98 protein-coding genes, 5 tRNA genes and 1 pseudogene (1 of these 104 running past the window's edge) are annotated in these 115343 nt (G+C 44.4%); 50 read left to right on the forward strand and 54 right to left on the reverse strand.

What is annotated here, in order from left to right; translation table 11 throughout:
* The 5 genes and pseudogenes from BLT07_RS21655 to BLT07_RS15870 all read right to left on the reverse strand — a co-directional run.
* A pseudogene (locus tag BLT07_RS21655) lies at nt 1–1420 on the reverse strand (hypothetical protein); the annotation flags it as partial.
* Nucleotides 1421–1858: 438 nt separating this feature from the next.
* Complete coding sequence (locus tag BLT07_RS21445; protein WP_091871338.1) at nt 1859–5365, reverse strand: thrombospondin type 3 repeat-containing protein; 3507 nt, start codon at nt 5363–5365, stop codon at nt 1859–1861.
* Nucleotides 5366–5654: 289 nt separating this feature from the next.
* Nucleotides 5655–7592, reverse strand: a complete 1938-nt coding sequence (locus BLT07_RS15860; protein WP_091871343.1) for an OmpA family protein — start codon at nt 7590–7592, stop codon at nt 5655–5657.
* A gap of 36 nt (nt 7593–7628) precedes the next feature.
* Nucleotides 7629–8588 carry a PorP/SprF family type IX secretion system membrane protein gene (locus BLT07_RS15865; RefSeq protein ID WP_091871348.1) on the reverse strand — a complete coding sequence of 320 codons (960 nt, stop codon included), beginning with the start codon at nt 8586–8588 and terminating at the stop codon, nt 7629–7631.
* Nucleotides 8589–8632: 44 nt separating this feature from the next.
* A complete protein-coding gene (locus BLT07_RS15870) occupies nt 8633–12061 on the reverse strand; it encodes a T9SS type B sorting domain-containing protein (RefSeq protein ID WP_091871352.1) in 3429 nt (1142 codons plus the stop codon).
* A 399-nt stretch (nt 12062–12460) separates the two neighbouring features.
* On the opposite strand from BLT07_RS15870, the gene BLT07_RS15875 reads away from it, so the two are divergent.
* On the forward strand, nt 12461–14053 hold the full coding sequence (locus tag BLT07_RS15875; protein ID WP_091871355.1) for a peptide chain release factor 3: 1593 nt from the start codon (nt 12461–12463) through the stop codon (nt 14051–14053).
* Between the two features lie 11 nt (nt 14054–14064).
* Here BLT07_RS15875 and BLT07_RS15880 read toward each other — a convergent pair whose 3' ends face one another.
* Both BLT07_RS15880 and BLT07_RS15885 read right to left on the reverse strand, forming a co-directional pair.
* Nucleotides 14065–15051, reverse strand: a complete 987-nt coding sequence (locus tag BLT07_RS15880; protein ID WP_091871359.1) for an aldo/keto reductase — start codon at nt 15049–15051, stop codon at nt 14065–14067.
* A gap of 138 nt (nt 15052–15189) precedes the next feature.
* Nucleotides 15190–16224 carry a sugar-transfer associated ATP-grasp domain-containing protein gene (locus tag BLT07_RS15885; protein ID WP_091871364.1) on the reverse strand — a complete coding sequence of 345 codons (1035 nt, stop codon included), beginning with the start codon at nt 16222–16224 and terminating at the stop codon, nt 15190–15192.
* 191 nt (nt 16225–16415) lie between these two features.
* Here BLT07_RS15885 and BLT07_RS15890 point away from each other — a divergent pair, with 191 nt between their 5' ends.
* The gene (locus BLT07_RS15890) at nt 16416–17726 is read left to right on the forward strand and encodes a phenylacetate--CoA ligase family protein (RefSeq protein ID WP_091871368.1); all 1311 of its coding nucleotides are present in this window, start codon (nt 16416–16418) and stop codon (nt 17724–17726) included.
* 80 nt (nt 17727–17806) lie between these two features.
* Here the strand turns inward: BLT07_RS15890 and BLT07_RS15895 are convergent, their stop codons facing one another.
* The 26 genes from BLT07_RS15895 to BLT07_RS16020 form a co-directional block, all read right to left on the reverse strand.
* The gene (locus BLT07_RS15895) at nt 17807–18508 is read right to left on the reverse strand and encodes an acetyltransferase (protein WP_091871373.1); all 702 of its coding nucleotides are present in this window, start codon (nt 18506–18508) and stop codon (nt 17807–17809) included.
* Between the two features lie 330 nt (nt 18509–18838).
* Nucleotides 18839–19150, reverse strand: coding sequence for a DUF3467 domain-containing protein (locus BLT07_RS15900; protein WP_091871377.1), 312 nt, complete (start codon nt 19148–19150; stop codon nt 18839–18841).
* A gap of 113 nt (nt 19151–19263) precedes the next feature.
* Complete coding sequence (gene rpoC / locus BLT07_RS15905) at nt 19264–23562, reverse strand: DNA-directed RNA polymerase subunit beta' (RefSeq protein ID WP_091871382.1); 4299 nt, start codon at nt 23560–23562, stop codon at nt 19264–19266.
* 124 nt (nt 23563–23686) lie between these two features.
* Nucleotides 23687–27496 (reverse strand): DNA-directed RNA polymerase subunit beta, encoded by a 3810-nt coding sequence (rpoB, locus tag BLT07_RS15910; RefSeq protein WP_091871387.1) that lies wholly within the window; start codon nt 27494–27496, stop codon nt 23687–23689.
* Between the two features lie 202 nt (nt 27497–27698).
* The gene (rplL, locus tag BLT07_RS15915) at nt 27699–28079 is read right to left on the reverse strand and encodes a 50S ribosomal protein L7/L12 (RefSeq protein WP_091871391.1); all 381 of its coding nucleotides are present in this window, start codon (nt 28077–28079) and stop codon (nt 27699–27701) included.
* A 56-nt stretch (nt 28080–28135) separates the two neighbouring features.
* Nucleotides 28136–28657: a 50S ribosomal protein L10 gene (gene rplJ, locus BLT07_RS15920; protein WP_091871396.1), complete on the reverse strand. Its 522-nt coding sequence runs from the start codon at nt 28655–28657 to the stop codon at nt 28136–28138.
* A gap of 26 nt (nt 28658–28683) precedes the next feature.
* Entirely contained in the window at nt 28684–29373 is a 690-nt protein-coding gene (rplA, locus tag BLT07_RS15925; RefSeq protein ID WP_091871400.1) for a 50S ribosomal protein L1, read from the reverse strand.
* A 20-nt stretch (nt 29374–29393) separates the two neighbouring features.
* Nucleotides 29394–29831 (reverse strand): 50S ribosomal protein L11, encoded by a 438-nt coding sequence (gene rplK, locus BLT07_RS15930; RefSeq protein WP_091871404.1) that lies wholly within the window; start codon nt 29829–29831, stop codon nt 29394–29396.
* Between the two features lie 67 nt (nt 29832–29898).
* Nucleotides 29899–30450: a transcription termination/antitermination protein NusG gene (gene nusG / locus BLT07_RS15935; RefSeq protein WP_091871408.1), complete on the reverse strand. Its 552-nt coding sequence runs from the start codon at nt 30448–30450 to the stop codon at nt 29899–29901.
* A gap of 9 nt (nt 30451–30459) precedes the next feature.
* Nucleotides 30460–30648, reverse strand: coding sequence for a preprotein translocase subunit SecE (secE, locus tag BLT07_RS15940; protein ID WP_091871413.1), 189 nt, complete (start codon nt 30646–30648; stop codon nt 30460–30462).
* 25 nt (nt 30649–30673) lie between these two features.
* A tRNA-Trp gene (locus BLT07_RS15945) sits at nt 30674–30746 on the reverse strand.
* A gap of 111 nt (nt 30747–30857) precedes the next feature.
* Nucleotides 30858–32045: an elongation factor Tu gene (gene tuf / locus BLT07_RS15950; protein ID WP_091871418.1), complete on the reverse strand. Its 1188-nt coding sequence runs from the start codon at nt 32043–32045 to the stop codon at nt 30858–30860.
* Nucleotides 32046–32098: 53 nt separating this feature from the next.
* Nucleotides 32099–32170, reverse strand: a tRNA-Thr gene (locus BLT07_RS15955).
* Nucleotides 32171–32336: 166 nt separating this feature from the next.
* A tRNA-Gly gene (locus BLT07_RS15960) sits at nt 32337–32409 on the reverse strand.
* 86 nt (nt 32410–32495) lie between these two features.
* Nucleotides 32496–32577, reverse strand: a tRNA-Tyr gene (locus BLT07_RS15965).
* Between the two features lie 24 nt (nt 32578–32601).
* Nucleotides 32602–32675, reverse strand: a tRNA-Thr gene (locus BLT07_RS15970).
* 99 nt (nt 32676–32774) lie between these two features.
* Nucleotides 32775–33077: a ribosome hibernation-promoting factor, HPF/YfiA family gene (hpf, locus tag BLT07_RS15975; RefSeq protein WP_091871421.1), complete on the reverse strand. Its 303-nt coding sequence runs from the start codon at nt 33075–33077 to the stop codon at nt 32775–32777.
* Between the two features lie 25 nt (nt 33078–33102).
* The gene (locus BLT07_RS15980) at nt 33103–33993 is read right to left on the reverse strand and encodes a tyrosine-type recombinase/integrase (RefSeq protein ID WP_091871426.1); all 891 of its coding nucleotides are present in this window, start codon (nt 33991–33993) and stop codon (nt 33103–33105) included.
* Between the two features lie 129 nt (nt 33994–34122).
* On the reverse strand, nt 34123–34317 hold the full coding sequence (gene rpsU, locus BLT07_RS15985; protein ID WP_091871429.1) for a 30S ribosomal protein S21: 195 nt from the start codon (nt 34315–34317) through the stop codon (nt 34123–34125).
* A 163-nt stretch (nt 34318–34480) separates the two neighbouring features.
* The gene (locus BLT07_RS15990; protein ID WP_091871432.1) at nt 34481–35656 is read right to left on the reverse strand and encodes an acyl-CoA dehydrogenase family protein; all 1176 of its coding nucleotides are present in this window, start codon (nt 35654–35656) and stop codon (nt 34481–34483) included.
* A gap of 9 nt (nt 35657–35665) precedes the next feature.
* Complete coding sequence (locus BLT07_RS15995) at nt 35666–36589, reverse strand: ComEA family DNA-binding protein (protein WP_091871437.1); 924 nt, start codon at nt 36587–36589, stop codon at nt 35666–35668.
* Nucleotides 36590–36720: 131 nt separating this feature from the next.
* On the reverse strand, nt 36721–38796 hold the full coding sequence (locus BLT07_RS16000) for an amino acid carrier protein (RefSeq protein ID WP_091871440.1): 2076 nt from the start codon (nt 38794–38796) through the stop codon (nt 36721–36723).
* 159 nt (nt 38797–38955) lie between these two features.
* Complete coding sequence (locus BLT07_RS16005) at nt 38956–39972, reverse strand: potassium channel family protein (RefSeq protein ID WP_091871443.1); 1017 nt, start codon at nt 39970–39972, stop codon at nt 38956–38958.
* The gene (locus BLT07_RS16010; RefSeq protein ID WP_091871447.1) at nt 39969–40196 is read right to left on the reverse strand and encodes a PspC domain-containing protein; all 228 of its coding nucleotides are present in this window, start codon (nt 40194–40196) and stop codon (nt 39969–39971) included. The genes BLT07_RS16005 and BLT07_RS16010 overlap by 4 nt, the downstream gene beginning before the upstream one ends.
* A 120-nt stretch (nt 40197–40316) precedes the next feature.
* Nucleotides 40317–41600: a DUF2851 family protein gene (locus BLT07_RS16015; protein WP_091871450.1), complete on the reverse strand. Its 1284-nt coding sequence runs from the start codon at nt 41598–41600 to the stop codon at nt 40317–40319.
* A gap of 3 nt (nt 41601–41603) precedes the next feature.
* Nucleotides 41604–41915 (reverse strand): rhodanese-like domain-containing protein, encoded by a 312-nt coding sequence (locus BLT07_RS16020; RefSeq protein WP_091871454.1) that lies wholly within the window; start codon nt 41913–41915, stop codon nt 41604–41606.
* Nucleotides 41916–42060: 145 nt separating this feature from the next.
* On the opposite strand from BLT07_RS16020, the gene BLT07_RS16025 reads away from it, so the two are divergent.
* The 11 genes from BLT07_RS16025 (at nt 42061) to BLT07_RS16075 (ending at nt 51910) form a co-directional block, all read left to right on the forward strand.
* Nucleotides 42061–42507 (forward strand): MarR family winged helix-turn-helix transcriptional regulator, encoded by a 447-nt coding sequence (locus tag BLT07_RS16025; RefSeq protein ID WP_091871460.1) that lies wholly within the window; start codon nt 42061–42063, stop codon nt 42505–42507.
* A gap of 103 nt (nt 42508–42610) precedes the next feature.
* On the forward strand, nt 42611–43192 hold the full coding sequence (locus BLT07_RS16030; RefSeq protein WP_091871465.1) for a YceI family protein: 582 nt from the start codon (nt 42611–42613) through the stop codon (nt 43190–43192).
* 237 nt (nt 43193–43429) lie between these two features.
* Nucleotides 43430–44830 carry an anthranilate synthase component I family protein gene (locus BLT07_RS16035; RefSeq protein ID WP_091871468.1) on the forward strand — a complete coding sequence of 467 codons (1401 nt, stop codon included), beginning with the start codon at nt 43430–43432 and terminating at the stop codon, nt 44828–44830.
* A gap of 54 nt (nt 44831–44884) precedes the next feature.
* The gene (locus BLT07_RS16040) at nt 44885–45505 is read left to right on the forward strand and encodes an anthranilate synthase component II (protein ID WP_091871470.1); all 621 of its coding nucleotides are present in this window, start codon (nt 44885–44887) and stop codon (nt 45503–45505) included.
* A 128-nt stretch (nt 45506–45633) separates the two neighbouring features.
* Nucleotides 45634–46632: an anthranilate phosphoribosyltransferase gene (gene trpD / locus BLT07_RS16045; protein ID WP_091871473.1), complete on the forward strand. Its 999-nt coding sequence runs from the start codon at nt 45634–45636 to the stop codon at nt 46630–46632.
* A gap of 36 nt (nt 46633–46668) precedes the next feature.
* Nucleotides 46669–47451, forward strand: coding sequence for an indole-3-glycerol phosphate synthase TrpC (gene trpC, locus BLT07_RS16050; protein ID WP_091871479.1), 783 nt, complete (start codon nt 46669–46671; stop codon nt 47449–47451).
* A 155-nt stretch (nt 47452–47606) separates the two neighbouring features.
* On the forward strand, nt 47607–48719 hold the full coding sequence (locus BLT07_RS16055; RefSeq protein ID WP_091871485.1) for an acyltransferase family protein: 1113 nt from the start codon (nt 47607–47609) through the stop codon (nt 48717–48719).
* Nucleotides 48720–48960: 241 nt separating this feature from the next.
* Complete coding sequence (locus BLT07_RS16060; protein WP_091871491.1) at nt 48961–49641, forward strand: phosphoribosylanthranilate isomerase; 681 nt, start codon at nt 48961–48963, stop codon at nt 49639–49641.
* A gap of 53 nt (nt 49642–49694) precedes the next feature.
* A complete protein-coding gene (gene trpB / locus BLT07_RS16065) occupies nt 49695–50876 on the forward strand; it encodes a tryptophan synthase subunit beta (protein ID WP_091871495.1) in 1182 nt (393 codons plus the stop codon).
* Between the two features lie 36 nt (nt 50877–50912).
* The gene (gene trpA / locus BLT07_RS16070) at nt 50913–51677 is read left to right on the forward strand and encodes a tryptophan synthase subunit alpha (protein WP_091871498.1); all 765 of its coding nucleotides are present in this window, start codon (nt 50913–50915) and stop codon (nt 51675–51677) included.
* On the forward strand, nt 51677–51910 hold the full coding sequence (locus BLT07_RS16075; RefSeq protein WP_091871503.1) for a hypothetical protein: 234 nt from the start codon (nt 51677–51679) through the stop codon (nt 51908–51910). Before trpA ends, BLT07_RS16075 begins: the two co-directional genes overlap by 1 nt.
* Nucleotides 51911–52028: 118 nt before the next feature.
* Here BLT07_RS16075 and BLT07_RS16080 read toward each other — a convergent pair whose 3' ends face one another.
* The 3 genes from BLT07_RS16080 to BLT07_RS16090 form a co-directional block, all read right to left on the reverse strand.
* Nucleotides 52029–54575 carry a phosphoenolpyruvate carboxylase gene (locus BLT07_RS16080; RefSeq protein ID WP_091871509.1) on the reverse strand — a complete coding sequence of 849 codons (2547 nt, stop codon included), beginning with the start codon at nt 54573–54575 and terminating at the stop codon, nt 52029–52031.
* 264 nt (nt 54576–54839) lie between these two features.
* Nucleotides 54840–55502 carry a uracil-DNA glycosylase family protein gene (locus BLT07_RS16085; RefSeq protein WP_091871512.1) on the reverse strand — a complete coding sequence of 221 codons (663 nt, stop codon included), beginning with the start codon at nt 55500–55502 and terminating at the stop codon, nt 54840–54842.
* Between the two features lie 43 nt (nt 55503–55545).
* Nucleotides 55546–58998: a pyruvate carboxylase gene (locus tag BLT07_RS16090; RefSeq protein WP_091871516.1), complete on the reverse strand. Its 3453-nt coding sequence runs from the start codon at nt 58996–58998 to the stop codon at nt 55546–55548.
* A 131-nt stretch (nt 58999–59129) separates the two neighbouring features.
* On the opposite strand from BLT07_RS16090, the gene BLT07_RS16095 reads away from it, so the two are divergent.
* A complete protein-coding gene (locus BLT07_RS16095) occupies nt 59130–59258 on the forward strand; it encodes a 30S ribosomal protein THX (RefSeq protein ID WP_091871520.1) in 129 nt (42 codons plus the stop codon).
* A gap of 163 nt (nt 59259–59421) precedes the next feature.
* Here BLT07_RS16095 and yaaA read toward each other — a convergent pair whose 3' ends face one another.
* The 3 genes from yaaA to BLT07_RS16110 form a co-directional block, all read right to left on the reverse strand.
* On the reverse strand, nt 59422–60183 hold the full coding sequence (gene yaaA / locus BLT07_RS16100) for a peroxide stress protein YaaA (protein WP_091871524.1): 762 nt from the start codon (nt 60181–60183) through the stop codon (nt 59422–59424).
* A gap of 267 nt (nt 60184–60450) precedes the next feature.
* The gene (locus tag BLT07_RS16105; RefSeq protein WP_091871528.1) at nt 60451–61491 is read right to left on the reverse strand and encodes an RluA family pseudouridine synthase; all 1041 of its coding nucleotides are present in this window, start codon (nt 61489–61491) and stop codon (nt 60451–60453) included.
* A 3-nt stretch (nt 61492–61494) separates the two neighbouring features.
* Nucleotides 61495–62082, reverse strand: coding sequence for a PASTA domain-containing protein (locus BLT07_RS16110; protein ID WP_091871531.1), 588 nt, complete (start codon nt 62080–62082; stop codon nt 61495–61497).
* A gap of 81 nt (nt 62083–62163) precedes the next feature.
* Here BLT07_RS16110 and BLT07_RS16115 point away from each other — a divergent pair, with 81 nt between their 5' ends.
* From BLT07_RS16115 to BLT07_RS16130, 4 genes are all read left to right on the forward strand, one after another.
* Nucleotides 62164–63144 (forward strand): D-alanine--D-alanine ligase, encoded by a 981-nt coding sequence (locus BLT07_RS16115; RefSeq protein ID WP_091871536.1) that lies wholly within the window; start codon nt 62164–62166, stop codon nt 63142–63144.
* A 64-nt stretch (nt 63145–63208) separates the two neighbouring features.
* Complete coding sequence (gene coaD, locus BLT07_RS16120; RefSeq protein WP_091872286.1) at nt 63209–63664, forward strand: pantetheine-phosphate adenylyltransferase; 456 nt, start codon at nt 63209–63211, stop codon at nt 63662–63664.
* Between the two features lie 191 nt (nt 63665–63855).
* Nucleotides 63856–65709, forward strand: a complete 1854-nt coding sequence (locus BLT07_RS16125) for a PAS domain-containing sensor histidine kinase (protein ID WP_091871541.1) — start codon at nt 63856–63858, stop codon at nt 65707–65709.
* Nucleotides 65702–66097 carry a response regulator gene (locus BLT07_RS16130; RefSeq protein WP_091871545.1) on the forward strand — a complete coding sequence of 132 codons (396 nt, stop codon included), beginning with the start codon at nt 65702–65704 and terminating at the stop codon, nt 66095–66097. The genes BLT07_RS16125 and BLT07_RS16130 overlap by 8 nt, the downstream gene beginning before the upstream one ends.
* Before the next feature lie 214 nt (nt 66098–66311).
* Here the strand turns inward: BLT07_RS16130 and BLT07_RS16135 are convergent, their stop codons facing one another.
* Nucleotides 66312–66896 carry an NUDIX hydrolase gene (locus BLT07_RS16135; RefSeq protein WP_091871548.1) on the reverse strand — a complete coding sequence of 195 codons (585 nt, stop codon included), beginning with the start codon at nt 66894–66896 and terminating at the stop codon, nt 66312–66314.
* Nucleotides 66897–66903: 7 nt separating this feature from the next.
* Here BLT07_RS16135 and pyrE point away from each other — a divergent pair, with 7 nt between their 5' ends.
* Together pyrE and BLT07_RS16145 are read left to right on the forward strand one after the other, a co-directional pair.
* Nucleotides 66904–67545, forward strand: a complete 642-nt coding sequence (gene pyrE, locus BLT07_RS16140; protein WP_091871553.1) for an orotate phosphoribosyltransferase — start codon at nt 66904–66906, stop codon at nt 67543–67545.
* A gap of 12 nt (nt 67546–67557) precedes the next feature.
* Nucleotides 67558–67950 (forward strand): orotate phosphoribosyltransferase, encoded by a 393-nt coding sequence (locus tag BLT07_RS16145; RefSeq protein ID WP_091871563.1) that lies wholly within the window; start codon nt 67558–67560, stop codon nt 67948–67950.
* 17 nt (nt 67951–67967) lie between these two features.
* Here BLT07_RS16145 and BLT07_RS16150 read toward each other — a convergent pair whose 3' ends face one another.
* The gene (locus tag BLT07_RS16150) at nt 67968–68699 is read right to left on the reverse strand and encodes a biotin--[acetyl-CoA-carboxylase] ligase (RefSeq protein ID WP_091871566.1); all 732 of its coding nucleotides are present in this window, start codon (nt 68697–68699) and stop codon (nt 67968–67970) included.
* A gap of 99 nt (nt 68700–68798) precedes the next feature.
* Between BLT07_RS16150 and rsfS the strand changes: the two genes are divergently transcribed.
* The 6 genes from rsfS (at nt 68799) to BLT07_RS16180 (ending at nt 73661) form a co-directional block, all read left to right on the forward strand.
* Entirely contained in the window at nt 68799–69176 is a 378-nt protein-coding gene (rsfS, locus tag BLT07_RS16155) for a ribosome silencing factor (RefSeq protein WP_091871570.1), read from the forward strand.
* A 9-nt stretch (nt 69177–69185) separates the two neighbouring features.
* A complete protein-coding gene (gene ftsH, locus BLT07_RS16160; protein ID WP_091871574.1) occupies nt 69186–71213 on the forward strand; it encodes an ATP-dependent zinc metalloprotease FtsH in 2028 nt (675 codons plus the stop codon).
* A 103-nt stretch (nt 71214–71316) separates the two neighbouring features.
* Nucleotides 71317–71931 carry an LUD domain-containing protein gene (locus BLT07_RS16165; protein ID WP_091871579.1) on the forward strand — a complete coding sequence of 205 codons (615 nt, stop codon included), beginning with the start codon at nt 71317–71319 and terminating at the stop codon, nt 71929–71931.
* A gap of 15 nt (nt 71932–71946) precedes the next feature.
* On the forward strand, nt 71947–72750 hold the full coding sequence (locus BLT07_RS16170) for a phosphatidate cytidylyltransferase (RefSeq protein ID WP_091871582.1): 804 nt from the start codon (nt 71947–71949) through the stop codon (nt 72748–72750).
* Nucleotides 72740–73426 (forward strand): phosphatidylserine decarboxylase family protein, encoded by a 687-nt coding sequence (locus BLT07_RS16175; RefSeq protein ID WP_091871587.1) that lies wholly within the window; start codon nt 72740–72742, stop codon nt 73424–73426. The genes BLT07_RS16170 and BLT07_RS16175 overlap by 11 nt, the downstream gene beginning before the upstream one ends.
* Nucleotides 73401–73661, forward strand: coding sequence for an acyl-CoA-binding protein (locus BLT07_RS16180; protein ID WP_091871592.1), 261 nt, complete (start codon nt 73401–73403; stop codon nt 73659–73661). Before BLT07_RS16175 ends, BLT07_RS16180 begins: the two co-directional genes overlap by 26 nt.
* Here the strand turns inward: BLT07_RS16180 and BLT07_RS16185 are convergent.
* From BLT07_RS16185 to BLT07_RS16195, 3 genes are all read right to left on the reverse strand, one after another.
* Nucleotides 73652–74413, reverse strand: a complete 762-nt coding sequence (locus BLT07_RS16185; RefSeq protein ID WP_091871597.1) for a creatininase family protein — start codon at nt 74411–74413, stop codon at nt 73652–73654. The genes BLT07_RS16180 and BLT07_RS16185 overlap by 10 nt on opposite strands.
* Before the next feature lie 19 nt (nt 74414–74432).
* The gene (locus tag BLT07_RS16190) at nt 74433–75026 is read right to left on the reverse strand and encodes a hypothetical protein (RefSeq protein WP_091871602.1); all 594 of its coding nucleotides are present in this window, start codon (nt 75024–75026) and stop codon (nt 74433–74435) included.
* Between the two features lie 217 nt (nt 75027–75243).
* Complete coding sequence (locus BLT07_RS16195; RefSeq protein WP_091871606.1) at nt 75244–78018, reverse strand: valine--tRNA ligase; 2775 nt, start codon at nt 78016–78018, stop codon at nt 75244–75246.
* 197 nt (nt 78019–78215) lie between these two features.
* Between BLT07_RS16195 and BLT07_RS16200 the strand changes: the two genes are divergently transcribed.
* Nucleotides 78216–78602 carry a DUF1573 domain-containing protein gene (locus BLT07_RS16200; RefSeq protein WP_091871611.1) on the forward strand — a complete coding sequence of 129 codons (387 nt, stop codon included), beginning with the start codon at nt 78216–78218 and terminating at the stop codon, nt 78600–78602.
* Nucleotides 78603–78773: 171 nt separating this feature from the next.
* Here the strand turns inward: BLT07_RS16200 and BLT07_RS16205 are convergent, their stop codons facing one another.
* A complete protein-coding gene (locus BLT07_RS16205) occupies nt 78774–80132 on the reverse strand; it encodes a PDZ domain-containing protein (RefSeq protein WP_091872291.1) in 1359 nt (452 codons plus the stop codon).
* Nucleotides 80133–80596: 464 nt separating this feature from the next.
* On the opposite strand from BLT07_RS16205, the gene BLT07_RS16210 reads away from it, so the two are divergent.
* The 8 genes from BLT07_RS16210 to BLT07_RS16245 all read left to right on the forward strand — a co-directional run bounded on the left by BLT07_RS16210 (nt 80597) and on the right by BLT07_RS16245 (nt 88859).
* Nucleotides 80597–81799 carry a pyridoxal phosphate-dependent aminotransferase gene (locus tag BLT07_RS16210; protein WP_091871630.1) on the forward strand — a complete coding sequence of 401 codons (1203 nt, stop codon included), beginning with the start codon at nt 80597–80599 and terminating at the stop codon, nt 81797–81799.
* A gap of 84 nt (nt 81800–81883) precedes the next feature.
* Complete coding sequence (gene murB / locus BLT07_RS16215) at nt 81884–82900, forward strand: UDP-N-acetylmuramate dehydrogenase (RefSeq protein WP_091871633.1); 1017 nt, start codon at nt 81884–81886, stop codon at nt 82898–82900.
* A 241-nt stretch (nt 82901–83141) separates the two neighbouring features.
* Nucleotides 83142–83720, forward strand: a complete 579-nt coding sequence (locus BLT07_RS16220; protein ID WP_091871636.1) for an RNA polymerase sigma factor — start codon at nt 83142–83144, stop codon at nt 83718–83720.
* A 102-nt stretch (nt 83721–83822) separates the two neighbouring features.
* The gene (locus BLT07_RS16225) at nt 83823–84575 is read left to right on the forward strand and encodes an anti-sigma factor (RefSeq protein ID WP_091871642.1); all 753 of its coding nucleotides are present in this window, start codon (nt 83823–83825) and stop codon (nt 84573–84575) included.
* 84 nt (nt 84576–84659) lie between these two features.
* On the forward strand, nt 84660–84878 hold the full coding sequence (locus BLT07_RS16230; protein WP_091871646.1) for a membrane or secreted protein: 219 nt from the start codon (nt 84660–84662) through the stop codon (nt 84876–84878).
* Nucleotides 84879–84902: 24 nt separating this feature from the next.
* A complete protein-coding gene (locus BLT07_RS16235; RefSeq protein ID WP_091871647.1) occupies nt 84903–85457 on the forward strand; it encodes an RNA polymerase sigma factor in 555 nt (184 codons plus the stop codon).
* Between the two features lie 109 nt (nt 85458–85566).
* Entirely contained in the window at nt 85567–86442 is an 876-nt protein-coding gene (gene lipA, locus BLT07_RS16240) for a lipoyl synthase (RefSeq protein ID WP_091871648.1), read from the forward strand.
* A gap of 242 nt (nt 86443–86684) precedes the next feature.
* Nucleotides 86685–88859, forward strand: coding sequence for a tetratricopeptide repeat-containing hybrid sensor histidine kinase/response regulator (locus BLT07_RS16245; protein ID WP_091871653.1), 2175 nt, complete (start codon nt 86685–86687; stop codon nt 88857–88859).
* Here the strand turns inward: BLT07_RS16245 and lpxK are convergent.
* Nucleotides 88840–89847 carry a tetraacyldisaccharide 4'-kinase gene (lpxK, locus tag BLT07_RS16250; RefSeq protein WP_091871662.1) on the reverse strand — a complete coding sequence of 336 codons (1008 nt, stop codon included), beginning with the start codon at nt 89845–89847 and terminating at the stop codon, nt 88840–88842. The two genes, BLT07_RS16245 and lpxK, sit on opposite strands and share 20 nt — an antisense overlap.
* Before the next feature lie 48 nt (nt 89848–89895).
* Here lpxK and BLT07_RS16255 point away from each other — a divergent pair, with 48 nt between their 5' ends.
* The 3 genes from BLT07_RS16255 (at nt 89896) to BLT07_RS16265 (ending at nt 92311) form a co-directional block, all read left to right on the forward strand.
* Nucleotides 89896–90990, forward strand: a complete 1095-nt coding sequence (locus BLT07_RS16255; RefSeq protein WP_091871670.1) for a Nif3-like dinuclear metal center hexameric protein — start codon at nt 89896–89898, stop codon at nt 90988–90990.
* Nucleotides 90991–90998: 8 nt separating this feature from the next.
* Nucleotides 90999–91778 (forward strand): zinc ribbon domain-containing protein, encoded by a 780-nt coding sequence (locus BLT07_RS16260; RefSeq protein WP_091871674.1) that lies wholly within the window; start codon nt 90999–91001, stop codon nt 91776–91778.
* Nucleotides 91779–91873: 95 nt separating this feature from the next.
* Complete coding sequence (locus BLT07_RS16265) at nt 91874–92311, forward strand: DUF4174 domain-containing protein (RefSeq protein WP_175455356.1); 438 nt, start codon at nt 91874–91876, stop codon at nt 92309–92311.
* A 74-nt stretch (nt 92312–92385) separates the two neighbouring features.
* On the opposite strand, the gene BLT07_RS16270 is transcribed toward BLT07_RS16265, so the two are convergent.
* The gene (locus BLT07_RS16270) at nt 92386–93741 is read right to left on the reverse strand and encodes an FAD-dependent oxidoreductase (protein WP_091871679.1); all 1356 of its coding nucleotides are present in this window, start codon (nt 93739–93741) and stop codon (nt 92386–92388) included.
* Between the two features lie 167 nt (nt 93742–93908).
* Here BLT07_RS16270 and BLT07_RS16275 point away from each other — a divergent pair, with 167 nt between their 5' ends.
* The 3 genes from BLT07_RS16275 (at nt 93909) to BLT07_RS16285 (ending at nt 97166) form a co-directional block, all read left to right on the forward strand.
* Complete coding sequence (locus tag BLT07_RS16275) at nt 93909–94046, forward strand: DUF2256 domain-containing protein (RefSeq protein WP_091871681.1); 138 nt, start codon at nt 93909–93911, stop codon at nt 94044–94046.
* A gap of 102 nt (nt 94047–94148) precedes the next feature.
* A complete protein-coding gene (locus BLT07_RS16280; RefSeq protein ID WP_091871682.1) occupies nt 94149–95444 on the forward strand; it encodes a DASH family cryptochrome in 1296 nt (431 codons plus the stop codon).
* A gap of 189 nt (nt 95445–95633) precedes the next feature.
* Nucleotides 95634–97166, forward strand: a complete 1533-nt coding sequence (locus BLT07_RS16285) for a cryptochrome/photolyase family protein (protein WP_091871683.1) — start codon at nt 95634–95636, stop codon at nt 97164–97166.
* A gap of 313 nt (nt 97167–97479) precedes the next feature.
* Here BLT07_RS16285 and BLT07_RS16290 read toward each other — a convergent pair whose 3' ends face one another.
* The gene (locus tag BLT07_RS16290) at nt 97480–98028 is read right to left on the reverse strand and encodes a ClpP family protease (RefSeq protein WP_091871690.1); all 549 of its coding nucleotides are present in this window, start codon (nt 98026–98028) and stop codon (nt 97480–97482) included.
* A 138-nt stretch (nt 98029–98166) separates the two neighbouring features.
* Here BLT07_RS16290 and BLT07_RS16295 point away from each other — a divergent pair, with 138 nt between their 5' ends.
* Nucleotides 98167–98898: a hypothetical protein gene (locus tag BLT07_RS16295; RefSeq protein WP_091871692.1), complete on the forward strand. Its 732-nt coding sequence runs from the start codon at nt 98167–98169 to the stop codon at nt 98896–98898.
* A 125-nt stretch (nt 98899–99023) separates the two neighbouring features.
* Here BLT07_RS16295 and BLT07_RS16300 read toward each other — a convergent pair whose 3' ends face one another.
* Together BLT07_RS16300 and kynU are read right to left on the reverse strand one after the other, a co-directional pair.
* A complete protein-coding gene (locus BLT07_RS16300; protein WP_091871694.1) occupies nt 99024–100178 on the reverse strand; it encodes an MFS transporter in 1155 nt (384 codons plus the stop codon).
* A gap of 362 nt (nt 100179–100540) precedes the next feature.
* A complete protein-coding gene (gene kynU / locus BLT07_RS16305) occupies nt 100541–101809 on the reverse strand; it encodes a kynureninase (RefSeq protein ID WP_091871703.1) in 1269 nt (422 codons plus the stop codon).
* Nucleotides 101810–101901: 92 nt separating this feature from the next.
* Between kynU and BLT07_RS16310 the strand changes: the two genes are divergently transcribed.
* Entirely contained in the window at nt 101902–102543 is a 642-nt protein-coding gene (locus tag BLT07_RS16310; protein WP_091871706.1) for an O-methyltransferase, read from the forward strand.
* Nucleotides 102544–102646: 103 nt separating this feature from the next.
* Here the strand turns inward: BLT07_RS16310 and BLT07_RS16315 are convergent, their stop codons facing one another.
* From BLT07_RS16315 to BLT07_RS16330, 4 genes are all read right to left on the reverse strand, one after another.
* A complete protein-coding gene (locus BLT07_RS16315) occupies nt 102647–102985 on the reverse strand; it encodes a Sec-independent protein translocase subunit TatA/TatB (RefSeq protein WP_091871709.1) in 339 nt (112 codons plus the stop codon).
* 75 nt (nt 102986–103060) lie between these two features.
* On the reverse strand, nt 103061–105370 hold the full coding sequence (locus BLT07_RS16320) for a M1 family metallopeptidase (protein ID WP_091871712.1): 2310 nt from the start codon (nt 105368–105370) through the stop codon (nt 103061–103063).
* A gap of 66 nt (nt 105371–105436) precedes the next feature.
* On the reverse strand, nt 105437–105943 hold the full coding sequence (locus tag BLT07_RS16325) for a DUF6702 family protein (RefSeq protein ID WP_091871726.1): 507 nt from the start codon (nt 105941–105943) through the stop codon (nt 105437–105439).
* A 105-nt stretch (nt 105944–106048) separates the two neighbouring features.
* Nucleotides 106049–106771: a TrmH family RNA methyltransferase gene (locus BLT07_RS16330; RefSeq protein ID WP_091871729.1), complete on the reverse strand. Its 723-nt coding sequence runs from the start codon at nt 106769–106771 to the stop codon at nt 106049–106051.
* 275 nt (nt 106772–107046) lie between these two features.
* Here BLT07_RS16330 and tamL point away from each other — a divergent pair, with 275 nt between their 5' ends.
* The 7 genes from tamL to BLT07_RS16365 all read left to right on the forward strand — a co-directional run.
* Nucleotides 107047–109647: a translocation and assembly module lipoprotein TamL gene (gene tamL / locus BLT07_RS16335; protein WP_091871734.1), complete on the forward strand. Its 2601-nt coding sequence runs from the start codon at nt 107047–107049 to the stop codon at nt 109645–109647.
* Between the two features lie 63 nt (nt 109648–109710).
* The gene (fbaA, locus tag BLT07_RS16340; protein ID WP_091871735.1) at nt 109711–110778 is read left to right on the forward strand and encodes a class II fructose-bisphosphate aldolase; all 1068 of its coding nucleotides are present in this window, start codon (nt 109711–109713) and stop codon (nt 110776–110778) included.
* Nucleotides 110779–110846: 68 nt separating this feature from the next.
* Entirely contained in the window at nt 110847–111707 is an 861-nt protein-coding gene (gene accD / locus BLT07_RS16345; RefSeq protein ID WP_091872295.1) for an acetyl-CoA carboxylase, carboxyltransferase subunit beta, read from the forward strand.
* A gap of 44 nt (nt 111708–111751) precedes the next feature.
* Complete coding sequence (locus tag BLT07_RS16350) at nt 111752–112231, forward strand: hypothetical protein (RefSeq protein ID WP_091871737.1); 480 nt, start codon at nt 111752–111754, stop codon at nt 112229–112231.
* A gap of 104 nt (nt 112232–112335) precedes the next feature.
* Nucleotides 112336–112605 carry a 30S ribosomal protein S15 gene (gene rpsO, locus BLT07_RS16355; RefSeq protein ID WP_091871739.1) on the forward strand — a complete coding sequence of 90 codons (270 nt, stop codon included), beginning with the start codon at nt 112336–112338 and terminating at the stop codon, nt 112603–112605.
* Nucleotides 112606–112692: 87 nt separating this feature from the next.
* On the forward strand, nt 112693–114915 hold the full coding sequence (locus tag BLT07_RS16360; protein ID WP_091871741.1) for a polyribonucleotide nucleotidyltransferase: 2223 nt from the start codon (nt 112693–112695) through the stop codon (nt 114913–114915).
* A 227-nt stretch (nt 114916–115142) separates the two neighbouring features.
* Nucleotides 115143–115343 carry the 5' end (the start) of a sigma-70 family RNA polymerase sigma factor gene (locus tag BLT07_RS16365; RefSeq protein WP_091871742.1) on the forward strand. 663 nt of this gene lie beyond the right edge of the window, so only the first 201 of its 864 coding nucleotides appear in the window; it begins with the start codon at nt 115143–115145; its stop codon lies beyond the right edge, outside the window.

Below are 115343 nucleotides of genomic sequence, written 5' to 3' on the forward strand. Positions count from 1 at the left end.
GTGGACCTGTCGCTCCGTTAGCACCGTCCAATCCGTCAGCACCATCTGCTCCTGCCGGGCCTTGGGGACCTACGTTGCCTTGTGGACCTTGTGGACCTGTCGCTCCGTTAGCACCGTCCAATCCTGGGGGTCCTGTGGCACCGTCTATTCCGTCGGTTCCGTCCGCTCCTGCCGGACCCTGTGGACCTTGGGGACCCGTTGCTCCGTCAGCACCAGTCGCCCCGTCGGCGCCGTCTAATCCTGCGGGACCCTGGGGACCTTGGGGACCTGTTACTCCATTGGCACCGTCCGCTCCTGCCGGGCCTTGGGGACCTACGTTGCCCTGTGGACCCGTTGCTCCGTCAGCGCCGTCTAATCCTGCGGAGCCCTGTGGACCCGTTGCTCCGTCGGTTCCATCCGCTCCTGCGGGACCTTGAGGACCCTGTGGACCTGTTGCGCCATCTGCACCATCTGCTCCTGCGGGACCTGTTGCGCCGTCAATTCCATCCGATCCGTCCGCTCCCGCCGGACCCTGTGGACCTTGGGGACCTGTCGCCCCGTCAGTACCGTCTAATCCAGCGGGACCTGTGGCACCGTCCACTCCGTCAGCACCGTCTAATCCTGAGGGACCCTGTGGACCCGTTGCTCCGTCGGCACCGTCTGCTCCTGCGGGGCCTTGGGAACCTTGAGGACCCGTTGCTCCGTCAACACCATCAGCACCGTCTAATCCAGCGAGGCCCTGTGGACCTGTCGCTCCGTCGGCACCGTCAGCTCCCACCGGGCCTTGTGGGCCTGTGGCACCGTCAACACCGTCTACTCCGTCAGTTCCGTCCGCTCCTGCGGGACCTTGTGGACCGGTCGCGCCGTCCAAACCGTCAGCTCCCGCGGGTCCTGTGGCACCGTCCAATCCATCCGATCCGTCCGCTCCCGCCGGGCCTTGGGGGCCTGCGTCGCCCTGTGGACCTATTGCCCCGTCCGCGCCGTCAGCTCCCGCGGGGCCTTGTGGGCCTTGTGGACCAGTTGCTCCGTCAGTACCGTCAGCTCCCGCCGGGCCTTGTGGGCCTGTGGCACCGTCAACACCGTCAGCTCCTGCGGGGCCAATAGGTCCTGTAAAATCCGAAGTAATAAAACTGGTACTGTTTGTATAGTTTATCGTAAAAGTTCCATCGAAATTGTCAACCGTGCTCTGAACTCCTACTCCATCCGCGCCATCAGTAGATGAAGCTTCCCAAGAATCACCGTCCCAGTAAAAAATTGCCCCGGTAATGGTGTTGACATATAAATCACCAGTATCCGCCCCAGCCGGGGTGGTAGCTCCACTAGTAGTAACTGCGGTTCCGCTCAAGACCTCGCAATTACACTGATCTTCTAACGTTACCGTAGTCTGCGCCATGGCAAGTCCGGAAACCAAAAACATTAGGATTACAATTATATTCTTCATGGCCATTACTTTACTTTGTACCTTATTGGTATGTATCCTTGGTATAAGACGAATTGAAAATCCGTTTATAGCAAGTGTATTTTTCTAAATTTCTAAGCTGAATACTTTTCCGCGAGCCATGGCCTGGAAAGGCGGTTTTGGCTATGGTGAAGAGGATACGATAACATCCTAAATCTATTGGTTAAGTTACTCATGCTTTGGGTCGTGCCGAGCCGGATTGTGGGAAAACGGTTTACATACACATTATAAAATTAAGGGTACCAGGTCCACCTCAAAAATAAATGTTGTGTATCTAATAGAAAGTAGTGTAAAGAGCTAAAAAGATGAAGTCTTACTTATTTTCGTTTATCGATAAATACCCTAAAATCAACAGGTTCAAAGGATAAAGTGTACGAAAAATCGGATATTTGTAGTGGATGAACTTTGTGAAATTCAATCTCAATTCTTGTTTACCCTGTGAGTAATCCGCCGGTTGGTAATAACGGTCTTGGGCCGTACTGTGAGCAATGCGGCATCCGATGCTATAGGGGCACAGGTAGTAGTTGAATTGAATGCAAGGGCTCGGTAACTATAACCGTTCTTACTTTGCCCAACTGTCATAGCCGTAAGGGTAGCGGTTTGGGTTCCCGAATATTCCACACCATCAGTGATATTTGTAAAACTGCCTCCGCCGTCTGTGCTCACCTGCCATTGATAAGTATCCGCATTGCTTGCGCTCACAGCGAACTGGCCATCATCGTTTACAAATACCGCTAGATCGGAAGGTTGCGTGCCAATCGATACCTCCGGAATATTGGAGATCGTATGACTGCCCAAATCAACGGGACATTCATCATTGCCCCAACGCGCCCAAATATGGTAGGTACCGGCTGCAAGGTTGCTGTAGGTTGTTGAACCGCTATTGTCAGGTACGCTTGATTCGTAAGTCGATTGGTTATTGAGACTAAATTCAATTGCCGATCTACGGGGATGGTCCGGAAAATTCAAGGTGAATTCGCCATTGTCAAGTGCACATGTGGTCCCGATTATAGCGACGGTGGCCGTTGGTGCAGATTCTATCTTTATCCGTACCGTATCTGTATCTTGGCATCCATTGGCATCGGTTGTAGTAACCGTATAATCCACAGTTATGTCATCACTTGGATTACCAATGGGCGTAAAATTTATACTGGCCGAAGTTTGGCCTGTATTCCAAAGATATGTGTAACCCGCCGTTCCTCCGGAGGCAGTTGCCGTTAATGATACCGAATCTCCATCACATATGGTTTGGTCGGTACCTGCATCTGCAACCACATCGGTCACCGTTAAAACCGCAGTATTCGAGGTAACATCAGAGCAACCCGATGAAAGAATGACTCTATAGCGTTTTCCACTTTCGGCAATCGATGGTCCTGTAACCGTTAAGGTGGCAGTGGTAGTTCCTGAATATATGCCCGAATTTGTCAAATCGCTCCAAACGGAGCCATCGAACGATTGCCACTGATATGTATTGATCGCGGTCGCCGAAACGCTAAATGTAGCGTCATCGCCCAGACAGACTGTTTGATTAACGGGTTGGGAAGTAATATTGGGATTGCTCGCCATGGTAATACTGGTAACATCGGTTATGTTCAGGTTCGGATCACCTGGCATACCACCATATTCAACGACATAGCCTTGGGGTTGATAGTTTCCCGAACCTGAGCCGGTGTTCGACAAATCGTTCCAAGAGCCGTTGGGATTAACGTTCGGGTGGGTAATATGTGCATAGTCTTCATCGCCAGACTGATTGGGTTCATTAGTATTCCAGAATGCAAAATTCGGGGAACTTCCCCCTATGGCGCCGTTCCAAAAGTTAAGTCCGGCCTCGGGCCCGGTGACCCATCTCCAAACACCTTCCGTGGCGGCATCGCTACCTCCAATCCATCCCGTACCGGCCGCTTGAGATCCTGAAAAATCGGCCTCTTCCTGCGAAGTCAGCGTAGCCAAATAGCCTTGAAGGCCAAAGTAGGTGCTGGCGCTTGCGGCCGCGTTGGCATCCGTCCAAGTGATTCCCAAATCATCTACATATAAATAATAATGCCCGGTACTCGGCAGAAAATTGGCTTCTCCCACGGTGATGGAAAACTGCCTCCACCCTGTCGGTGCCGCCGAACTACTAGAATATTCTACCGCGGCAATCGCAGCTTCGAATTCGGTATAGGTTGCGGGGCCGGTGAGAACCAATCTGCCTTGTATCGCATCGAAAGCAGCAGTAATGCTCGGGTGCGATCCGGTCAACGTCAACAAGTCTTCACCTACGGCATACCCCGCTGAAATTTGAATGTAGACTGCTGTGGTGCTGGTATCGTCGCCGTCGGTGATAGCTATGGTCTCGACTATCGGTACCGAAGATCCCGGACAGTAATTTTGTGCTCCGGTAGCAGCGACGACCGGGGGCTCGTCCACATCGTCTATGGAATCCCTAAAATCAACATCCCCCGATACGGTGTTGACATCGGAATCGCTATCGGGCAAGGCAATAGATCCCCCATTTGTATTCGAAGGATTATCGATGGTTCCTCCCGGATCTGCATACCCTGTCGTGGTATCGCTGGTATTATCCAATCCATCACCATCGGCATCCAAACCTGACAAGGTGATTCCCGCTTCCGCGGTATCGTTGGCTCCTTCGTCATCACTATCGATATCTAAATAATCGGGGACAGAATCGGTATCCGTATCAATCGGGGTCAATCCGTTTGTACCATAGGCATTGTCCAAACCGTCGTTATTGGTGTCCGCGTTGGAAGGTGCGATGTATCCCAAAGTAGTCTGTGTCTCCACATTGTCGGGAATCCCATCTCCATCGCTATCAAGATCGAGATAGTCCGCAATGCCATCGGAGTCGGTATCTTTGCAACCAATACCGTAACTAGCCCCATATACCCTCGCCCCTATTTGATAGGCCTCAATCCTGATATATTCCAAGGCACTGCCGGAAACTGTAAACGTATATTTGGTTATGCTACCGCTGGGGGTTCCGTTCGCCGAGGCCAAGAATCCATTGTTACCCCCTGCCCCGCTCGATCTTTGTATTTGCATATCGGAGGTTGTCGTCGAAGGGTCCGCACCAAGAAATACGTCAATTTGCGTTCCGACCGGTACCGGAGCAGGAAATTTTAAAAGCAAAAGGGAACTACCACCGGGATAAGACATTGGGTTCCGAGCATAAGAAGTACCGGGATTTCCCTGCGCATTGGTTACATTGCTAAAATACCGGATGTTGGTGCTAATCTCTATTCCGGTTGCCGGCGTGCTGCATTCTACAATATCTAAAATACCGTCGTTATCATCATCTACATCACAAACGTCACCTACGCCATCGCCGTCAATATCGGATTGATCGGAGTTAGCCATCGTGGGACAATTATCGGAACTATCGTCAACACCGTCACCATCGGTATCGGCAATATAAGTTGCCGAAAACCGTACATTATCAATAGAAACCTCTTCAGAGCCCGTCCAATCGGAAGATCCGTTGAAAGCTAACCCACTATTGGCCGAGATATAATTGGCAGGTAAATCGATACTTACGGAGTTGGCACCTCCGGTGATGCTGCCGATAAACTGAAAAGCTCCTGAAGTATCTCTAAGCCATAGATTGAGTGCCTCGTCACCTATGCTATTAGCATTGTAGTCGAAGGTCAGGGTAACAGTGATAGCTCCGGAGAGATTGACCAGTCTATAGATGTATACGTCGTCTAAATTTCTGAAACGAAGGGCGTTCGAAACTACGCGTATCTTTCCGTTGGTGGGGTCGGTAGTCTCCCCGACTTCGGTCCAACCCGATGAAAAGTTATTCGAGCCATTGTTATTGGCGTAGGAAACGCTACTGAAATTATCCAAATACGTCTGTTGACCAAATGCAAATGAGGACAGCAGAAGAAGAAGACAAAATATTTTATTTCCTGAAAAGAATTTCATGCACCGCAGGTAATTCGATTATGCCTTACGCTTAACCAATTTTAGGATTTATCCATTCGAAAACCAGCACTCTTTTGTTAACTGTAGCTGACAAACAATATCAAATGTAAAGGCAAACAAACGGTATTCGAAATAATTGTTGTGTATGTATCCTAAAGCCAAGTGAATATGCCAAATAACGGGGTTTGCTTAATAATAGAGGAGAATAAATAGGTAGAAATCGCATCGGGCGAAACCAAAAAAACAGCCGAATGGGCTGTTTTTTAATACACTGGAGGATGCGGTTGTACTACTCTACGATAATAAACTCAGATCGACGGTTCATTTCATGTTGTGCGGACGAACATTCCACCCCGTTTACGCAGTCGTTGATGAGTTTGGTCTCCCCAAAACCTTCACTGCCCAACCGGTTTTTTGAAATGCCCCTTTCTATCATATAATCGACAGTTGCCTCGGCACGTTTTTGGGAAAGCCACAGGTTATAAGAATCTTTGCCCCTACTGTCGGTATGGGCGTTGACCTTGATTTTCAGACTGGGATATTTCTCCATGGCCGCAATGACCTTTTCGACCTCTATCTCCGAATCTTTACGGATATCGTATTTGTTATAATCAAAGTAAATTGCCCTCAATTGAAGGAGTTTGGACAAATCATCGCCGAAACCGGCCGAAACCGTATTGCGCTCCAGTAAAAAATCGATGGTCTTGGGCTCTCCTTCCGATTTTGGCAAATATTCTTCAGCGGGTATAAAGCCTTCCATCCTAGCCCGTACAAAATTCCCTTGATTACAGTCCAACGATACCAGATACTTGCCTTCGGTGTCCGTAACGACCGATGAAATCTCCTCATTGTCTTCGTCGATGACCATGACGGTGGCCCCTATCAACGGTTCTTTGGATATTTTATCCATGACCGTTCCGCTAACTGATTGCTTGCAGCCCAGCAACAAGGGTTTGGCCTCTAAAAATTCATAGATATCATCGCCGCCAAGACCCTCGGAACGGTTTGAGGCAAAATAGCCGCGTTTGGTATCTTCGTTGATTATAAAGGTAAAATCATCGAATCTACTGTTAATAGGTTCTCCTACGTTCGTTACCTCGTCATTGGAACTGCCATTTTCTAACTGAACGGCGAAAACGTCCAACCCGCCAAGCCCGGGATGACCGTCGGAAGAGAAGTATAGCACGTCACTACTACCCACAAAAGGAAAGGTTTCCCTAGCCTCTGTATTGATGCTATTGCCCAGATTTTCGGGAGTTCCAAAACTGCCGTCGTCATTAATCGAAACCTTGAAAATATCGGACTCTCCGAGTGATCCTTCCATATCGGAGACAAAATACAGGGTCTTTTCATCGGAACTCAATGCCGGATTCGCCACGGAATAGGCGTCACTATTGAAAGGGAGCTCTTCGATATTCGACCAAATTCCCTCGACCGAAGTTGACTTAAAAATCTTGAGCCGTATCACCCCGTTTTTATCTTTGTTGGATTTCCTGTCCTCTAGATTGTTTCGCGTAAAATAAAGTGTATTACCATCTTTGGTGGTAATTGAGGTGGACTCGTGCAATCTCGTGTTTACGCCGTCTCCTAGCTTTGTGACTGTCTTGGCCGAGGCGCTATCGGCGTTTATTTTATATAGATCTAAAAAGTCTTTGGAGGTCCAGGTATGTCGGTAGCGCGCAAAATTACCGGTATCGCGGTCCGAGGAGAAAATCAGTCCCTCTTTATAATAAGAAGGTGCAAATTCGGAATAGGTGGAATTGTATTCGAAAGGAGTTACGTTGAATCGCCCGGAATTTTTTTTGATTTCCTTTAGATAATCGGTATCGCTCTTGTAGGCCGATGCCCTTTCATCGTCTTTGGCAGCCTCTAGAAATCGAGCCATTACGGTCTTTGAAGTTTCATAATCTTCGAGCGTCTTTAAGGTCTGGGCATATCTAAAATAATATTCGGGAGGAGTATCGTCAGGATAGTTATCGACCAATCGCTTGTACGTATCGGCGGCTTCTTTGTAATCGGCATTAAAATAATAGGAGTTGCCCAACTTCTTCAACAAATCCGCAGAGGCATAACCCCTATCCAAAACCTTTTTATAGATATCGATAGCGGGACTGAAGGAGTAGGCTTCGTATTTCTCGTTGGCCTTGTTCAGGAGTTTTTCTTGGGCGAAACCCTTTACCCCCACTAAAAACGTTATTAATATAAGTATGTAAATCCTTTTTACCATTTGCCCCAAATTATTTTAAAAAACTATGCAAGCGCCTTAAAAGAAACGTGGCGAGACCAGTTTTTCGAAAGACCTCAACAATTCCCATCTTAGAAAAATCTCGAAGGATCCGTTGCTGAACTGTTTGGCCCCAAAATCAGTAGTCTCCTTATCATAGGCGAGACCCAACATGATTTGATCGGTAATCTGAAAACCGGCTAAGGCACTTAACGCCGCATCCCAACGATAAGCGGCCCCGAAAGAAAATCTTTCGGCAAATAGAAAGTTAGCCGAAAAATCTACCTGTAAGGGAGCGCCCCCGACCACTTTGGTCAATAACGCAGGTTTAAATTTTAAATTGTCGTTCAGATCAAGAACATACCCCGCTATCGCGTAAAAATTGACTCGGTCTTTGGCCAGAAAATCGATGGCGTTCGCATCGGAGTTCGAATTATCGAAATGCTCGGTCTCCAAAAGATTGGGCGCAGAAAGGCCAACATAAAATTTATTGGTATGATAGTAAACCCCCAAACCTACATTGGGTGAAAATCGGTTTTCAATATTATCCGCAACGACTGCCTCCTCAAAACCCTCGCGTTGGCGTAGTTGTACAAAATCGAGATTCAAGAGGTTACCGCCCAACTTTAGACCGAACGACAACTTGCCCTCTAGAGAAACGTCTACTGTGTATGAAACCAAGCCATCGATGTAGGTCTCTTGAACCGTACCGTCCCCGATTTTGTCATTGACGACCGACACCCCATAGCCCACGTTACTGTTCCTAATGGGAGAGTGTAAATTAAACGTAAAGGTCTGCGGGGCTCCTTCAAGGCCCACCCATTGCGACCTGTACAGTCCCGCGATACTCAGTTGCCCCCTAGAACCAGCATAGGCAGGGTTTACGCTCATGGTATTGAACATATACTGGGTATACTGCGCATCTTGTTGGGCATTTGCCGTTTCCCAAAAAACTACGAGAAGGAACAAGGATGCTAAAAGGCTCTTTTTAAGAATCATAAATAGCTTTATTGGTATCGTTCAAATAAGTTCTAAGTAAACGTTTACTTACTGATATAGATGTAACCGCTGTCTGTTATACTTTTTTCATCTACCGTATGGTACTCAAATATATAAAAATATACGCCCGCTGGTAAATACTCTTGAGCGTTCACTGTAGTTCTTACCTTCGACCTTCCGTCAAAGACATTGTTCTGGTTATTATAATCTTCGCCCTCATATACCGCTGTACCCCATCGGTTATATATCTTAATACTGTTATTGAGGGCCAATTCAACATTTTCGATCCATAAAAATTCATTTTTACCGTCCCCATTGGGCGTTACCATTTGCATCACTACGATAGCGTTGCTTTTCAGTTCATTGGGATCGAGATAGCTGGGAATGTCATTACCATCTGCATCGTCATCAGTGGGATCAGCGTTTTCGTTGGTGTCTTCATCGGGGGTGTCGAGGTCGTCACCATCATCATCGATATCGCGATAATTCACGTCTTCGGTGCCATCGGTATCGGGCAAGTCGTTTGCGGGGTCGTCGATTTCGTCATTGACATCAAAACCGTCATTGATATCGCTGCCTTCATAGCCATCATCCAAACCGTCTCCATCGGTATCCGTACCGGTCGGATTCTGATCGGGAATACCGTCAAAGTTAAAATCGTTGCCCTCATTGTTATCGGGCACTAGATCGTTATCGCTATCCCTATCAATATAATCAGGATTGTCGGTGCCATCGGTATTTACTGAATCTAAACCGTCGGGATAAGCGGAGTTCAGACCGTTGTTTTCTTCATAAGTTCCATCACTATCGTCGTTCGGCGTAATATATCCATCGGTAGACTGTGATTCTACGTTGTCGGGAATACCGTCATTATCGGCGTCTATATCCAAGTGATTGGGGATGCCGTCGTTATCGCTATCCAACGGATCGGTCAAGGGATTGTCGTCACCGTCAAGATTAGGGTCTTCGACCGTATCGAGAATACCATCATTATCATCATCTAGATCGGTGGAATCGGGTACCCTGTCACCATCGGTATCGACATTGGGATCCGTGTCATTATCCAGATAATCGGGCGTACCGTCACTATCGGTGTCATCGTTGGTCGGATTACCGTTTTCATCGGTATCTTCGTCAGGCGTATCGATACCATCGCCGTCGTCATCGACATCGCGATAGTTGACGTCTTCGGCACCATCGGTATCGGGCAAATCGTTTGCGGGGTCGTCTATACCGTCATTGAAGTTAAAACCATCGTCGACACTACCGTGTTCATAGCCGTCATCCAGTCCGTCAGCGTCGGTATCCGTGCCTGTAGGGGTCTGGTCGGGCACCCCGTCGAAATTAAAATCATTGCCTTCGTTGTTATCGGGCACCATATCGTTATCACTATCCAGATCGATGTAGTCGGGGGTGTCTTCCCCATCGGTATTTACGGTGGTAATACCTTCGGGATATGCGGAGTTCAGGCCATTGTTCGACACGTAAGTTGCCTCATTGTCATCGCTCGGGGCAATATATCCATCCGTAGTTTGCGCTTCTACGTTATCGGGAAGACCGTCGTTATCGGAATCCATATCCAAATGATTCGGAAAACCATCATTATCGCTATCCAACGAATCGGTCAAGGGATTGTCGTCACCATCGAGGTTCGGGTCTTCGACTATATCGAGAATGCCATCGTTGTCATCATCGAGGTCGGTGGAATCCGGTACACCATCCCCATCGGTATCGGCACCGGTACCCGTCTCATTATCCAAATAATCGGGCGTACCGTCAGTATCGGTATCGTCGTTGGTCGGGTCACCATTGGCATCGACATCTTCATCGGGCGTATCGAAACCATCGCCGTCGTCATCGATATCGCGATAGTTGACGTCTTCGGCACCATCGGTATCGGGCAAATCGTTGGCAGGATCGTCGATTTCGTCGTTTACGTCGAAACCATCGTTGATATCGCTGCCTTCGTAGCCATCGTCCAAGCCGTCACCATCGGTATCCATACCGGTCGGGGCCTGATCGGGCACTCCGTCGAAGTCGAAATCGTTGCCTTCGTTGTTGTCGGGCACCAAGTCGTTGTCGCTGTCCCCATCTAAGTAATCAGGCGTGATGTCATCATCAGTGTTAACCGGGGTAAGTCCGGCATCTCCGGCTCCTTCGTAAACATTGTCCAATCCATCGTTGTCATCGTCCGCACCTTCAGGGGCAACATACCCGTCGGTGGTCTGGGCCTCTACGTTATCGGGAATACCGTCATTGTCGGCATCGATATCGACCCTGTCGGGATAACCGTCGGCATCAGTATCGGTATCCTTGCGAAAATTTATCGTTTGCGGATTCGTGAAATTGTCGGGACACGAGAATTGAATGCCCGATTGCCTGACAATGGTGATAAAATTTTCAGAAGTTTGGGTCTGAATACCAAACCGGAAAACAAAGGTCGAAATAGAGACAAATTCCACCGCGACGTTCACTTGGGGATTGACGTTCGATATGCCATCGTATTCTTTGGTGCCACCGTGCACCAATAGGCCCCCGCCCGTATTCTCGACATCGATATCTTTTGGATCATCCAAGGTATACCTTGAGGGGGTATCAAACCTATTAAATTCCTGATACTGAGTGTTTCCATCGACATCGATAAAATTGGCGATCAGATTTTCCAAGATTACGGGATCGGTCCCGCCAGAGGCTACCAAGGAAATCTTCAGGTCGACATAGGGCTCCCTAACGACATCGGACACTGTAAACTGTATCTCGGGTTTAAAAAAGGCAGGGTCGGTGGCGTTCTGGTCGAGTACTTCGATTTTGGCGTTTACGACCTCATCGACCGTTACCAGGGCATCGAGGCCATCGGCCACATTGGCTATCCGATACACCGCGCCTTCGCTCGATGCCTCCCCTGATTCCAACACGGAACTTTCCGAAAAATTCAGGTTCGGAGCGGTCTGGCAGTCAAAATCGGTACTTGTGATGGTGGATTCATTTTGGTCTAAAATTCCATCGTTGTCGGAATCAATATCCAAATAGTCAGCTACCCCATCGGCATCGCTGTCCCTGGGGCTTAGACCTTCGCCATTTCCGGGGGCAGTTTCATAAGCGTCGTCGAGACCGTTGCCATCGGTATCTTTGGCAGAGGGCTCCCTGTAATCGGTATAGATTTGCGCCTCTAGGTTATCTAAAATGCCGTCGTTGTCGGAATCCAGGTCAAGATGGTCGGGTAGCCCGTCCTTATCGCTATCGATATCCTGGCCTTCGACCGTATCCAATATCCCATCGCCGTCATCATCGATATCCATGTCGTCCGTAACACCGTCTCCATCGGTATCTGTTAAGAAGGATGGGTCCTGTATAAAGGTAGCATCCGAAAAGGTATCGAAAGAGGTGGTCAGTACGAACAGCGAACCCATCGTTAGTAGGGCAAGACCGTAAACTACTTTTTTCTTAAAACCTATTAAAGTAAAATTTTCCATATCTGTTTAGTTAGAAATCAACTAATCACCATGGCAAGTAGGTATTTTGTAGGAGGTAAAAAATGGGGATAATCTGTAATATCCATGCAATATATATTTAAAATTCCAATCGCCGAATTGTTTTAAAAGCATAACTTATGAAAAATCCTCTAAAAACAGTTTTATTCGATAAAGCGTATGTCTTTGCCTGTTTTACAATGGATTAAATACGTTTTTAAAGGATATAAAGGATGTGGACCTTAATTTTAGAGCTGACGATTACTTTGGCAGCGTAGTATTTGAAAGCGAATAGTTTGGTGAATAATTACAATTCTTGTAAGATTATTAAGATATACATCAAGCGCTATATTACAGGATGGCAAAAGCATTATTTGCCGTATTTTTGCACAAATTTCGCCCATGAAATCATTTAACGACCAAATCAAAAAACGACGTACTTTCGGTATAATTTCACATCCCGATGCCGGAAAGACTACCTTGACGGAGAAGCTTTTGCTTTTCGGGGGCGCCATACAGGAGGCCGGCGCCGTAAAGAGCAATAAAATCAAAAAATCGGCTACTAGCGATTTTATGGAAATCGAACGCCAGCGCGGTATCTCGGTCGCTACTTCGGTCTTGGCCTTTTTATACAAGGATAAAAAAATCAATATTCTTGACACTCCCGGACACAAAGATTTTGCCGAAGATACTTTTCGTACCCTTACCGCTGTAGATAGTGTTATCGTGGTCATCGATGTAGCAAAAGGAGTCGAGGCCCAGACCGAAAAACTGGTAGAGGTCTGCCGGATGCGAAATATACCCATTATTGTATTTATCAACAAGTTAGATCGTGAAGGGAAGGACGCTTTTGACCTATTGGATGAACTGGAACAAAAATTGGGACTTTCGGTGACTCCACTAAGTTTCCCTATCGGGATGGGTTATGATTTTAAGGGCATCTATAACATCTACGAAAAGAACATCAATCTTTTTAGCGGCAATAGCAAGAAAAATATTGAGGAAACCATTGCTTTTGACGATATCAACAATCCTGAATTGGACACGATTTTGGGAAACAAGGCCGCACAAAATCTGAGAACAGATCTAGATCTCGCTATGGGGGTCTACCCCGATTTTGATAAGGAAGCGTATTTGGCCGGAAAGCAACATCCGGTATTTTTCGGTTCGGCATTGAATAATTTCGGGGTACGCGAGCTGCTGGACTGTTTTATAGAAATAGCTCCGTCGCCACGTGCCAAAAAAGCCGAGGAACGCATGGTGGAAGCCACTGAAAAGAATATGACGGGATTCGTATTTAAAATACACGCCAACATGGACCCCAAGCACCGCGACCGCTTGGCATTTGTGAAGGTGGTCTCCGGTACCTTCGAGCGGAACAAACCCTACCTGCACGTAAGGCAAGACAAAAAATTGAAGTTTTCGAGTCCGAATGCCTTTTTTGCCGAGAAAAAGGAAATTGTGGATATTTCCTATCCCGGCGATATCGTCGGGCTACATGATACGGGAAATTTTAAAATCGGCGACACGCTCACCGAAGGCGAGGAACTACACTATAAAGGAATACCCAGTTTTTCGCCTGAGCATTTTAGGTACATCAACAATGCCGACCCCATGAAGTCGAAACAGCTCTATAAAGGTATAGACCAATTGATGGACGAGGGGGTGGCGCAACTGTTCACCTTAGAAATGAACGGTAGAAAAGTAATCGGCACCGTGGGAGCACTACAGTTCGAGGTGATACAATATCGCTTGGAACATGAATACGGCGCCAAATGTACCTACGACAATTTTCCTGTCTATAAAGCGTGTTGGGTAGACCCAGAAGACCCTAAGAACGATGAATTTGCCGAATTCCAACGCATAAAACAAAAATTTCTAGCGTTAGATAAACAAGGGCAGTCGGTGTTTTTGGCCGATTCACAATTTTCTTTACAGATGACGCAACAGAAATATCCCAGTGTGAAATTACATTTTGTTTCGGAGTTTGAATAAGAGCCTGGAGACTACGAAATTTTCTTCAATTCGTCATTAATCAAATCAATATCCCCTGAATTCAATTCAATATCAGCGGCGGCGGCATTCTGAACGGACTGCTGCGAGTTTCGTGCTCCGGCCAAGGCAATCGTGATGCCCGGGCGTTCGATGGTCCATCTTAACACCAACTGTGCCAGGGTCGCATTTTTTTCTTCGGCCAAGGGTCTGATTTTTTCCAAAAACGCATTGGTCTTGGTGATGCTATCCGCTGTAAAATACGGATTGTCTGCCCTATGGTCACCTTTTTCGAATTTTTGTCCCGGTTTCATCTTTCCGGTAAGTAATCCTCTTTCCATCGGACTGTAGGCTAATATAGATTTCCCATTTTTGCGGCAGAAAGGTACTACTTCCCTCTCTATGTCGCGGTTGACCATACTAAAAGGCACTTGATTGGAAACTACGTTCACGTACTTTTCAGCCTCCTTCATCTGTTCGACCGTATAGTTGCATACACCTGCATGGCGAATTTTTCCTTCCTTGATAAGTTCCGCGACTGCTTCGAAAGTCTCTTGAATAGGTGTGGTGACGTCGGGCCAGTGAATTTGGTAAAGGTCGATATAATCGGTACCCAGCCGTTTAAGGCTGTTCTCGACTTCTTGTTTTACGCTTTCTTTGCCCGCGTATTTGTAAATGTCTACATCCTTACCGTCGTTATCCTTACTTTGAAAGTAAAATTCACCCTTTTTCAAATCCCACCGCATTCCGAATTTGGTCAATAGCTGTACTTTGTCCCTTGGGATATCTTTGATGGCTTCCCTTACGATTTCTTCGCTGGCGCCCATGCCGTAAATAGGTGCCGTATCAATGGATGTAACCCCCTTTTCATAGGCATCCTGTATGGCTTTGATGGCTTGGTTGCTATCGCTGCCACCCCACATCCACCCGCCGGCGGCCCAAGCACCGAATGTGATTGCTGAAATTTTTAAATCTGTATTACCTAGTGTTCTATATTCCATTTTTATTGGATTTTTATAAATTCATAATTTATGAAGAATTTAGGGAATTCATTCGATAGCGGACTATGTAATCGCTAAAATTTTTGACCAGTTTCAAAAATGTATAATGGTCTGTGTAACTACAATCGGATTCCGTCACTATATCCGGGCCATTAATTTTTTCATTTGCGGATTTTTCAGTAATCCACCATAGGCCACGTCGGAAGAGAAAAGGCCGGCATCTTCATTGCCTTCGATGATTGTGGGTCCCGTTGGCGTTATGGCCACGTCCCAACCGATAAAACCATTGGGTATATACTTTGTGGCCTTTTCGACCAGTGCGCAGGCTTCGTCAAAGTAGGGTATCCGAAAATTCTCAAATTTAAAACCGGTATCGGGATGTTCTGTAAGCTCTTTACCCCCGAATTTCATATCACGATAGCCTTTTTGCTTTAAAGTACCATGCTCTTGATCGATTCCCACGAAAAATCCACCTGAAGACACGTTGTCGATAAAGCTACCCCCTGCCCCCAAACGTAAATAGGATGAAATAATAACGACTTCGCCTTTATCCATAGTCGTCACTATTCTAAGCGTATTTATTGATTTTGCGTAGATATCATTGATTTGCTGATGCTGCCTTAAACCCTCGGTATGAATATAATCGCCGCTCAGCAAGTTTTCGTATTGCCTTTCCAGTTGTTGTGAAAATTTTTCACGATCCAGCTTCATGCAGCCTTGACCTTGGTTAAGTGCCAAAGGCCTGATGAAAACAGCCTCTTCGCCAGTGGAATCAAAAACTTCCGTATAAAAGTGGGTTAAATCGCTACTATCCGCAATTTCCCTGATGCTTTTGCCGAAAAAGAAACTACGTCCAAAATTGTAGGCGATAAGTTTTGGGGTCCGTATCCCGTTTCTTTCGCAAAAAAGAGAAAAATTCAATTTGTTGCGCAAAATTGAGGTAAACTCTCGTTTGTGCAGGTTTTTACTGGCATGAATCCTTGCAGCCTCCTTAGTACCCACATAATCCTTGTAATTTTTAATATCCTTTTTATAGAGATGTTTAAAATAGTACACCGGCAACTCCCTTTTAGTCATCCAAAGTATCATTACCTCTTTGACCATTTTAAAATAGCCTTTTTTATTCGGGTTTTTAAGGAAGACCTTGATTCTTCCGGGATTTTTTATCTGCATAATAGGATGGGATTAGGAATATTCTACCAGGCAATTCATACGTTAAGAATTTTTAAAAAGGTGAGCTTAAATATACGGAATCGGCCTGAATACTCGCGGAAAGACCGTTAAATCTCGGTTAATATATAGTTTCATCCCTATCAAAAATCTAAAAAGTAAGCTATCTTTGACGCGCCTCAAAATTACACTATATGCTTCGTTCGTTTCGTAATTCCTTATTTTGGATATCCGACTGGTTTCAAGGTGCCGAAATCCGTAAACATCATGATGCGGTAACAAAGATCAATGAAGATCAGGATTCCGATTTTGCTATTCAAAAAAGAAAACAATACCTGAACGACCTGCTTGCGCATTGTCGTAAAACGGTGCCTTATTACAGAAACCTTACGATCTCGGATTCCTTATTGGAGAACTACCCGGTTACCAATAAAAATTTGATCAAGATGTCTTCTGTTTCTTTCCGATCGGAGGAATACACACAAAAAAAAACCTTTAATGCCAGCACCAGCGGGTCTACAGGCACACCTTTTACCGTATTACACAATCTTGATAAAAAGAAAAGACATATTGCGGACGTACGTTTTTTTTGGGAATCTGTCGGACATGCCTATGGTACTCGATTTTTCTATCTTCGAATATGGACCGCCCAGAATAAAAAAAGTAAATTCCTTCAAAAGAAACAGAATATCGTGCCCATAGAGGTATTCAAAATGGATGATAGCGCTATTCAGGCTTTTCTTGAGGAAGTTAGGGCCACCGACTCCCCAAAGAGTATTTTAGGATATGCTTCCGCATTAGACCGTATCGTTACATACATACAACAAAACCATTCGGACATGTCACATGCAAACGTGGTATCCATTATTGCCATGTCAGAATCCCTTGATCTTCCAACCAAGAAAGTACTGGCCGCATGTTTTAATTGCCCAGTTGTATCGCGGTATGCCAATACCGAATGTGGTATGCTGGCGCAGCAGACCGCCGACTTGGAAAATGACTATTTGCTCAATTTGGCTAGTTACCATATCGAGGTCCTCGATCTGGAGAAAGATGTTCCTGCCGAGGAGGGCAAACCGGGCAGAATCGTTGTCACGGACCTTTTTAACAAGGCCATGCCAATGGTTCGCTACGATACCGGGGATGTCGGTACTATGGGGAAAATCGAAAAAAATGGACGTACCCAATATGTCTTCAAAAAAGTCGAAGGCAGAAAGATGGATGCTATTTACGATACGCAAGGTGAGCCAATATCTTCGTTTACCATTACCAATAACATGTGGAAGTATATCGAACTGACGCAGTATCAATTTATACAACTTTCAGAAACAGAATACAAGTTCAAATTGAATGCTCCAGAAAAATTTTTGAGGGAAGAAGAGCTGATGAGCGAATTCAGGTCCTATTTCGGGGAGAATGCTAAAATTACAGTGGAATACGTAGACGAAATTCCATTATTATGTTCTGGGAAACGGAAAAAGGTGCTGAACCGGAGTGCATCATAATGTACTTTATTTAGTCCATAACTTCGAAGGATTGCCGCCAATTCGTTTAATGTCAACTCAGGCTTGGCTCAACACGCTGCCTAAATAGCAAAAAGATTTTGTTCATCCGTAACATCGCCGCTCAAATAAGGGTCTCCGATGCTTCTTCTCCTCACAAAACGGGCAGGAGATCCGTAGACTACCGAATGGCTGCCCACATTCTTAACCACCAATGCACCGGCACCTATAATACTGTGCTCTCCAATAGTTATTTTTTCTATGATATTCGCGCCCAAGGAAATCGCCGAAAACCGGCCCAATTTCAAATCTCCACCAGTGCATACCCCAGATGCAATACTTGAAAAGTCATCCATTACACCATCATGGCCGAGCGATGAATTGGTATTTAGAATACAGAAAGCGCCGACGGTGGAATTAGCATTTATAATGGCACCGGGCAAAATGGCACTTCCTTTCCCAATTTTCACTCCCTTGCCCACTGTCGCGCTGGGGTGAATAGTGCTTACAAAATCAAGATTCGGTACTATAGCACTGATTTTCTTGGCCACATTCTTTCGCGTCCAATTATTACCTATGGCCAGAATAGCACCCTGAATATTGAATTTGTCTATGAGTTGAGGCATAGCCTCTTCGTTGCCTAAAATTTCGTATCCGTTCATTTTGGAACCCTTTTCCTTAAAGGAGTCGACGAAGCCCAAAACATTATAACGGCCTTCCTTCTCTATACAATCCAATAACATGCCCCCATGTCCCGAAGCCCCAATGATTACGATATTTTTCATTTACAATTTTCTATCACCCATTTTCACAAGGTATACGAATTTTCACGAGGTGTACGAAAAACAAGCTATTGATCGTCGATTTACCTAATTAAAGCTGAAAACCTACCATTGCCAAACGGCCAACGTACTCTATTTACATTGGCTTTAATACAATATACGATAAAATACAGAATTTCAGATGTCTTACCTTTCCTATGAAATAATAAAGCTTTGTTAAAAGATGTGAATATTGGTTATACGGATTTACCAAAAATTCACATTGATCACAAATCAGTTCTTTGTGTTCGGCTTGTAACCTAAAAAAAAACCTTACGAAATCGTAAGGTTTTTTTAAGCCTCTCCAGTAGGTCCGAAATTTATAGGAATCGGAGGTTGCTCATAGTCCTTTATAGTGCCGTGTGCTTTTTCAAAGCGATGTATATTATCGTTCAACGCTTTTAGAAACTTTTTGGCATGTTGCGGGGTGAGAACTATCCGGCTCTTTACCTTCGCCTTTGGCGCCCCGGGCATCATACTTATAAAATCGACCACAAACTCGGATACGGAATGGTTAATAATCGCCAGATTGGAATAGATTCCCTCTGCCGTTTTTTCATCCAGCTCGATGTTGATCTGTTTTTGCTTGTCTTCTTTTTCGGCCATACTGCTAATTAAATGAATGATTGCGAGCGAAGTGACGCCATCTGTTTCAGCTTTCTAGGATGCTGAAACAGATGGCGTCGCTGCACTTGCCTTCGGCAGGCTGCGCTCGCAATTTAGAACTTCATTGCTTCTTTGCGGGCCATGATTTCATCGTATTCCTGTTTAGAGCCTACGATAATGTTCTCATAGTCGCGCATACCGGTACCGGCGGGAATCTTGTGCCCCACGATAACGTTTTCCTTAAGCCCCTCCAAGGTATCTATCTTACCGCTTACCGCAGCTTCGTTCAACACTTTAGTGGTCTCCTGGAACGATGCCGCCGAAATAAACGATTTCGTCTGCAATGAAGCTCGGGTAATACCCTGTAATATGGGTGTCGCCGTTGCAGCGATCGCATCCTTGGCTTCCACTGCATTCTTATCGGAGCGCTTCAAAATGGAATTCTCGTCCCGAAGTTCCCTAGCCGTAATGATCTGGCCTTCTTTTAAGTTCTCCGATTCGCCTTTGTCAACGACTACTTTCTTACCGTAAATCTCATCATTTTCCATAATGAAATCATCTTTATGCACCAGCTGGTTCTCCAAGAAGATGGTATCGCCCGGATCTTGAATCCGTACTTTACGCATCATCTGACGTACCACGACCTCAAAGTGTTTATCGTTGATTTTCACACCCTGTAAGCGATATACTTCCTGTACTTCGTTCACTAGGTACTGCTGCACCGCAGAAGGACCCTTAATGGCCAAAATATCCTCAGGTGTAATAGAGCCATCCGACAAGGGCATACCCGCACGAACGTAATCGTTTTCCTGCACTAGAATTTGGTTCGATAATTTGACCAAGTATTTCTTGATCTCGCCCAATTTCGATTCGATAATAATCTCACGGTTACCCCTTTTGATTTTTCCAAAGGATACCACACCGTCGATTTCGGAAACTACAGCAGGATTCGATGGGTTCCTTGCCTCGAATAGTTCGGTGACCCTGGGTAGACCACCCGTAATATCACCGGCCTTAGCCGATTTACGAGGAATCTTGACCAAAATCTTTCCTTCTTTAATCTTATCACCGTCATCGACCATGATATGTGACCCTACGGGTAGGTTGTACGACCGCAACACTTCGTCTTTGCTATTTTTAATCAATAGCGTAGGAATGAGTTTTTTGTTCCGTGTTTCAGAAATCACTTTCTCTTGGAAACCGGTCTGTTCATCAATTTCTACCTGATACGTCACCCCTTGCTCGATATTTTCATAAGAAATGGTACCCGGGAATTCTGAAACGATGACACCGTTATAGGGATCCCATTGACAAACAATATCACCATCTTTGATTTTAGCCCCGTTTTTCACGAAGAGCTGAGAACCGTAAGGAATGTTATTAGTACTTAGGGTAATACCCGTCTTCTTATCTACAATCTTGATTTCGGAAGTTCTTGAGATAACGATTTCAGTAGCTTTTCCTTCACCATCTTCGCCATTTACCGTTCTCAAATCCTCAATTTCGGCAACACCGTCGAATTTGGCGACCAATTTATTATCCTCGGAAATGTTACCGGCGATCCCACCCACGTGAAAGGTACGCAAGGTCAACTGGGTACCAGGCTCACCAATGGATTGTGCGGCAACAACACCTACAGCTTCGCCACGCTGAACCATTTTATTGGTCGAAAGGTTTCTACCATAACACATGGCACAGATACCTTTCGGTGCCTCACAGGTCAATGCGGAACGTACTTCCACCTTTTCGACGGGAGAATCCTCTATCCGTTTCATGTCGGCTTCCATGATTTCCTGTCCTGCACTAAGCAAAAGTTCTTGGGTCAATGGATTGTACACATCGTGTAACGAAACCCGACCTAAAATTCGTTCGCTTAAGGATTCTACTACCTCTTCGTTCTTTTTCAACGCCTGTACTTCAACACCTCTTAAGGTTTCGCAATCTTCGATATTGATGATCACATCTTGAGAGACATCGACCAAACGACGGGTCAAATACCCGGCATCGGCCGTTTTCAGTGCGGTATCGGCAAGTCCCTTACGGGCACCGTGTGTAGAGATAAAGTATTCCAAGATCGAAAGACCCTCCTTAAAGTTGGACAGGATAGGGTTTTCTATAATCTCACCACCACCGGCGGTTGATTTTTTGGGCTTGGCCATCAGACCACGCATACCGGTCAACTGGCGGATTTGCTCTTTAGAACCCCGTGCACCGGAATCCAACATCATATATACAGAGTTGAACCCTTGTTGATCTTCGCGGATACGCTTCATGGCCAATTCAGTCAATTGCGCATTCGTAGAGGTCCATACATCGATTACCTGATTGTAACGTTCGTTGTTCGTGATCAGACCCATGTTATAATTGGCCATAATGCCATCGACCTGTCCATTGGCCTCGTCGATCATTCCTTGTTTTTCTTTTGGGATGATAATATCGCCCAAACTGAAAGACAATCCGCCCTTAAAGGCGAAATCGTACCCCATGGTCTTGATCTTGTCCAAGAAATCGGCTGTGGTCGGCACATCGGTCACACTTAAAATTCTACCGATAATATCACGCAGCGACTTTTTGTTCAAAACATCGTTGATATACCCTGCCTGTTCGGGCACTTCCATATTGAAAAGTACACGCCCAACGGTGGTCGAAATAATCTGATTGACCAATTCGCCCGCCTCATTGAAATCCGGGGCCCGTACCTTGATACCGGCGTTCAGGTTGACCATGCCTTCATTGAAGGCAATTTCAACTTCCTCATAAGAATAAAAGGTAGTTCCTTCGCCTTTAATCGGCACTTCAGGGGTCGATTTTCGTTCCTTGGTCATATAGTATAGACCCAAGACCATATCCTGTGACGGTACCGTAATCGGGGAACCGTTCGCGGGATTCAATATATTGTGCGAAGCAAGCATCAACAACTGAGCCTCCAAAATAGCTTCCGGACCTAATGGCAAGTGTACGGCCATCTGATCCCCATCGAAATCCGCATTAAATGCGGTGCAGACCAAGGGATGCAGACGAATCGCCTTCCCCTCGATCAGTTTCGGCTGAAAGGCCTGAATACCCAATCGGTGCAAGGTCGGGGCGCGGTTCAAGAGTACCGGATGCCCTTTCAATACGTTTTCCAGGATGTCCCAAACTACGGGCTCCTTTTTATCTATAATTTTCTTGGCGGACTTTACCGTCTTGACAATTCCGCGCTCTATTAGTTTACGGATGACAAAAGGTTTGTACAGCTCTGCCGCCATGTCTTTGGGAAGTCCACATTCGAACAACCGCATCTCCGGACCGACAACGATAACAGAACGGGCGGAATAATCCACACGTTTACCCAAAAGGTTCTGACGGAAACGCCCTTGCTTACCTTTCAAGGAATCGGAAAGGGATTTTAAAGGACGGTTGGATTCCGTTTTAACCGCGGATGCCTTCCTCGTATTATCGAAAAGGGAATCAACGGATTCCTGAAGCATCCTTTTTTCGTTTCTAAGGATGACCTCGGGCGCCTTGATCTCGACCAATCTTTTCAGACGGTTGTTTCGGATGATTACCCGACGGTACAAATCGTTAAGGTCGGAAGTCGCAAAACGACCACCATCCAACGGTACCAAAGGACGCAATTCGGGTGGAATGACCGGAATCACTTTCATGATCATCCACTCGGGATTGTTCTCACGATTGTCTTGAGATTCCCGTAATGCTTCAACGACCTGTAGCCTTTTCAAAGCTTCGGTCTTCCGTTGCTTGGAAGTCTCTGTATTGGCCTTATGGCGCAATTCATAGGATAGTTCCTTCAAATCGATACGTCCCAACAAATCGATAAGGCATTCCGCTCCCATTTTTGCAATGAACTTGTTGGGATCGGATTCTTCCAAATATTGATTTTCGGGCGGAATGGACTCCATGATGGTCAGATATTCCTCTTCCGTCAAGAAATCCAATTTATTGAGTTCCTCCCCTTCTGGACCTTTGGCGATACCGGGCTGAATCACTACGTACCGTTCATAATAGATGATCATGTCCAATTTCTTGGAAGGTAACCCCAAAAGATATCCAATTTTGTTCGGCAAAGAACGGAAATACCAGATATGGGCAACGGGAACCACCAAATTGATATGCCCTACCCTATCCCTACGTACTTTCTTCTCGGTAACCTCTACGCCACAACGGTCGCACACAATACCGCGATATCGAATGCGTTTATATTTCCCACAGGCACATTCGTAATCTTTTACAGGACCAAAAATGCGTTCGCAGAACAGACCGTCACGCTCTGGTTTGTGTGTACGGTAGTTTATAGTTTCCGGTTTTAGGACCTCACCCCTAGACTCCGCCAAAATTGATTCTGGCGATGCCAAGCCGATGGAAATCTTGTCAAACCTTTTTACTGGATTATGATCTTTCATTCTAGCCATAGTTATACTGTGCTACTTGTTAATGTGTTGTCTTCTTACCCTACTAGGTCTCGACTGCGCTCGACCTGACATACTCGATTTGCGCCTGCCTTCGGGTGAGGCAAGTGCAACTTGAAGTGCCTCGCTACTCCTCCAAACGGATATCGAGACCCAAACCTTTCAGCTCGTGCATCAATACGTTGAAGGATTCCGGTAGGCCGGGTTCTGGCATGGTCTCTCCTTTTACGATAGACTCATAGGTCTTCGCCCTTCCGATGACATCATCCGATTTCACGGTCAATATCTCACGTAGGGTCGCCGATGCGCCATAAGCTTCCAATGCCCAAACTTCCATTTCCCCGAAACGCTGACCACCAAATTGGGCTTTACCACCCAAAGGTTGTTGCGTAATCAAGGAGTAGGGTCCGATGGAACGTGCGTGCATCTTATCGTCGACCATGTGGCCCAATTTCAGCATATAAATCACCCCTACCGTAGCAGGTTGATCAAAACGCTGACCGGTACCGCCATCATAGAGATAGGTATGACCGAATCTCGGGATGCCCGCTTCGTCGGTATATTCATTGATTTGATCTAAAGTGGCCCCATCAAAAATCGGGGTCGCAAATTTCTTGCCCAATTTAAGACCGGCCCAACCCAGAACGGTTTCGTAAATCTGCCCAATGTTCATACGCGAGGGTACGCCCAATGGGTTCAATACGATATCGACCGGGGTACCATCTTCTAAGAACGGCATATCTTCTTGACGAACGATACGGGAAACAATACCCTTGTTACCGTGACGGCCTGCCATTTTATCGCCCACTTTAAGCTTGCGCTTTTTGGCAATATACACTTTGGCCAACTTCATGATACCCGCAGGCAGTTCATCACCAACCGAAATCGTAAACTTATCCCTTCTCAGATTTCCTTGAAGGTCGTTCAACTTGATCTTATAGTTGTGTAATAAGTCAGTTACAGAATCATTGGTGTCCTTATCCGTAGTCCAGCTTCCGCCGATCAAGTGGGCGAAATCATCAACGGAGTTCAGCATCTTCTGGGTATATTTCTTACCTTTCGGTAATACTTCCTCACCCAAATCGTTCAATACGCCCTGTGAGGTCTTGCCGTTAATCAAGGTGAACAACTTCTCTACCAAGATATCCTTCAACTCTTGGAATTTCACTTCATATTCCAATTCCAATTTGTTGAGATCCTCTTTATCTTCGGAGCGCTTTCGCTTGTCCTTCACCGAGCGGGAGAACAGTTTCTTTTCGATAACGACACCACGTAACGATGGGGAGGCTTTCAAAGAAGCATCTTTAACGTCACCTGCTTTGTCACCGAATATGGCGCGTAGTAGTTTTTCTTCGGGTGTCGGATCTGATTCTCCTTTCGGTGTAATCTTACCGATCAAAATATCCCCGGGTTCTACTTCTGCACCGATACGGATCATTCCATTTTCATCGAGATCTTTGGTCGCCTCTTCAGAAACATTAGGAATATCATGGGTCAATTCCTCTGCACCCAATTTGGTATCACGAACCTCTAAGGAGTATTCATCAACGTGGATGGAGGTGAAAATATCCTCACGTACCACTTTTTCGGAAATCACGATAGCATCCTCAAAGTTATATCCTTTCCAAGGCATGAACGCCACGGTAAGGTTTCGGCCCAAGGCCAATTCGCCCTTTTCGGTAGCATAGCCCTCACAAAGTACTTGTCCCTTTTTCACCTTATCCCCTTTTCTGACAATAGGTTTTAGGTTGATGCTGGTACCTTGGTTGGTCTTTCTGAACTTCACCAAGTTGTATGACTTGTGATCCTCTTCAAAACTGACCAATTTCTCGGCTTCGCTGCGCTTGTATTTCACAATGATTTTCTCGGCATCGACATAATCGATGGTACCATCGCCCTCTGCATTTATCAATACTCGGGAATCCGTAGCTACCTGACGCTCTAATCCTGTGCCTACAATCGGGGCTTGTGGTTTCAATAAAGGAACGGCCTGACGCATCATGTTCGAGCCCATCAAGGCACGGTTGGCATCATCATGTTCCAAAAAGGGAATCAACGACGCTGAAATCGATGCGATTTGGTTTGGGGCGACATCGGTATAATTTACCTCGCTCGGATCCACTACCGGGAAATCACCTTCTTCACGGGCAATTACTTTATCGGTATCGATTTGGCCATTTTCTTTCAGGGGGATGTTAGCCTGTGCGATTTTCATGCCTTCTTCTTCCTCGGCGCTCAAATAAGCGTACTCCTTGGTATTCACTTTGGCATCGGTGACCTTACGGTACGGTGTTTCTAAAAATCCCATCGGGTTTACCTTGGCAAAAACGGCCAAAGAGGATATCAAACCAATGTTCGGTCCTTCAGGAGTTTCAATAGGACACAATCGACCGTAGTGGGTATAATGTACATCACGAACCTCGAAACCGGCTCGCTCACGGGAAAGTCCACCTGGCCCTAATGCCGATAATCGACGCTTGTGCGTGATTTCCGCCAGCGGGTTTGTCTGATCCATGAACTGGGATAACTGGTTCGTCCCGAAAAAAGAGTTGATAACGGAGGACAAAGTCTTCGCATTAATCAAATCGATCGGCGTAAACACCTCGTTGTCACGAACGTTCATCCGTTCGCGGATAGTTCTGGCCATACGGGCCAGACCAACGCCGAACTGAGATGATAATTGCTCGCCAACGGTACGTACACGGCGGTTCGACAAGTGATCGATATCATCGATCTCCGCTTTGGAGTTGATTAATTCGATCAAATATTTGATAATGGTAATGATATCTTCCTTCGTCAAGACTTGCTTGTCCATTCCGATATCCAATCCCAATTTTTTGTTCATTCTGTATCGGCCGACCTCTCCTAAATTATAACGTTGGTCGGAGAAGAACAATTTGTCGATAATACCCCGTGCCGTTTCCTCGTCGGGCGGCTCGGCGTTTCTCAACTGTCGATAAATATGCTCTACGGCTTCCTTTTCGGAGTTCGTAGGATCTTTTTGCAGCGTATTATGAATAATCGCATAATCACTCTGCGCATTATTTTCCTTATGTAATAGGATGGTCTTGGCGTCGGTATCGAGAATCTCGTCGATATGCTCCTTTTCCAGAACGGTATCACGGTCCAAAATTATTTCGTTACGTTCGATGGAGACTACCTCGCCGGTATCTTCATCCACGAAATCTTCATGCCAGGTGTTCAGTACCCTAGCGGCCAATTTGCGGCCCAATACTTTTTTCAGTCCGGCTTTAGAAACCTTAATTTCCTCGGAAAGGTCAAAAATTTCGAGGATATCCTTATCCCGCTCAAAACCGATGGCCCTAAACAGGGTAGTCACCGGCAATTTCTTTTTACGATCGATATAGGCATACATCACACCGTTAATATCCGTCGCGAATTCAATCCAAGATCCTTTAAAAGGAATCACCCTTGCAGAATACAACTTGGTTCCATTGGCGTGGAAAGACTGTCCAAAGAAAACACCCGGAGAACGGTGCAATTGCGATACAACGACCCTTTCGGCGCCATTGATAACAAAAGTACCGCTAGGTGTCATATAGGGGATGGTGCCCAAATACACATCCTGCACGATAGTCTCGAAATCTTCGTGCTCGGGATCGGTACAGTATAATTTAAGTCGTGCCTTTAGCGGAACGCTATAAGTAAGCCCTCGTTCGATACATTCTTGAATCGAATATCTCGGGGGATCGATAAAGTAATCTAAAAATTCAAGTACGAACTGGTTTCTGGTGTCCGTAATCGGAAAGTTTTCCTGGAAGGTATTATACAAGCCTTCGGCACCCCTTTCATCGGATTTGGTCTCCAATTGAAAAAAATCTTGAAACGATTTTATCTGGATGTCCAAGAAATCCGGATAATCCGGCGTGTTCTTAGCGGATGCAAAATTGATTCTTTCAGTCTGTTGTGTGAACATCTATGGAAAGTGTTTTGAACGTGAATACTAATTCGGGTGGTATATCCTATAATATACAAAAACTATGCTAGTAAGGTGATAAGCCAAAATGTCACCTAAAACGAGAGTGATTTCAGCTATAAATTAACCCTAAGTATAAAAAGGCTTAGGTCTAACCGCAAAAGCGGAAAGACCTAAACCAAAAGTGCTATAGTCGCGGCTATTATTTAAGCTCAACTTCCGCTCCTGCTTCTTCCAATTGTTTTTTAACGGATTCGGCCTCATCTTTCGGCACACCTTCCTTAACGGCTTTCGGTGCGCTATCGACGATGTCTTTTGCATCTTTCAATCCAAGACCGGTCAATTCTTTAACCAATTTAACCACGGCCAACTTGGAACCACCGGCTGCGGTAAGGATTACATCGAATTCCGTTTTTTCTTCGGCGGCCTCAGCGGCATCACCTCCACCGCCACCGGCGGCAACGGCTACAGCTGCAGCTGCAGGCTCTATGCCGTATTCATCTTTTAATATACCGGCCAACTCGTTTACCTCTTTTACGGTCAAGTTTACCAATTGTTCTGCGAAATCTTTCAAATCTGCCATTTTTCTATCGTTTAATCAAATTTTAAAATATACTTAGTTTAAAGTGTGTGTGTGTACTAATTTTCCCTTTCGGACAATGTCTTAAGGATGCCGGCCAATTTACCGCCACTGGCTTTAAGTCCGGAAATAACATTCTTGGCGGGGGATTGCAACAATCCGATAATCTCGCCAATCATTTCGTCTTTGGACTTGATATCGACCAATCGATCCAGGTTTTCGTCGCCGATATAAATCGTCTCTTCAACAAAGGCCCCTTTTAAAAGCGGTTTTTTTGCTTTTTTCCTGAAATTCTTGATCAGTTTTGCCGGAGCGTTACCCACTTCGGAAAACATCAACGAGGTACTGCCTTTCAACACGTCGGAAAGCTCCCCGAACTCCTTTTCGGAAGCCTCCATTGCTTTTGAGAGCAAGGTATTCTTGACTACGGACAGTTGAACGTTCGCCTTGAAGCAGGCCCTTCTCAAATCTGTGGTCTGAATCGCGTTCAAGCCCGATATATCCGCCAAATAAATGGTGGGACTATCGGCTAACCGGGTAGTCAGGTCCTTTATTACGTTTGCTTTTTCTTCTCTTGTCATTCTGTAAGTTTTGAACTACCAGTTCGTTAAACGGTCTTCGGATCCAATTGAACACTCGGACTCATGGTGCTTGACATGAAAACGCTTCTCATGTATATCCCTTTCGAGGCAGCCGGCTTCATCTTGATCAAAGTATCGAGAAGTTCTTTCGCATTGTCCGCAATTTTATCCGCGGAGAATGAAACCTTTCCTACGGCCGCATGAACGATACCCGTTTTATCTACCTTAAAGTCAATTTTACCGGCCTTTACATCGGATACCGCCTTGGCGACATCCATAGTGACCGTTCCTGTTTTCGGGTTGGGCATAAGGCCACGAGGACCCAAGACCCGTCCTAAAGGACCCAATTTACCCATAACGCTGGGCATGGTGATGATAACATCAACATCGGTCCAGCCGCCTTTGATCTTATCCAAATATTCGTCCAATCCGACATAGTCCGCACCGGCTTCCGTAGCTTCAGCTTCCTTATCGGGAGTCACCAAGGCCAGAACCTTGACATCTTTCCCAGTACCGTGCGGCAGTGTTACCACCCCACGTACCATCTGATTGGCCTTTCTAGGATCTACTCCCAAACGTACCGCCAAATCAACAGACGCATCGAATTTTGTATTGGTAATCTCTTTTATCAAAGCGGCGGCCTCGTCGACGGAATATATTTTATCCCTATCAATCTTGGCATGTGCCTCTTTTTGTTTCTTCGTTAATTTTGCCATTCTAAATTGCTTTTAAGATTTTAAAAGGGACGTTTTCCCGAAATCTTCATGCCCATTGAACGTGCCGTACCGGCGACCATACTCATGGCCGATTCTACGGTGAATGCGTTCAAGTCGACCATTTTGTCCTCGGCAATTGCCTGAACCTGATTCCAAGATACACTTCCTAATTTTACCCGGTTAGGTTCGCCAGATCCTTTTTTAATCTTAGCCACTTCCATCAATTGAACTGCCGCTGGTGGTGTTTTTACAAGAAAGTCGAAAGACTTGTCTTTATACACGGTGATAACAACGGGCAATACTTTCCCTGGCTTGTCCTGCGTTCTTGCGTTGAACTGCTTACAGAACTCCATGATGTTAACTCCGGCTGCACCTAAGGCGGGTCCGACCGGTGGCGATGGATTCGCTGCACCTCCCCTAACTTGTAGTTTGACTACTTTACCTATTTCTTTTGCCATTCTTTACGAATTGAATTGAAGTTGTATTTGTTGGAAGCAACACAACTTTATATATGTAACATTTATTTTAAACCTTTTCAACCTGCATATAACTTAATTCCAATGGTGTCTTTCTTCCGAAAATCTTTACCATTACCTCAAGCTTCCGCTTTTCTTCATTAATTTTTTCCACCGTACCGTTAAAACCATTGAAAGGTCCGTCGATTACTTTTACGGTCTCCCCATGGTTAAATGGAATGGCCACACTATCTGTATTCACGGCCAATTCATCCGCTTTGCCGAGCATCCGGTTAACTTCGGATTTTCTCAAGGGAACGGGATCCCCTCCTTTGGTTTCACCCAAAAAGCCAATGACGTTCGTAATGGAACGTATAATATGTATCATTTCACCACCTAAGTTGGCCTTTATCATTATATACCCCGGAAAATAAACCCTTTCTTTATTGATTTTCTTCCCGTTTCGTATTTGGATTACTTTCTCAGTGGGCACCAGAACATCCTCTAAATAGTCGGCGAAACCATGCCTTTCGACCTCACTTTCGATATAGCCCTTGATTTTGTTCTCTTGGCCGCTAACCGCTCGCACCACATACCATTTCTTATCCAATACTTCTGACATAGCAATCGATTAATTTAAGACGTTGCTGAAATACAACTGCACCAGTTTGCTGAACACCGTATCGACACCCCAAGTCGCCAAAGCGAAAATTATGGAGAATACGGCCACAATGACCATAAGGTTTGAAGATTCGGCCTTTGATGGCAGCGTAACATTGTTACGAAGTTCTTCTAAAGATTCTTTTATATAGGTCAACATACATTTTGATGGTTAGGCGAATTTGCACGGGAGGAGAGACTCGAACTCCCGACACCTGGTTTTGGAGACCAGTGCTCTACCAACTGAGCTACACCCGTTTCAATACTTAACTTAAGGCATACGAAATACCTAAAGTATAATCGCATGTAAAGGTGTTCTGTCCCGATAACAATCAGGACGGAACACCCTTTGCCATGCGTAATCTATTATTAGTCAATAATCTTGGTAACCTGACCGGCACCTACCGTTCTACCGCCTTCACGGATAGCGAAACGAAGACCCACGCTCAATGCGATAGGCTGAATTAGCTCAACAATGATGGTAAGGTTATCACCTGGCATAACCATTTCAACTCCCGATGGAAGTGCGATGTTACCGGTTACGTCGGTAGTTCTAACGTAGAACTGTGGACGATAGTTATTATGGAAAGGCGTGTGACGGCCTCCTTCTTCTTTCTTGAGGATATACACCTCAGCCTCGAACTTAGCGTGCGGCTTAACGGAACCTGGCTTACAGATTACCATACCTCGGGTGATCTGTGATTTTTCAATACCTCTCAAAAGGATACCTACGTTATCACCGGCTTCACCCCTATCCAAAATTTTACGGAACATCTCAACACCTGTAACGGTAGAAGTCAATTTTCCGGCACCCATACCGATAATCTCGACAGGGTCGCCCGTGTTGGCAACTCCAGTTTCGATACGACCGGTGGCAACAGTACCACGACCTGTGATGGTGAATACATCTTCTACGGGCAATAAAAAGGGCTTCTCAACATCCCTAGTAGGAATTTCGATCCAACTGTCTACCGCTTCCATAAGCTCGATAACGGTTTTAGTCCATTTTTCATCCCCGTTCAGGGCACCAAGTGCAGAACCTGAAATAACAGGACCGTTATCACCATCGTACTCGTAGAAAGAAAGCAACTCACGTACTTCCATTTCAACCAATTCCAAAAGTTCCTCATCATCGACCAAATCCACCTTGTTCATGAAAACAACGATTCTTGGAATACCGACCTGACGGCCTAAAAGTATATGCTCACGTGTCTGTGGCATAGGACCATCGGTAGCGGCAACTACCAAAATAGCACCGTCCATCTGGGCGGCACCGGTAACCATGTTCTTCACATAATCGGCGTGACCAGGACAGTCAACGTGGGCGTAGTGACGCGATTCTGTAGCGTACTCTACGTGTGAGGAGTTAATAGTAATACCACGCTCTTTTTCTTCGGGAGCGTTGTCGATTTGATCAAATGCGCTAGCTTCTGAATAGCCGGCATCTGCCATAACCTTCGTTATTGCAGCAGTCAATGTTGTTTTACCGTGATCCACGTGTCCAATAGTACCTATGTTCAAATGCGGTTTGGAACGATCGTATTTTTCCTTTGCCATTTTAGTGAATTTTAATCTTAGTTATATATTAGTGTGTAATAGTGCCGTTTTAGAGCCAACGATGGGAATTGAACCCATGACCTCTTCCTTACCAAGGAAACGCTCTACCCCTGAGCTACGTCGGCGTAAAGTGTTTAACATCTTCATCCTTAACTACAACCGTATTTTAAGAATTAGATTCCTGCCTTCGCAGCAATGTCAAACTTGTCAATCTTGAGCCGAAAATCGGGTTTCCCTCGGCTACGCTCGGAATAAACTTCTCACCCGACGGGCATTCATATTATCCATTTGAGCGGGAGACCGGGTTCGAACCGGCGACATTCAGCTTGGAAGGCTGACGCTCTACCAACTGAGCTACTCCCGCAATTCTTCGAATAAATTCCGAAAAATCAAATTCCAAATTCCTAAAACTGAAATTTGGTGCTTGGATTTTGGTATTTTCCAAGATTGTGGGGAGAGCAGGATTCGAACCTGCGAAGACGTAGTCAGCAGATTTACAGTCTGCCCTCGTTGGCCGCTTGAGTATCTCCCCGACCTAATTTTTAAAGAACTTAAGAGCCGATAGAGGGACTCGAACCCACGACCTGCTGATTACAAATCAGCTGCTCTAGCCAGCTGAGCTACATCGGCCTTTTACCTGTTTTAATGCAAAAAAAAGTCCGCTATTTCTAACGGACTGCAAATGTATAGAATTATTTGTTTAATCAAAATTAATTAGCAAAAAAATATTTAGGCCTGGACGCGCATTTTTTCCTTGCGCTTTATCAGTTTTCGTTCAAGGGAACTACAAGCGGAATCGACCGCCTCCTCAAAACTTTTGCATTGCTTTTTGACCATAAAATTATCACCGGGCACGTTCAGTTTTATTTCGACAATCTTATTTGCTTTAGAACTAGTGTTCTCCACCTTTAAATAGACATCGGAATTAATGATTTTATCATAGAAGGTTTCCAGCTTGTCCATCCTGTTTTGTAAAAAATCAATGAGTTTTCTATCAGCATTGAAATTAACGGATTGTGCGTTTACTTGCATAGGTATGAATTTTAAAAGTTGAACTTCATTTCTTGCTTCTCGGATGAGACGACGCATGTACTTCCTTAAGCTTGGCAATACTATTGTGCGTGTACACCTGGGTCGACGCCAAACTGGAATGCCCCAATAATTCCCGCACCGAATTCAAATCCGCTCCTTTGTTAAGCAGATGGGTCGCAAAGGTGTGTCTTAATATATGGGGACTTCTTTTAACTTTCGAAGACACCTTACTAAAGTAGGAATTTATTAATCGATAGACAAGCGTTTCATAAGTTTTATAACCTGACTTTAACAAAAAGACATAGGCTTTGTCACCACCAGTTTCAAGCAGACCTCGCTGTTCAAAATATACCTCAAAAGCCCGAGCTGTAGTAGGCAACAAAGGCACCACACGCTCTTTGTTCCGTTTGCCCAAAACTTTGATCAGACGCCCGACGAGGTCCACATCGGACATCTTCAAATGGATCAGTTCGGCCCTGCGGATGCCGGTTGTGTACAGCAGTTCGATCATCAACTTATCACGGACTCCTTCAAAGTCATCGGTATACTCAATCTGCGAAAGCACCTTGCGCATCTCTTCTTCCGAAAAGGGGATTTCGATTTTTTTGGAGGTCTTCAAAGCCTTATGCCTTGCCAAAGGATTGACTTCGACCTGTCCGATGCCCTGCAAGAATTTGTAATAGGCCTTTAAGGAGGCTATCTTTCGGTTTACGGACCGGTTTGAGATTTTGGATTCTACCAAGAAAACGATCCAATTGCGGATAAGGGAATATTCCACCCCATCAATACTGTTCAGGTCAAATTCTTCACGACAAAAGGATTTAAAAGACTCGATATCATTCTGATAGGCAGTTACCGTATGTACGGAATAGTTTTTTTCAAGGGCTAAATAGGATGTAAACGATTGTAACGACATAGTACGAAGTTAGCAAAAGGTTTTGATTGGAATTGAAAGGAACTGAATAGAATGCTAGGATTTCACAAAATAAAAAAATCCCGCTTTTAGGCAGGATTTTTTTATACATTAAACAGGTATTAAGGATTTTTAAATTTCTTCTTTATCCTTTAAACCTTGTATGTATTGTGCTTTTTGAATTAGCGCTCTGTGCTCTACTGAGGGTTTGGTAAACTGTTGACGCTTACGCAATCGCCGCATCGTACCCGTTTTGTCAAACTTGCGCTTGAAACGTTTTAAAGCCCTATCGATATTCTCTCCTTCTTTAACTGGTATAATTAACATTGGCTACAACCTCCTTTCTTAATGATTAATAAAGTGCAAATATAAAACTTATAAATGAATCAAATGCAAAAACCATAAATAATTGTTGCCTCTCACCCAACTATATATCAGTCCTATTTACTCTTTTACACTATGAATAAGATACCCTTCCACATCATCCAATTCAGTCTAGGGGGGTAGGCAGTCGATACTCCTTTTTATCGATAACGATTTTAGCAATTATTTCCCTCAGTATTTCGGAAGTGCCGCCACCGATAGGACCCAATCGACTATCGCGCATGAGGCGTGCCATCGGATAATCTTCTATATACCCATAACCGCCCAAAAATTGCAGACAGTCGTAAATGACCTCATCGGCCATCTTTGTGGACTTCAATTTTGATATGGTTGCTTCACGGACTACATATCCCCCCTTGTCCATTTTTTGTACGACGCCGTAGTTATAATGTTTACAGAGTTCAATATCGGCGTGGTGGTCGACAATGCGATGGCGTAGGGCCTGATATTGGTCTATCGTTTTGCCGAAAGTCTCACGCTCCGACATATATTGCAGCGCATACTCCAAGGCATATTCGGCCCTGGCGTGGGCATTGATTCCCATGATCAAACGCTCTAAAGCAAAGGCCTCCATAATAAAGGTAAAGCCCTTGCCTTCCTCGCCCATCAGATTCGCTGCGGGCACCTCAACATTGTTAAAGGCCAATTCGGCGGTATCGGAGGCCCGCCAGCCCAACTTGTTGAGTTTATTCTTGGTCACCCCTTTACTATGTAGGTCTACGATAAAAATACTGATGCCCTTGTTCCCGGCAGCAGGGTTGGTCTTAGCGGCCAAAATGATGTAATCGCCATAGACCCCGTTGGTGATGAAGGTTTTGGACCCATTGATTATATAGGTGTCGCCCTTTTTGGTCGCTGTGGTTCGCATTCCTGCAACATCACTACCTCCGAAGGGTTCGGTCACCCCAAGGCACCCCACTTTTTCGCCGTTGATACTAGGTGTTAGAAATGATTCTTTTTGAATCTCGTTACCGTTCTTGTGCAAATGGGTCATGGCCAAATAAGCATGCGCCCAAATGGCGGCGGCAAACCCTCCGGAATCTATTTTTTGGAGTTCTTCGAGTAGGATCACCGTATAAAAAAGATCAAGGCCCAGACCGCCATCGGCTTCCGGCACGGCGAGGCCGAAATAGCCCATTTCGCCGAATTTTTTCCAAATGAAACGTTCTATCTGTCCGGATGCTTCCCACTTCTCGATATGGGGCACTACTTCTTTCTGTAAAAAATCTTTGAGACTCTCCCTAAACAGGTGATGTTCTTCGGTGAAGTACATACTTTGCATAGCTTTTTTTTAAAGGGACAAATATAATGCTATTCTATCGATCTTGTCGGATGGGAAACCCTCAATAGTTGAAAGTTCTTCCAACGATAGGATGCCGTTATTGACATTTCTGTATTCTACGATACTTTCAGCGACCTGTTCTTGAATATATACCAAACTCGCTATCTCATATACCGAAGCGGTGTTGACGTTTATTTTGGGGATGTCGGGTTTTTTTAGCACCTTGAACTTTACCAAGGTTCTCTCGACCACCTCCGGCTCGAGACCGTACACATCGTATAATTGATCGTCGGTGAGGAAGCCACCCAGCCTATCCCTGAACTTTATAATTCGGACGGACAGCTTTTCGCCAATGCCATTGATTGTTCGGAGTTCTTGGGCCGTAACCGTGTTCAAATCTATGATGGCCACCTTTTGTGAGGTCCCGCCCGACCCATCTCGCCCGAAGGATTTTTTTTTAGAAGCGTGGCTTGCTACCCCATACTTTTTAGCGACAACTGACGACTGCTTCCTATTTTTTGTCCATTCAGGGAATTTGAAATGCGGCGATATGGCCGCCAGCAGCGAATCGGAAACCTGAGTGACTTTTTGGAATTCTTCCGCGGTGTTCGCAAATTGGTTCTTTTTGCGGAAGGCATGCAATCTATCAATTTCATCGGTAGACATCCCTAAGACATATCCTTTGTAATCGGTGATAAAATTAGGATTGAAGGGATAGACTTTTACGGAATCCTTTTTCGCGGCCGCTTGCTTTAGGGAATCGATTTCCGTTTGCAGTTCATCGTTTACTACGAATGTATCCTGCTGCGCCTCCTCAGAAAAACGGCCATAGAAATAATAGCCTACTTGTAGCGATACTATAATTAGGAGTAAAAAGAAAATCCCACTTCGTTCCTGTTTGTTGAAACGAAAGTGGGATTGTAGTTTATTCACGAGGTGTTTGTATCTATTCAGTAACTCCTGAAAACGTTTACAGTTTCTGTTTTATTGCCTAAAACATCAAACTAAAACCCACAACCAGCCTTGTCTTATCCTTCTTTCCTTTTTATCTTCTTTAGCTCAGATTAGTCTTTGACCACCTTCTGTTTTTTAAACAACTCGTTCGCTTTGAGCTTTTGCCAATAGTTCGCCAGATCGGCTTTTACCTCGCCCGACATAATGTAAAGCCCTATGATATTCGGGAAGGACATGGCTAAAATCATCATATCGGAGAAATCAAGTACAGCACCCAAACTTACCGAAGCCCCGATAACAATGAATACCAAGAAAAATAGTTTATAGGTCATTTCGGATTTTGTGCTTTTTCCGAACAAATAGGTCCAAGCACGCATACCGTAATAAGACCATGAAATCATGGTCGAAAAGGCAAACAAGAATACGGCGATACCTAAAACATAGGGGAACCAGGAGATTTGGCTTCCGAAGGCATCGGACGTCAATTGCGCACCGGCCATACCCTCAACTTCATGCATACCCGTAAAAACGAGCACCAATGCGGTAAGCGTACAAACTACAACGGTATCTATAAAAGGCTCTAGCAAAGCAACGAAACCCTCAGAGGGTGGATGGTTGGTCTTTGCCGCACTATGCGCAATGGCTGCCGAACCGACCCCTGCCTCATTGGAAAAGGCAGCTCTCTGAAAGCCTACCACCAAAACACCGATGACGCCACCTTTGAGTGCGCTCGGACTAAAAGCCCCATCATAAATAGCCCCAAAAGCGGCGCCCAGATTTTGAATATTCATGATTATAACCACTAGTGCGGCAAGCACATAAATACCAGCCATAAGGGGAACAATTCTTTCGGTAACCTTGGCGATACTCCGTATGCCGCCTATAATAACCACACCCACCAGAATGGCGGTTACAATACCGAACCAAAAACCGTTACCCGTCAGTACCGGAAACTGCCCTGCCAACTGTTCGAACGACTGGTTGGCCTGAAACATATTACCGCCGCCAAAGGAAGCCCCTATGGCCAAGACAGCAAATACGCTCGCCAATACTTTACCCAAACCATTCATATTTCGTTTTTCAAGGCCATAACGTAGATAATTCATTGGCCCCCCGAAAACACGACCGTCAGGAAGAATATTTCGGTATTTGACACCTAGGGTACATTCTACGAATTTTGACGACATTCCTAAAAGTCCGCATACGATCATCCAAAAAGTCGCACCTGCGCCCCCTACGGAAACCGCAACGGCAACGCCGGCAATATTGCCAAGACCTACCGTACCGGAAACCGCGGTAGCCAGCGCCTGAAAGTGGGTGACTTGACCCGGAGCGTTGGGATCGTCATATTTGCCTTTGGCCAGGTCAAGGGAATGCCTGAACCCGCGAATATTAATGAACCCCATGCGAATAGTAAAGAAAAGCGCCCCAAAAACGAGCCATATCACGATAAAGGGTATAGGTTTCGTTACCGGATCTCCGTTAGGGTGCAACAAAGGCCTGGGTTCGTCGTATTTGATCTCAGCCAAAAAGTGAGCGCCTTGCGCGATGACATGTTCGGCATTTTCGAAGTTGTAGATGGCCTTACCTTCCTGAACTAGGTATTTAAGCTCCCCGTTCACAGTAGCCACTACGGTTTCATCGGCGCCGTTATCCCGGGATACCACTGCGATTTCATCCCCTTTCTTCACTTGGGCCCCTTCGGGCTTCAACCATTTTTTCAAAACAAACCGATCTTCTACGCTCGCCGACCATCCGGGCGTAGCAACCAATTTAACGTCGGCATAGGCTATCGGATCATATATACCTATGGCTGCAAAAGGATCCCAAAATAGTACGGAACCTAAAGCACCGACCGCAGGGGTCATTACGCCGTTGAAAACCTCGGTTATCGCTTGGGTCTTGACTTTATAGCTTTTGGTGACCGAAACTCCCTTCGAATCGGTAACCGTTACCGAATACTCGATTCCTTCAGTCAGACCGACCGCCTTATTACTCGATAGCGGTGTTTCTTGATTGCTCCATTTATAGGTATACGGAGGTGTGCCGCCAAGCACCTGTAACTCGATAGCACCATCGTTAATAATGTCCGAAGGGTTCATTACCGCTTCGTTGACCCTAAGCCCTTGTTGTGCGTTGACCGCAAATGCGAATAATGTTAAACATAATAAAAGATAGTTTTTCATTGGGTATACCATGTGGTCTTTGTGAAACGGTTATTAAATGTATGGGATGCTCTTGTTAAAGAAAGCCCAATATCCTAAAAATAAGCAGAACAATCAAATAATACTTCCGAATTAACCTAAAGATGTTTCCGAATACGCTTCCCGAACGCTAGTATTGAATTATTCAATATGGAACATCTCGTGCAGTTTTCGTATCTGCTCGGGCCTTCCCAAAACAATAACTTTGCTTTTCGGCTTCAGCTGCAAATCCGCTTCGGGATTGATAATATAATTCCCATCAGGCTCTATATAGCCAATAATAGTACAGCCTGTTTTTTTTCGTAAGTCGAGGTCGCGGAGGGAATTGCAATCGACCTCGTCACTAAAATCTTCAATGGCCACTTCTTCGAGGTTCGTAGTATTTTTACCTTCGGTACCGAGCTGATCCATAAATGTAATCAAGTCGGGCATGACTACCAACGAAGCCATATGGTCGCCCCCGATGCGGTCTGGCATAATTACCTTATCGGCACCTGCCAATAACAATTTCTTATATGAGGTTACCAGAGAGGCCCTACTGATGATAAACAGGCTTTTGTTCATTTGCCTTGCGGACAACACCACGAAAAGATTCGCGGCATCATCGGGCATAGCGGCTATAAGGTAATGCGCCTTCTCTATTCCGGACTCGCTCAGAATATCGTCTTCATTGGCATCTCCTTCTACGAAAAGAATATCTTCCGTGGCAAATTTTTCGATGATTTCTTTATCCTTTTCAATGACGACAAAAGGTTTTTTATAAGTCCTCAAACGCTCGGCGGCCTGCATACCGTTACGTCCAAAACCACATACGATGACGTGATCGGACAAACTGTTGATCTGGTCTTTCACTTTTTTCTTTTTTAAAAGTTGTAACGAGTTTCTGCTCAAGATGTATTCAGTGATGATCGAAATGGAAAACGCAAATATGAAAACACTCGAAAGTATTAAAAATATAGTAAAGAGCTTGGCTTCGTTACTCAACGGCCCCACTTCCGAAAAACCCACGGTGGTTACGGTAATTACGGTCATGTAAAGCGCATCCATCCAAGCAAAATCCGAAATAAAACGATACCCCAATACCCCGATGATAAACACCGATGCTATCAGTGTCAAGGCCAAATAGATTTTAGAACGAAAGAATTTTAAAAGGTTCATAAGTCAAATACCGAGGTGCGTTTGGTGTAGACCAAATCTTTGATACGGAGCCAAAAGGCCAAGAAAAGATACAGGGCAAACCCAAAACCGAGGGTCACGAATGTAAGGTAGATAAACGAGGTACGCACTACCCGCGTCCGGATTCCTAAACGTTCGGCAATACGACGGCAGACCTCGAAGCCACGTTTTTGGAGATAATATAGGAGTTTGTAAAAAATGTTCATGAGTAAAGTTCAAGTATCAAACGCAGGTGCAAGGAAAAGTGTATGGGTTGATGAATTTATAGGTTAATCCGTTTAATAGTTTAGTAAACAGCTATGTGCTCGTACCCGTGCTTCGTGAAATTAACCATTTGCTCGCAATAAACTATTTCCCACCGCGCATTGAAGGCACTTGTTCTGGGTGCAGTATTCATTATATAGCTGCAGTATGGCTTGACTTTCCTTGGCATTCGCGATGGAAAGACCTTGATGTTTAAAGTTAGTAATAATACTATTTTCTTCCTTTTGTATTTGGGATATAATTTGGAGGATGTCTTCATTGGCATCCTTGCCCTGATGTCGTGCATAACAGAATTTCAGGGGCAAGAGGGTATTGATGATCAAAAGATCGATAAAGCTTTTTGTCAGTCTTTTGCTGCTTTTCTTTGATGTTTTTCCGAACGTAAAATGCTCGTTCCAATACCCACTTGCCGAAACTTCGAATATCTCATATAGCTCTACTAGTTGGGATGCGTGAATCACTCTGCTGAAAAGATTTTGACGTTTGGTATACAGGTTTGCCAATTGTGATAGCCGGATGGTGGGGAAGTTCGGGGGCCTTAGTTTAAAGAATTCCGGTTTTTGGACGCTTCTTTGCTCTAAGCCGAACTTATTCTTTAAATGGAAGTATTCTTCTTTTAGTCGGATGTAATAATCGTCCAGAATTTCTTTCGAGTCCAATAAATGGGACATCCCATAGAAAACACTTTCCAAGGCCAAGGTGGAGGATTGCAGTTTACGCACCGTCGAAAAATCCAAGGCCTGGGCCAAGCTTAAAAACGATGCCCCATTTATTTTCAAACCGAAATTCTTAAGTAGCATGGCAAAAAGCACTTGTTCCCAATCGTTTTTGGAGCTTTCCAGCAGGGTGAAAACCCATTTGGACTTCCGTTCCAACCTTTCGAAATATAAGCGTTCCAGCCAATTTTCAAAAAGAAAGGTATCTACATCCCCGATATTTTTCTCGCAATTGATAAATTGAACGCCGTTTTTATCGAATAGCTTTTGATAGGCGTCCAAAACACCTTGTGGGATATAGTTTTTCAGTTCAAGTGTTGGAATTTCGGAATTATCACTGCGAAAGACCGAAGCATCATCTTCCCAGACCACGTGTAGGATTACGTTGTTATAGTTGGTATCCTTTTCGTGATGGTGCGCATACCAATCCGAAGATTTCAGATGTATTTCGACATTGCCCGCCCAAAGCTGTCCGTCGATATGCACCCTCGCATTGAAAAAATCGGGACCTGCTAAATGGTTGTGCGTACCAGTATCAAAAATACCAATAGGTTCGTTGCGTGTGCCGAGCAGATCATCCAATTGCAATTTTTTGTATTTCCAGATGAAATGTAGCAGATCTTCTTTCATAGCCTAATCCCCTTCAACCTCGCCTTCCCAATTCATAAATCCACCTTCCAAATTATAGGCGTTATTAAATCCTACGCTGTTCATAATAGCACAGGCCTGGCCGCTGCGGTTCCCACTACGGCAATAGACATAGTAATTTTTACTTTTGTCGAGTTTTTGGACTTCGTTCAAAAAATCCTGCCCCAGATAAAAATCGATATTCGTGGCGTTCGGTATATAGCCTTCCTGCAGTTCTTCAGGTGAGCGCACATCTAAAATAAAGGCGTTATCGTCCTTTTCTAGCTGGTCTTCCCATTCTTGTTGTGATAGATTCATAAAATTATTTCCATTTTTGTTATTCCAAAAATAAGATATTTACCCCAAAACACCTCGTCCAAATTTTTAACAAAAATTTGGCTTGGCTTCCATCCCTTACTATAAAAAGAGAACATATATTTGTATATACAATTGTTGTTAGGGTATGGATGTAGAAAAAGTCATTAAAACCGAAAAAGAAATTCCACTTAAAAGTAGAACCATTATCCATTTCATGTTGGTAAATACTAAGATTAAAGAAACAATCTCGACCCAGCTCAAGCCTTACGGGATATCGTTGCAACAGTTCAATGTATTACGTATTTTAAGGGGACAGAACGGCAAACCCGCCAACCTCTCCACATTGAACGGACGCATGGTTACCAAAATGAGCAATACGACGCGTTTGGTCGACAAACTATTACTGAAAGGCTATGTAAACCGTCAAACATGCCCATCGAACCGTAGGAAAATCGAAATTACGATTACGGAGCAAGGTAATAGACAATTGGAGAAAATGGACAAGGCCATGAAAGATGCCGAGGTAAAGATTCTCGAAAACCTGTCCCACAAAGAATTGGAACAACTGAACATTTTGTTCGATAAATTTTAAATAGAAGTATTAATTAGTAACTCAGATTTCCCGTTTAGCGGGAACAACAAACAATTATTAACAGTTTCCTGCCTCCGCTGGATGAACAAAAAATCATGTATTTATGAAAAAAGGAGTATTTAGTTTAGCAATGGCCCTGGTTTTTGGCGTTGCCACCGCAACCGAACCCGTCGCCGACGAAGAGAAAGAAGTAAAAACCGACGCCAGTACGGTAACTTGGAAAGCCTACAAAGTAACAGGCTCGCATACGGGCACCTTACAACTGGATGAAGGGTCATTGATCTTCGATGGTGAAAAACTTACGGGCGGCGAATTTACTGTAGATATGTCAACCTTGGTCTCAACAGACCTTGCCGACGATCCAGAAAGCAAGGGGAAGTTGGAAGGTCATCTCAATTCTGAGGATTTTTTCCATACCCAGAAGCATGCCACGTCAAATATGGTCTTTACCAAAGTAAAGTCTACCGGAAAAAATTCGTACGAAGTCACGGGAGATCTTACCATTAAAGATATTACCAAGCCGGTAGTTTTTGACGTATCCATTTATGGAAGCAAGGCCACGGCCACTTTGAAAGTCGATCGTACAAATTATGACATCAAATTTAATTCAGGTAACTTTTTTGAAAATCTAGGCGATAAGACGATTTATGACGAATTCGACTTGGTCGTCGATTTGGAATTCTAGTATTTGACTTCATATAATTTAACATAGTAGGGACCGAAAATATTCGGTCCCTATATTTTTTGACTTATCGACTTGTCATTTTAAAAATGATTTCTATATTTGAGCAATGATTTATAATAGCATACAAACTTGGTGGTGGAACAACTTTCGATAAGCATCGTGAGCTGAGCATCATTGTAGTACAACTATATAGGGCCTGTCATCACGACAGGCCTTTATTATTTTATAGCTTTTGAAATGACGAAATACAAACTTAAGACCACGTACAAACGCATCCTCGCGGACACCATCACCCCGGTAAGCGTTTACCTAAAAATCCGCGACCGCTTTCCGAATAGCATCCTTTTGGAAAGTAGCGATTACCACGCCAATGACAACAGCTTTTCGTATATCTGCTGCAATCCTATTGCCTCGATCAAAATCGAGAACGAGACAATTGTGCAGCAATTTCCGGATAGTACCTCCCAAGAAATTGCCATAGAAACGAATACCGATATCGTAAAAATCATTCACGACTTTAGCCAAAGGTTCGAGACGGAAGACAAGGATTTCAAGTTTATTGTCAACGGACTTTTCGGTTATATGGCCTATGATGCCGTCCGCTATTTTGAGGATGTGCAATTGGAAAAGAAAGAAAACAGTATAGCTATCCCAGATATCTACTACGTCGTATATAAAAATGTAATCGCTATCGACCATTTCAAAAACGAAGCCTATATTTTTGCGCATTGTTTTGATGAGGATGAAAATACGGTCGAAATTGAACGCATATTGAACGTTCGAAATTTCGCTTCCTACAATTTTTCATTGGATGGCGAGGCCACCTCAAATCTAAAGGACGATGAATATAAAGAACACGTACGGTTGGCCAAAAAGCATTGTCAACGGGGCGATGTGTTTCAATTGGTGCTATCACGCCGGTTTTCTCAAGATTTTAAAGGGGATGAATTCAATGTCTATCGTGCCCTGCGCTCCGTAAATCCTTCTCCATACCTATTTTATTTCGATTATGGAGATTTCAAAATCTTCGGAAGTTCTCCGGAAGCCCAATTGGTTGTAAAGGATGGAATAGCGGAAATTCATCCCATCGCCGGCACCTTCAAACGTACCGGCAACGATGAAAAGGATGCCATTTTAGCAAAACAACTGACCGAAGACGATAAGGAAAACAGCGAACACGTGATGCTCGTCGACCTCGCCCGTAATGACCTCAGCCGTAATGGGAGTATGGTAGAGGTCACCAATTACCGCGAAGTGCAGTTCTTTTCGCACGTCATCCACCTGGTATCGAAAGTAACGGGACGAATAAAAAACGAAATCCCGACCCTTAAAGTGGTCGCCGATACTTTTCCCGCCGGTACTTTGAGCGGCGCGCCCAAACACAGGGCCATGCAGCTGATCGAACAATATGAAAAAACAAGCCGCGGCTATTACGGCGGCGCCATCGGTTTTATGGATTTTAACGGTAATTTTAACCATGCCATCATGATCCGAACCTTTCTGAGCAAAAATCATCAACTGCACTACCAAGCGGGCGCAGGTCTGGTAGCCGCCTCGGATCCAGACGATGAACTGGAGGAAACCTACCACAAATTGGGTGCGTTGACCAAAGCTTTGAAGATTGCAGAGGGAATTTAGGACCCACAGATCCTTAGCCTCAAAAGGGGGACTTTTAATGATTACAATTAAAAAATGAATACGAAAAACGTTCAAAAGAGTAAGAGTTCTACCCCCGAGGGGAAATTAGAAAGCGTCTCCGTTCTCGTCATCGACAACTACGATAGTTTCACCTACAACCTCGTGCACTATTTGGAAGACCTTGGCTGTACGGTGACCGTAAAGCGAAACGACCGCTTGACCCTTGAAGAGGTCGATGCCTTTGATAAAATAGTACTATCCCCTGGACCCGGAATCCCCGATGAAGCGGGATTGCTGAAGGAAATCATTGCCAAATACGCCCCCACCAAAAGTATTTTTGGCGTATGCCTAGGGCAACAAGCCATTGGCGAGGTATTTGGCGGAACACTTATTAATTTGGATGAAGTACACCACGGTGTCGCCACTCAAATACGAATAATCAAAGAAGACCCAATTTTTGAAGGACTTCCCCAGGAAATCGAAGTGGGCAGATACCACTCATGGGTCGTGAATCCCAATTTACCGGAAGTTTTGGAGGCCACTTCAGTCGATGAAAACGGACAGGTAATGTCCCTTCGTCATAAAGAATACGACGTATGTGCGGTGCAGTTTCATCCGGAGTCGGTTTTGACGCCGGAAGGGAAAAAGATTTTGGAAAACTGGATCAATACATGATTTTTATTCTTTCTACGGGTCGTCCTGATTTAACAATAATCTGCGTGTGACTCGAATATCGAGAGCTTAACTTATATAGAAATTGTATCGCTGAAATTTATACGAGGCGAATAAAAAGACCATAGTTGATGAAGGAAACACTTGATAAATTAATAAACCACGACATCCTCTCCAAAGCGGATGCCAAACGAATACTGGTCAATATGGCCAAAGGCGACTACAACACAAGTCAGATCGCTGCCTTTGTAACGGTTTATATGATGCGCAGTATCACCATCGAAGAACTCGAAGGTTTCCGCGATGCGCTATTGGAACTGTGCTTGGCGGTTGATTTATCCGAATACGACCCCATCGACCTCTGTGGTACGGGCGGTGATGGCAAGGACACCTTTAATATTTCGACCTTGGCCTCTTTCGTGACCGCAGGGGCCGGCGTAAAAGTCACGAAACACGGTAATTACGGAGTATCCAGCAAGTGTGGCAGCAGTAACGTCATGGAATTCCTGGGTATCAAGTTCAGCAGTGAAAAAGATTTTTTGGAAAAATCGATTGACAAAGCGGGCATCTGCGTGCTGCATGCGCCCTTGTTTCATCCCGCGATGAAAAATGTGGCCCCTATCCGCCGCGATTTGGCCGTAAAAACCTTTTTCAACATGCTAGGACCAATGGTAAATCCCGCCTTCCCAAAAAATCAGATGGTCGGCGTTTTTAATCTCGAACTGGCCCGTATGTACGGGTATCTCTATCAAAACACCGATAAAAAATTTACCGTATTGCACGCCCTTGACGGTTACGACGAAATCTCCTTGACCGGAAACACGAAAACCATCTCAAACCATTCCGAAGGCATGTTAAAACCCGAGGATTTTGGCGTAAAAACCATCAAACAATCCGAAATTACCGGAGGTGATAGTATCGAAGCGTCCGCGCAGATATTTTCAGATGTTTTAGAAGGCCGAGGTACAGAAGCACAAAACAATGTGGTGTGCGCCAATGCCGGTATTGCGATTGCCACGGTCAAAAATCTGGAGGTCAAAGAGGGATTTGAACAGGCGAAAGAGTCATTATTGAGCGGCAAAGGATTACAAGCTTTGAAAAAATTACAGGAGTTGAGTAAGGCCAACTAATCGCAAAAAGAACTTACAAGCTGAACAGGGATACTTATGAACATTCTAGAAAAAATAGTAGCCGACAAACGCAAGGAAGTCGACCTCAAAAAATCACTCATCCCGGTTTCACAATTAGAAAAATCGGTGCTGTTCGAACGCCCAACTATTTCTTTAGCTGCTAAGCTCCGCAAAAGTAAAACGGGAATAATCGCCGAACACAAACGTCGATCACCTTCCAAATCGGAAATCAACCAAAGCCTGAACGTACAAGATGTTGCCAAAGGCTATCAAAATGCCGGAGTCTGCGGAATGTCCGTTCTAACAGACGGTAAATATTTCGGTGGTTCTTTGGATGATTTGCTATTGGCACGTGCTGCTGTTCACATACCCTTATTGCGCAAAGAATTCATAATCGACGAATATCAAATTCTGGAAGCCAAGGCCCACGGTGCCGATGTCATTCTTTTAATTGCCGCAATTTTGGACAAAGAAGAAATAAAGCGATTTTCAGAATTGGCTAAATCGGTACATCTCGATGTGCTGCTAGAAGTACACAACGAAGCAGAGCTCCATAAATCCATCATGCACAGTCTCGATATGTTGGGCGTCAACAACCGAAACCTAAAAACATTCGAGGTCAGCTTAGAAATCAGTAAAACGCTCTCTAAATTGATCCCCGATGATTTTGTCAAAGTGTCGGAAAGTGGCATTAGTACTATCGAAGCGATAAAAGTTTTGAAACCTTACGGATATCAAGGATTTCTGATCGGAGAAAATTTTATGCGGACCGAAGATCCAGGAAAAGCCGCGAAGGAATTTATTGATGATCTAAGCTAAAGACCGAAAAATTGATACAAACAAATGGGCCGGGGAATGCAGCCAAAGTTTGGATATCTATTACATTAAAGCTAAATGGCGTATCAGTTAATCGTGTATTTTGGTTTAACTTAACATTAGTTTACTGAAATAATCATTTAAAATCAATTCACACAATGGAAACATCTACACTTCCCGAGCGGCTCTATTCGTTAGATGCACTCCGAGGTTTTGACATGTTCTGGATCATCGGTGGGGAGGAACTATTTAAAAACTTGGGAGAAATCACCGGTTCCCCTTTTTGGGAGGCCATTTCCGGACAGCTAAACCATCCGGCCTGGCATGGGTTCGCAGCCTACGACCTTATTTTTCCTTTGTTCCTATTCTTGGCGGGCGTGGCCACTCCCTATTCCATCGGCAAACAATTGCAAAGGGGCACCGACCGAAAACAGCTACTTTTAAAAGTCATCAAACGCGGCCTCATCTTGGTCGTCTTGGGTATAATTTACAACAACGCACTTGAACTCAAACCCTTGGCGGAAATCCGATTCGGCAGTGTGCTGGGTCGCATCGGCCTTGCCTACATGTTGGCAAACATTATTTATCTGTACTGTAAGCCGCGCACGCAGGTCATTTGGTTCGCAGGCATACTTTTAGGATATTGGCTCGCCCTGACCTTTGGATCCGCCCCCGGTTTTCCGGCAGGGGATATGAGTATGAAGGGCAACCTCACCTCCTATATTGATCGGCTGCTCATGCCCGGCAAGCTCTATCTCGGTATTCACGACCCCGAAGGGCTATTCAGCACCGTTCCTGCAATTTCCACTGCCTTATTAGGCATATTCACGGGAAATCTATTGCGCAGCACACCCCCCGAAGGTAAGATGAAAGCGGTATATAAGATGGTAGCGACAGGCGTTGTTTGTATCATTCTGGCACAAATTTGGAACCTATTTTTCCCTATAAATAAAAATTTGTGGACCAGTTCTTTCGTATTGCAATGCGGCGGAATAAGCCTTTTGCTGATGGCGCTATTTTACTATATCATCGATATTTTGGGCCATCGCCAATGGGCCTTCTTTTTCAAGGTCATCGGTATGAACTCCATCTTGATCTATATGTCCGGCCAGTTCATCAACTGGGAATATTCCACCGAAGCCTTTTTCGGATGGCTCGGGCAGCTCATCGGTAATCCTTGGAACGCACTAGCCCTGGCCGTAGCCCTGATTGCCGTAAAATGGGTGTTTTTGTACGTGCTGTATAAGCAAAAGCTGTTTTTAAAGGTTTGAGAAAGGATGATAAGAAGGAATCAATTTTTAGAAGTATTGCAATATGGAATGGCCAATAAGGAAAAGCGGTAATTCTTGTCCACCCGAAAATGAAGGGACCTTGCCGGATGTTTTGGTTCTGCGGGTCGGGTTCTTGACTGTTCCGGTGGCGAAGGGAACCAATTAGGCAGAATATCCGTTGTAAGAGGTTCTTCCTGCTACGAAATGACAAGGTAAGAGCGAAAGTGAAAAAACGAACACCATGAAACTGAAAATCTGCGGAATGAAAGCGAATACGGCGGAGGTAGCAGCTCTGCAGCCCGACTACCTAGGCTTTATTTTCTGGGAACCTTCCAGCAGGTTTTTTGAAGGCGAGATTCCAGAATTACCGGATCACATCCAAAAAGTAGGAGTTTTTGTGGATGCTTCGATACAAGAAATTCTAGATAAAATGGAAAAGCACAATTTACAGGCGGTGCAGTTGCATGGTGAAGAAAGTCCCGAATTTTGTGATGAACTACGAGTTAAGTCGAAGTTACTTGGGGTAAGGTCGAGCGCTGTCGAGACCTCCCTTGCGGAAACAAATCTCAAAATAATCAAAGTATTCTCAATTAAAGACGATTTCGATTTCAGCTTATTAGAGCCCTACGAAGAGCTCTGCGATTATTACCTTTTCGACACCCAAGGCAAATTCCCCGGCGGAAACGGCTATATCTTCGATTGGAGCGTACTCAAAAACTACGCTTCGACCAAACCTTACTTTTTAAGTGGGGGAATTGGGCTGGAAGATGCGGAAGCCATCAAAGAATTCAGGAAACGGCCAGAATCTAACTATTGTTACGCTCTTGATGTGAATAGTAGGTTTGAGATTGAGGCGGGGTTGAAGAATATAGAGCGATTGAAGGAATTTAAAGATTTAGCTGTTTCCCACCTATTCTTGTAAGCTTCCCTAAAATAACCATCCTAATTAAGACAACTGAAAAGAAACTATAAGCTATGACATACCACGCAAATAAAAAAGGCTACTACGGCGAATTCGGCGGGGCGTATATCCCCGAAATGCTCTACCCCAATTGTGAGGAGCTGCGCCAGAATTACATCCGCATTATGGAAGAACCTTCCTTTAAAGAGGAATTCGACCAGTTGCTAAAGGATTATGTAGGCCGTCCTACCCCGCTCTATTTCGCCAAAAGGCTATCCGAAAAATACGGGACCAAAATTTATCTCAAGCGGGAAGATCTCTGCCATACCGGCGCCCATAAAGTCAATAACACTATCGGACAGATATTGATGGCGCAACGCCTGGGTAAAAACCGGATTATCGCGGAGACCGGTGCGGGGCAACATGGTGTCGCCACGGCTACGGTCTGCGCCTTGATGGGTATCGAATGCATTGTTTATATGGGTGAAATCGATATCGCCCGGCAGGCCCCGAACGTAGCCCGAATGAAAATGTTGGGTGCGGAAGTGCGACCGGCACTTTCGGGTAGCCGTACGTTAAAAGACGCTACCAATGAGGCCATTCGGGATTGGATAAATAATCCGGTGGATACACATTATATCATCGGCTCGGTCGTGGGGCCTCATCCCTACCCTGATATGGTGGCACGGTTTCAGTCCGTCATCTCCAAGGAAATCAAATGGCAGTTGCAGGAAAGAGAAGGGCGGGAGAATCCCGATTATGTGGTTGCGTGTGTAGGTGGGGGAAGCAATGCCGCAGGGGCCTATTACCATTATCTCGACAACCCCAATGTAGGTATTATTGCGGTGGAAGCAGCTGGAAAAGGAGTGAATTCCGGAGAAAGTGCCGCTACCTCGGCACTCGGTAAGGTAGGTATCATTCATGGCAGTAAAACCCTGTTGATGCAAACCACCGATGGACAAATTACCGAACCCTATTCTATTTCCGCAGGACTCGACTACCCTGGCGTCGGCCCAATGCACGCGCATTTATTCAAATCAGGCCGTGGGGAATTCATTTCCATCACCGATGACGAGGCCATGATTGCCGGACTCGAAATGGCGCAGTTAGAGGGTATCATTCCCGCCATAGAAACCTCACATGCCTTTGCGATTTTTAATCACAGAAAGTTTAAGGCAGATGATGTAGTTGTGGTCAACCTATCGGGTCGGGGGGATAAGGATTTGGATACCTATATTGACTATTTTAAACTTTAAAAGATGAATGACCTGCATAAAATAAGATAATTACACATGAATAATCGTATAAATAATAAAATGAACTCAGAGGGCAAACTCCTCTCCATTTACTTCACAGCGGGTTACCCTGCATTGAACGACACCGCCAAAATCATCCAAGATTTAGAGAAAAACGGGGTCGATATGATTGAAATCGGACTGCCTTTTAGCGACCCATTAGCGGATGGGCCGACCATACAAGCAAGCTCAACCGCTGCTCTTAAAAACGGAATGACCACCGAAATCCTTTTCGAACAGTTAAAGAATATCAGGAATTCCGTTTCGATTCCGCTGATCATCATGGGATACTTCAATCCCATGCTGCAATACGGCGTGGAGGCCTTTTGCGAAAAATGTGAGGAAATTGGCATAGACGGACTCATCATTCCTGATTTACCGGTCGATGTATATCATGAGGAATATCAGAAAACTTTCGAGAAATATGGACTTATCAACGTCTTCTTGATTACGCCACAGACCTCGGAAGAGCGTATCCGATTTATCGATAAAGTTTCCAAGGGGTTCATCTACATGGTGAGTTCGGCCAGTGTCACCGGTTCTGGCAAGGGGTTTGGCCATATGCAGACCGATTATTTCAAACGGATTTCCGACATGCAACTTTCCAACCCGCAAATTGTAGGTTTCGGCATCAAGGATACCGAGACCTATCAGCAAGCGACCAAAACCGCTAAAGGCGCGATAATCGGGTCGGCGTTTATCAATCATTTAACGGAAAGTGGTACTGATTCCGTTTCAGATTTTATTGCAAAAATTCATTGATGAAAGAGCTTGTCAATAATTGGAAAATAATCATTCTACTCTGTGTTGCCATAGGTATGGCACCTTTCTATCCAGAACCTCATATATGGGGCAAAATTAAATGGATTTCAGGTGGTGCCGTCGGCATGCAACCTCAAGATTGGTTCGATCTATTCTTTCATGGATTTCCGTTTTTGCTTTTACTTCGGTTAATCTTTACAAAAAACAACTCCGGTCTTGAAAACAGAAATTGATTTTTCGGAAGATGACACTTGTAAGCTACTAATATAAAGACTATTAGACTGCCCAATCTCAAATAATAGCTTAGCTGTAATTATTTTAAAAACCATTGAAAGGCCCTTCTACTCCAAATCAAGCCGAATTACGACTCGCATTAATATTCCCGTATAGCGATCTAGTCACTATTTTTTCGTATTCCTCTTTGAACTTGGCATTTTGCCCAATTTTTTGAAGGGCATACTGCTGTATGGCCAACAGGGGCAATACGATATTTTCCCTAATCTTCACCGATTCACGGGAAACGCCCTCGTTCTGCATCAGAATATCAAATCCGCTGATGAGCAATAGCATTTCTTTGGAAAGTTCGTATTCCTTATGCAGAATTTTCCAAAAGTCCCCGTATTCCGGGTCTTCCTTCATGTAACTGGTCAGCTCGAAATAGCATTTGGTCAACGACATCATACTATTCAGCATCAAGGCTTTAAAAAAGGGTACTTCCTTGAACAGGGTTTTGACCTCCTTAATCCTACCATCGTCCTTTAGCGTCTTGATTGCCGTACCGATTCCGAAATAACCGGGTACGTTCTGTTTCAATTGGCTCCAAGAACCTACGAACGAAATGGCGCGCAAATCGGTCAGTTCCAGCTTGGCCTTATTGCCACGCTTGCCGGGCCTACTACCGATGTTCGCCTTGGTGTAATATTTTAAGGTACTTTTATTTTCCAAATACGGAATGAACATCTCGTGCCGCTTCAAAGCATCGTATTTTGCAAAGCTCAGTTCGGAAAGTTCTTCCATCAGTTTACGCGAATCTTTTGAAATCACGTTTTCCTTTCCGAAAAGGTTGTTCGAAAGGCCGGCAGTGAGCAACTGTTCCGAATTGTGCATGAACTGTTCTTTGGTGCCGTAGGTACTCGTAATCGTCTGGCCTTGAATGGTCAACTGAATTTCGTGGTTCGCTACATCTTTAGTCTGTGCGGCGTAGAAACGGTGGGTCTTTCCACCACCACGGGCCGGTGGACCGCCGCGACCATCGAAGAACACCGCTTTGATACCGTTCTTTTTACACACTTTCGATAGGGTTTCCTTTGTTTTTAGAATGGACCAGTTGGCCTTGAGATAGCCTCCATCTTTGGTGCCGTCCGAAAAACCGAGCATAATGGTCTGCACGTTGTCGCGCCGCTCTAAATGTGCCCGATATTCCGGCATTTCGAATAGGGCTTCCATCGTAGCTTCCGCGCCGTCCATCCCGTTCATGGTCTCGAACAGGGGTACGATGTCAAAAGTGATTTTATCGGCATCCCATCCGCACCATCGGAACAGTCCGTAGACGAAAAGTACGGAGAAAATATCCTCCGAATTACTGATGATATAGCGATTGCATCCTTCCTCGCCGTTTTTGTTCTGAATTTCTTTTAATTGTGAGATATTGATCAAGGTATCCTTTACAATATCATCCGAAAAATCCGCGGCATCCACCTTCAAATCTTTATGCAACAGGATATCGACCAATGCTGCCTGATCGAGTTCATCAAGATTATCCTTTATAATACCATTTTGCTTTAAAATACTTTCCACCACCAAAATGTGCTTGCTCTGATCTTGACGTATATCCAAAGTCGCGAAATGGGTCTTGAAAATCTTGACCTTGTCGATAAGGTGTTCGAGATCTTTAATGTAGAGAGCGTGGTACTTTTCGGTAAGGGTTTCGCGTATAGCCTCCAAAGGCTCAATAAGGTCTTGGTAATCGACCGTTTGGTTCCTATTGAACATAGCCACATACAGGCTGTCCCGTAATTTGTTCAAAGGTTCTTGCACCTGTTTAAAAGTCAGTTTTTTCCGGAGTTCCTTCAGGTCGTTGTAATAACATTTCATCAAGGTAACGCGCAGCTCATCGGCCACATCTTTGGTAATATCGGCGGTTACGAACGGGTTACCATCACGATCCCCACCGGGCCAAAAACCGAGCTTCATGATTTTATGGTTCTCAAAATTAGAATTAGGCACATTGCTCTTGATATAGGAAAAAAGATCTCCGACGGCATCATAGTACACGTTACGGAGGATATAAATAATGTTTTTCGCCTCATCGAGAGGGGTCGGTTTGGTGGCGTTTATCAGGGATGTGAGTCCCAATTGCTGTAAAGTCAGGTCGATGTCGTTGATACGGTCATCTAAAATAAGCGAGCGTAGTTCGGCGATAATGTCAAGTACCGCGGGCGTATAAAATTGGGTAGGATGTGCAGTGAAAACGATACGCGCGCTAAAGGTGGACAGCTGTTCGGCAAGCTTGTCCCAATTCTTGTTCTTGTCAACGAACTGAAAATAATCTTTGATGGATAACGAGCTACTGTGTTCGTGCAGCTTTGGAAAAGCGGCATCTTCAACGCTATCGTATAAAACCACTTGACGTTCGACGTACTGGATGATACGAAACATAAAGTCGATCTGTTCCTTTTCATCATTGATATCTGCATAGTTCTTGAAAAATGTATCCAGAATCTCTTGGGGATGTTTCCCTGATTTCAATCCCTTTTCACATTGATCGAAAAGTAAGGGAATGAGCATGCCCACGTTTTCGATATTACGGTACGGTAGGTTTAAAAATAAACTGTTATAAACATTGAATTTGTTGGTAACGGATTTCTTAAAGGTTTCGAGTCTTTCTGTTTGATGCATATATAAGTAGTGAATTTAATTTTTGAGGATGTAAATGAATCTATAAATATCGGGATAAATGCCTTTTGGAGGGAACTATTTTATCCCAAATAACAAAATAACGCACCTACACCACAAAAACAACAGGTTTCACAACAAAAATTTCAATTCAGCGGGATGTCAGGGTACTTTTACTATGTAATAAAAACGAAATAAGACTTTTCATTTTCATATAGTGTTCTCGTAAAAGAGCCTTGCCTTCCCCGGTAGGGCTCTTTTTAGTTACTAAAAAAACGGGGCATACTGCATCACCCTAAAATCGACGGTGTTGAAATTGGGGTTTTCATCCTTCATTTTTTTATAGGATGCCAAACTGCCGACCGCCCTGTTGGCCGCCCCAGAAGGAGCCGTTAACGAAACCGTTTTGATGATCCGGTCATTTTCCGAAGGAAGTATAAAACGATGAATACGGGGAACCTCACCGGAAACTAATTCCAATTGCAAACCGTAGTCTTTCAAATGTTTCCTGAAAAAATATTCGGGCCCATTTTTACTGTTTCCACCGGTAAACAAGAGCGTATCGATATTGGGATAAGCCTGAAGTATCCTCACCAAATCCCGAAGCTGTACGTTTTGCATGCCAAGGTCGGAGGCATCCATTTTTTCTCTTTCCGCCCCTTCGACGATATCGCAGATGCCGATACGCCTTTTGAAAAGAAACTGTTTGCGCTGTTCGATGGCTTCCCGGGTCGTTTCGTATACCAGCCCTAAATCAAAGATTTCGTCTAAAATAGGCCATAGCTGTCCGTTGCGGCTTCCATAGCAGAAGTCGACATCACCTTCGCAAAGCTCTCGGCTGGTAAACCGCGGTGGCGGAAGCGTGCCAACAATCAGTGTGGTGGCTTCCGGAAAAAGAAAAGGCCCGTATGGATGTGTATGTAGAAACAATCGGATATGATTTTGAAGTTACGTTTGGACTCGAACTTATCGCCTATTTCAAGATTAACACCAAATCGTCCGCATTGACCAGCGAGCCTCCCTCCAGTTGAATTTTATCGACCGTTCCTTCGGCATTGGCGGTAACCGTGGTCTCCATTTTCATGGCCTCTATGATAAACAGCGGCTGGTTGCGTTTTACGGCTTGGCCTTTTTTCACCAGAACAGTAGAAAGTAGTCCCTGAAGGGGGGCGCCCACCTGCTTGGGGTCATCGGCATCCGCTTTTTCATTTTGTGTTTTTTCGACCTTGACCGATCGGTCCTTGATCATCACGTTCCGCAATTGACCGTTGATCTTGAAAAAGATGCTCACATTGCCGGCTTCATCGGGTGCGCCTTTGAGCATCAGCGATATCAATACCTTCTTGCCCCTGTCAAGCTCCACCATGATCTCTTCGCCGATATCCAATCCATAAAAGAAATTTTTCGTGGGTATGTTGACCGTGTTCCCGAACTTTACGTGATTGTTATAGGCTTCGGTGAATACTTTCGGGTATAGCTTGTAGGATAAAAAATCCGTCATTTCAAGTTCGCGGCCCATCCCTTTTTTGAACTTTCGTTTAAAGGCTTTCAATTCCTTCTCAAAATCGATGGGCTCTAAATGGGCGTTCGGACGGTCGGTATAGGGTTTTTCCCCTTTTAGGACGATTTTTTGCAACTTTTTCGGAAAACCTCCGACAGGCTGACCCAAATCGCCCCTAAAAAAACTCTTGACGGATTCGGGAAAGGAAATATGGGCCCCTTTTTCCATGATATCCTCAACGGACAAATCGTTGCTCACCATATACTGCGCCATATCGCCGACCACTTTTGAACTGGGCGTTACCTTTATGATATCGCCGAACATGGCATTGACCTTGGCGTACATTTTGGTCACTTGCGTAAACCGATCTTCGAGGCCCAACGCGATCGCCTGCCCCTTTAAGTTGGAATATTGGCCACCGGGAATTTCATGATCGTACACCTCGCCCGTACCCGATTTCAATCCGGATTCGAAGGTGTAATAATAGTTGCGGACGGTTTCCCAATAATTGGAATATTCGGCCAGTTTTTCGGTATCCATAGCGTTCTCACGTTCGTGGAAACGCAGCATCTCCACCACCGAATTGAAATTGGGCTGAGAGGTAAGGCCCGAAAGTCCGCCCAAGGCCACATCGATAACATCCACGCCCGCTTCCACCGCCTTTAGATAGGTGGCCGATTGTATGGACGAAGTATCATGGGTGTGTAAGTGGATCGGAATATCGATTTCCGACTTTAAGGCCGTTATAAGTTCATAGGCCGCATCAGGTTTTAAAAGGCCTGCCATATCCTTGACGCCTAATATATGCGCCCCTGCATTTTCGATATCCTTGGCCAATTGCAGATAATACCTGAGGTCGTATTTTGTTTTGGATGGATTAAGGATGTCGCCAGTGTAGCAAAGTGAACCTTCAGCCAGCCCACCCGTATTTTTACGGACGTACGCGATACAGGGTGCAATGGATTTCATCCAGTTGAGGGAATCGAAAATACGGAATACATCGACCCCCGTATTCCAGGATTCCTCCACGAATTTTTCGATCAGGTTATCGGGATAGGCCGTATAACCGACCCCGTTGGAACCCCTGATCAACATCTGCAACAGCAGGTTCGGCATCGCCTTTCGCAATAAGGCCAGCCTTTCCCAAGGATTTTCGTGCAAAAAGCGCAGGCATACGTCAAAAGTGGCGCCTCCCCAGACCTCCATGGAGAAAATTCCGGGATGGTTCTTGGCATAACCCTCAGCCACCTTTAGCATATCGTCGGTTCGCATGCGGGTGGCCAACAAACTTTGGTGGGCATCGCGCATGGTGGTATCGGTAAAGTGGACTTTTTTCTCCTGCTTCAACCATGCGGCGAATTTTTCGGGACCCAGATCTGTCAACCGGTCTTTTGTACCTTTGGGATATCCCTCCATTTTTGGAAAGGTGGGAATCACAGGCTTTGAAAAGACGTGTTTCGGGTCGTAATTTTTTACATCGGGATTTCCGTTTACAATAGTCTCGCCCAAGAATTCGATCAGTTTGTTCGCCCGGTTTCTAGGTTCGATAAACTCGAAAAGTTTGGGCTCGTTCTTTATGAAATTGACCGTGACCTTGCCCTCCCGAAAGGTGGGATGGGTTAGAATATTGTCCAAAAACGCCATATTGGTGTTCAGGCCACGTATCCGGAACTCCGCCAAGGCCCTGCGCATCTTCCGGCAACATCCGTCCAGCGTACGGCTTCGGGCCGATACTTTGACCAGCATGGAATCGAAAAACGGCGAAATAGCAACTCCTTGGTAAATACTTCCCGCATCCAACCGGATTCCGAAACCGGAGGCACTGCGATAAGTAGTGACCACCCCGTAATCGGGCTTAAAATCGTTGGATGGGTCTTCGGTGGTAATACGACATTGCAGCGCTACCCCCGTCACCTGAACGGACGCTTGATCGGGGATTTTTATCTGTGTATCCGATAATTTATATCCCCCCGCAATAAAAAGCTGTGCCTTGACCAGATCGATATTGGTAATCATTTCGGTCACCGTATGCTCGACTTGGATACGTGGGTTTACCTCGATAAAGTAGATGCTTCCGTCGTCATCGACCAAAAACTCCACCGTTCCGATATTATTGTAGTCTACAGCTTTACAGATATCGATGGCGTATTTATACAGGCTATCCTTGGTTTCTTGGGGCAATCCTATCGACGGCGCAAACTCGATGACCTTTTGATAGCGCCGCTGTACCGAACAATCCCTTTCGTACAGATGCACCATATTGCCATGGGTATCGGCCACGATCTGGATTTCGATATGTTTCGGATTTTCAACAAATTTTTCCAGAAAAACGGTATCATCGCCAAAAGCGTTCAGCGATTCCCTTTTCGCTTCGGGAAAGCCCTTTTTCAATTCATCCGCGGTACGGATTACCCGCATACCCCTTCCCCCACCGCCCGAGGCGGCTTTTAACATCAGTGGATATCCGATGCGTTTGGCCTCGGAAAGGGCCGTTTTGATATCCTTTAAATCAATATTGCTGCTCTCGATAACGGGAACCTTATTCGCAGTGGCGACTTCTTTGGCCGTAATCTTATCGCCCAGTGCCTTTAGTACGGAAACCTTAGGCCCAATAAAAATAATATCGTTCTCGGCACATTTTTGGGCGAACTGTGCATTTTCCGATAAAAATCCGTATCCGGGATGGATGGCATCGACCTGGTTATCCTTAGCCACTTTTATAATGGCATCGATATCCAGATAAGGTTTTAAAGGTTCCTTGTCCTCTCCGATCTGGTAACATTCATCGGCTTTGTAGCGGTGCAGGGAATAGCGGTCCTCGTAGGTATATACACCTACGGTACGTACTCCGATCTCTACACAGGCTCTAAAAATCCGGATGGCAATCTCGCCCCTGTTCGCTACTAAAACCTTTTCTATTTTCAAACTATTCTGTTTTAAACCACTTAAATGTCCTTTATTTTGTCGTTATTAAACAAACTTAGCTTTTTTTGGTTAGGATAGCAATGTCTTATCTTTGTAAGCATCGGCTAATTCAATTAAAATTCAAAGGACAGATGGGAAAAGGGGATAAAAAATCGAGAAGGGGCAAAATCGCCAACCGGTCTTACGGGGCAAGAAGGCCGCGCAGGATCAAAAAACGGCCTACGGTCGAGGAGAAAATTAGTTTGAGAAAGAAGAAATAATAGGGGCAGTTGCGGTTAGAAATAATTCGCATTAGCCATAAATGCGTGACGATTCAGGTGCGCAGAAAAAAACCTAGCAGCTACAGTTGTGGTTGACCCTATTTAGCTTGCACGGTTAACACCCGAAAGTGCGGATTTGCGAACCGCGATTAAATCGGTGACTTCACCGAACAAAAACAGGCTCGTTCTTCTTCGAGGTATGCGATGCACTGAAACTATAATCGTCATAATCGAAACCTTTCAAATCTTCCAAGGTCCTGACGTTTTTATCAACAATATAGCGCACCATGGCACCCCGCGCTTTTTTGGCATAGAAGCTGATAACTTTTAGTTTATCGTTATTCCAATCCTTAAATACAGGGGTAATCACGGGTACTTTTAAAGTCTTCCCGTCTACGGCGCTGAAATATTCATTACTGGCCAGATTTAGAAAAAGTTCGTTTTCGCCCAGCTCTTCGTTTAACTGTTCGGTTATGGTTTTCTTCCAGAATTCATATAGATTTTTTTTTCGGCCTACCTTTAGTTTTGTTCCCATTTCTAGCCGATAGGGCTGCATGAGATCTAGCGGACGGAGTATACCGTACTGTCCCGATAAAATCCGTAATATATCTTGTAATTTCCCTACCTTCTCCACCGACATCGCGTACGCATCAAGGCCTTGATAAACGTCTCCATTGAAAGCGTAAATCGCCGGTCTTGCATTTTTAGTCGTAAAGGGAGTTTCAAAATCTTGGTTGCGCTGCCAATTGAGTTCGGCAAGTTTATCGGAAATATGCATAAGGGCCATCAAATCCTTCGGCTTTTTTTTTGCCAACAGCTTGTTTAGCTTTACGGCCTCATCCAAAAACTGGGGCTGCGTTTGTTTGAATTTGGGATATTCCGATGTATAATCCAATGATTTGGCCGGGGAAATGACGATTTTCATAACAGGATCCAATTTTTATGATGAGCCACGAAAATAACCCGATCTTTTTAGATTACGGCAGTTATATCCGATAGGATATCTATGTAGGTATTGAAGGAATTTATGATTGTGGTTTTAGGCCACTCTGTTCCGACTTTAGTTACCTAGGTATGATTCGAGTTTCCGAACAAAAGCACTCTTTCTATCGCCACCCCCCCCTTGGAAAAAGGAGAGGAACCGAAATCAAAATTAGAGTTGGAATTTGGTGCATGGAATTTGGGATTTCCCTCACCGATGCTTTGCATAATGCCGCCACTTCCCGATACAATCCGACATATCTTGGGGGATTTCGGAATCGAAACGCATCTTTTCGCCGGTTTCGGGATGAATAAATCCCAAGGTTTTGGCATGCAGCGCCTGTCGGGGAAGGATTTTGAAGGCGTTATCTACGAACTGCTTATATTTTGTGAAAGTGGTACCCTTTAAAATCTTATCGCCACCATAGCGCTCGTCGTTAAAAAGGGTGTGTCCGATATACTTCATGTGTACGCGGATTTGATGGGTGCGGCCAGTCTCCAGTTGACACGATACCAAGGTTACATAGCCCAAACGCTCTAAAACACTGTAATGGGTGACCGCTTCCTTGCCTTCGTCCCCTTCGGGAAAAACCTGCATCTGCAGCCGGTTTTTAGGGTTTCGGGCGATATTGCCTTCCACCGTGCCGCTTTCATCCTTGACATCGCCCCAGACTAAAGCTATATATTCCCGCTCCGAGGTCTTGTCGTAAAATTGTTTGGCCAAATGGGTCATGGCGGTTTCCGTTTTGGCAACTACCAGTAATCCCGATGTATCCTTGTCTATGCGATGCACCAAGCCGGGGCGTTCGTTGCTGTTATTTGGCAGGTCTTCACGTTGGCCGCCCGAGTCCTCAATGTGATACAAAAGGGCGTTGATCAGCGTACCGGAATAATTACCGTGACCGGGATGCACGACCATGCCCGCCGGTTTGTTTACGACGAGAAGCGCATCATCTTCATAAACAATATCCAAGGCAATATTTTCGGCAACCAATAAAAATTCGTGCGGCGGGTGTTCGAAAAGCACCCTCACTTCATCCTCGGGTTTAACCTTGTAGTTCTGCTTGACCACGGCGCCATTGACCCAAATATTACCAGCTTTGGCAGATTGTTGAATTTTATTGCGTGTAGCGTATTCAATGAAGTTCATCAAAAATTTATCGACGCGCAAAGGTTCTTGCCCTTTGGCGGCCACGAACCGATGGTGTTCGAAAAGCTCGTCGTCGGTCTCGTTGCTATCTTCTGACTGCATAGTTTATTGAGATTCGGCTTGTACCCTCGCCTGATCGGGAATTGCACCATTACCACACACCAGCTCGATCTTCGAAGTCTTGGCCAATTTGTCGCCCGGTTTGATCTGCTTCCCTTTATATTTGATATAGTACACCATGTCTTTGCCCAATTGATCGATATAGCTCGTTCGTTGCACATCGAGACCGACGGCACGCAACATAGAAGTCGCATTGCGCTGGGTTACCTGTATGATATTGGGCACGGTCACCTGTTTGTAACCGGAAGGATTGACCGTAAGATAAATTTTCCTGTTTTCCTTTACCTTATTGCCCGCCGGAGGATTCTGTTCGATAATGGAAAATCGCGGATAATCGGGATTAAAATTCGCCGAATCCAACACCTCGAAGCGCAAATGGGCTTCTTCTACCGCCTTTCTCATATCAGGAACCGACATTTTTCCGAAATCGGGCACTTCTACGAATTCGTTGTGATTGGTTGTGCTATTCAACCAACGCAGCGCCAAAAAAATGACCAGTATCAGCACTAAAAGGGCCAAGCCGAGCTGTATCAAAAATACTTTGCTCTTTAAAAAATTGAAGAAATTGCGCATTTAGGTGTGTTTGACAGGGCAAATATAGGTTTTTTCTTTATTTTCGAGTTCGTTTTACCATCCTCATAATTAAACGATTCTATGAAGAAAAATATTGCCATACTCATGGGCGGTTATTCCAGCGAGTTTAAAATTTCGTTAAAAAGTGGTGGTGTAGTCTATGATTATTTGGATACCGATAAGTTCAATCCCTTTCGTATCCATATATTTAAGGATAAGTGGGTATATGTTGACGACAAGGACAAAGAATCGCCAGTAAATAAAAATGACTTTTCCATAACTACCAAAAACGGAAAACAGACTTTTGACTGTGTCTTCAACGCCATTCACGGCACACCCGGGGAAGACGGCCTGCTTCAGGCTTATTTTGAATTGCTGGGTATCCCCCAGACTTCCTGTGACTATTATCAGGCCGCACTCACTTTCAACAAAAGGGACCTGCTCAGCGTGCTCAAACCTTACGGAATAAAGTCGGCACCTTCCTACTATCTTAACCAAGGCGATACGATCGACGAAGACGCCATTGTCGCGAAAGTTGGTTTGCCCTGCTTCGTCAAGGCCAATAAGGCAGGCAGCAGCTTCGGTATTTCAAAAGTCTATGAAAAGGAAAAATTACGGATGGCCATCGACAACGCCTATCAAGAAGATGATGAAATTATCATCGAGGCCTTTCTCGACGGCACGGAGGTTTCCGTCGGTGTAATCACTTACAATGGAAAGACAAAAGCGCTTCCCATTACGGAAATCGTGACCGAAAACGATTTTTTCGATTACGAGGCCAAATACGAGGGAAAATCCCAAGAAATCACGCCCGCCCGTATTTCAAAATTACAGGAAGAAAAAGTGGCCGAGCTGGCGATACGCGCCTACGAAATCCTGAAAATGAAGGGCTATACCCGTAGCGAGTTTATCTTTGTAAATGACGAACCTTACATGCTCGAAATGAACACTACCCCCGGCCTCACTACCGAAAGCATACTACCGAAACAGGCCAAAGCCGCCGGAATTTCACTCCCTCAACTGTTCGGGAGCGCTATTGAGGAAGCATTGATTAAAAAATAGGTAATTTTAGGAACTTTTGGTGGCAGGTGATTAAACCTGTAACTTGAATCCCGAAACTTTTGGTATGAGACGCGCTATCTTTCCTGGATCCTTTGACCCCCTGACCTTGGGGCATTCCGATATTATACAAAGGGGCATTACCCTCTTTGACGAACTGATTATTGCCATCGGCATCAATGCAGAAAAAAAATACATGTTCACCATCGATCAGCGGATGCAATTCATCAAGGAAGCCTTTGCGAACGAACCCAAGGTAAAAGTGCTTACCTACGAAGGCTTGACCGTCGATTTCTGTAAAAAAATGGATGCGGATTTTATTTTAAGGGGATTGCGCAATCCCGCGGATTTTGAGTTCGAAAAGGCCATTGCCCACACAAATCGCAAACTCTCCGAAATCGAGACGGTTTTTCTGCTTACGTCTTCCGGAAAATCCTATATCAGCTCTTCGATAGTCCGGGACGTTATTCGGCACGGGGGGAATTATACAGGTCTCGTGCCCGATAGCGTCCGGACTTCATAATGCTTTTGCCACATCATCAAGTTAAATTGACGTGCGGAATAGTCAAATATTAACAAGAATTAACTTATATTTATCGAGCATTATTCCCTATAAACATAAATAGCGGTTTATACAACGCCATTCGCCCTATTCACAACAATCTTTTAGCCATATCGAAAAACCATATTATTTTAGTCCGAAATTACAGTGATATGTTAAAAGGTGCCCCAACCGCGACCCAGAGTTATTTAATAAAACAATTGCCATCAGCTACTGTTTTTGTTAATGAACGTTTTGAAGTCGTGCACGCTTCCGACCAATGGATCGCTGATTTCGAACTCGATCCTTTTGACATTCAAGGAAAGCCCATCAGCCAACTTTTGACTAAAACAGGCCATTCTTGGGAACAAGCTTTGCAAGCTTGTATTTCCGGCAATTCCGATGAAACCAAGGTCCATTTGAATTTAGATACGGCAACGGGCGAAACTTGGTCTGAATGGACATGCATCCCTTGGCACGACGAGCAAGAAAATATTATTGGGCTGATCATACAGACCGAAGACATTACCCGACGCAAACTTCTTGAAGAGCAGAATAAAAAATTAAATAGTCATTTGAAGGCCACTTCCGAAATTGGCAAAATAGGAAGTTGGGAGTACTGTTTTAAAGAAAATACGCTTACGTGGTGCGATATGACTCGTATAATTCATGAGGTTTCCGACGACTTTGTTCCAACTCTCGATAATGCGGTGAACTTTTATAAGGATGGCCACAGCCGAAATACCATGGCAATGGTTATTCACGAAGCAACGGCAAAGGGTATTTCGTATAGCGAAAGACTTCAAATCGTGACCGCCCAAGGAAAAGAGCTATGGGTGCAGACCGCTGGAAGGCCGATTTTTATAGAGGGAAAAGTAGTTGGCCTGACCGGAACCTTTCAGAACATTGACGAGCAGGTAACTTCCGAAATCAAGACCAAAAAAAGTGAGCATCTGCTCCGGACGCTCATCGACAATCTACCGCTCAACGTTTTTATAAAGGATACCGATTCGCGTAAAATTTTGGTCAACAAATCTGAATGTGACTATTTGGGCGTTAGCCATCCCGAAGAACTTCTAGGTAAGACCGATTTCGAACTTTATGACGAAGATGTTGCCCAAATTTCTAGAAAAGAAGACCTCAGGGTCATGGAAACCCTGAGGCCTATTTTGAGCCAGGAAACCTGGAACCGTAAGAAAAACGGAAAGAAAACAACGTTCTTGACCTCGAAGATTCCGCTATTGGACGAAACCGGCAAGGCCAGCGGATTGATCGGTATTAGTCTTGATATAACAGACATCAAGCAGAAGGAAGAAGAACTGCGCGATTTGGTCAATGTTGCCTCCCTACAGAACAAGAAACTCATCAATTTCGCCCATATCGTATCGCACAACCTAAGATCTCATTCCGCCAACTTCTCCATGTTATTAGATTTTTTGGTAAACGAGAAAGATGAATCAGAGAAAGACAACCTCCTTAAAATGTTAATAAATGCCTCCGATAACTTGTTGGTGACTTTAGAAAACCTGAACGAGGTGGTCGACATCAATACGAATGTCAATCTCGACAAAAAACCTATTCCTCTAAAAAACAAAATAGACACGGTGGTTCATAACCTGTCGGCCTATCTCGGTAAAAACAATGCCCATGTGACAAACACCGTTTGTGATTCCACCGAAATACAGGTAATCCCGGCCTATATCGACAGTATTTTGATGAACTTTATTACCAATTCAGTCAGATATAAAGACCCCGAACGGGACGCTAACATTACCTTTAGCGCCAAGGATGAAGAGGGCTATACCGTTCTTTCCATTACCGATAACGGCTTGGGTATCGATCTCGAAAAATACGGTGATAAACTTTTTGGCATGTACAAGACCTTTCACAAACATTGCGATGCCCGAGGAATCGGCCTATACATTACCAAAAATCAAATAGAGGCCATGAACGGCAAGGTAGGCATCGAAAGCGAAGTGGGAGTCGGCACTAAATTCACCATTTATTTTAAGAAAAAAAATGATTAACATCTGTATTATCGACGACGACCCGATTACCGTATTCGGCATTCGAAAAATGTTGAGCTCCATAACGGATGGTAATGAGGTAAGCTCCTACGCCAACGGTAAACTGGCGTTGGACGGAATTAAAGCTATCCATCACCAAACCCAAGAAATACCCGATGTCATTTTTTTGGATATCAACATGCCCATTATGGACGGGTGGCAGTTTCTCGAAGAGTTTATCGCCCTGCCTTTACATAAAAAAGTACGGATAAATATCTATACCTCATCGATCGATCCGTACGACCTTCAAACGTATGAAAAGTACAAAAAGAAAACCGATCATACCCTGACCTATAACAACAAACCTATTCTCAAATCCCAGATCGAAGCGATTACGGAAAAAGCATAAAAACTGTCTAGACTTTGGAGCCCTAAGCGAACGATTCTTTTTTTAACTGGATTTTTTTTGATTCGATCCTACAACGCAAAGAGGACTTATCTCAAGTTCTCGTGCAAGTGCAAAAGTAAAGTTGAAGTTAATGGCGTTCTAAAACGAGCCAATCTCAAATTCATACCGCTTCAAAACCGTTTGCCTGATCCGGGGAGGCTGACAAATCAAACGATCACTCAAAAAGAATCTTGATATTGGTATACGAGTTCTGAAGCGCTTTTTGAATCTTTTTTGGCCCTTTCCACTTCACTTTTACGATGCCTTCTTTTTTTTCAGGTTTAAGCTTGCCATCATACTCCGTTTTCATGGCGAACCAATGTACTTCCTTTAAAGTGTAGGTACCGTTGTTCTTATAGATGTGATACGTTGTTCGGAGAAAATTCTCGATGCGTAGGCCTGATACACCGGTCTCTTCCATAACCTCCCGAATAGCGCAATCCTCAATGGATTCTCCTTTGTCGAGTTTACCTTTGGGTAAATCCCATTTATCGTTTCTATAAATGAACAAAACCTTCCCCTCAGGATTGGTTACTACCCCCCCAGCTGCAACGGTCAGAGGAATTTTTTTTGTGAATTTTTTAAGGATTTCCTCATGGTTCGGATGATAGATATAGGCTTCGGAAAGTTTCTTTTTTTTCAAGGCCTTTATAGCCTGATTTATCGAATCTTCATTGAGCAGAAAATATTTACCATCGGCCGTCTCGGAGAGTTTATTTGTTAAGATCAACGGCAGTTCGTTCACAAAAACTTTATACATTTGTGGTATGGTTTTAAACAAAGACACCGCAAAAAAAACGGCTGAGCTATTATTGCAAATTAATGCAATAAAGTTGAATCCTGAAAATCCGTTTACTTGGGCCTCCGGATGGAAATCGCCCATCTATTGTGACAATAGGATTCTGCTATCGTATCCGGTTATTCGAAATTACATCCGCGAAGCGATGGCCAAGCAGGTCGAGTTGCTATACGGCAAGCCTGATATTATTGCAGGTGTGGCGACGGGCGCCATCGGTATAGGCGCTTTGGTAGCCGATGTTTTGGGTCTTCCCTTTATCTACGTGAGACCAGAGCCCAAATCGCACGGAAGGCGCAACCAAATCGAAGGGAAGCTAGAAGCGAACCGCAGCGTTGTGGTCATCGAGGATCTTATAAGTACAGGAAAAAGCAGTCTCAATGCCGTCGACGCACTACATTCGGAAGGTGCCAAGGTTAAGGGTATGCTGGCCATATTCACCTACGGTTTTCAAGTCGCGGATCAAAATTTCAAGGATAAAAAAGTAACACTCCATACGCTGAGCGACTACGAATATCTGATGGAACAGGCTTTGGAAACCAAATATATAAACGAAGAACAGATGAACACGCTTTTAGATTGGCGAAAAAATCCCGCCGAATGGAGGCAGTGATAAAATAGAAATATGCATATAGAAACCCCCAATAAAAAAATCCCAAAAGGCGATAAAGAGGTCTTTGATTTCTTGACCGACCTGAAGAATTTCGAAAAATTAATGCCCGAGAACATTGACAAATTCGAACTGATCAACGAAGATCGTTTTCTTTTTTCGTTGAAAGGAATGCCTGAAATCGTTCTGGAACGTAAGGGCCAAACGCCCAATAGCCAAATCATATTGGGTGCCGCAAGCGAAAAACTGCCCTTTACCCTCACTGCCGATATAGTGAAGCTTAGCGAAATCGAGACCGAGGTAGCCTTACATTTTAACGGGGAGTTCAACGCCATGATGGGCATGATGATCAAAAAGCCGATTACTAATTTTATGGGTACACTTTCGGAGAATTTAGAGAAGATTTAGCCAGTAGCGCATTTATATCAGTACAGCAACCTTACTTCCTTTAAATCGAATGTTTTCAAAACGGCATCCTCAAGGGCGATAATCAATTTACCATCTTTTGAAACTCCCTTGATAAAACCCATAAATCGCTCACCATCCTTATCCTCGAAGGTAGAAGGCTTTCCTTTTCTGAACAATACGTCGGCATATTCATCCCATAAATGAGCGGCACCCTTTTGCTCAAATCCTAAAAATACTTTTTTCAACTGGCTCACAATATCTTGTAAGAGCGTATCCAAATCAAATGTTTTTCCCAATACTAATTGCAAAGAGGATACGTTTTGTAGCTTTTCAAAATATAACTGGTTCACATTCAAACCTATACCTATTATTGATGTATTTATTTTGTTCCCCGAAAGACTGTTCTCGATAAGTATTCCACATAGCTTCGACCTACCTGACAGAATGTCGTTGGGCCATTTAATACTCAATTCGGGAACTTTATGCTGTTTTAATACGGAATAAACCGCAAGGGAAACACATAGGTTCAAAACAAAGCTATCGTCAACAAGAAGATTCAGATGGTTTCTTAATACACTAAACGTTAGGTTTTTACCGGCATCCGATTGCCATATAGTACCCATTTGACCCCTGCCCTTTTTTTGTTGTCTTGCTGTTACGACCGTGTAATCGTCAAGTACGTTCGACAACAACAACTTTCGTAAATAAGCGTTTGTAGAGTCCGTGGCATCAAGTTTGATTAAATGCATGTTCGTCGTGGTTGAATCTATTGTGGAAAACAACGGCTAAAGAACAAAAAAATAATAACTTTGCAGAAATTGACCCCAACTGGTCATTAAAATTATTGAATGCAGAAAAGCAAAGCCGGTGCAGATGAATTGATTGCATTGATCTTGGAAGGAATCGAAGAAGTAAAGGGACAAAAAATCAATTTACTTGATCTGAGGGATATTGAAAATACCGTTTGTGACTACTTTATTATATGTAATGGTACTTCGAACACGCAAGTAAACGCCATTGTAGGCTCCATACGAAAGACCGTCAGCAAAGCCACCGGCGACAAGCCTTGGCATGTGGAAGGCGAGGGAAATGCCGAATGGATTTTAATGGACTATGTGAACGTCGTTGTACATGTTTTCCAAAAACAGATTAGGGAATATTACGATATCGAGGGTCTCTGGGGAGATGCCAAAGTGACCGAGGTGGAAAGTAGTTTGAATTCGTAAAAAAAAATAATGGCTAAGAAAGATACAAGTACAACAAATCCGAAAAAACCTAAATTCAGTTCGTGGTGGATTTACGGATTGATCGCGATACTCTTGATCGGGTTTCAATTTTTAGGTAGTGGAAATCTTGCAACTACCAAAAAAACCACCACCTCCGAACTTCAGGAGTACCTTAGAAATGGGGATATTGCCAAAATCCTGATTATCACCAATACCCGTCAGGCGAAGGTTTTCTTGACGGATGAGGCGCTTGCCAAGGACGTTCACAGCGATGTCAACGACAAACCCTTTCTACCATCGACTGGTGCCGTACCACAGTATGTCTTAGATTATGGCGATCTTCAAAATTTCGAGAACGAGATCAAGAATATCAAAAAGGAAAACAACCTCGAAACCATAGTCGATTACGATACGGACAACAATTATCTGATGGATTTGCTATTGGGTATTTTACCGTTTGTGCTGATTATCGGCATCTGGCTCTATCTGATGCGGAGAATGTCGGGCGGAGGCGGTGGCGGTGCCGGCGGCCAGATATTCAATATTGGTAAATCAAAGGCAAAACTTTTTGATGAGAAGACAGACACCCGAACTTCTTTTAAAGATGTTGCCGGATTGGAAGGAGCCAAGGAAGAAGTAGAGGAGATTGTCGATTTCCTTAGAAATCCGGATAAATATACTTCCCTAGGCGGTAAAATTCCGAAAGGCGCATTATTGGTAGGCCCTCCGGGAACAGGTAAAACGTTGTTGGCCAAGGCCGTAGCGGGAGAGGCAAAAGTACCGTTTTTCTCCCTGTCAGGTTCCGACTTTGTGGAGATGTTCGTAGGGGTAGGTGCTTCCAGGGTACGTGACCTTTTCAAACAGGCCAAAGACAAATCGCCCGCCATCATATTCATTGATGAAATTGATGCAATCGGCCGCGCCCGTGGAAAAAACAATTTCACCGGTTCGAACGACGAACGTGAAAACACCCTGAACCAACTTTTGACCGAAATGGACGGTTTCGGCACTAATACGAATGTTATCGTGTTGGCCGCCACCAACCGTGCCGACGTGCTTGATAAAGCATTGATGCGCGCAGGCCGTTTCGATAGGCAAATTTATGTAGATTTACCAGATGTCAGGGAACGTAAAGAAATTTTTGAAGTGCATTTACGGCCTATAAAAACCGCCGAAACCTTGGATATGGAATTTTTGGCAAGACAGACCCCCGGATTCTCTGGTGCCGACATTGCAAACGTTTGTAATGAGGCCGCGCTTATCGCCGCCAGAAAAGAACGGAAAGCTGTCACTAAACAAGATTTCTTGGATGCGGTAGATCGAATTGTAGGAGGATTAGAGAAAAAGAACAAAATCATCACGGTTGGAGAGAAAGAGACTATTGCCTACCATGAGGCCGGTCACGCCACGGTAAGTTGGATGTTGGAACATGCCTCACCTCTAGTTAAGGTGACCATAGTGCCTCGGGGCCAATCGCTGGGTGCTGCGTGGTACCTGCCCGAAGAACGGCTCATTGTTCGGCCTGAACAAATGCTTGACGAAATGTGTGCCACGATGGGCGGTAGAGCGGCAGAAAGGGTGATTTTTGACCAAATTTCGACCGGTGCCTTGAGTGATCTCGAAAAAGTAACCAAACAGGCAAGGGCCATGGTGACCATTTATGGACTCAATGAGGAAATAGGCAACATTACCTATTATGATTCATCAGGACAGGATTCCTACGGATTTTCGAAACCCTATAGTGAGGATACGGCACGGAAAATCGATGGCGAAATTTCCAAAATAATCGAAGAGCAGTACGAAAGAGCTATCGAGGTACTGACGTTACACAAAGACAAGCTTACTACTTTGGCCGAAAGACTCCTTGATAAAGAAGTCATATTCAAAGAAGACCTCGAAAAAATATTCGGTAAACGGCCTTTTGATAAGGAATTCGATAAACTGGGACAAGAAAATATCGACAAAAAAAAGGAAAGTGGTGCGAAACCTGCTGAAGAAGAGACCATAGAGAACGAAACTGAGGAAAATAAAATATAAAATTTATCGTTGTCCTTAAACGGAGGGCACACATATGACTGCCATTCATTGGAGTTACCTAAATTTATGAGTGGCAGAAATATGAATTACGTTATAATATTGAATGGGGCTATTTGACAAATTATTCGGTGGCGGCAAACAGAAGAAGGTTTCCAAAGAGACTGCGGAGACTAGAGGTGCCCATATGCCAGACCTCAACATACCTGTTGACGAGAAATTCACGATCCATTTTAAAAAGAACGGAGGCAAGTTTCTTTATTGTGATTCGTTTGCCGAAATTACGCAGGCACTTCGGAATATTCTTGGGGAAAACGATTGGCAAGATCAGCCCTTTTATGGACTTGATCCTAAACTTCAGGAACGATTTTCAAAAGAGAATGTACAGTTTACCGATAAAAGCAATCAGAGTGAAGTTTTCTTTACCACCTGCGAACATCTCATCGCGCAAAATGGTTCGATTTTGGTCTGTTCCAACCAATTAATGGACAAAAAGCTAAACGAACTCCCCTATAATGTTATCGTTTTCGCTACTACCAGTCAATTGGTGGAATCTATCGGGGAGGGGTTAAAAACTATTAAAAGGAAATATGGCCATAACATTCCAGCCAATATTACCACCTTAAAACACTTTCAAGCGAACGAAGGGAACGCCGACGACTTTTTGACCTATGGCAGCAGTTCCAAAAATTTGTATCTTTTGCTTTTAGAAGATCTATAATAGAATATCTGAGGCATGAGGGAAATTTTAAGACGTTCACTTACCGGAGCAGTGTATATGATACTTCTCCTTTCCGCCGTATTTTTAAGTTCGGACGCTTTTGATTTTTTGTTTATGGTTTTCGGTCTTGCTTGCCTGAATGAATACAAAAAATTAGTGGGCTTAGAGGGGCGCTACATCTACATGGCCTATCTGGCCCTTTGGTGGGCCTTTATCTATTTCGTGACCGACATTTGGTTGGTTTATGCCCTTTTGCTCTGTACCCTTACTGTTAATTTCCTTCTTTTGTACTATCTTTTTTCAAAAAAGGAAAAATTGTTCAATACCTTTCAGAAATTTATAATCGGATTATTCTATATCGGCGGAGGCTGTATCTTTTTGACTATGATTCCATATACCAACGATGACTTCGTGAAATTTCTGATCATTGGTATTTTCCTTCTCATTTGGGTCAGCGATTCGTTTGCCTATATTGTTGGGCGTTTGTTGGGGCGAACGAAATTGTTTCCGAGGGTTTCGCCTAAAAAAACGGTAGAGGGTGCCTTGGGAGGATTGGTATTTGCACTGGCTACCGCTTATCTTCTGGCGAAATACGAACCTATTATCACACCATGGCAATGGCTAGTTCTTGCTGCCATAATTGTGGTAGCGGGTGGCTTGGGCGATTTGGTAGAATCGAAGTTGAAAAGGGCCGCCGGAGTAAAGGACAGTGGTGCTATTCTTCCGGGCCATGGCGGCATGCTCGATCGTTTGGACAGTTTGGTTTTTGCCGCCCCGTTCGCTTATTTAACCTTAAATATTTTCGCCAATGTTTCATAGAGAGGGCCAAAAAATAATATTGACCACTTTTTTTATTGTATCCGCAATCATATTGATATCACAATTTTATGTGGATATTCCTTGGCTTCGTTGGGGGCTTCAAATCGTTGCCCTGATATTACTAATCTTGATATTACAGTTCTTTCGCAATCCTACAAGGAAGACGATAAAAAATTTCGATGAAATATTGGCGCCCGTTGACGGCAAAGTAGTAGTTATCGAAGAAGTGGAGGAGACCGAGTTTTTCAAAGATAAACGCAGGCAGGTCTCCATTTTCATGTCACCCGTCAACGTGCATGTCACCCGTTACCCCGCCAGTGGCACCGTGAAATATTCCAAATACCATCCCGGGAAATATCTGGTCGCATGGCATCCCAAATCGAGTACCGAGAACGAACGTACCACAGTGGTCATAAAAACTCCGAAATTCGGCGATATTCTTTACCGCCAGATTGCCGGAGCTATGGCGCGCCGCATCGTAAATTATGCCGAAGAAGGTGAAAGCGTACAGCAAGGCGAAGATGCCGGATTTATAAAGTTCGGATCACGGGTCGATGTATTCCTGCCTTTAGATTGTGCAATTACTGTAAAACTCAACCAAAAAGTAACGGGCGCAAAAACTTGTATAGCCGCCGTCGCCATCAAAAAGGATGAAGAACGAGAAACTACATACTAATTTTGCAAAAGCGGTCGAGTTCATGAACAAGTACACCGAACCCATGCCCGCCGATCTTCTCCTAAAGCTCTATGCCTACTACAAAATCGCCAATAAGAATTACGACAATCCAGGTAGTAGCACCCCCCTTATCAACGCTTTTAAGGCCAATGCCCTTATACAGGCAAATAAGATGAGTCGAGAAGATGCGATGAAAGCCTATGTGAAATTGGTGAAGCAAAACTTTCATTCATAGAGATCCTCCAAATCGGCCTGACAGAGCTCGAACATAAAATTTCCCATTTTCTGGGTGACGTCCGTAAAAAATCGTTCTCCCTTTTCCTTGGTGGATTTATGGGGATTACCAACGCCCGTATCGGCACTGATTTTTGACCACTGACGCTCGGCCCAGACCCATCCTTCCGAAAATGATTTTATTTTGTAGCCTTTAGATGCCCCGTCGCCCCATTTTTCCTTCGGAAGTACCAAATCGGGCCGTAGATGTAGCATCAAACTGGTCTCCATCTCATCCGCATGGTCGCCCTTTTCTTCAAAATAATCCTTCTTATCCAATGCCTGCGCCCAAAAAGAAAAACTGATAAACATTTTTGGAAACTTTAAACCGAGTTCCCTTACCAAGGGCTTAAAATTATTTCCTCCGTGACTGTTAAAAATCAACAACTTATAAATTCCCTGTCGGTTCAATACGGCAACGATATCCGATAGAATAGCGAATTGTGTACTTGGGTTCAAATTAATATCCAGGTAGATATCGGACTGGCCTGTATTCACCCCAAACGGAAGTGTGGGCAAAACAACTACCTTTCCCCCTTTTTTCCAAGCAATCCGGGCGGATTCCGCCGCAAGGGCGTCCGCCTCATAATTGTCGGTGGCGTAGGGTAAATGGTAGTTGTGGGCTTCGGTTGCGCCCCAAGGTAGAACGGCTAAATCGAACTTGGCATCCTTAAGAGCTTTCCAATTGGTTTCGGCAAGAATATAGGGTCTCATAATCTATTTTGGGACAAATTTATTCGAAAGGCCCGACCATGATATGCGCCCTGAACGTGCCGGGATCCATCAACCAAGGCATTCCTTTTTCATGCGGCTTGTCGGGTAGGCCGGTAGATTCCGTGGTGGCAAAAGGCGTGTAGATGACATAGCGGTATTGGGCATCGCCCAGTTCCCCTGTGGTTTTGTCGTATGCTTCATCGGTGCCATAGTAGACATATAGCATACTTGGTTCCTTGGGCATTTGCAATGTACCCGCCTCGACCTCTGCGCCGCGAATTTCATCTCGTTCCTTCCCTTTTTTACCTTCCCCCGAAAGCTCTCTGCCCCGTTTCATAAACGGTTCCAATTTTTTAGCGTAACAGGATACACTAATCCCTTCTTTGTTCGGGTTATCGGCCAAACAGACCAAATTATTGGTTCCTTTGCGCAATACGGTCATTTCACCGTCTTCGTTATAGCCGTAGACCATCGCACCTGCCTTGTCAGCTTCCGGTGCCGGAAGCGTTGCGGTCTTGATCTGGACTTCGGCAGGAAGGATCTCTGGTTTTTTTTCTTGGCCGATACAAGAAAACATGAGTAACGAAGTAGCTAAAAGTATAGTAGGCTTCATAATTGGATTATTTTATCTAAATTTTTTAAAGATAATCATCATAATTAAATTTTCGGCCAAAAAATCATATAAGTATACACTTTAAAATCGAAAACCCTATATAAATTGGCATTTGGCAGTGTCATTTCTCATGTCGGAACGCTCGTTAAAACAATAAAAACTAAATTTCGAGTTGCCTCCCTAGCTTGCCCATTTCTGTAAAGAATACCTCTCGCAATTAAGTAAGGCTACCAAGACTCTTCTCCAACGTCTCGATCTTGGCCTCCGCATCGGCCTGCTTTTTACGTTCCATCGCAATCACCTGCTCGGGCGCATTGTTGACGAAACGCTCGTTGGAAAGTTTCTTTTGTACGGATTTCAAGAAGCCTTTGGTATACTTCAGTTCATCCTCAATTTTTTGAATTTCGGCCTCCACGTCAATGGCTTCGCCTATTGGAACAAAATATTCATTACTTCTTACCCGAAAAGATAGCGCACCTTCAACCGAGGCGTCAACGTAGGCTATTCTTGAAAGATTTGTCAGTTTTCCGATAACCACGTCCCATTTTTTCGAGGTTTTTTCCTCATCCATGACGTAAAGTTCCAACGCTTCCTTCATAGGGATGTTTTTTTCTTTTCGGATGTTTCGAACGCCGGATACGACCTCGGCCACGAACTCGAATTCCTTGATCAAATCAACATCCACGTTTTGAGCTTTAGGCCATTCTGAAACCACTAGGGCCTCTTGGGGCGAACGCTCGGAGATATGCTGCCAGACTTCTTCGGTCAGAAAGGGCATAAAAGGATGCAATAATTTCAGGTTCAGCTCGAAAAGAGAGATGACGGCATCATAGGTCGTTCTATCAATGGGCTTTTGATAATCAGGTTTGATAATTTCGAGCAACCACGAACTGTAATCGTCCCAGACCAGCTTATAAATGGCCATCAGGGCATCGGAAATACGATATTTACTGAAATGGTCCTCGATTTCGATCAAAGTTTGATCGAACTTGGCGGTATACCAAGCGATACCCAATTTGGAGGCTTCGGGCTGGGGCAGATCGCTTACCTCCCACCCTTTCACCAATCGGAATCCGTTCCAGATCTTATTGGCGAAGTTCTTGCCCTGCTGGCAAAGGTCTTCGTCGAACATAAGGTCGTTGCCGGCGGCAGAACTTAAAAGCAATCCCACACGGACGCCATCGGCGCCATATTCCTCGATAAGCTTGATTGCATCGGGCGAGTTTCCGAGGGATTTCGACATTTTACGCCGTTGCTTATCGCGCACCAATCCCGTAAAATAGACATTTTGAAAGGGGCGTTCATCGCGGAATTCATACCCGGCAACAATCATACGTGCCACCCAGAAAAAGATGATGTCGGGACCGGTGACCAAATCGTTGGTCGGATAGTAATAATTGATTTCTTCGTTATCAGGCTCTAGGATGCCGTTGAACACACTGATCGGCCATAGCCAAGAGGAGAACCAAGTATCTAGGGCGTCTTCATCTTGCCGCAAATCGTCAAGCTTTAGAATTTTTGCCGATTTTCTTTTCAGATAGTCCGCAGAACCTGCGGCATGCGAAGTTCCGATTGCCCCGGTGATGCCCGGAGCCGCAGAATTACCCACTGCTGATGCTCCCAAAACTCCAGAAGAACCGCCATCGCCGGAACTAGTTGATACACCGGTAATCTTTTCATTTGCTCTCAGTAATGCTTCTTCCTTGCTCTCCGCTACTACAAAATCATCCTCCCCGTCGCCGAAATAGTAGGCGGGAATCTGCTGCCCCCACCAAAGTTGGCGCGAGATGTTCCAATCCCGGATATTTTCCATCCAGTGACGATACGTATTATCAAATTTTTTAGGGAAAAATTTGATTTCTTCGGTTTCAAGTACGGCGGTAAGGGCCGGTTGGGCCAACTTTTCCATTTTTAGGAACCACTGGTCGCTCAATCGCGGCTCTATGACCGCTTTGGTACGCTCGGAAGTACCTACTTTATTGACATAGTTTTCCGTTTTTACCAGAAATCCCTTTTCTTCCAACTCCTTGGTAATTTCCTTACGGACCACGAATCGGTCTTTCCCCTCATAATGCAATCCGAAGGAATTCAAGGTGGCATCCGCATTAAAAATATCGATGATCTCTAAATCGTACTTTTCACCCAAGGCCTTATCGTTAATATCGTGCGCGGGGGTTATTTTCAGGCATCCGGTACCGAATTCCATATCCACATAGGCATCCTCAATAATCGGAACGATCCGATTACAAATGGGAACGATGGCTTTTTTGCCTTTCAAATGCCGAAAACGCCCATCATTGGGATTGATACAGATAGCGGTATCGCCCAGAATGGTTTCCGGTCTTGTAGTAGCAATGGTTACTTTTTCTTCTGAACCTTCTATCGGATAGGATAAATAGTACAATAATCCCTGTTTTTCCTCATAAATAACTTCCTCGTCCGACAGCGTCGTCTGTGCCTCCGGATCCCAATTGACCATGCGATGGCCACGATAGATCAATCCCTTATTGAACAGATCGACAAAAACCTTGATGACCGATTTGTACATATCGTCATCCATGGTAAACTTGGTACGGTGCCAATCGCACGAACAACCGAGCTTTTTGAGCTGCTCCAGAATAACGCCCCCGTACTCGTCCGTCCATTCCCAAGCGTATTTCAGGAATTCCTCTCGGCTCAGGTCGGATTTATCGATGCCTTCGGATTTCAACTTAGCCACGACCTTGGCTTCTGTGGCTATGGAGGCATGATCCATGCCCGGCACCCAACAGACATTTTTACCCATCAGGCGCGCCCGACGGATCAGAACGTCTTGAATGGTGGCATTCATCATATGCCCCATGTGAAGCACGCCGGTAACGTTCGGCGGTGGGATTACGATAGTATAGGGTTCGCGATCGTCAGGCACGGAATCAAAGTACTTATGTTCCATCCAATAGTCGTACCAGTGGTCTTCAGCTTTATGGGCATTGTATTTCGAGGGTATATCCATGTTTTGGAACGGTTTTTGGAAGATATACAGCGGTTTGGCAAATTTGAGGCCAGCCCCTGTTAATTGTTGATAAGTTATGGCAATTTTGCCCTATTTTAAATACGAAACAAAAATAAGCAACGTTAACACATAAGTAAAGAATTTTGGAGGTTCATGCGAAAAGATTTAATTTTGGACTTCCCTTTAAAACCAAAATCATGAAAAAAATAGTACTTGTATTGTTCGTTGGCCTAATGGGATTTACCGTTACCGCACAGGAAAAGGCCGCTAAAATCGAGTTTAAGTCAGAAACCGTTGATTACGGGGAAGTAGCCAAAGGCGCCGATGGCGTTCGGGCATTTGAGTTCACGAACACCGGTGATGCACCCCTGATTATCACCAAGGTAAGCTCAAGTTGTGGCTGTACCATCCCAAAGAAACCGGAAGATCCGATTCTACCGGGCAAAACGGGTGAAATTCAGGTGAAGTACGATACAAATCGTGTCGGACCCATCCGAAAGGCGATAACCGTAATCTCAAATTCAGATACCCCCACGAAAGTCCTTAAAATCAAGGGCGAAGTGAAGGCCGTTGACGGAAAGTAATACTCCATAACCCTATTTTAATGAAAACCCCGATTTCAACATCGGGGTTTTTTGTTTATAAGAGTTAACTATGGCGGATTGCCGGGTGAATTTGATACCAAATGGTTTATGGGTCTACGGACACCGTGCAGCGAAAATCTGTCCTCCAACATCAACGTTTTTCTTCCAACATCAACGTTTGTCCTTGAGAATATTCTTTAGCACGAAGCTGAAGGTTAGATCTTGTGCCTGGCGCTCAATTTGTAATTTTACCCGTTTCCCTTCTTTTTCATTGAGCATTTCGAGTACTTTCTGTAATTTGTATCGGTGAATGCTTTTTCCGTTTACGGCCAGAATGACATCGCCTTCCAATAGACCGGCTTCGTGGGCGGGGCTTCCGGCCCGTATGCCCGATACAATAATTTCGGGCACCAGGCTAAGCCGGGTCCGGGTCTCGAAAAGGATTTGAACATCACCGAAGGATTTTTCTTCATTATGAACTACGCCCCTTGAATCCGTAATACTTTCCGAGATATACCGCACGCCATCGTGCTGCAGGCTTATTCCGCTTAAATTATATCGGAAAGGCGTATTGAAATTTCTATTTTTTTGTAAAACAATCTTCTTCCGGCTATAATCAAACACGATATTGAAGCGTTTCAGCACCTCGCCCCCTAAACTACCATTACGACTGCCCAAATTCTTGATAGCACTGAAGGATTTTTTGTCGGGAAAAGCCGCCTTGGCATCTTTCAAGACAAAATGTCCTATTTGAACGGTATCGACCTTGGTGCGTTTCCCAAAGATATTGCCGTTCAGTCCTTTTCCTAAAAAGTCTTCGTAATACTTGTCCGGAACATTTATGGCTCCGTTTTCGAACAGCCAAATGGCATCGCTACTTCCCGTATCGACCAACAACCTGACCGGCTGGCTTCCCCTTAGTATTAGATTTCCATCGATATAGGCCTTTTTTTGTATAATGGAAAGCGGAAGGCTTTCCTGTCTCCTATTTTTTCTGTGCACGTAGTTCTCCGGATCGTGAAACTTTAAGATTTTGCGGCCGTAATCGATTTCCACTACAAAGTCCCTAAACAAATCATACCCCATTATCCCATGGATGGGGATACCCAAGGTTGGGGAAAAATTCATGGCTTTGTCCAATACCACAAACAACTGTTGGTCGCGATTCTCGATATACTTTGACCGGAAGGTATTACCATACGAACGCAGCGCTTTGATGGGTTTGCCATCCCCAAGCCCCTTGATGGTAATTTCGGAAACATTGTTGATCTGCACCGAATCCTGATCGGAGAGATTGAAAAGGATGGGTTTGTCGACCCCGGAATCCAATATAAAGGAGAGTTGGGTACCATTTACCTCCATCGGGATGATAATGAGGTTGTTGATTAAACGGAATTTTAACTTCTCGAATTTTTGGCCATCGGGCAAATGATAGGTTTGTGCAGTTCCCAAAAAAGAAAAAAGCAGTATAAAAATGCTGATATGGCAAAGAAACCGGTTCAACTTTCTTGTTTTTAACAAGTTACCCATGTATAATTTACGATTTTTTTTGTTTGGAAGGTGATTTTTTAACATGGGAAGGCAAAATTTTAGACGCTGGATATTTCATGTTCACTGCGGATTGTTTTGATGTAGCAGGATATTCAGACCTAACAGGTTTCTTTTTGAAACAAAGAAATCGTTTATAGAAGTCGTTTGGGCTTTTTCTTTTGACCGCTACATTTTTCATCCTAAATTTCGTCCTTTTCAAGTACCGTAGCTTAGGCTGTGCAACTGAATGACATCACTAGGGCAAAAAAGCCGACTATCTCGGTTCCAAACAAAAAGTATAAATGACTTCATGGGTAATTTTCTTTCCAATCAAATAAACCTGTCAGATCTGTAGTATTTGGTTTTACCCGTCACCCTATATCCCGATAAACTCCTAAACTTATAAACCCATAAACTTTTTTTCTCCACTTCATTTTCCCATTTTTGCAAAAACACAATTCGCTATGCCATCAGTTTCCCAAAAGGGGCGCACCATGCCCCAATCTCCCATCCGTAAATTAGTACCCTTTGCCGAAGCCGCAAAGAAGAATGGCGTTAAGGTGATACATCTCAACATCGGCCAACCGGACATCAAAACGCCCAAGGTCGCCTTAGATGCGGTAAAGAACAACACCCTCGAAGTACTTGAATACAGCCGTTCGGAGGGTTCCGAAGAATACCGCCAAAAATTGGCGGGGTATTATGCTAAGAACGATATTCATATCAATGCCGAAGATATTATCATAACTACCGGAGGTTCAGAGGCGCTTGCCTTTACTATGGGCAGTATCATGGACACCGATGACGAGATTATCGTACCCGAACCTTTTTATGCCAACTATAACGGATTTGCTACTGCAGCGGGTGTTAACGTGGTACCCGTAACATCATATATAGATTCCAATTTTGCTTTGCCCCCCATCGAGGAATTCGAAAAACTGATCACGCCGAAGACAAAGGCCATTCTGATTTGTAACCCCGGTAATCCGACGGGATATTTGTATACTAAGGAAGAAATCAAAAAATTGGCCGCCATCGTGAAGAAGCACGATCTGTTTTTAGTGGCCGATGAGGTGTATCGCGAATTTGCGTATGACGGCCGGCAGCATTATTCCATATTACAGGAAGAGGGCCTCGAGGAGCATGCGATCATGGTCGATTCCGTTTCCAAAAGATACAGCATGTGCGGGGCACGTATTGGCTGTTTGGTGACCAGAAACCAAGAAATCATCAAGACCGCCCTTAAATTTGCGCAGGCGCGCTTGTCTCCGCCCACTTTTGCGCAGATGGCCAGTGAAGCCGCATTGGAAACCCCTCAAAGTTACTTTGACAATGTGAAGGAGGAGTATACCCAGCGCAGAAACCTGCTCGTAGCCGAACTTGAAAAAATCGAAGGTGTAAAAATCGGAAATCCCCAAGGCGCGTTCTATTGTATCGCAGAACTGCCCATCGACGATGCCGATCACTTTGCAAAGTGGCTTCTTGAAGATTTCAGGTTGAACGGCGAAACCGTAATGGTTGCCCCTGCAGCGGGATTCTATGCTACCGACGGGCTCGGAAAAAATCAGATCCGTATCGCTTATGTGCTGGATAGGGAAAGCCTAAAAAGGGCAGTGAACATACTAAAGGAAGCCTTAATGAGTTATACTCATAGTGAAGCGATGTAAACCCAATTCCCGGTTCCAAAAATTGGTTTACATTGCTTCATGGATGATATGACCCACTTATCCTAAAAGAGCATTTAACCCCTGATGGACATCCAAAAAGAAATATCCCTTAAATCGTACAACACCTTCGGTATTGACGCCAAGGCTCGCTATTTTATAGAAATCAATAGCGTCGACGAATTACGGCTGGCGTTACGATTAAAAGAATATCCCGAAAAATTCATTCTTGGCGGAGGCAGCAATATGCTTATTACCGGCGATATCAATGCACTGGTCTTATATATAAACATCAAGGGTATCGAGGTTGTCGAGGAAAACAAAGACGGGGTCATCCTAAAAAGCATGGCGGGCGAAAACTGGCACAATTTGGTGTTGTGGACGTTGGAAAAGGGATATGGCGGACTAGAAAATATGTCACTCATCCCCGGAAATACGGGAACGGCACCCATTCAGAATATCGGTGCATATGGGGTAGAACTTAAGGATACCTTTGTGAACTGTGAAGCGATAAATATTGCCGATCAGTCCTTAAAAATATTTACCAAAGACGATTGCCGTTTCGGGTATCGCGACTCCTACTTCAAAAATGAGGGAAAGGGAAAATACATCATTACATCGGTTACGCTACAACTGACAAAACACAATCATCGACGCAATACTTCCTATGGCGCTATAGCATCTGAATTGGAAAAGAATGGGATTTCTGACCCAAAAATCAAAGATATTTCAAATGCTGTAATCGCAATCCGACAAAGCAAACTGCCTGACCCTAAGGTATTGGGCAACAGTGGCAGTTTTTTCAAGAATCCAGTTATATCCGAATCCGAATTCCATACATTTACGAAGGACTTTCCGAATGCTCCGTTTTATACGCTTTCGAATGATACCTACAAAATTCCAGCGGGATGGCTGATAGAGCAGGTTGGCTATAAAGGTAAACGCTTCGGCGATGCCGGTATTCACAAAAATCAAGCCTTGGTATTGGTCAATTATGGAAATGCGTCCGGCCAAGAAATAATCGATTTGGCACATAAAATCATTGAAGCGGTCGAAAAGAAATTTAGAATCCGTATCGCCCCCGAAGTCAATATTATAGCATAGGAACTAAAAGCAAAAAAATAACCCCCGCTACTACTAGCAACAGGGGTTATACCAAACCAAACTAACCAAAAACTAAATGTGCAGTTACCAGTTGCACACTTATAAAATTCATATTTTCAAAAACAAACACTAAGCACCAATTTAATATATTAGCGTTTTTACATATACGGATTAAAAGATAAGATCGGATGCCCCCAACTACACTTTTTTTTCTGAACGCGTTCAAATACCTACCTCGAACATGAGCACGTTACTTGAAAAACAGATTGTCGAACTACTTCAAGAGCGTGACGAAAAAGCGATCGCATTGTTATATGATCATTATGGCAGCACCCTGTTGGGCGTCGCTTACAAAGTGGTACGCGACGAAGAACTGGCGCAAGACGTTTTACAGGAAAGCTTTGTGAAAATCTGGAAAAAATCAGATTCCTACGATACATCCAAAGCAAAACTCTTCACTTGGCTGTTTCGGATTACCCGCAATACGGCCATAGATAAATTGAGAAGTGTCAGAACAAAAAGCGACAAAGAAATCCAAATCGATGTTTCAGACGTATATAATTTGGGTGTCAATAGTATAAGACCAGAGTTTATGGACGTCCGTGAGAATCTTGGCAAGATAGAGTCGAAGTACCAAATTGTGTTAGACGCCCTGTTTTTTCAGGGGATGACACAACAGGAAGCGAGCGATGAGCTCGACATTCCCTTGGGCACTATCAAATCTAGACTAAAGATCGGACTGAGGGAACTTAAAAAAATATACGGCCCTGTGCTACTTTTATCCCTGACCCTGAACCTAATACACTTAATACCTTCTTGATACGGTTACCATTAATCCTAGTTACCAACCGGGATTTCTATCGGCCTTTTATTCTTGACCGTACGGGTATAGGTTTTGCATCAAAATCAAAAAATTTACACGATGAAACAAAAATTACAAACCATTTTAGATTCCGATTTGCTGGAAAGCTACCTTATGGGTACCACGAGCGATGAGGAAACCCTAAGAGCTGAAAACTACATCGCCCGTTATCCTGAAGTAAGAAAGGCCTACGATGAACTACAAGAAAATTTGGAGACCTTTGCCAGATTACACGCCATAGAGGCACCTGGCGAGCTCAAGGATAAAATTGTGAACCGAATTCGTAAGGAGAACAAAATCGGAAGTAGGTTCACGAAATTCGCCATTGCCGCAAGCTTTGCTATATTGGTTTCCGCGGGAGCTTCTTATTTCTTTTGGAATCAAAATCAAAGCTTGCAAAAAGATAACACGATCGTCAGCAACAAGGTCGACGACCTGCAAGAAGCTATGCGCGAACAACTCGAAGATGTTAGAAACCAGTTTATCGTACTGCAAAATCCCGAAACAAAACAGTACAAATTTATGGGAAACAAAAAGGCACAAGAGCTTAAGGCCGTGGCCTATGTCAATCCCGTGAAAAAACTGTCTTACCTTAACGTAAGCAAATTACCGCACTTGCCGGAAAATCAATGTTATCAAATGTGGGCCGAGGTCAATGGCGAAATGGTAAATCTTGGTATTATAAAAGAAGCCGACCAAAGACTAATGGCCCTACCTTATTCCGATAATGCGGTCGGCTATATCACTATTGAGGCCAAAGGCGGCAACGACAGACCTACCGTCGAGAATATTGTAGCAAATATCGCCTATTGATATCGTCATTTTTGCGAACTTTACTTGAAGCCCCGTAACTTTCGTTTCGGGGCTTTATTTTGTATCTTTACAAAAATTCACATCATGAAGTTGATACTATTGACCATAGCCCTGCTGGCCCTGGCGTTCGCAGGTATCGCAATCAAGATTTGGGCCAAAAAAGACGGTAAATTCGCCGGCACTTGCGCTAGCCAGAGCCCGTTTCTCAATCAAAACGGTGAAGCTTGTGGTATGTGCGGAAAACTTCCTGAAGAACAGGATTGTAGAAAGGAGACCGACTCCGAATTGCCATCCTACAACTAAAAATTTTATAAACTTTATTATCCTTTGGGCGAAACTGAAGACACCAAAGCTATCATACAAAAGGCACTTGAGGGAAACCAAATTGCCTTTAGCACCTTGCTGGATACTTTTTGGAACGGGGTGTACGGATTTCAGCTCAAGCGTACCGAAAATGAAAACGACGCCGAAGATATTACCATTCAGACCTTCTCAAAAGCCTTCGACAAATTACGAACCTACGACCCTTCGTACGGCTTTAAAACTTGGCTGATTACCATTTCAAAAAACATTCACGTCGACCTCATCCGAAAACGAAAAAGGAATTTGGAAACCGGCGGTAGCCAAGAGGCGGTAAAAAAGGTACTTGACGATGCGCCCTCTGCAGAAGATCAGTTGATCAATGAACAGAATTTGGCCAAACTCTTGCTGCACATCAAAAAACTAAAACCCCACTACCAAGAAATCATCAATCTAAGATATTTTAAAGAGCTGAGCTATACCGAAATTGCCAACGAGCTCAATGAACCCGTAAACAATGTGAAAGTCAAGTTACTTAGGGCAAAGAAATTATTGGCGGAAGCCATAAAAGGAGAGCAGTAACAGAATATCTGCCGTGAAAAACCCATTGCCAATACACTTTTTTACTACCGATCCCTACCGCGTAACGCCTTCTTAAAATCGTATATTTGTATTTAAACTCCAATTGTTTATGAGCACGGAAACCCTAGAAAGAACAACACCCTCAAAAGGAAAGCCCAAATGGCTTCGGGTCAAGCTTCCAACAGGTAAAAAATACACCCAACTTCGAAGCTTGGTCGATAAATATGACCTGCATACCATTTGCACCTCCGGCAGCTGTCCGAATATGGGCGAATGCTGGGGCGAGGGCACCGCAACGTTCATGATTTTGGGCAATGTCTGCACCCGTTCCTGTGGATTCTGTGGCGTACAGACCGGTCGGCCGTCAAGCGTGGACTGGGCGGAGCCCGAAAAAGTGGCCCGATCCATTAAAATAATGGATATAAAACATGCCGTCGTTACCTCCGTAGACCGTGACGATTTGAAGGATATGGGCTCCATCATCTGGGCAGAGACCGTAAAGGCCATTCGTAGAATGAACCCCGATACTACCTTAGAAACCTTGATTCCCGATTTTCAGGGTATCGAAAAACATCTCGACCGGATTATCGAGGTCGCTCCCGAAGTCGTATCCCATAACATGGAAACCGTAAAAAGATTGACCCGCGAGGTTCGTATACAGGCTAAATACGAACGCAGCCTAAACGTATTGCGTTATTTGCACGATACTGGGGTAAACCGAACTAAATCTGGGATTATGTTAGGTCTTGGCGAATACGAGGACGAAGTTTTGAAGACCATGAGCGACCTGCGGGAAGCACATGTCGATGTAGTCACAATAGGTCAATACCTACAACCTTCTAAAAAGCACTTGCCCGTTAAGGAGTTCATTTCTCCCGATCAGTTTAAAAAATATGAGACCATCGGTCTCGAAATGGGCTTTCGACATGTAGAGAGCGGCCCGTTGGTAAGATCATCTTACAAAGCCCATAAACATATTTATTAGCTTTATAAACAATAGATTAGTATTCTTGAGCGTTTGATGGTAGGAAATCATTAGTAATCGGAAAGATTCCCTAATGAAAAGGAAAAAATCGCTTACCGGACGGACACCAAAAATTAGAGGGTACACCCCATAACAGTCCTTAATATTTTCGGAGCGTATCGCCGAGCGGTTTGCCCTTTGAGAAAACAATACGTTTGCGATTGACACTAGCACATATACGTTTCCGCCACCTTTGGCTTGTTATGAACCTATTCATAACATCCTTCATTGCTATGGCGCAAGACAGCATTCCCTCTGAAGAGGTGCAGACGTACTTTGACGCCGCAAGAATCTTCGCCAATAAAGACAAAAACGACCTCGCCCTTGAATCGCTCGAAAAGGCGGCCAAGGTTGCAGAGGCCAATGATGACGTTAAATCGTTGATCGACAGTTACCATAAATTCGCCTTGATCTACCTCAAGCTGAATAAGGAAGAATCTACCCTTTTATATTCCGATCGTGCGAAAAGCTTACTGAAAGTTACCGAATATCCATATGGTTCGGCCGTTGACAAATTCATAGAGGCGCTTTTGGCCTATGAAAACGGCAGAAATTTTCAGGCTATCTTTATGCTGAACGAAGCGAGACAACTTAACAACGATCGTAATTTTTTCAATAACATTTTACTAGCTGAAGGTTTTATTTATCTCAAACTCGAGAAGTACGATAGTGCCTCCAAAAACTTCAATTCCCTCATCATCAACACCGATCTCTACGAAAGTAAATATTTGGCCGCCAGGGCCTATTTGGGAATGGCACAGTTAGACTATGAGACCAAGAAGTATGAAGAGAGTGCGCTAAATGGCGAGAGTGCGCTCAAACTTGCGAAGGAAAACGAATTCTTCAAGGAAATCATTGATGCCAATACCTTGCTGACCCAGGTGTATACCACAATGAAAAACTATGAGAAAGCCCTGGTGAAAACTAAAAATCTACTTCGTATACGCGACTCTATTTTTAACATCGCCAAGTTACAGACCGAAGCGAAGACCGCAGAAAAAATACAGTTCGCCTTCATGGGCGATGAACTTAAGCGTAGAGAACAAAAAATCGAGGAACTGAACGCCTCGAAGAATCAATCCGATATCGCCGCTATACTGACCGCGGCGATGTTAACCATTATAACCCTTTTGGCCGTTTCGCTGTTTCGCAACAACCAGATAAAATTAAAGACCAACGACTTATTACAGACCAAAAACAATGAGCTGAAAGCGGCCCGGGATTCCGCTGTAAGTGCCATGCAGGCGAAAACGAACTTTTTGTCCACCGTCAGTCACGAGCTTCGTACGCCGCTTTACGCCGTTACTGGGCTGACCCATCTTTTATTGGAGGAAAACCCTAGTGAAAACCAAAAGGAACACCTGAAATCGTTGAAATTCTCGGGTGATTATCTCCTGAACTTCATCAACGATATTCTTCAGATCAATAAAATAGATGCGGAAAAGCTCGAGACCCTGAACATTGAGTTCAACCTGAAAAAAGTACTGCAGGAAACTATCGATTCGCTACAGTCCAGCGCCAAAAGCAATCATACGGATATTGTTCTTGAATACGACAACGACATTCCGAGCCATTTGATGAGCGACCCTATAAAGCTTTCCCAAATATTTATGAACCTGGTAGGTAACGCCCTAAAGTTCACGAAAAATGGAACAGTTACAGTTGTAGCCAAGTTGATGAAAAAAATGGAGGAAGACGTTATTCTTTATTTTGAGGTCCGTGATACGGGTATCGGCATCTCCAAAGACCAACAAGAAAATATATTCGATGGTTTCGAACAGGGCTCAATTGAGATAAACCGTGAATACGGCGGTTCGGGTCTTGGGCTGACCATTGTAAAAAGCCTTTTGGGCCTTTTCGACAGTAAGATCCAATTGGAAAGTGAGCTCGGCGAGGGCAGTTCCTTCTTTTTTGAGTTAAACGTAAAAAGTAAGGACAGCCTTGTCGACGATGTGCCTTTCGAGATTACCGAAAGCGAATACAACTTTAAAGGCCTTCATATTCTTATCGTCGAAGACAATAAAATCAATCAGGTCATCACCAAAAAGATGTTGACCAAAAAAGAGATTACCAGTGATATTGCCAATCATGGCGGCGAAGCCATCGAAATGGCCCGCGAGAACACTTACGATGCCATATTGATGGATATACACATGCCCGGGATCGGCGGGGAGGAGGCCACCATCGAAATCAGGAAGTTCGACACCTTTACCCCTATCATTGCCCTAACGGCGATTTCTTTGGACGATAGTTTAGAAAGTTTCTACGCCGCCGGTTGTAACGACGTGGTCACCAAGCCGTTCAAACCCGAAGTGTTCTACCAAAAAATAGGTGAAAATATTTTTGATAAGAGTCCGGTCAAGAGTTCGATCTCATAAAATCTTCAAGACAAGCTTCCAACACCTTTCTCCCCTTGCCTAAAAACCGGTGTTCTATCGGTAGATAGTAAAGGTTCCCTACTTTCCCCTTTAAACGCACATAATCTTTTTCGGTGGTGAGCAGCAATTCCTTTGTCCGCAATTGCCGCAACTCGTTTTTGGTAAAGGAATGATGGTCTTTAAAAAGCAAATGATCGAAGGTGAGTCCCGCTTCTTTCAGATAGACTACCAATGGCTCGGGATTGGCAATTCCTGTTACCAGGGTGAGTTGTTTATCCCTGAAAAAATCCAGCGAAATTTCATTGGTATCACCCGCGACTTCCGAACCATAAGCCAGACAACTGAACAAAACTTGTTGATGGGGTACCGGATTCAATTTTTGTATAATCCGTTTTTGGTCAGCACGGTTTAAGTTCGCAGGACATTTGGTCACCATAATCAAATCCGCCCTTTTAGCTTCCCGTTTGCTGTCACGAAGGTTTCCGGTCGGCAAGTACCAATCGTTCACATAAAGGGTATCGTAAGCGGTCAGCAGCAATGATAACCCATAGCTGACTTTTCGGTGTTGAAAGGCGTCGTCGAGCAAGATAAGGTCGGGTCGTACCTTTGCCTGCAACCTCTTGATTCCGTTACGCCTATCCGCATCAACGGCAACCGCTATTTTTGGGAATTTTGAAAAGATCTGATAAGGTTCGTCCCCCAAATCCCCTACCGTACTTTGATTGCTCGCCAGTACAAAGCCTTTAGAATCCCGTCGATATCCCCTGCTCAGCAAGGCCACCTTATAATCATCCATTAAAAGGGAAATCAAGAATTCGGCCATGGGTGTTTTTCCGGTACCACCGACGCTAAGGTTGCCGATACAAATCGTCGGAATTTCGAAGATCTTTGATTTAAAAAAACCCACATCATAGAGAAAATTGCGGATATATACCACAAGGGCATACCCCAACGAAATAGGAAATAAAAGTTTTCTTAGCACTTCCACGAGAGCGAAATTAGAATATTTTATCTTTGGATGTCTTATATTGCAAAAATGAAAATCAAACAAGTTACGGACATACTCGAAGAACTGGCCCCTTTGGTCCATGCGGAAGATTTTGACAATGTAGGATTGTTGGTGGGAGATGTTGAGGCGGAAGTAAAGGGAATACTCGTCACTTTGGATACTATGGAGAACGTGGTCGACGAGGCCATAGCTACCGATTGCAACCTAATCGTCAGCTTCCATCCGATTATTTTCGGGGGACTTAAAAAACTGACGGGAAGAACCTATGTGGAGCGTGTAGTGATCAAGGCCATTCAAAACGGCATCGCCATCTATAGCATGCATACGGCATTGGACAATGTTCAGGAAGGGGTCAATGGGAAAATTTGCGAAATACTGGGCATCGCGCATCCTAAAATATTGATTCCCAAAAAAGGAACCATTGAAAAATTGGTCACCTATGTGCCCTTAAAGGATGCAGAAGCCCTGAGAACATCCCTTTTTGAGGCAGGGGCCGGAAATATCGGCAAATACAGTGATTGCAGCTTCAGCACACAAGGCACCGGAAGCTTCAAGGCCGGCGAACAGGCCCATCCCGTCAAAGGCGAAATCGGCGAAATACATTATGAAGAAGAAACGCAGATACATGTCATCTACTCAAAAAGCCATAGATCCCGTATTTTAAAGGCTCTTTTTGAAAACCATCCGTACGAAGAGGTGGCCTATGAGCTTTTTGTCCTAGAGAATACCGACCAAAATATCGGTATGGGCATGGTCGGTGAATTGCCGGAGCCGGTCGATGAAACGGAGTTTTTAGAACGTGTCAAGCAAAAAATGAACGTCTCGGTCATCCGTCATTCCCGCTTATTGGAACATAAGGTGAACAGAATCGCTATTTTAGGAGGAAGTGGCGCCTTCGCCATCGAAGCTGCAAAGGGTTCCGGAGCCCAAATATTTATCACTTCCGATATCAAATATCACGAATTTTACAAGGCGGAGGACAAAATCGTTATTGCGGATATCGGACACTATGAAACCGAGCAGTTTACAAAAACCCTCTTAGTTGATTATCTTACGAAAAAAATACCTAATTTTGCAATCCGTTTGGCGGAAAGTAAAACCAATCCCATTAAGTATTTATAAGGAATTTTATGGCAAAGAAAACAGAGATCACCGTAGAGGAAAAATTAAGGGCATTGTACGACCTGCAACTTATCGATTCGAGGGTCGATGAGATACGTAATGTTCGCGGTGAGCTTCCGCTGGAAGTTGAAGATCTGGAAGATGAAGTAACGGGACTCAAAACCCGTATGGACAAGTTAAAGACCGATGTCGAGACCATCAACTTTGAAATCGGAGCCAAAAAGAATTTGATCGAAGAGGCCAAAGAGCTTATAAAAAAATATACCGAACAACAGAAAAATGTTCGCAACAGTAGGGAATTCAACTCCATAAGCAAGGAATTGGAGTTTCAAGAACTTGAAATACAGCTGGCCGAAAAGAATATCAAAGAATTCAAAGTACAAATCGAGCAGAAAAAAGAAGTCATCTCAGAGGCAAAAGAGCGTTTGAGCGAGCGCGAATCACATTTGAAACACAAAAAAAGCGAACTGGACGCCATTTTAAAGGAGACCGAAAAGGAAGAAAAGGCCCTTTTGAACGAATCACAAAAATTTCAGACCGAAATCGAGGAGCGCTTGGTCAAAGCATATATTCGTATACGGAACAACGTAAAGAACGGTTTGGCCGTAGTGCCGATCGAAAGGGGAGCCTCCGGCGGTTCTTTTTTTACTATACCTCCTCAGGTGCAGGTAGAAATCGCATCGCGAAAAAAGATTATTACGGACGAGCATAGTGGCAGGATTCTGGTTGACCCCATACTGGCCGAAGAGGAGCTGGAAAAAATGAACAAGATGTTCGGTAAATTGTAACTATATTTATTATTGATTGTTTAAAACTAATTTGAAAGCCATCCTTTTTATATCGGATGGCTTTTTTTTGGTATATTATGGGACAAAAAGACGCTATGAAGTTCCCGATACTAATCTTAATTCTACTTTCCACGATGCTTCCACGAAATTCAACGGCCCAGAGCCTTGCCGATTATCAATGGAAAAATAGGATATTGCTTTTGGTGGATGCTAACTCAAACACCGATGCCCTTCAATCACAACTGGCTGAACTGACCTCCGATAAAACAGCATTGAAAGAAAGGGATCTACTTATTTTTCGAGTAACACCGGATGCCGTTTATGCTTCCGATGGAAATACATCTAAACTAAAAGCAGTAAACATTTATGATGACTGTGGTTTGGATTTGGATTTCAAAGGCACGTTGCTTCTCGGAAAGGATGGTGGAGTGAAATTGAAAAAACCTTTTGAGGTTTCATCGCAAGCGGTTTTTGATTTGATTGATGGCATGCCCATGAGAAGGAGCGAAATGAGGGAATCAGGGAAAAATTAGGATAATTCGTGTCTAAATCAGCGATGCCCGAACTGCTACCCGGCTCAACGCCCACTGAAGCCTGGCTTTGCTGACTACAACCGACTAGCCTTTAGCAGCTCCAACATCAGCTCTTCCACGGCGTCGCTATCCCATTTCTTCTCGATATCCGGTAATCCCATCACCTGCCGCATAATTTCTTCTTGTGCATCGCCCTCTGCTAAAGCTTCAGCGTATGATCGGTCAGAAAAGGTGACCCGACTGTAGACCGGAATCCATTTGTCCGGATGTTTGCCCGCAAAACGTTTCTCGATTTGCTTTTGCAGCAAAAACTTAGGGTCGGCCGTTTTGGTGCTCATTTCCATAAAATTCCGATAACTGAGTTCTGCTATGGCATCGGCGTTTGGTTTTCTATCCTTTTGATATTCCTGAAAAATACGCTCCCAGTCATCACCGTATTCCGCAATTATTTTGTTTAGCACAAAGATATCCTCAAACCCGGCGTTCATGCCTTGCCCGTAAAATGGGACCACGGCATGGGCAGAATCGCCTACAAGCGCAACCTTGTCCCAATAGGCCCACGGATAGCATTTCATCGTGACCATGGCACTGGTCGGGTTCTTGAAAAAATCTTCCGCAAGGTTATCGATGTCGTTTTGCACGGTGGGGAAATAGCTCTTAAAAAAGGACTTGGCCTCGGCCTTGGTCTTTATACTTTCAAACGAAACGTCACCCTCGAAGGGCATGAACAGGGTACATGTAAAACTCCCGTCGAGATTGGGCATGGCAATGAACATAAAATTGCCGCGCGGCCAAATATGGAAGGAATTTTTGTCCAACTTGTGCGTGCCATCGGCATTGGGCAGAATCGACAACTCTTTATAACCGACATCGATAAAGTCTTGGGAATAATCGAATCGGCTGCGCCGTTGCATTTTATGGCGCACACGTGAAAATGCGCCATCGCACCCAAAAATCATATCGAAACCGTACTCGGTCCACTCCCCTTTCTCCGTATCCCCGGTATACAATTTGGTTTCGGGCAGGTTCACATCCCATACTTTTTCCTCAAACCGAAAATCGACACCCGATGCCTCGGCGATATCGATCATACGGCGATTTAGAATGCCACGTGAAATGGACCATATAGCTTCGCCATCTTTTCCGTATTTCTGATAATAAATGGGTGTATCGATAACATGCATTGCCCTTTTATCCAGTGGAATCGCGATTTCTTTAATTTGGTCGGCAATACCGACCTCTCGTAACGCATTCCACCCCCGATTGCTCATCGCCAGGTTTATGGAGCGGCCCGAAAATTCCGTATTACGTATATCCGCGCGTCTGTCGAAAACCGTGACCTGATGCCCCAGTTTTTTAAGATAAATCGACAAAAGCGAGCCCACCAATCCTGAACCGATGATAGCGATGTTTTTTGGGTTTTGTGTCATTCCTTATTTTCTTTCAACAATTCGCTGTCTTTAGTAAGCACTAAATTTAACAAAATTAATAGTAGGGCAATTGGTTTTGTTCGAAAGGTCTTTCTAAGTCTTAGATAAAACACGAAAAGCTCATTTATTGTTTAGCTTTTCTTTATTTTTATTGAACAAGAATGATTATGGCCCACAAGAAAACCAATTTGCCTGTGAAAATCTGTACCACTTGTGGTAGGCCATTTACTTGGCGCAAAAAGTGGGGAAAAAACTGGGATGAGGTGAAATATTGTAGCGAGCGTTGCCGGAGAGCTAAGAGTTGAGTAGCAGTGGTGCTAAAAGTAGCAGTAGCAGTAGCAAAAATTCCGTTTTTTAAACCCATAAAATATTTATCGAATACACTTTTTTTAATGTAAACCTTGCCTATGAACAATCTCATTTGGTTTCGAAATGACCTTAGGGTGGCAGATAATTCCAACGTTTCCAAGGCCTGTCAAGGCCTATCGGTTATGGCTGTGTACTTTTTTGACCCTCGGCACTACGAAGTGTATGATTTCGGATTCAAAAAAACCGAAAAGTATCGTGCCCGATTTCTCATCGATAGCGTGACGGAATTAAAGGCAAATCTTTTGAAATTGAATATTACACTCTTGGTTTTTCATGACCGACCCGAAAATGTGATGCCCAATTTGGTAAAAGAACAGGAAATCAAGACTATTTATTTACAAAAAGAATGGACCCGCGATGAAAATAAGGTACTGGATGCTGTTATCTCCAAAATTCCAGCTTCGATACACATTGAGGAAGGTTATGAGCAGTTTTTATTTCATCCGGATGACATTCCATATTCGGGTATTGAAAACATCCCACAAGTATTTACCCAGTTCCGAAAAAAATGTGAAAAATATTCCGAGGTGAGGTCTATAATGAAAACACCTTCATTGATGCCCAAAAACAATCTAAGGGGCACGGATACAATAATTCCAAGTCTGAAGGAATTAGGTCTTTCGGATTTCGAAATAGATACCCGCACCGCTTTTCCGTTTAAAGGAGGTGAAGAACAGGCTTTGAAACGAGTACACGAATACTTTTGGGAAACCAAAAAATTGGGATACTACAAGAAAACCAGAAACGGACTTCTCGGAAAGGATTACAGTTCAAAACTTTCGCCATGGTTGGCCAATGGTAGTATTTCGCCCCGTACAGTTTACTGGGAAATCATCCGTTTCGAAAAAGAAATCCAAAAAAATAATAGTACCTATTGGCTCATCTTCGAATTGATATGGCGCGATTATTTTAAATACGTATCCTTAAAACACGGTAGTAAACTATTTAAAATCGGGGGAATCCTGAATAAGGAGTACTTATGGAACAATTCCACTGAGGCCAAAAGACGCTGGATTTCTGGAGATACTACGGAACCTTTCGTCAACGCCAACATGAAAGAAATCGCCGCCACAGGATGGATGAGCAATCGCGGCCGGCAAAACGTGGCGAGTTTCTGGGCCAAGGAGCTACAACAGGACTGGCGCATCGGTGCCGCCTATTTTGAAAGCCTGCTCCTAGACTACGACGTACACAGTAATTGGGGCAACTGGATGTACAACAGCGGTGTGGGTAACGATCCAAGGGATAGAAAATTCAATATTCAAAGCCAGGCCGAGCGGTATGATGGCCAAGGAAAGTTTCAGAACCTTTGGTTACAGGAGAGGCTTTTTTGATGATCGATGAAAGATGACCGACAACCGGTCACCGATGACCCTAAAGCCATAAAATATTCAAGTTGGTCCGGTCGAGCGAATTCGATTTTGTCTTGTCGATTAAAGTCGGGTCTGTAAAATCGAGTGCGGTCGAGACCTAATCGGTCGTCAGCGAACCAAGTATCAACAATACACTATTAACACTATTATATGAAAATGCTAAGGCTAATTCTGGGTGACCAACTGAACCAAAAACACGCTTGGTTCAATGAAACCGACAATGAGGTCACCTACCTCATGGCCGAGATGCGCCAGGAGACCGATTATGTGAAGCACCATATTCAAAAAGTGGTCGGCTTCTTTTTGGCCATGCGTAATTTTCAAGAGGAACTTTCGACAAAGGGGCACCGTTTCATCTATCTCAAAATTGGCGATGACCAAAATCCTCAGAACCTAGAAAAAATCATTCAAAAATATGTGAATGAAACCGATGCGGAAAAATTCGAATACCAACTGCCGGATGAATATCGGTTGGATGAACAATTAAAGGCTATCTGCAAAGGTCTTTCCATTGAAACGGAAGCCGTGGATACCGAACATTTCTACACCACCCGCTATGAAGTTAAAAACTTCTTTTCGAACAAGAAACAGTACTTGATGGAAAGTTTCTATCGAATGATGCGTAAGAAGCACGACATTATGATGGTCAACGACCAACCCGATGGCGGTAAGTGGAACTTCGACCACAGCAACCGTAAAAAATGGACGGGGAAACCTGAAATTCCGCATGAACGTGGCTTTCGGAAAGACGTTAGCGTTGTATCCCAAGAAATTAAGGCTGCCGGTATCGAAACCATAGGTAATCTAGACCCCAAAAGCTACAATTGGCCCACTTCAAGGGCCGACTCCCTTTCGGTGCTCAACTATTTTTGTAAAAACTTACTGATCTATTTTGGCGATTATCAGGATGCGCTGCATAGCGAACAAAAATTTTTGTTCCATTCCCGTTTATCCTTTGCGATGAACAGTAAAATGATTTCGCCAAAAGAAGTCATCGATAAAGTACTGGATCACTGTTACGAGCACACGGGGCACATCCACATTTCGCAAGTCGAAGGTTTTGTGCGCCAAATTTTAGGATGGCGCGAATATATGCGGGGTATGTACTGGGCATTAATGCCCAATTACGGCCAGTATAACAAATTGGACAATCAGAACAAACTCCCCGATTTCTACTGGACCGGCGATACCAAGATGAACTGTTTGAAACACGCCATCACACAAAGTCTGGACGAAGCCTACGCCCATCACATTCAACGCTTGATGATTACCGGTAATTACGCTTTGTTGACCCAAGTACACCCTGATGAAATCGATGCATGGTACCTCGGTATTTACATCGATGCCATCGAGTGGGTCGAAATTACGAATACCCGGGGCATGAGCCAATTTGCCGATGGCGGTATGATTGCCACCAAACCCTACGTTAGCAGCGCCAATTACATCCATAAAATGGGCAATTATTGCAGCGGCTGTCACTATAGCCATACTAAGAAATTGGGCGAAAATGCCTGTCCCTTTAACGCGCTTTACTGGAATTTTCTGGATGAGAAAAAAGAACATTTCAGAGACAATCACCGCATGAACATGATGATGAGCCTATTGGGAAAAAAGGATAAACAGGAACTGGCAGCATTAAAAGAAAGGGCAAATAATATTATTGAGCATCCCGAATTGTTTTGACCCCTCTATCGCGCTCTGGGGTGACTTGTTTAAATTGCTGCTTGATGTCTTGAGCCATTGGACCCATCTACAGCGGTCAGGCATGAACTTTTAAGCTTTCCTTACCCATTAAAACGCATCCAACCCTCTAGGTTCGTCCGTATATAAAGAAACATCCCGCTTCGGCGCCTATATCTACCCAAAAAGTCCTTCACAATTCGATTGCGAAGGAATTTTTAATGTTGTATGATTTTTTTCTCCAAGGTATTCCCGAACGGAAATAAGCTCTAGAGCCATCTTCGGGTCAAATACGAGAACAGCGAAGAAAGGCCGTTTATTCCAAAACCCCGTCTACAATACCATATTCCACTGACTCTTCGGCGCCCATCCAGTAGTCGCGGTCGAAATCTTTCATGACCTTTTCGAAGGTTTGTCCACAGTTTTCGGCGAGTATTTTGGCACCCAACTCTTTCGTCTTGATAATTTCCTTGGCCTGAATCTCGATATTCGAAGCCTGTCCACGAGCACCTCCACTAGGCTGGTGGATCATCACCCTGGCATGCGGCTGTATAAACCGTCGTCCTTTTTCGCCTACGGACAAAAGAATAGATCCCATTGATGCTGCAAGACCGGAGCAAACCGTAGAAACAGGACTCTTGATTTGCTTGATGGTATCGTAAATCGCAAATCCGGAAGTAACATAGCCACCGGGACTATTGATAATCAACTGTATTTCCTTATTATTTTGAAGATCCAGATACATAAGGCGATCGATGACGTGCTTGGCAGAGTCGTCATCTACCATGCCCCATAAAAACACTTTTCTTTCATCGAGCAATTTTTCTTGAATCGCTTCCTGAACTTTTCCTTTATTAGAACTCATTATTTGTATTTTGTAGGCTGCAAAAATACTCAAATTATCTGAAAATTCGATACGGATACATCGAACTCCTCTTTAGTGTGAATATGATTCCTTAAAGTTTAACTACAAAACGTTTATCTTTACCCGAAACTAAAGAAAATGAAATACCTCACCAACATCGCACTATTGGGATTCGTGTTTTTCACAAGCTGTAAAACCGATACCAAAACACAAAAGAGCACTGAGAACACTAGCGAAAACAGTTCCGCGGAGTCGACCATGGCCTCTGACAAAGAGACTAGCATTGTCGAAAAAATAGCCCATGCCAACGGTATGGACGCTTGGGCAACCGTAGAAGAACTGAAATTCACGTTCAATGTTGATCGTGAGGGCAACCCGCATTTCGAGCGTTCTTGGATCTGGAAGCCCAAGACCAACGAAGTGACGGCGCTGTCTGCTGAGGACACCCTTACTTACGACCGAAACGATACCGATATGGACAGTACCGCCTATAAAACCAATGGCAATTTCGTGAACGACAAATTTTGGCTCATGGCTCCCCTGAATATCATGTGGGACAAAAATAGCATTACAACCGAGCATACAGCGGAAGCGGAAGCTCCCATCAGCAAGAAGATGATGCAAAAATTGACGGTTACTTATGGCAACGAAGGAGGCTACACCCCTGGTGATGCCTACGACCTATATTTCGGAGATGATTTTATTGTTCAAGAATGGGTGTACAGAAAGGGAAATCAGGCCGAACCTTCAATGACAACCACTTGGGAAGACTATGTTGAAAAAGGTGGACTCAAAATTGCAGAAATGCACAAAAATGACGACGGTAACTTTAAGCTTTATTTTACAGGGGTCGAGGTGAACGCCGAATAGTTTTAATCGCCAAAATGGTTTAACCGCAATTGCCCCACAAAGTTCGCAAAGAACTCGAAATCGTTTAAACTTGGGCTACCATTTGAACATTATAAACTTAGTGCAACATTTAATGGAGTTTCAAACTAAGCACTAAATTTCTTCCGATGTAAAACAACCACAGCACCCAATATCAAAAGGGCACAACAAGACAGTACCAAAATACAGGCTACCAAGGAATGGGTATCTGCGATAAACCCCAATATGGGCGGTGCACATAAAAACCCAGTATACCCTGTTCCGGCAATGAACGAAACTCCTTGTGAAGAATCTATGCCTTTGACATTGCCCCCAATCCGGAAAACTTCGGGTATCATCACGGAAAATCCGAGTCCGCTTAATGAAAATCCTACAATAGCCAAATAAGTGGTCGTTGACAATACCAGTCCGTAGCCGGCCATGACTACCAAGACGCCGAAACCGACCATTTTTATCGAACCGATTTTCGAACTGATACCATCCCCTAAAAAACGGCCTAGGGTCATCGTCACCTGAAAGCCTAAAAAACCGGCGCCCCACAAAGCTTCCGGCGCCCTGCTGATTTCCTTAAGGTAGAGGCCGCTCCAGTCGACGATTGCGCCTTCGCTTCCCATGGCCACAAAAGAAATCAAACCTAATAACAACAATGGCCTGAAAAGTTTCAAACTAAATGGATCCTTTTCCACCGGGGCGGCCACTATGTCTAAGAATCTTCTGAAGTATATCAGATTCACCGTCAACACCAAGGCTACTGCAATGCCCATATGCAATATCGGATTATGCAAAGGGCCGATCAAAAAACTACCAAGACCGGCCAGAACCCCTCCAAGGCTGAAAAAGCCGTGCGAGGCGGACATAAATTTCTTATTATCCTCTTTCTCCAGCTCTGTAACCAAGGTATTCATCGAAATATCGGTAAAGCCGTTCGAGGCGCCGAATAGAAACAGAGCCGCCATAAGCATGTAATAACTGGGTGCCAAAAGCGGCAATAGCGCAGCGATACAACATAAGATAACCCCGTACCATGTGGCCCTTCCTACCCCTATCTTGTTGATTATCTTCGAGGCGATCGGAAAAACCACAAATACCCCTAACGAAAGAAAGAAGATGGCAATGCCCAGTTGTGACTTGTCGATTTCTAAATTTTCCTTTACGGTCGGTATATAAATTGCCCAAGTTCCAAAAAGGATATTCATGCTGGCAAACACCCAAGCAGGACCAAAGTAACGCGGGTTGGTAAGGATAAGGCGAAGGGATTTCATACTTATGTTTAAGGTTTAAAGTTTGGGACTAGGATCTAGGGGGTTGGTCTTTAGTACTTTTTTTACTTTTTGATTAAGCGTTTATAAATTGCAATGCTAGTTTTCCGTTCCCTTGATTAATCCATCACTTCTCTTTATCAATACTAAATTTTGTATACCTTATACTTTTTGCGAAAGCTAAAAAAGTTAAAGTTCGGGTATAAGTAAGACCGAAAAAAAGGCCGTCTTAATGAACGACTTTATTCTTGCTACCGAGTAGAAGGTCTCTATTATTGGCGCACTATTAAATTATCTCAATTTTTGATAAATTCGAACGTGTAAAATCACTCTTATATTATTTACTAGGATATACTACGACGTCCTTATTTTCGGGAAATGCCTTGCTTCAATATTTGCCCGAAACGGTACATGTCTTCATAAGAGCAATAAAAAGGCGCGGGTGCCAAACGGATGACGTTGGGTTCACGCCAATCGGTGATGACGCCATTTTTCAAAAGATAATCGAACAACGATTTACCTTGGCCGTGCAGAAACACAGAAATTTGGCAGCCTCTGTCTTTAGGGGTGATGATTTCAAAAGAGCCGTCGGTCTGCCTATCAATTTCCTGAAGGATAAATTCCAGATAGGCCACAATTTTTATTCGTTTTTCGATAAGGGATTTCATACCGACTTCCTCGAACATTTCGAGGGATGCCAAATAGGGAGCGACCGACAATACCGGGGCATTGCTTATTTGCCAGGCATCGGCGTTCGGCATCGGTTCGAATTCCGGTTTCATCAAAAAACGGATCTCCTTTTTTGTTCCCCACCAACCTTCGAACCGGGGGATATCCTTTTTATCCAAATATTTTTCATTGATAAAGACTCCCGATGCATTGCCGGGGCCGCTGTTCATATATTTGTAGCTGCACCAAGCGGCAAAATCGACGTTCCAATCATGGAGTTTCAAAGCGACATTTCCCACGCCGTGTGCAAGATCCCATCCGACAAAGGCACCCACGGATTTACCTGCCTTGGTAATCTTTTCCATATCGAAAACTTGTCCGTTGTAATAATTAACACCCCCGATCAAGACCAAGGCCAGTTCATCACCCACCTCCCCTATCTTGGCCAAAACATCTTCGGTACGCCAAAAGTGTTCCCCATCCCGCTTTTTGACTTCGACAATTGCCGTTTCCGGGTTGAGACCATGAAACCGCAATTGGCTCTGTAACATATATTGATCTGACGGAAAGGCTTTTTCTTCACAGAGAATTTTAAACCGTTTCGCAGTGGGCCTATAGAAAGAAACCATCAAAAGATGTAAGTTTACCGTCAGCGTGTTCATTACCGAAACCTCTTCCGTTTTTGCCCCGACCACCTTGGCCAAGGGAGCGGCCAAGCGCTCGTGGTAATCCCACCAAGGTTTATCGGCTCGAAAATGACCCTCTACGGCCAATTCCGACCAATCGGTCATGACCTCATCAATATATTTTTGGGTACGTTTAGGCTGTAGCCCGAGGGAATTTCCTGTAAAATAAATAACAGGCTTGCCATTAACTTTTGGAAAGTGGAATTCATCCCGATACTTGCGAAGTGGGTCTTCGGCATCGAGGTTTTGGGCAAAGGCCAAGGTGTTCTCAAATTGCATAGCAGTGTTTTGGTCAAAAATACGATTTCGCCACCAAAAATTAAACCTGACAGGTCTCGCTATGTTCACTATTTTTGTTGTAAAGCGAACCCATGCACTTTCTATCTCCCGATTTGGAAAATTACATCCAATCCCATTCCGAAGAAGAGCCAAAACTGCTTCAAGAGCTGACCCGTGAAACGCATTTGAAAGTCGTCCGGCCCAGAATGCTTACCGGTCATTTTCAGGGCAGGGTACTGAGCATGCTCTCGAAGATCATCCATCCAAAAAATATACTGGAAATCGGCACCTACACCGGCTATTCCGCCCTTTGTCTGGCCGAAGGCCTTCAAAAAGACGGGCAATTACATACCATAGACGTCAACGAAGAACTGCTGGAAATACAACGACGCTATTTTGATAAAAGCAATTTCGGAAATCAAATCGTACAGCATACCGGCGATGCTAAAACCATCGTTCCTACTTTGGATTGCGTTTTCGATCTGATATTTATCGATGCGGAAAAAAAAGAATATCCGGAATATTTTGAACTCATCCTAAAAAAAACAAAATCGGGAAGCCTTATTCTATCCGATAACGTGCTTTGGTCGGGCAAGGTCGTCGAGCCCTTGGAAGCAAAAGATAAGACGACGCAAATACTGCTAGCATATAACAACATGCTGAAGGAAGACCCAAGAGTAGAGACCGTTTTATTACCGATCAGGGATGGCTTAACCCTCACGCGGGTGCGATGAGCCGTACTACCGTAATCCAGAACTGATTGTATTGATCGACACCGAGGTTATTTAAATAGAGAACCGTTTCTCTATCCCATTCCAAAATCCGTTCGAGCAAAGCCTACTTTCTTTTGATAGTACCTGTAACATCATCGACATTTTTCTTGACATCGTCGATCTGCTTTTTGATATCGGTTCCGATATTTTTGCTTACGTTGTTCTTGACATCATCTATATCTTTTTTGATGTCTTTTATAAAACTCGTATCGATACCCTGCTTATCGGCACTTTTTGTGATTTCGCTCTTGATGTCTTCGGTAGCATCTTTAAGTTGGCGCATGCCCTTGCCCAGTCCCTTGGCGATATCGGGAATCTTATCGGCACCGAAGACCATCACCACGATAAACATGACGAAGAATATCTCGGCCCCACTGATAAAAAGAAAATGCATTGCGAACATGCTACAAATATAATGAAGATTACTAATGCATACGAAAAAAATACAGGGAAGGTTTGCCAAAGGGAAAAGCAGACCTTATTGCCCCCTAATATTCTCCTTCTTCATTTGATCAAAATCGGATTCCGTCTCTTTTTTCGGCCATGAATTATTGGTGACGTCGATATCAGCGGTTTCGGCCTTGGGATCAACGACTATCCCGGTAAGTTCTTTTTCCGAAGAAACCACCACACTCACCTCCTTATCATTTTTCCGCCATATCTCGGGCGGGTAGGTAATGTTCTTGGTTGTGCCATCGGCGTAGGTATATTCAACGATCAAAGGCATGGGCAGTCCACCCGGTTTGTCGTAGGTGACCTGATAAAAATACTTGGGCTCTTTAACTTTGGCGCGTTCGTCGGCCGTCATATTGTCCATCATGAATTCTTTGAGGGTCTTCGAACTTTCAGAGGGCGCTTTCCCCTTTAGGTTCGTATCGAAATCTTCACTGTCATCCTCGGCCAAATAGACTAAGGGCGGTAAATCGGCTTCCGTAATGTTGCGGGCGGCCATATACTCCTCCATTTGTTTAGTGGGCTTGTCGCTCACATAATATTTTTTGATATCTTTTACCCCTATATCCACATAATCGGTGGTATAGAACCAGCCTCTCCAGTACCAATCCAAATCCACTGCCGAGGCATCCTCCATAGTTCGGAAGAAATCCTCGGGGGTGGGGTGCTTGAACATCCAACGGTGTGAATAAGTCTTGAAGGCGTAATCGAACAATTCCCTGCCCATCACGGTTTCCCTTAAGATATTGAGGGCGGTAGCCGGTTTGCCGTAGGCATTGGGACCCAACTGATAGACGTTTTCGGGGTTGGACATGATTGGCGCGATTGTGCTTTGGTCGCCCGACATGTAAGGAACCACGTCTGATGGGTCTCCCCTTCTTGAAGGATATTTGGTATTGGGTGCTATGGCCTCTGGATATTTTTCCCCGAATTCCTGCTCTGCCATGTATTGCATAAATGTATTGAGCCCTTCATCCATCCAGCCCCATTGCCGCTCGTCGGAATTGACGATCATCGGGAAGAAGTTGTGGCCCACCTCATGGATGATAACGCTGAGCATTCCGAATTTTACCCGGTCGGAATACGACCCGTCTTCGTTCGGCCGGCCGTAGTTCCAACAGATCATGGGGTATTCCATACCTTGGTTCTTGGCGTGCACCGAAATTGCCTTGTGATAGGGATAATCGAAAGTATGCGACGAATATGATTTTAAGGTGTGGGCTACGGCCTTGGTAGAATACTCTTCCCAAAGCGGATTACCTTCCTTCGGATACATCGAAACGGCCATTACATCACGGTCGCCCATCTTAACGGCCTGCATGTCCCAAATCCATTTTCGGGATGTCGCAAAGGCATAATCCCTGACATTTTCGGCCTTGAACTTCCAAGTCTTTTTCTTTTCCGAAAAGCTTTTCTCGGCCTTTTCCGCTTCTTTTTGGGTAACGATTAGTACGGGTTTATCGTATGATTTTTTGGCTTTTTCATAGCGGGCCATCATCTCTTTGGAGAATACTTCCTGCCGGTTCTGAAGCTTTCCGGTGCCGTCTAGTATATGATCGGCGGGTACCGTAATATTGACCTCATAATCGCCGAACGGAAGAGCAAACTCGCCACTGCCCCAAAATTGATGGTTCTGCCACCCTTCTACATCGCTATACACGGCCATCCGTGGAAAAAACTGTGCGATTACATAGGCTCGGTTACCATCCTCAGGAAAATATTCGTAGCCCGAGCGCGCCCTGTCCACAGTATGTTCGGGAATATTGTAATCCCATTTGATGGAAAACGATAGCTCCTCCCCGCTCTTCAACGGCCGGGGAATGTCGATACGCATCATGGTCATATTTATCGTATAAGGCAATGGAGTTCCACTGGCATCCTTCACAAAATCAACGTTGAACCCCCCGTCGAAAGGCTCTTTAAGATATTTTTTGGCAAAAGCGCCCGGTTCTTCGGCCGGGGCCAATTCCCCACCGTTGTGCAAAGGCGCTTTTGAGGTCTTGGCCCTGATATTCTGATCCAACTGCACCCAAAGATATTCCAGGTCATCGGGCGAATTGTTGGTATAAGTAATGGTCTCCTCCCCGGATATACTGGCATTTTTATCGTCTAGCTCGATATCCATCTTGTAATCCGCCTGTTGCTGATAATATTCGGGACCTGGGGCGCCCGAAGCGGAGCGATAACTGTTCGGTGTAGCAAACTCCTCATAGAGTTGTTTGAACTTGTTCTGGTTATAGTGACCGGGTTCTTTTTCTTTCTGCTGTGCTTGGGCGACAACGCTGGTCGCGGACAAAAACAGTACCGCAACTAGGCAATATTTGAGTAAATTCATGTTAAAAATAGGGTTTGATATGAATCTGCGAAAAGTAAAGTTTTCTAAGGATTATTATAGAGAATGTTACAAGTTTAACATTCCTTTAGTATCGGATTTTAAAAGGACAAAACTTTTCTTTTTCCCATGGATCTTAAAATGAACGATGTTCTGTTGTTCGTCGTAAAGGTCGGTAAGTATTTCGTTCGTTATTTGGATGGATGTCGTAGTGGCCAAATCGACTTTGGGAATTTCGATATAGCAAATCATCACATCGACATCGTATTTCTTCCCTATAAAAGTATAGGATGCATTCTTACCGTTGATTTCCACTGCAAATTTTGTCCTAAAGTACTTCTCTATATAAGCATCCGCTTCTTCCGATTCGTTTTTCGTGGCCAATTCGGCGTCAAAACCGTAGCGTTCCTGTAGCACGTTTTCAAAATCGTCGATAAAAATGCGGGAAGTAATCTGTATCGCCCCATCCTTTTCGGAATAGTTGACATTGGTTACGCTTAAATAGAATTTATGGGCGGTAACGAACGCGAACAGCGGCAGCAGTAGAATTAAAATGGATTTTTTTAGGAGGTTCATGTGTTTCGCATTGTCAGAATTAGGATTTTTAAGGTGGATGGATGGTATGATTTACAAAATTAAACAAATCATGTGCCAACTACACGCTGCAACTGCCAATTACCCCTATCTTCTACGGATTTCGTTAAGCAAAATCGCTGTAGCCGTCGCAACATTTAAACTTTCCGCGGAATTCTTACCGAACTGTGGAATACTTATTTTTTCGGAAACCAAAGCCTGGACTTCGGAGGAAATACCCTTGGCCTCATTCCCCATTACCAGTATCCCCTTTTCGGGTATTTTCGTTGTGTAGACCGGTTGACCCTCCATAAAGGCACCAAAAATGGGAAGGTCCGTTTTCCGCAGAAAATCTTCTAAATCCGTATAACCGACCTGAACCCGGGCGATAGAGCCCATGGTGGCCTGCAGGGTCTTGGGGTTGTAGCAATCTACCGTAGTTGCAGAACATACCAGATGTTGGATACCGAACCAATCGCATAACCGGATGATCGTACCCAAATTTCCGGGATCTCGAACATCGTCAACAGCGAGAATCCAATCCGAGAAATCGATGTTTCCGACTTTTGCCATCTCGAATACCCCGATTACGGTATTGGGGGTTGTAAAACCGCTCATTTGCCGAAGTTCGGCCTCCGTGACGAATTCAACAGCCGCGTCGTGACCGTCGAAGACAGAAACATCCGAAGCAAATATCCGATAAACGGTAAACTCCGAATCTAGCAGTTCCCGTACCGCTTTGACACCTTCAACAACGAAGAGGCCATATTGGTTGCGGTACTTTTTTTGTTGAAGGCTTTTAACAAGCTTTATTTGATTTTTACTGACCATACGGTTGCCATCTAGTTAAAATCCGTCCTTTTAATAAAATGCTGACACCTTCTTTCCATCCAAAGGACAAAAAAATCTGAATTCTGAATTTCGATGTCACAAATTCCAGCTCCCTATTTATCTCCCCAGATTTCCGGTCCACTCGATCACTATCCTACTTCCTCCTAATTCAATACCCCCTAATTCCCAAACGCCTAAATAAATTTCTGATAATTCGAATAATTCGTATCCAAATCCCTCAAACTTTACATGATTTCAATGTATTTTTGGTGGCTATGGGCATATCGTTTCCCTTTACCAGCAACACCGCTAAAATAAGCCTATTATTTCTAGTCGTGGTGTTCAACGCTTGCAATACCCTGAAAAGGGTAGGCGAAAACCAACTATTGCTCAAAAAGAACGAGATCACCGTAGATAGTGCCGAAGTAAAGAACGCCGATGTCGAAAGTCTAATTGTCCAAGAACCGAACCGTACTATTTTAGGATATCCGCTTCGGTTGAACCTCTACAACTTGGCGAAACAGAATCCCGATTCTTCCTATCAAAGCTGGTTGCACCGAAAAGAAAAAAGGCAACAGCGGCTCATCAATATCCTTTCAAAAAAACAGGTAGACCGCTTGGGCGAATCCTTTTTGGTAAAAGGGATTAACGAATGGCTCAAAAAAACCGGGGAAGAACCCGTCATACTCGATACTCTAAAGAGCCGGCGTACCTTAGAACGATTGAAGGCCTACTACGACAGTAAAGGATATTTCAATAGTAATACTACCTATAAAATCGATACGATACCCAAGCGCCAAAGAGCCATTATGGACTATAAAATCGAGTTGGGCGAACCTTTTACCATCGATTCGGTTTCGCGCCAAATTGTTTCGGAAGCGGTCGATTCCATTTATGCCCTCAATACTACAGATTCGTTCGTAAAAAAAGGGGATCAGTTCGACCTTGCCAAATTCGGAGCAGAGCGGGAACGCCTAAGTAATATATTTCGGAATACAGGCGTCTACAATTTTCAGGAAAGCTCTATTTCCTATGATATCGCGACCGATACCACCAAATTGGCCGATGACCAAAAAATGAACATCGAACTGAATATTGACAACTTTAAAAAGCGAGGTGACTCTGCCATAACCACTGCGCCATATCAGGTGTATCGCTTCAACAGGATAAATATTTACACCGATTATCTTTTCGACGAACGTGATCGAAATCAAAAATTCATCCGTTTCAAGGATTATACTATATTTTATCGGGACAAGCTGCGGTTCAACCCCAATACGTTGGCCAATGCCGTTTTTTTTGAACAAGACAGTGTGTATCGCGACATCGATCGCACCCGCACATACCGGCAGATCACCAACCTCGGGGTTTTCAAATATCCGACGATTACGCCCGTGCCCAATGAAGAAGAGGCGACCTTGGACACCAATATCTATCTGGCGTCCCGGCCGAGATATTCGTTGGGTATGTCTTTCGAGCTTACGCGGTCGTCAATTCAACAGGTCGGGCTGGCCCTAAACCCCTCGTTACAGGCAAGAAATCTATTTGGGGGCGCCGAAAACCTGAGTATCTCGGGGCGTGTGAGTATCGGGAACTCGAACGACCGTAGTATTATCGATAACCGGTTTTTTAATGTTCAGGAATTCGGTGCCGATGCCAATTTGGATATTCCCAGTATTTGGTTTCCTTTTTTCAATACCAAAAAGATAATACCCAGCTATACGCTTCCGAGAACCCGAATTTCACTGGGCACCAGTTTTCAAAAAAATATCGGACTCGATAAACAGGCGTTCAATACCGTTTTGGGCTATAATTGGATTCCCTCCGACCATATCAAACACAACGTTGAACTACTGAATGTACAGTTTGTCAGAAATGTCAATACGGATCGCTTCTTTAGTGTGTATCGCAATTCCTTTGAACAATTGAACGATATAGCTATTGCGGATAAATATCGGAACGACCCTTCATTAACGGAATTTTACGAACCGAGAGTCGAATCGGAAGACCCCCGACTGAATATACCCCAAGGAACTACCGATTTCACAAATGCCATTCTCAGCAGACAAGTACCGGCTACAACTACTGATTTTGACGCCGTGAGCCGTATCGAGGAAAGAAGGCAGCGACTGACCGAAAACAACTTGATTTTTACCAGTAATTACACCCTGAACTATACCAGTCGCAACGGACTTACCGACAACAAATTCTTTCAGTTCCGCTTTAAACTTGAAAGTGCGGGGAATTTACTCTCCGGTATTTCGGCGCTGATTCCCTTCGATGAGAACGAAAACGGAAATAGCTTGATCTTTAATGTTCCGTATAGCCAATACGTGAAGACCGAATTGGACTATGTGAAATATTGGAGCGTATCGCGTACTAGCGTGTTGGCCTTTCGTTCGTTTTTTGGCATTGCCGTGCCGTACGGCAATTCGAACAACATTCCGTTCGTTCGTAGTTATTTTGCCGGGGGAGCTAACGACATAAGAGCTTGGTCACCCTATTCCTTGGGGCCGGGACGTATCGATGCCATCAACGATTTTAACGAAGCCAATTTAAAACTGAGCCTGAACCTTGAATACCGTTTTCCCCTATTCGGCAGTTTCAAGGGCGCCCTGTTCGCCGATGCGGGAAATATCTGGAACGTTTTGGACAACGTCGAAGACCCAGAAGCTACTTTTACCGGATTAGATTCACTTGAAGATATCGCGCTGGGCACTGGATTCGGACTCCGTTACGATTTTACTTTTTTCGTGCTGCGGGCCGACCTAGGCTTCAAGACCTACAATCCCGCCAATGAAATTTCGAAACGCTGGTTCGCGGACTATAATTTTAAGAATGCCGTTCTACAGATCGGGATTAATTATCCTTTTTAAAGTTCAAACATTATTTTATTACTTTTGCATCCAAATCTATTAGAAACACTAAGAACATAAATTATGGCCCACAATATAAAACCTGGCGTAGCAACCGGCGACGAAGTACAAGCAATTTTTAAATATGCCAAAGAGAAAGGTTTCGCCCTTCCGGCGGTAAACGTAATAGGTTCGGATACCATCAACGGTGTTTTGGAAACCGCTGCTAGCCTGAACGCTCCGGTAATGGTACAGTTTTCGAACGGGGGCGCGCAGTTCAATGCAGGCAAGGGCCTGTCGAACGAGGGACAAAAAGCGGCCGTTCTTGGAGCGGTGGCAGGTGCCAAGCACGTACACCAATTGGCAGAGGCCTACGGCGCCACGGTTATTCTGCACACCGACCATTGTGCTAAAAAGTTATTGCCTTGGATCGACGGGATGCTCGATGCCAGTGAAAAACATTTCGAGCAAACCGGTAAATCACTGTTTAGTTCGCACATGATCGACCTTTCGGAAGAACCACTCGAAGAAAATATTGAAATCTGCAAAGGTTATTTGAAGCGAATGGCCAAAATGAACATGACGCTCGAAATCGAATTGGGCATTACAGGTGGCGAAGAAGACGGTGTCGACAACAGCGATGTCGACGATTCAAAGCTCTATACGCAGCCCGAAGAAGTGGCCTATGCTTACGAAGAACTTTCAAAAGTAAGTCCGCGTTTTACCATTGCTGCCGCTTTCGGAAACGTGCATGGGGTATACAAACCGGGCAATGTAAAATTGACCCCAAAAATCCTGAAAAATTCCCAGGATTACATCACTGAGAAATATGGCGTCGGGCACAACCATATCGATTTTGTGTTCCACGGTGGCTCCGGTTCTACCGTCGAAGAAATACGCGAGGGTATCAGCTACGGGGTAATTAAAATGAATATCGATACCGATCTGCAATACGCTTTTCTTGCGGGAGTAAGGGATTATGTTCAAGATAAAAAAGACTATCTTCAAACTCAGATTGGAAATCCAAACGGCCCGGACGAGCCAAATAAAAAATTCTACGACCCCAGAGTATGGCTTCGCGAAGGCGAAAAGACCTTTATCGAACGCTTGAAAAAAGCCTTTGAAGACCTTAACAATGTAAATACGTTATAAATAAATGCAATGGAACTGCCTCAAACCGGTTCACTTCTAAATACCCCACTAACCCAAATATGGAAAACATGACGGCTTGGTTCAAAAGAAAGGAAAAGGGTATCCAGACGGCTACGGAAGAAAAGAAGGACACCCCGAAAGGACTGTGGTACAAATCGCCTACTGGAAAGATTGTAGAGTCCGAAGTACTGGCCAAGAATTATTATGTCAGTCCCGAAGACGACTATCACGTACAGATTGGCAGCAAACACTATTTTGAAATCCTTTTCGACGACAACAAGTTCAAGGAACTGGACGCGAAACTGACTTCAAAAGACCCTTTAAAGTTCGAGGATACCAAAAAGTACTCCGATCGCTTAAAGGCCGCCCAGAAAAAAACGGGACTTAAGGATGCCGTTCGCACGGCCGTGGGTAAATCTTTGGGAAAGGATATGGTCGTCGCTTGTATGGATTTTAGTTTTATCGCCGGATCCATGGGCAGCGTAGTGGGTGAAAAAATCGCCCGGGCCATCGACCATTCCATCAAGAAAAAGATTCCCTTTGTCATGATATCGAAATCCGGTGGAGCCCGTATGATGGAGGCGGCGCTCTCGTTGATGCAATTGGCCAAGACCTCCGCCAAGCTGGCACAATTGGCAGAAGCCAAAGTACCTTATATTTCGGTTTGCACCGATCCCACGACTGGGGGCACTACCGCTTCCTACGCCATGTTGGGCGATATCAACATTTCTGAACCCGGTGCCCTTATTGGGTTTGCAGGGCCACGGGTTGTAAAGGAAGCAACGGGAAAAGAGCTTCCCGACGGTTTCCAAACCGCTGAATTCGTTCTCGAACACGGCTTTTTGGATTTTATCGTCCACCGAAAGAATCTAAAAAAGAAAATCAACCTATATATTGATTTGATCGAAAACAATCCGGTTAGGGCTTAGAGGTCTCCAACCTGAACGCCCGCCAGGCAGTCTACTATCTATTCATGAAACACGTCCCCCTACTACTAATTTTACTTTGGTTCTGTAATTGTTCTACAGATAAGGAAAAGATGCTGGCTGAAAACGATTCAATTTTAGCACAAGGAGTTACTCAAGTAACAAAAATCGAAGTTTCTGGCAATGCGAAAGCGTATACCTTTGATGTTACTATTGAAAGTCCCGATACCGGATGCGATCAATACGCCGATTGGTGGGAAGTCGTTGATTTGGAGGGTCATCTGGTTCATCGAAGAATTCTGGATCACAGCCACGTCAAAGAACAACCGTTTATGCGATCTGGGGAAAATATAGTGATCGCCGAAAATAAAGAAGTCTATGTTCGTATGCACATGAACAATTCCGGATATGCCAAAAAAGCGCAGAAGGGCAGTGTCGAAAATGGTTTTCAGGCCACGGAACTGGATGTGGAGTTCGCAAAGGATTTGGAGAAGGCGGCTCCCCTGCCCGACGGGTGTGCATTTTGAATTAAATGAACGCAGGTGGTGTATAACTCCGCAAAATAACCTTATATTTGCGCCCTGATTTAGAGAAAATCACATACATAAAAATCATTTAAAACAATATTGGCATGTATTTAACCAAAGAAGTAAAGGCCGACATCTTTAAAAAGCATGGCGGAAAAGCGGAGAACACCGGTTCTACCGAAGGGCAAGTGGCTCTTTTCACCCACCGAATCAACCACCTTACGGGGCATTTGAAAAATAATCGCAAAGATTATAACACAGAACGCTCATTGGTGCGTTTGGTTGGTAAAAGACGTAGTCTTCTCGATTATTTGAAGAAAAAGGATGTGGTTCGCTATCGTGAACTAATCAAAGAACTAAACATCAGAAAATAAGGGCAGCCTATTCTTTGCCCATCGAAACGTAAGGGCTGAAAATTTTCGGCCCTTACGTTTTTTTAATCGCGAAAAAAAATTACATATATGATTCCAAAAGTATTTAGAGAGGTCATCGACCTTGGCGACGGTAGGGAAATTTCTATCGAGACCGGCAAATTGGCGAAGCAGGCCCACGGGTCCGTTGTCGTGCAATCCGGTAAATGTATGCTGTTGTGTACGGTTGTATCCAACTACGAACAAAAAGATTTGCCTTTTCTGCCTTTAACGGTAGATTACCGTGAAAAATTTGCGGCTTCTGGCCGTTATCCCGGTGGGTTCTTTAAAAGGGAAGCCCGGCCCAGCGACGGCGAAGTATTGACCATGCGACTGGTAGACCGAGTTCTGCGTCCGCTTTTTCCAAAAAATTATAGCGCCGAAACCCAGGTGATGATTCAATTGATGTCCCACGACGATGATGTCATGCCGGATGCCATGGCCGGATTGGCAGCTTCTGCAGCCATTCAACTATCGGATTTTCCGTTTGAATGTGCCATTTCAGAAGCCCGTGTCGGCCGTGTCGATGGTGAATTCATTATCAATCCAAGCCGTGCGCAATTGGAGGAAAGCGATATTGATATGATTATCGGTGCCTCAGCGGATTCTGTGATGATGGTAGAAGGTGAAATGGACGAGATTTCCGAAGAGGACATGGTCGAGGCCATCAAATTTGCACATGAAGCCATCAAAAAACAGATCGATGCCCAAATGAAACTGGCCGACGCCTTCGGAAGAAAGGAAGTACGTGAGTGGGAACAAGCATCCGAAGATACCGATTTGGAGAAAAAGATTCATGAGCTAGCGTATGACAAAGTGTATGCAGTGGCCAAGGCCGGTTCTGCAAAGCACGAACGCAGTGCAGCTTTTTCAGAAATCAAAGATGAGATAAAGGCTGGCTATTCCGAAGAAGAATTAGCGGAAAAAGGAGATTTGATTTCCGAATATTATCGCAAAGCAGAAAAAGCAGCGGTTCGGGACTTAACCCTTAACGAAGGTTTACGTTTAGACGGTAGAAAAACTGACGAGATCCGCCCCATCTGGTGCGAGATCGATTATCTGCCATCTACACACGGATCCGCCATTTTCACAAGAGGGGAAACGCAAGCTTTGGCTACCGTTACTCTAGGTACATCCCGAGAAGCGAACAAAATTGACATGCCTTCCTACGAAGGTGAGGAAACTTTCTATTTACATTATAACTTCCCACCGTTCTGTACCGGTGAGGCACGGCCCATCCGCGGTACTTCGCGAAGGGAAGTAGGTCACGGTAACCTGGCACAACGCGCCTTGAAAGGCATGATTCCAGCAGATTGCCCCTACACCGTTCGTGTAGTTTCCGAAGTATTGGAAAGCAACGGATCTTCATCGATGGCCACTGTTTGTTCAGGTACTATGGCTTTGATGGATGCTGGGGTACAATTAAAGAAACCGGTTTCAGGTATCGCTATGGGATTGATTTCCGATGGCGATTCCGGCAAATACGCCGTGTTGTCCGACATCCTTGGAGACGAGGATCACCTAGGCGATATGGACTTCAAAGTGACCGGTACCGCTGATGGTATCACTGCTTGCCAAATGGACATCAAGGTAAAAGGACTGTCCTATGAAATCTTGGTCAAAGCCCTCAAGCAAGCTCAAGCCGGTCGTCTGCATATCCTAGAAAAACTGACGGATACTATTTCCGCGCCAAATACCGATGTGAAACCACATGCACCAAAAATGGTAACTACGGTAATTCCGAACGAATTTATCGGCGCCTTGATTGGTCCTGGTGGAAAAGTGATTCAGGAATTGCAGAAAGAAACCAAAACCACTATCGTTATCAACGAAGATCCCGTAACCGAGGAAGGTATCGTAGAAATATTAGGAACGGACCAAAATGGAATCGATGCCGTATTGGCGAAGATCGAGTCTTTGATGTTCAAACCCAAAGAAGGTAGCGTTTACGAGGTGAAGGTAATTAAAATGCTCGATTTTGGTGCCGTAGTCGAATATCAAGATGCTCCTGGTAACGAGATTTTACTGCACGTATCCGAGATTGCTTGGGAACGCACCGAGAATGTATCCGATGTGTTAAGTATGGGTGATGTGTTCGATGTGAAATATATGGGTATCGATAAACGAACCCGAAAAGACAGGGTATCGCGCAAGGTACTTATGGACAAACCGGAAGGCTACTCTGAACGACCACCTCGCAGCAACGACCGTGGCCGTGACGACCGCCGTGGCGGTGGAAGGGATAGTCGTGATCGCAAGCCGCGACGCGATTAAACGCTAGACGCTAGACGCTAGACGCTAGACCAAAATAAAAAAAGCCCCGTTCAACTCGATGAACGGGGCTTTTTAATGGAATTCACCGAAAAAATCCACTTTTTTCACCCCAATTGTAACATTTCACGCTTTTTTACGTATAAGTATATGCAGCTTATGCGAAGAACCGGTTTTTACCCAACTATATACGGGCTCTTTGAAGCTTAACTAGAAAAGGAAATTTAGCGATGAGACAGTTAAAGATTACCAAACAGGTCACCAACAGGGAGACCGCATCATTGGACAAGTATTTGCAGGAAATCGGGAAAGTCGATTTGATTACTGCCGATGAAGAAGTAGAATTGGCACAACGAATCAAGAAAGGCGACCAGATCGCACTTGAAAAATTGACCAAGGCCAACCTTCGTTTCGTAGTATCGGTCGCCAAA

This window comes from Pricia antarctica (assembly GCF_900101815.1).
Taxonomy (GTDB): Bacteria; Bacteroidota; Bacteroidia; order Flavobacteriales; family Flavobacteriaceae; genus Pricia; species Pricia antarctica.

Coding starts and splice junctions, on each gene's coding strand:
- BLT07_RS21445 (WP_091871338.1), bottom strand. CDS start 5,365: ATGAAATTCTTTTCAGGAAATAAAATATTTTGTCTTCTTCTTCTGCTG.
- BLT07_RS15860 (WP_091871343.1), bottom strand. CDS start 7,592: ATGGTAAAAAGGATTTACATACTTATATTAATAACGTTTTTAGTGGGG.
- BLT07_RS15865 (WP_091871348.1), bottom strand. CDS start 8,588: ATGATTCTTAAAAAGAGCCTTTTAGCATCCTTGTTCCTTCTCGTAGTT.
- BLT07_RS15870 (WP_091871352.1), bottom strand. CDS start 12,061: ATGGAAAATTTTACTTTAATAGGTTTTAAGAAAAAAGTAGTTTACGGT.
- BLT07_RS15875 (WP_091871355.1), top strand. CDS start 12,461: ATGAAATCATTTAACGACCAAATCAAAAAACGACGTACTTTCGGTATA.
- BLT07_RS15880 (WP_091871359.1), bottom strand. CDS start 15,051: ATGGAATATAGAACACTAGGTAATACAGATTTAAAAATTTCAGCAATC.
- BLT07_RS15885 (WP_091871364.1), bottom strand. CDS start 16,224: ATGCAGATAAAAAATCCCGGAAGAATCAAGGTCTTCCTTAAAAACCCG.
- BLT07_RS15890 (WP_091871368.1), top strand. CDS start 16,416: ATGCTTCGTTCGTTTCGTAATTCCTTATTTTGGATATCCGACTGGTTT.
- BLT07_RS15895 (WP_091871373.1), bottom strand. CDS start 18,508: ATGAAAAATATCGTAATCATTGGGGCTTCGGGACATGGGGGCATGTTA.
- BLT07_RS15900 (WP_091871377.1), bottom strand. CDS start 19,150: ATGGCCGAAAAAGAAGACAAGCAAAAACAGATCAACATCGAGCTGGAT.
- rpoC (WP_091871382.1), bottom strand. CDS start 23,562: ATGGCTAGAATGAAAGATCATAATCCAGTAAAAAGGTTTGACAAGATT.
- rpoB (WP_091871387.1), bottom strand. CDS start 27,496: ATGTTCACACAACAGACTGAAAGAATCAATTTTGCATCCGCTAAGAAC.
- rplL (WP_091871391.1), bottom strand. CDS start 28,079: ATGGCAGATTTGAAAGATTTCGCAGAACAATTGGTAAACTTGACCGTA.
- rplJ (WP_091871396.1), bottom strand. CDS start 28,657: ATGACAAGAGAAGAAAAAGCAAACGTAATAAAGGACCTGACTACCCGG.
- rplA (WP_091871400.1), bottom strand. CDS start 29,373: ATGGCAAAATTAACGAAGAAACAAAAAGAGGCACATGCCAAGATTGAT.
- rplK (WP_091871404.1), bottom strand. CDS start 29,831: ATGGCAAAAGAAATAGGTAAAGTAGTCAAACTACAAGTTAGGGGAGGT.
- nusG (WP_091871408.1), bottom strand. CDS start 30,450: ATGTCAGAAGTATTGGATAAGAAATGGTATGTGGTGCGAGCGGTTAGC.
- secE (WP_091871413.1), bottom strand. CDS start 30,648: ATGTTGACCTATATAAAAGAATCTTTAGAAGAACTTCGTAACAATGTT.
- tuf (WP_091871418.1), bottom strand. CDS start 32,045: ATGGCAAAGGAAAAATACGATCGTTCCAAACCGCATTTGAACATAGGT.
- hpf (WP_091871421.1), bottom strand. CDS start 33,077: ATGCAAGTAAACGCACAATCCGTTAATTTCAATGCTGATAGAAAACTC.
- BLT07_RS15980 (WP_091871426.1), bottom strand. CDS start 33,993: ATGTCGTTACAATCGTTTACATCCTATTTAGCCCTTGAAAAAAACTAT.
- rpsU (WP_091871429.1), bottom strand. CDS start 34,317: ATGTTAATTATACCAGTTAAAGAAGGAGAGAATATCGATAGGGCTTTA.
- BLT07_RS15990 (WP_091871432.1), bottom strand. CDS start 35,656: ATGCAAAGTATGTACTTCACCGAAGAACATCACCTGTTTAGGGAGAGT.
- BLT07_RS16000 (WP_091871440.1), bottom strand. CDS start 38,796: ATGAAAAACTATCTTTTATTATGTTTAACATTATTCGCATTTGCGGTC.
- BLT07_RS16005 (WP_091871443.1), bottom strand. CDS start 39,972: ATGAACCTTTTAAAATTCTTTCGTTCTAAAATCTATTTGGCCTTGACA.
- BLT07_RS16010 (WP_091871447.1), bottom strand. CDS start 40,196: ATGAACATTTTTTACAAACTCCTATATTATCTCCAAAAACGTGGCTTC.
- BLT07_RS16015 (WP_091871450.1), bottom strand. CDS start 41,600: ATGAAAGAAGATCTGCTACATTTCATCTGGAAATACAAAAAATTGCAA.
- BLT07_RS16020 (WP_091871454.1), bottom strand. CDS start 41,915: ATGAATCTATCACAACAAGAATGGGAAGACCAGCTAGAAAAGGACGAT.
- BLT07_RS16025 (WP_091871460.1), top strand. CDS start 42,061: ATGGATGTAGAAAAAGTCATTAAAACCGAAAAAGAAATTCCACTTAAA.
- BLT07_RS16030 (WP_091871465.1), top strand. CDS start 42,611: ATGAAAAAAGGAGTATTTAGTTTAGCAATGGCCCTGGTTTTTGGCGTT.
- BLT07_RS16035 (WP_091871468.1), top strand. CDS start 43,430: ATGACGAAATACAAACTTAAGACCACGTACAAACGCATCCTCGCGGAC.
- BLT07_RS16040 (WP_091871470.1), top strand. CDS start 44,885: ATGAATACGAAAAACGTTCAAAAGAGTAAGAGTTCTACCCCCGAGGGG.
- trpD (WP_091871473.1), top strand. CDS start 45,634: ATGAAGGAAACACTTGATAAATTAATAAACCACGACATCCTCTCCAAA.
- trpC (WP_091871479.1), top strand. CDS start 46,669: ATGAACATTCTAGAAAAAATAGTAGCCGACAAACGCAAGGAAGTCGAC.
- BLT07_RS16055 (WP_091871485.1), top strand. CDS start 47,607: ATGGAAACATCTACACTTCCCGAGCGGCTCTATTCGTTAGATGCACTC.
- BLT07_RS16060 (WP_091871491.1), top strand. CDS start 48,961: ATGAAACTGAAAATCTGCGGAATGAAAGCGAATACGGCGGAGGTAGCA.
- trpB (WP_091871495.1), top strand. CDS start 49,695: ATGACATACCACGCAAATAAAAAAGGCTACTACGGCGAATTCGGCGGG.
- trpA (WP_091871498.1), top strand. CDS start 50,913: ATGAATAATCGTATAAATAATAAAATGAACTCAGAGGGCAAACTCCTC.
- BLT07_RS16075 (WP_091871503.1), top strand. CDS start 51,677: ATGAAAGAGCTTGTCAATAATTGGAAAATAATCATTCTACTCTGTGTT.
- BLT07_RS16080 (WP_091871509.1), bottom strand. CDS start 54,575: ATGCATCAAACAGAAAGACTCGAAACCTTTAAGAAATCCGTTACCAAC.
- BLT07_RS16095 (WP_091871520.1), top strand. CDS start 59,130: ATGGGAAAAGGGGATAAAAAATCGAGAAGGGGCAAAATCGCCAACCGG.
- yaaA (WP_091871524.1), bottom strand. CDS start 60,183: ATGAAAATCGTCATTTCCCCGGCCAAATCATTGGATTATACATCGGAA.
- BLT07_RS16105 (WP_091871528.1), bottom strand. CDS start 61,491: ATGCAGTCAGAAGATAGCAACGAGACCGACGACGAGCTTTTCGAACAC.
- BLT07_RS16110 (WP_091871531.1), bottom strand. CDS start 62,082: ATGCGCAATTTCTTCAATTTTTTAAAGAGCAAAGTATTTTTGATACAG.
- BLT07_RS16115 (WP_091871536.1), top strand. CDS start 62,164: ATGAAGAAAAATATTGCCATACTCATGGGCGGTTATTCCAGCGAGTTT.
- coaD (WP_091872286.1), top strand. CDS start 63,209: ATGAGACGCGCTATCTTTCCTGGATCCTTTGACCCCCTGACCTTGGGG.
- BLT07_RS16125 (WP_091871541.1), top strand. CDS start 63,856: ATGTTAAAAGGTGCCCCAACCGCGACCCAGAGTTATTTAATAAAACAA.
- BLT07_RS16130 (WP_091871545.1), top strand. CDS start 65,702: ATGATTAACATCTGTATTATCGACGACGACCCGATTACCGTATTCGGC.
- BLT07_RS16135 (WP_091871548.1), bottom strand. CDS start 66,896: ATGTATAAAGTTTTTGTGAACGAACTGCCGTTGATCTTAACAAATAAA.
- pyrE (WP_091871553.1), top strand. CDS start 66,904: ATGGTTTTAAACAAAGACACCGCAAAAAAAACGGCTGAGCTATTATTG.
- BLT07_RS16145 (WP_091871563.1), top strand. CDS start 67,558: ATGCATATAGAAACCCCCAATAAAAAAATCCCAAAAGGCGATAAAGAG.
- BLT07_RS16150 (WP_091871566.1), bottom strand. CDS start 68,699: ATGCATTTAATCAAACTTGATGCCACGGACTCTACAAACGCTTATTTA.
- rsfS (WP_091871570.1), top strand. CDS start 68,799: ATGCAGAAAAGCAAAGCCGGTGCAGATGAATTGATTGCATTGATCTTG.
- ftsH (WP_091871574.1), top strand. CDS start 69,186: ATGGCTAAGAAAGATACAAGTACAACAAATCCGAAAAAACCTAAATTC.
- BLT07_RS16165 (WP_091871579.1), top strand. CDS start 71,317: ATGGGGCTATTTGACAAATTATTCGGTGGCGGCAAACAGAAGAAGGTT.
- BLT07_RS16170 (WP_091871582.1), top strand. CDS start 71,947: ATGAGGGAAATTTTAAGACGTTCACTTACCGGAGCAGTGTATATGATA.
- BLT07_RS16175 (WP_091871587.1), top strand. CDS start 72,740: ATGTTTCATAGAGAGGGCCAAAAAATAATATTGACCACTTTTTTTATT.
- BLT07_RS16180 (WP_091871592.1), top strand. CDS start 73,401: ATGAAGAACGAGAAACTACATACTAATTTTGCAAAAGCGGTCGAGTTC.
- BLT07_RS16185 (WP_091871597.1), bottom strand. CDS start 74,413: ATGAGACCCTATATTCTTGCCGAAACCAATTGGAAAGCTCTTAAGGAT.
- BLT07_RS16190 (WP_091871602.1), bottom strand. CDS start 75,026: ATGAAGCCTACTATACTTTTAGCTACTTCGTTACTCATGTTTTCTTGT.
- BLT07_RS16195 (WP_091871606.1), bottom strand. CDS start 78,018: ATGGATATACCCTCGAAATACAATGCCCATAAAGCTGAAGACCACTGG.
- BLT07_RS16200 (WP_091871611.1), top strand. CDS start 78,216: ATGAAAAAAATAGTACTTGTATTGTTCGTTGGCCTAATGGGATTTACC.
- BLT07_RS16205 (WP_091872291.1), bottom strand. CDS start 80,132: ATGGGTAACTTGTTAAAAACAAGAAAGTTGAACCGGTTTCTTTGCCAT.
- BLT07_RS16210 (WP_091871630.1), top strand. CDS start 80,597: ATGCCATCAGTTTCCCAAAAGGGGCGCACCATGCCCCAATCTCCCATC.
- murB (WP_091871633.1), top strand. CDS start 81,884: ATGGACATCCAAAAAGAAATATCCCTTAAATCGTACAACACCTTCGGT.
- BLT07_RS16220 (WP_091871636.1), top strand. CDS start 83,142: ATGAGCACGTTACTTGAAAAACAGATTGTCGAACTACTTCAAGAGCGT.
- BLT07_RS16225 (WP_091871642.1), top strand. CDS start 83,823: ATGAAACAAAAATTACAAACCATTTTAGATTCCGATTTGCTGGAAAGC.
- BLT07_RS16230 (WP_091871646.1), top strand. CDS start 84,660: ATGAAGTTGATACTATTGACCATAGCCCTGCTGGCCCTGGCGTTCGCA.
- lipA (WP_091871648.1), top strand. CDS start 85,567: ATGAGCACGGAAACCCTAGAAAGAACAACACCCTCAAAAGGAAAGCCC.
- BLT07_RS16245 (WP_091871653.1), top strand. CDS start 86,685: ATGAACCTATTCATAACATCCTTCATTGCTATGGCGCAAGACAGCATT.
- BLT07_RS16255 (WP_091871670.1), top strand. CDS start 89,896: ATGAAAATCAAACAAGTTACGGACATACTCGAAGAACTGGCCCCTTTG.
- BLT07_RS16260 (WP_091871674.1), top strand. CDS start 90,999: ATGGCAAAGAAAACAGAGATCACCGTAGAGGAAAAATTAAGGGCATTG.
- BLT07_RS16265 (WP_175455356.1), top strand. CDS start 91,874: ATGAAGTTCCCGATACTAATCTTAATTCTACTTTCCACGATGCTTCCA.
- BLT07_RS16270 (WP_091871679.1), bottom strand. CDS start 93,741: ATGACACAAAACCCAAAAAACATCGCTATCATCGGTTCAGGATTGGTG.
- BLT07_RS16275 (WP_091871681.1), top strand. CDS start 93,909: ATGGCCCACAAGAAAACCAATTTGCCTGTGAAAATCTGTACCACTTGT.
- BLT07_RS16280 (WP_091871682.1), top strand. CDS start 94,149: ATGAACAATCTCATTTGGTTTCGAAATGACCTTAGGGTGGCAGATAAT.
- BLT07_RS16285 (WP_091871683.1), top strand. CDS start 95,634: ATGAAAATGCTAAGGCTAATTCTGGGTGACCAACTGAACCAAAAACAC.
- BLT07_RS16290 (WP_091871690.1), bottom strand. CDS start 98,028: ATGAGTTCTAATAAAGGAAAAGTTCAGGAAGCGATTCAAGAAAAATTG.
- BLT07_RS16295 (WP_091871692.1), top strand. CDS start 98,167: ATGAAATACCTCACCAACATCGCACTATTGGGATTCGTGTTTTTCACA.
- BLT07_RS16300 (WP_091871694.1), bottom strand. CDS start 100,178: ATGAAATCCCTTCGCCTTATCCTTACCAACCCGCGTTACTTTGGTCCT.
- kynU (WP_091871703.1), bottom strand. CDS start 101,809: ATGCAATTTGAGAACACCTTGGCCTTTGCCCAAAACCTCGATGCCGAA.
- BLT07_RS16310 (WP_091871706.1), top strand. CDS start 101,902: ATGCACTTTCTATCTCCCGATTTGGAAAATTACATCCAATCCCATTCC.
- BLT07_RS16315 (WP_091871709.1), bottom strand. CDS start 102,985: ATGTTCGCAATGCATTTTCTTTTTATCAGTGGGGCCGAGATATTCTTC.
- BLT07_RS16320 (WP_091871712.1), bottom strand. CDS start 105,370: ATGAATTTACTCAAATATTGCCTAGTTGCGGTACTGTTTTTGTCCGCG.
- BLT07_RS16325 (WP_091871726.1), bottom strand. CDS start 105,943: ATGAACCTCCTAAAAAAATCCATTTTAATTCTACTGCTGCCGCTGTTC.
- BLT07_RS16330 (WP_091871729.1), bottom strand. CDS start 106,771: ATGGTCAGTAAAAATCAAATAAAGCTTGTTAAAAGCCTTCAACAAAAA.
- tamL (WP_091871734.1), top strand. CDS start 107,047: ATGGGCATATCGTTTCCCTTTACCAGCAACACCGCTAAAATAAGCCTA.
- fbaA (WP_091871735.1), top strand. CDS start 109,711: ATGGCCCACAATATAAAACCTGGCGTAGCAACCGGCGACGAAGTACAA.
- accD (WP_091872295.1), top strand. CDS start 110,847: ATGACGGCTTGGTTCAAAAGAAAGGAAAAGGGTATCCAGACGGCTACG.
- BLT07_RS16350 (WP_091871737.1), top strand. CDS start 111,752: ATGAAACACGTCCCCCTACTACTAATTTTACTTTGGTTCTGTAATTGT.
- rpsO (WP_091871739.1), top strand. CDS start 112,336: ATGTATTTAACCAAAGAAGTAAAGGCCGACATCTTTAAAAAGCATGGC.
- BLT07_RS16360 (WP_091871741.1), top strand. CDS start 112,693: ATGATTCCAAAAGTATTTAGAGAGGTCATCGACCTTGGCGACGGTAGG.